Origin of the sequence: Comamonas sp. SCN 65-56 (genome assembly GCF_001724135.1) — a bacterium.
Taxonomy (GTDB): Bacteria; Pseudomonadota; Gammaproteobacteria; order Burkholderiales; family Burkholderiaceae_C; genus Comamonas_C.
Genome location: NZ_MEDS01000002.1, coordinates 1 through 109,611, shown reverse-complemented (window position 1 = coordinate 109,611; position 109,611 = coordinate 1). Strand labels below are relative to the sequence as shown.

Here is a 109,611-nt window from a genome sequence, read left to right as displayed (position 1 = left end):
CCTGTGCGGCGGCCTGGCGAACGCCGGCATCCAGGCCCGGCGCATGGTCGCGGCCGACGTCCACGACTGGCTGCTGCGGTGGTTCAACCCGCGCCCCACACTGCTCGGGCCTAGGGCCGAGGACCGGGAGCGCTTCTATGCGCTGGCGCGCTATCCAGACGAGACCGAAGACGGCGAGATTGAATTGGTGAGCGGGCGAGATTTCAGCCAGCGGCTGTTCTTTGGCCAGCCGCGCTCCGACGTGGCGCATGGCACCTGGTATTTCGACGGCATGCCGCACCGCGTGCTGATCACCGATCGACTGCGCATGCCGCCCGGCACGGGGCACCTAACCGGCGAGATCCGCAAAGGGGATGCCATCAACACGCTGTTCGACCAGATGCCTGAAGACACCCTGATGTGTCTGACGATGGTCGCCACACCGCAGGATGTCCTCGAATCGGACCTCAACCACCTGGCGAGAAAGGCCGTCGGCGAGACGTTGGCGTCGGAGCAGACGCTCAAGGACGTGCACGAGGCCCGCTCCCTCATCGGCAGCGCGCACAAGCTCTACCGGGGAACGCTGGCGTTCTATTTGCGCGGACGCGACGAAGCAGAGCTGGACCGGCGCGGACTGGATCTGGCGAATGTGATGCTCAACGCCGGCCTGCAGCCCGTGCGCGAGGACGACGAGGTGGCACCGCTCAACAGCTACCTGCGCTGGCTGCCGTGCTGCTACAACCCCGGCCAGGATCGCAAGAAGTGGTACACGCAACTGATGTTCGCGCAGCACGCGGCGAACCTGTCGCCGGTGTGGGGCCGCGCCCAGGGCACGGGGCACCCCGGCATCACGATGTTCAACCGCGGCGGCGGTCCGATCACCTTCGACCCGCTCAACCGCCTGGACCGGCAGATGAACGCCCATCTGTTCCTCTTCGGCCCGACCGGCTCCGGCAAGAGCGCCACGCTCAACAATCTGCTGAACCAGGTCACGGCCATCTACCGGCCGCGTCTCTTCATCGTGGAGGCTGGCAACAGTTTCGGCTTGTTCAGTGACTTCGCCAGGCGCCTGGGTCTGACGGTCAACCGCGTGAAGCTGGCACCCGGCTCGGGCGTGACCCTGGCACCATTCGCCGATGCACGCCGGCTGATCGAAACGCCCAGCGACGTGCAGACGCTCGATGCCGATGCGCTGGACGAAGACCTGCCCCCCGATGCCTCGGCCATGGAAGCGGACGAGCAGCGCGATGTGCTGGGCGAGTTGGAGATCACCGCGCGGCTGATGATCACGGGTGGCGAAGACAAGGAAGAAGCCCGAATGACCCGGGCCGATCGCTCGCTGATCCGCCAGTGCATTCTGGATGCTGCCGAGCGCTGCCACGGCGAGAGTGCTGAGAAGCGCACGGTGCTCACGCGCGACGTGCGCGATGCGCTGCGCGCGCGGGGCAACGACAGCACGCTGCCCGAGATGCGGCGCGTGCGGCTGCTGGAAATGGCGGATGCGATGGACATGTTCTGCCAAGGTACGGACGGCGAGATGTTCGACCGCGACGGGACGCCTTGGCCCGAGGCCGACATCACCCTGGTGGATCTCGCGACCTATGCGCGCGAAGGCTACAACGCGCAGCTCTCCATCGCCTACATCAGTCTGATCAGCACGGTGAACAACATTGCCGAGCGCGATCAGTACCTGGGCCGCCCGATCATCAACGTCACCGATGAGGGGCACATCATCACCAAGAACCCGCTGCTCGCGCCCTACGTCGTGAAGATCACGAAGATGTGGCGCAAGCTCGGCGCGTGGTTCTGGCTCGCGACGCAGAACATCGACGACCTGCCCCGCGCCGCAGAACCCATGCTCAACATGATCGAGTGGTGGGTGTGCCTGTCGATGCCGCCGGACGAGGTGGAGAAGATCGCGCGCTTCCGCGAACTCTCGCCCGCACAGAAAGCGCTGATGCTCTCCTCCAGGAAGGAGGCCGGCAAGTTCACCGAGGGCGTCATCCTTTCCAAGAGCATGGAAGTGCTGTTCCGCGCCGTGCCGCCGAGCCTCTATCTCGCGCTCGCGCAAACCGAACCCGAAGAGAAGGCCGAGCGCTACCAGCTCATGCAGCAGTACGGCATCAGCGAACTGGAAGCAGCGTTCAAGGTGGCCGAGAAGATCGACCAGGCGCGCGGCATCGAATCGCCAGCGCTGGACCTGCCGCAGTGATCGCCGGAGCGTGCCATGAAGCAGAAACGTCCTTCCATTCCAGTCCAGGTGCAAGCCTTCCGCAGGCGCCCGCGCCGGTGGCATCGCTGGCATCGCTGGCATTGGGCCCTGATCGCCGGGCTGGTCGCGGCGCCGCTGATCTGGCTCATGTTCAGGGCGCCCGGCGAGCCCGCACCGCAGCCTTCGCCCCAGGCCAGCATCACGCAGGAGGCCGATCCTCCCTGGCGGTTGGGCAGTCCGGAGGCGCGTTTCAACATCATCTTCTACGCCGATCTGGAATGCCCGTACTGCAAGGCGTACGCACCGCAGCTTCGGCAGTGGATCAATGCACACCGGGACGTGAGCCTGCAGTGGCACCACATGCCGCTGTCCATCCATGAACCCGCCGCGAGCCAGGAGGCGCGCCTGGTCGAATGCGCCGGCCAGGCCACAGGACACGAGGCGTTCTGGACGGCGGTCCAGTGGGTCTATGCCAACACGCGCGGCAACGGCCAGGGCGTGGCGGACCTGGAGGCGTTTCCCGGCATGTCCGAGGATCTGAAGGCGTGCATGCGCAGCGAGCATTCCGCGCGGGCCGTGCAGGCACAGGCAGGGGAAGCCACTGCGTCGGGCATCACGGCGACGCCTTCGCTGCGACTGGTCGATCGCACGAGCGGCAGGAGCCTGGTGCTGCCTGGCCCGGTGCCGGGCGATTCACTGCTGTCGGCGATCGACATGCTCGTCACCCGCGATCCCGGCGAAGCCAAGCCCACGGATTCCGTGGACCCACCAGCCCACGCCGACGGCGATGGCGACATGCCGCGATAGCCAACCTGTCGGAAGGCGATCCGCGGCCTTCACTCCGGAATCTGCCTGCGGGCTTCGCGCACGCCCATCTGGAGCACTTCGCGCACGCGCACGAGTTGCGCCTCGCGAGGCGTGACCCGACCGGTTTCCCATTTGTAGACGCTCAGCGACGACACGCCGAGCAGCTGCGCCATCTCTTTCTGGGTCATGTGAAACGCCTGCCGCTTGGCGACCAGCGCCTCATGGCTGAAGACGAACGCGCGGCCTCTTCGGTTCGCAGCCGCCGGCGTCCCTGCGGACGAATCCGGGGACTGCCGCCGGGGTTGTTGGCGCTCGGCCGCTGTCAGGGATTTTTGCAATGCCTTGGCCAAGCTGCGCACCTGCCCTGCCAAGTCCTTGAGGTCGCGCTTGAGCGTCGCGATCTCTGCGCGCTGGTTCGTTGCCGTCTTGCGCAGGGAGCTCATCTCCCCCTTGTTCTCTTTGCGCGCAATGCGCGCAACTTCCGATCGGAACGATTCAGAGAACGCAGTCATGGTCGATAGCACCGTCGCCGGTGGATTGGGTGGAGATCAATCGGAGTATCCATGGCGGGCTTACTTGCCAGCCTTCTCGGCCTTGCGCTTGGCGGCCTTAGGATCGACTACGGCTTTGAACTTGGCGCCCGCAACGAATTTCGGCACGGTCGCAGCCGGGATCTTCAGGGCGGCTCCGGTGGACGGGTTCTTGCCGCTGCGCGCCGCGCGCTTGGCGGACTTGAAGGTGCCAAAGCCAACGAGTTGAACGGCGTCGCCTTTCTTCACGGCCGTCTGAACGGTGTCGATCAAGGTCTCGAGAACCGCATTGGCAGCAGCCTTGGACAGGTCGTTCTTGGCAGCGAGGATTTCAACGAGTTGGACGCGATTCATATCGAAGGTATGGTTTGAAGGTTGCGGTCCTCGGTTTATATCCGATCGCAAACTGCGCCTTTCCTTCCAACAGCGCCTGCAGCAGCTCTGCGGTCAAGCCGCATGTGTTGTCACCAGGACCAATAGGGGCACGCCGCGCTGCGCATTGTTCATGGCCTGCAACAGCGCTTTGATTTGGACTACCGGGGTCATCCATCTTTTGGAACCCCGCCATGCTCCCCTTCGCGTCCACGCATCCACGTACGTCCAGACCCGCGTTGGTCTTCGCGGCGACTCTACTGTGGTCGGGCGCTTCCGTCGCCCAGGAAATCTGGGCCATCACCGAGTCCGGAGCGCCGCTGCAGGGTACGCACTCACCCACGCGCGTGATCGAGCTGGATGCAGCCCGACGCATCGAGGCGGAACTGGCGGCGGGCTTGCCCAATGATCTGCAACAGGCCGAGTCCATCCTGCGCCGTCGCCTGAAGGCAGGAGGTCCGTCCCTTCAACGCCGTCTGCAAACTGCCTATCAGGGCGTCGCCGATGCCTGGAGCCTTGGCATCACAACCCTCCCGGCGGTCGTGGTGGACCAACGCTACGTGGTCTATGGCGAGGCCAACCTGGACCAGGCGCTGGCACGCATCGCCCGATACCGCAAGGAGCACCCGTGATGCATCGTCCATTCGACCTTCCCCGCCGCTTGCGCGTCGCCGTGGCCTCGTTGCTGCTGGCCAGCGCGACGGGCAGCTACGCCTTGAACACCGCCACCATCGTCTCGTCCGTCATGTCGCCGGACTGCCTGGAGTACCGGGTGGTGGGCATCTGCTACTGGCTCTACTGCACCTGGACAGGCTGCACGGTGCGCACGTCCGTCAAGGTGCGCCATTACGTGCCCGATGCGGTCGTCTCCAGCTACAGCAACACTGGAGAGAACCCGTGGACGGAGGTGCGCTCGATGAGTCCGCCGAACGCTTCCGCCGAGGCTGGGGGCGACGGCACGACCAACGAAGATCACGAAAACAATCTCGCCAAATTCAAGAACGCGGACGTCATCGGCCATCCGGGCGGACAGGTGATCAGTGAGTTCGCTTCGTCGTCGGGTTACTTCTGCGAAGGCGCAGGCACGGCCTTCATGCCGTATCTGCTCAGCACCCTGGACACACTGGCCTGGCGCTACAACGTGCCCGAGATGGCCTACCCGGAAGCGCTGGTCCCGGGCATGCGCGAGATCGGCGCGCGCTCGACCTTGAACCTCTGGGGCAATGTCTATCCACGCGGCGGTTTCCTGCACCAGACGGACGACCACAAGGCCGGTGCCGTGGTGGCCCAGCGTGCGGGCGATGTCGTCACGCGCCGCGGGCAGTTGCACGTGTACCAGCCGCTGCTCGCGAACTCGCGGCCCGGCTACTGGCCGGCTGGCGAACTGGTCGAAGGCGACGCCTCGACGGGCAAGTGGCAGGAACTCACACCCGTCCTGTCCTCGTCCTGCACGGTCTTCCCGCGCAGCGGCACCCTGACGCAGGCCCAGCAAGGTGATTACGCCTGGGCGCTCTGGCGGCCCTATGCCTGCTGCGAACGCCGGGGCCAAGTGTTCCTCGGCAGCGTCGATTTCCAATGAGGGGACGGCGATGAAGCGTCCTGAACTGACGAACCTCTCCACCAAGGTGCGCCGCCTGCTGGCTGGTGCGCTCGCCCTGTGCTGCGGCCTGGCGTTGGCGCAGCCTGTCGGTTTCCAGGCCAGCGGCCCCGTCATCGGCGATGACGTCATGTACTCGATCGGCGGCGGCAGCGCGGTCTCCATGGGCCGTGCGGCCGGCATGCGCTCGATCGGGGTCGGCGTGGGCTGGAACAGCAACCTGATCTGCGGCGACATGAGCATTCAGACCACGCTGCGCAATCAGCTCAACGGCATCACGAATGGATTTCAGCAGATCATGGGCAACGTGATCCAGAGCGCCACGAGCGCCGTGGCATCCCTGCCTGCGCTGATCATCCAGCGCGCCGATCCGGGCCTGTACAACTTGCTGACCAATGGCGTGCTGCAGGCGCGGCTGGACTTCGACCGCTCGAAGCTGACGTGTCGCGCCATGGCCGAGAAGATGGCCGACACGGCTGGCGGCCAGTTGGGCTGGAGCCAGATGGCCGAAGGCATGGCGCTGCGTGATGCGGTTGCGAGCACGGACGCCGTGTCGGCCATCGAGCAGGCCGAAACGCGCCGCGGCAACGACGGCGTGCCCTGGGTGGGCGGCAGCAATGCCGGCGGCGCGGGCCAACCTGCCGTCCGGGTGGTCGGCGACGTTACCCGCGCGGGTTACAACCTCGTCAACGGCCGCGGCGTGACCGACACGTCGTCCATCTCAGCAGCCAGTTGCGCGAGCCTGTCGTGCCAGACCTGGACCTCGCCGCAGCAGGCGATCGAATGGGCGACGCGGGTTCTCGGGGAACAGGTGCAGCGCACGTGCGACTCCTGCACCAAGACCGAGACTGTGCCCGGCGTCGGACTGACGCCGCTGATCCAGGAGGAGTACGAGGCGAAGCTGGAAACCTTGCAGGCGCTGATCTCGGGGACGCGCAACACGACGTTCGAGAACCTGCGCACGGCCGGCAGCAGCTCGCTGCCCATCACGCGCGGCGTGATCGAAGCCCTGCGCGACGAGCCGGACCAGGATCTGCTGGCACGGCGCCTGGCATCGGAAGTGGCGCTGTCCTCGGTGCTGGAGAAGGCCCTGTTGCTCCAGCGGACCCTGCTGACCGGCAAGAAGGAGCCCAACGTGGCAGCCAACCAGTTGGCCGTCGAGGCGGTGAACCACGAGAGCAACACGCTCGATCAGGAGGTCCGCAACCTCAAGACCGAACTGGAGCTGCGCCGCGAGCTGGCCAACAACTCGCCGATGGCCATCATCCAGCGCCACGGCACCCGCGCCGCCGGCTCGCGCGGTATCTATGAGGGCGATCCGGTGCCCGACCGCCTCGACCAGTTGCAGAGGGGCAACCCGGGAGGCCGGCCGTGAGCCCGATGCGTGCGACCTGGCTGCACCCACGCTGGCTGTTCAGCCGGCGTGCGGCGAAGGCGTTGCTGTGGACGGTGGTGCTTGTCGCGGCTGCCGTGGGGGCCAACGTCGTCGGCATCTATCTCGTCGGCAGCGTTGCCGGCTGGGAGCAGTGGCTGACCGCAACCGCGGGCTACTTCCTGGTGTGGCGGCTGTGCCTGTACGGCGCGACGGCCTCCGGATGGATCTGGATGCGCCGCCGGCTGCTCGCGCGCGAGGACCAGAACGGCGCAGACAGGCAGGCGCGGCGCCGCCTGGTGCGCAGCGAGATCGCCGGTGTCGTCGCCATCATGGTGCTGGAAGCCAGTCTGCTGATGCAGGGCTGAGGGGAGATTCAGGCCATGACGCTTTTGACGACCGACTACCTGGAGTACTACCTCACCCTCGTGTCCTGGATCGTCCATAACGGGATCTGGGCCGTGCTGGTGTCCAGCGGGGTGTTTGCGCTGCCTTTCGTCGCGATCATCGTGCAGGAATGGCTCAAGGCCCGCTCCGAAGGCGCGGACGAAGGCAACAAGGGCGTGCTGTCGGCTGCGCGCATCGAGAACCGGGTGTTCGTCGCCATCGTGGTGGTGATGTTCGCCGGCATCCCTTTCATCGACGTCGATCTGAACACCATCCGGTACGACAGCTCACGCTCGGCGCAGTGCCAGGTCAGCGTGCCGCAGCCGACCGACACAGGCTGGTCGCAGTCCTTCTCGACGCTCAACAACCAAAGCGCCAAGCTGCCGGTGTGGTGGGCCTTCATGCACGCGCTCTCGCGTGCGGTCACGGGTGCTTCCGTGGCGGCGATCCCTTGCGGCACTGATTTACGGCAGATGAGGATGGAGATCGACGCCACGCGCATCGACGACCCCGTGCTGGCTCAGGAGGTCGCTGATTTCACGCACGACTGCTACGGACCGGCACGCGCCAAGCTGTTCATGCAGCGCCCGCAACTCGACGAGGCGCAGATGCATGATGTCACCTGGATCGGCTCACGCTTCTTCACGGACACAGCCGGCTTCTACGACAACTATCGGTCGAGCACGCCGCGCGATGACTGGCCTTATGACAGCAACCGTGATGCTGGGCTGGCTCAGATATCCAGCGGCGGTGGCTATCCGACCTGCAGGCAATGGTGGGCCGACGGTAGCAACGGCCTGCGCGCACGACTGCTGGGCCAAGTGGACCCGAGCCTGCTCACGCGGCTGGCGGGCTGGGCCGGGTTCCTGAGCCGCGCCGAGGTGGACGACTCCGTGATCCGCACCATCGCGTCGCCGAGGCAACAGAAGTTGAACCAGGGTAGCGTCTATACGGACTACGGGGGCCAGATCGACAAGACCTTGCCGAACGTCATCACGCGCGCGGCCGGCGACGTAGGCATGGCGATGGGATCGATGGGCTTTTTCCCGGCTATGGACGTGGTGCGTCAAGCCCTTCCAATGGCCCTATCACTGCTCAAGATGGCCTTAGTCATCTGCATTCCATTGGTGTTGGTCATCGGGACCTACGAGCTGAAGGCAGTCATCACAATCAGCGTCGTTCAGTTTTCCTTGTTCTTCGTCGATTTCTGGTTCCAACTCGCACGCTGGATCGACAGCACCATCCTCGATGCGCTTTATGGTTGGGGCTTCGGGTGGAACCGCCCGCACTCAAACTTCGACCCTGTAATGGGGTTGAACAATGCCTTTGGAGACATGCTGCTCAATTTCGTGATGGCGACGATGTTCCTGGTACTTCCTACGTTCTGGATCGGTGCGCTCACCTGGGTGGGCGTCCGTGCTGGCGCGATCGCCAATACCTTCGCCACTGCAACAAAAGATGCAGGCAGCGCGGGAGGTAAAGGAGCTGGAACCATCTCAGGCGGCAAGCTCAGGTAATCAATGCACCTTCGGTATCAGTCGTCTTGGTACATCTCGTGGGATGTATCGTTGTGTAGGTTGGGATCGTAGCCTGGTGCAGCCCGCAATTCCTCGATGGTCGGGTACTGCAACTCGTAGTCATATTCAGCGGGATGTTGCTGATCCATTGCCCACCCCGCCGCCGCCACCCCCAGCAACACGACTGCGAACCAGAAGGCGACGTAGAGCAGCAGTCCCAGCGCAGCCAGCTTGACTATCCATAGCAGCGCGGTAGCACCAGCCACCGGCATGCCCTTGGAGACCAGCCATCTCGGCACTCGGCGCTCACCGCGCGCATAGGCACGCCATCCACGGCCGAAGCTACGGCCAAGCCGTTCCGCGGTGCTGATGCGTGTTGTCGTCGTGCTCATGGTCGTCTCCTGCTACATGGGGATAGCTATTCCAGTTTGCTCCAGTTCTGCTTGCTTGCCCGCACCAGTGCGTTCCAATCGTCTGGCGGATTTCCGCGCCCGAGCATTTTCTCGAACACGGCATAGGGGTCTGACTTACTCCCGGAAGACCGCAGAGTTTGCTCATCGTTGACCCAGGCGTAGACGATGACTTTCGCCTTGGAGTCGTACCGGAAGAACAACCGGAACCGCCTCCCGATCTTGGCCCTTCGCCAGTGGCGGTGGGCAGGCCCCAGGGTGTTGCCCTGGCGGTATTCGTCGCGTGCGGGATCACCGGGCACCACATCCATCATCAACTGGCTCAAGGCCCGAAAGAGCTTGACGTTGGCGTTGGACTCGAATCCCTTCGGGTCGTTCTCCTGCGCTCGTCGTGCGGCCGCATGCAGCTTCTGCAACTGCTCGATCACGCAGTCGTGAAACAGCAGCGCCCAGCCATGCCGTTGCATCAGAGTTCCACTGCCCCGTCGATCTCCTCACCCAGGTTCACATCGTGACCTGCATGCTCCAGCATGGCGCGAGCCAGATCCTCGGGCAGGCCCTGGATGTTCCGACCCGCTTCAATGTCGCGCGCCAGCAGGCTGAGGAAGACTTCGCTGCCCCGCAGGTCGAACGCGAGCTTGCCGCCGACATCGACACCGAGCGCCTGACGGATGGGCTTGGGCAGCGTGATCTGGCCTTTGGAGGTGAGCGTGGCGATTTCGTGGATGGCAGGCATGGCGACTCTCCTGATTACGATGTCTGAATCGTAAGGAAAATTCCTTACGTTGTCAATGTGGGGCCTCATGGCGTCCTCCCGGGTCCAAGAATCGGCCCATCGTAGGGTGGGAACAGCCCGCCTTCACGCATCAATCCGACCGCCTGCACCCCACATTGACGATGGACGATCGATGCGCCGCACCCTATACCCAAATGGTTAAAGGCCAAAGGGCCAAAGGGCCGAAAGGACAAGGGAATGGGGCGCAAGAGGAAAGGCTCTACCTCGAAAAGGCAAAAAGGCCTCCCGGTCGGCCCGCCAACAGAGGACATACATGCTCTCACTGTTCCAGCGAAAACGGGCCTCGGTCGCCGCCGCTCCACCGCCAACCCCCGTCACCAATCCCCCGAAAGGGCTGCTGCGACCAGAACCGGCCGCATCTCTGCTGGCGACGCCACGCCGACAGAAGCTGCTGGAACACATCTGGCAGCGCACGTCGCTGTCGCGCACGCAATTCACCACCTTGTACCGCGCGCCCCTGGAGCGCTACGCCGAACTGGTCCAGCAATTCCCCGCGTCGGAGAGCCACCACCATGCCTACCCGGGCGGCATGCTGGACCACGGCCTGGAGATCGTCGCCTACAGCCTAAAGCTGCGGCAGTCCCATCTGCTGCCCATCGGCGCCAGCCCCGAAGATCAAGCGGTGCAGTCCGAGGCCTGGACCGCCGCTGTCGCCTATGCCGCTCTGCTGCACGACATCGGCAAGATCGCCGTCGATCTGCACGTCAAGCTGGTCGACGGCAGCACCTGGCACCCGTGGCATGGTCCACTGCACCAGCCGTACCGATTCCGCTACCGTGACGATCGCGAGTACCGACTACACAGTGCCGCGACGGGACTGCTCTACCACCAACTGCTAGATGCCCATCTCCTGGACTGGCTCAGTGGCTATCCCGCCCTATGGGGGCCGCTGCTGTACGTACTGGCCGGCCAGTACGAACACGCCGGGATACTGGGCGAACTTGTCGTGCAGGCCGACCGCGCTTCGGTCGCCCAGGAACTGGGTGGTGATCCGGCCCGCGCCACGGCCGCGCCCAAGCATGCGCTGCAACGCAAGCTGCTTGATGGGCTGCGCTACCTACTCAAGGAAGAGTTGAAGCTGAACCAGCCCGAGGCCTCCGATGGCTGGCTCACCGAGGACGCGCTATGGCTGGTGAGCAAGACGGTCTCCGACAAGCTACGCGCGCAACCGCGCAATCTCCGCCTGCTCGGGCGTGACCGTCAGTGTTGTGGCCTTGCCTTCGGACCTCACCTCCAACTGGCCCTTCGCATCGGCCCGCACCCAGTTCGTCAGGCTCGCCTTGGGCATGCCCAGCGTCGTGGCCACGGCCGACGCAGCACGCCCGGCCTTGACCTGCCGCACTGCCTCCTGCTTGAACTCCAGCGTGTACTTCGCTCTCGTTTGCTTCTCGTTCAATTCATGCTCCCCTCCCGGCATTCTCCGGGCTGGGGCTTATGCACTCCAAAGGTGCGACAGACAAGCACCGTCACTTACTGGTACTGGTCACGACGGACACACCCACTAATCCGAACTCAAAACGGAACGGCTGTGCGACGCGGGTTCAAGGTTTTGGACGCCTGGACACACTTACAGGACGCTTGGAACGACAGATGACGCAGAGTGCCTTAAGGCCATTCCGCTCCACGGATGCACGTCGTTCGATGTGCGTGAGGTATGTGAAGGCGGGGTAGGTTAGCCCCCTTGCCCATACATCCGCTGCATAGCTTTTATGTCTTGGTCGTGGATGTTCGACGCATAGGGAATCTGGGAGCATCCGATGAAGCGGCCGGAGGCTAACTGGTAGTTGCTCAGCCTAATCTCATTGGAGGCCATTACCCCGCCCCTACCAAAGAAGGACGCTTTGGGTCGATGGAAAGCGCCTCTTCCAGCCTGGCGAAGGCGATTACCTTACCAAGGAAAGTTGAAGTGGAATTGAGACACCTTCGCTATTTTGCCGTCTTGGCAGAGGAACTTCACTTCAGCCACGCGGCTGAGCGCCTACATATCGAACAACCGCCATTGTCCCGAGCGATCAAAGAACTGGAGGAGGATCTGGGGGTTGTTCTCTTCGATCGAGACCGCAGAGGGACGAAGCTGACTGCAGCTGGATCCGCCTTCCTGCAAGATACCCGCCGGCTGTTCACCGTTCTCGAACAGGCGCGAGAGAATGCTAAGGCCGTCGCAGCAGGTGCGCGTGGCAGCCTGCGTATCGCGGTCTCCGATGGTGCGACCGATCCTCGGTTCTCGGAGTTCTTGGCCCGTTGCCGAGCCGAGGAACCGGAAATCGAAGTACGCCTGTCCGAAGTTCCGTTGGCGGACCAGTTGCGCGGCCTACGCTCTGGCGACTTCATGATCGGCTTCGCGCACACAGCAGATGTCGGCGAGGGCATCATTGCCGAGCCGATTTGGCGAGATCCCCTGGTAATAGCCGTGCCGGCCCGGCACGAACTGCTCGCTCATAAGGAAGTGCCCCTCCATGAGCTCGATGGCCATCCGCTCGTCTTGTGCGACCCACGGGTCTGCGAGGGCTACTGCCGCGTATTGGCACGACTCCTTGGACCTCTGGAACACCGGCAAAACGTCGTTGAACGTGCGACCCCACTGGAGATGATGCTCACGCTGGTCGGTGCCGGTTATGGTGTCGGCTTCATGGCAGCAAGTAAAGTACCAGTCAGCCAGCGGCCCGATGTCGTAGTCCGCCCCTTGGCCGTGGAATCGGCGGTCATTACGACCTATTTACTCCGATCCGACAGCGGCGATGTGACAGCCTCACTGGAACGATTTATTTTTCGCCTGCGCGAAGGTTTGGGCACTTAATTCGCGGAAACCAGCCCTAAGACTCAGCAGCGGAGCTGCATGTTGTGCTCGGTCGCGGCCATCAGTTCGGTGCCGCTTATCTTGAGCACGGCTGCAATTTTCAGTACCAAGGCCAACGCGGGTAAGTGTTCCCCCCGCCCAATCTTGCCCATATGCCAACGCTCAACTCCGGCTAGTGCGGCCAGTTCTTCCTGAGCAACACTCAGTTCCAAGCGAAAGGCGCGCACAGCGTTGCCGAACGCCAAGGCTGGCTCGGCTTCATATCTGGTTGTGCTTGGGGCGACCCCATTGAACTGCACGCTTCTGCATTAGCAGAATGCGTTGAACAGTCACTGAAATTTAACCACGTTAAATTTAACCCATGCGTATCACATTGGCTTGTTTTGACCAACTTTCTCCTTGGGTGCTCTCATGCACGACGCCACCAATTCTTCCCCCGGTTTCAGGCTTGCGGTAGCGCCGGGCGTACCTTCATCACAACTATCAGCGCTTTTGGCGCGGCAACGCGCGGAAGAGCCAGACGTCACTCTCACTTTCTTCGAGGTTTCAAGTGACGTTTTGCTTCAGGGCCTTCATGAAGGCCGCTACGACGCAGGGATGTCGCTTCAGGGGATCAGCGACCGGCCCTCAGCACGCAACCCGTGTGGGCCGAGAACATGGCCGTAGCCATGCCGCCGCGGTTTTTCTTTCTTGACCAGGAGAAACTCACCATCGCCGATCTCCAAGCGTACCCCGTCTATCGTTGGCAGGCGGAGGCTTGCCCCCTGCTGGATGAGAGGCAGGCCTCCCTCATGCCGGTGGATCAGAACAACATACAGTGGGTGACTTCGTTCGAGATGGCGGCACTGTGGGTTGCCGGCGGATACAGCGTTGGGCTATCTGCGCAACCGCGCATCGCGCGTGCTCACGGGTTGGGAATCCGCATGCGACCGCTCGTTGGTGGCCCCTACCCGGTCGTGACGTACCTGCAACGAGCCTACGCGCGTGCTGATCCCGTTGCTGAGCGGTACGAGCGCAGAGCGCTGCAAATTGGTTCGCGTAGTGGGTGACCCCCGGGCGCCTCACCCCGACCATGGGTTGAAGCGCAAGGGTTAGGCCCCTTCAAAGACCACTGTGCTATCCACCAGCCGACGGGCGCTCTGCCCCACATCCTCAGGGATGGGCCGCGGAGCAACAGTCTCGGGCGCATCCGCATGGTGCCGGTAGTCGCCCATGATGACCCGGACAATCGCGGGCACGTTGGTCATCGTGACCGCATCAATGGCCGCGCGATCACCCAGGTCCGGGTGCGGCTGGGTCAGCATGCGGTACAGGTCCCACGAATCCGCGTGCGGGCGTTGGTTCATGAGCACCTGCGCCAGCTTGTGCTTGAGCGGCACCAGTTGCCAGTCGGGAACGCGCTGCCCGCGGTTGCCCAAACTGATGGATAGCAGCTTGCCGGCCTTCAACTCGCGGTTGATCTGATCCTTGGACTTCCCAGCCAGCTTGCCGAACAGCGGCACTGGCAGACAGCTCGGTGACTCGTACATAGCAAGCATTTCCTCGCGCTCGCGCTGAATTGCGGACACTTCCGGTTCCGGCGCCCGCGTGGGCGCCGGAGGCACCTGCGACAGTCGCTGGAACGTGCTTCCGGCGTCGTTCGGAGTCACGACGATGGGAGCAGCCACTACAGGCGGCACAGAGCCTTCAGGGAACACAGCGGCGGCGGCAACAGGCTCGTCTTCTGCCATCGCCGGCACCCCTTCGATACGAATGGTGAGGTGAGCACTGGCGGCTTCCACCTGACCCTGCTCGAGCAGGTCGAGGCGATCGGCCCAGTCCTGCATCATCCGACGTCGCGGTTCTACGTACTTGGCGTGGTTATAGGCCGAACTCACCTTGTTCGGGTCGGAGTGCGAGAGCTGAGCGTCCACCCAAATCTTGGGATAACCGATCTCGTTGAGCGCCGTCGAGATGGTCCCGCGGATGCCGTGGCCGGTCAGTTGGTCCTCGTAGCCCATCCGCTTCAGGGCGGCATTGAGGGTGTTCTCGCTGACGCGCTTCTTAAGTTCGCTGCGGTGTGTGAGCAGATGAACCTGGGCGGGCCGCATCACCCCCAAGAGGTAGCGCACGATCTCGATGGCCTGAAGGGACAGCGGCACGATGTAGGGCGGCACGTCCTGGGGGCGCTTGCCGGCCTTGCGCATCTCGTCCTGAAGCTGCTTGACGATCTGCGGCGGGATGATCCACAGGCCGCGGTCCAGGTCGAACTGATCCGGGGTTGCCAGCCGCAACTCACCGGTGCGCACACCGGTCAGGAACAGTAGCCGGATGCCGAGCTGGGTTTGCCAGCCACGCGGGTTGTAGCGCCGGAGCTTCTGGAGGAAGTTTGGCAGCTCGGGCAGATGCAGGTACGGGTTGTGGCTCACCGGGGGCTTGGGCTCCGCCACCACATCCAGGTCGGAGGCCGGATTGGCTTCCAGCCCCTCGACGATCACGAGGGCATAGCGGAACAACTGACTCAACCAGGTGCGGACCTTTTCTGCTGTGGTGAAGGCCTTGCGTTCCTCGATCCTTGCCAGGACGCCCAGAAGCTGGGGCCGGCGAATGTCGTAGATCGACATCTTGCCAAGGGTGGGCAGCACGTCCTTGCCGAAAATCCGCAGGATCTGCGAGAGGGTGCTTTGGCGACCTTCCTTGAGTTCCTTGCGGCGATGCTCGACCCAGGCATCGAAGACGGCCTTGAAGGTGTAATCGGCCGCCAGCTTGACCGCGTGCCGCTTCTGCTTGCGGTCGGTGTGGGGGTTGATGCCCTTGGCCAGGAGCGCCCGGGCTTCGTCGCGCAAGGTACGCGCTTCGCGCAGGCCGATCTCGGGGTAGTTGCCCAGGGAGATGCGCTTTTGCTTGCCGAGCCAGTAGTAGCGCAGGTGCCATGATTTGCCGCCGGTAGGGGCAACCACCAGGCCGAGGCCATCGGTGTCGGGGAGGCTGTAGGCTTTGTCAGCGGCCTTGGCTTGCCGCACAGTCAGATCAGAGAGTGCCATCATCGAAGCTCCTAAGTCTTGGACTTAGGCCCGATGCTGCTGGTCATCCCGATCCAACCCCAGCAAGAACCCGGCACCGGAACCACCCGTATTCTTTGGCCTTGTTTTTGGCCTCAAAAACGCTGGCTGTCGGTGGATTTCCGTGGCTTTTGCTGGAATGAAAAAAGGAGCCGAAGCTCCTTTTTTCAACGACTTACAGACCCCAGTGGAAGTCTGTAGATCATAAATTGGAGCGGGAAACGAGGCTCGAACTCGCGACCTCAACCTTGGCAAGGTTGCGCTCTACCAACTGAGCTATTCCCGCGTACTGCAAGGCGCTTGCCCTGCAGGAAGATTGCGATTATAGGGGGTTTTCAGCCCGCTTCGCAGCAATTTCTCAATGTTTTGTCGATCGGGCCGAAACAGGGGCCGGCGCCGCGGGTGCAACGGCCGCCGCCGCGGCAATTTCCTCTTCGGTCAATGGCACCGGCTTGCGCTCCAGCGCAATCTCCAGCACCTTGTCGATCCAGCGCACCGGGACGATGTCCAACCCCTTCTTCACATTGTCCGGAATTTCCTGCAGGTCCTTGACGTTCTCCTCGGGAATCATCACCGTCTTGATGCCACCGCGCAATGCCGCGAGCAGCTTTTCCTTCAGACCGCCGATCGCCGTCACTTCGCCGCGCAGCGTGATTTCACCGGTCATCGCCACGTCCGATCGGACCGGGATGCCCGTCAGCGCCGAGACCAGGGCCGTCGCCATCGCGATACCGGCGCTCGGCCCGTCCTTGGGCGTGGCGCCGTCAGGCACGTGGATGTGCAGATCGCGCTTTTCGAACACTTCGTCACGCAGACCGAGTGCGTGGGCGCGTGAACGCACCACGGTGCGCGCCGCCTCGACCGACTCCTTCATCACATCGCCCAGCGATCCGGTGCGCTGGATCACGCCCTTGCCCGGCATGGTGGCGACCTCGATGGTGAGCAAGTCACCACCGACCTCCGTCCATGCCAGACCGACGACCTGTCCGACCTGGTTCTTCTGCTCGGCACGACCGTAAGTGAACTTGCGCACGCCCAGGTATTCGGCCAGGCTCCTGGCATCCACTTCCACGCAGGGCTTGAGCTTCTTGAGCAGCAGGCCCTTGACCACCTTGCGGCAGATCTTGGAGAGTTCGCGTTCGAGCGAGCGCACGCCGGCCTCGCGCGTGTAGTAGCGCACGATGTCGATGATCGCGTCTTCGTGCACATGCAGCTCGCCATCCTTCAGGCCATTGCTCTGCATCTGCTTGGGCAGCAGGTAGCGCGCAGCGATGTTGGCCTTTTCATCCTCGGTGTAACCCGCCAGGCGAATGACCTCCATGCGATCAAGCAAGGCCGGCGGGATGTTCATCGAATTGGACGTCGCCACGAACATCACGTCCGAGAGATCAAAATCCAGCTCGACATAGTGATCGGCAAATTTGTGGTTCTGCTCCGGATCGAGCACCTCGAGCAGCGCGCTCGACGGATCGCCGCGGAAATCCATGCCGATCTTGTCGATCTCGTCGAGCAGGAACAGCGGATTTTTCGCACCCGCCTTGGTCAGGCTCTGCAGCACCTTGCCCGGCATCGCGCCAATATAGGTGCGCCGGTGCCCGCGGATCTCGGCCTCGTCGCGCATGCCGCCCAGCGCCATGCGCACGTACTTGCGCCCGGTAGCCTTGGCAATCGACTGGCCCAGAGATGTCTTGCCCACGCCCGGCGGCCCGACCAGGCACAGGATGGGCGCCTTGACCTTGTCCACGCGCTGCTGCACGGCAAGATATTCAAGGATGCGGTCCTTGACCTTCTCCAGACCGAAGTGGTCTTCGTTGAGGACCTCTTCAGCGCGAACCAGGTCCTGCTTGACCTTGGTCTTTTTCCCCCAGGGCAGGTCGCAAAGCACATCGATGTAGTTGCGCACCACGGTGGCCTCGGCCGACATGGGCGACATCAGCTTGAGCTTCTTGAGCTCGCCCTCGGCCTTCTTGAGCGCCTCCTTGGGCATCTTGGCGGCCTTGATGCGCTTTTCGATCTCCTCGATATCGGCGCCGTTCTCGCCCTCGCCCAGCTCCTTCTGAATCGCCTTGACCTGCTCGTTGAGATAGAAATCGCGCTGGTTCTTTTCCATCTGGCGCTTGACGCGGCCGCGGATCTTCTTGTCGACGTTGAGGATATCGACCTCGCGCTCGAGTTGCTCGAACAGGTTTTCCAGGCGCGGCTTGACCTCGGCGAGCGCCAGCACATGCTGCTTGTCCTCCAGCTTGAGCGGCATGTGCGCGGCGATGGTGTCTGCCATGCGGCCGGCATCGTCAATGCCGGAAATCGAGGTGGAGATCTCGTTGGGAATTTTCTTGTTGAGCTTGACGTACTGGTCGAACTGCTGCATCACCGCGCGGCGCAGCGCCTCCAGCTCGGCCGCCTTGCGCTCGGGCACCACAGGCACGGGCGCAACGCGCACCGTGGCGCTCGCATGGGTTTCACCTTCAGTGACATCCTGCAACTGCGCGCGCTGCTGCCCCTCGACCAGCACCTTCACCGTGCCATCGGGGAGCTTGAGCATCTGCAAGATCGTTGACACGCAACCGATGTCGAACAGGTCTTCGGCCTGCGGTTCGTCCTTGGCGGCGGCCTTCTGCGCCACCAGCATGATCTTGCGATCCGTACCCATCGCCACTTCCAGCGCCTTAATGCTCTTGGCGCGGCCGACGAACAGGGGAATCACCATGTGCGGGAACACCACCACGTCGCGCAGCGGCAGGAGCGGCAAGACGATGGCGGAATCCGGCGGGGGTGTCGGTCCAAGCATGGGCAATCCTCACAGACGGCCTTGCCGGAGCAAGACCAGAAAAAGAAAAGCGTGCGGCAGCGGCAACGCCGCCCGCACCGCTCAAAATCAAGCCTTCTTGGCCGCTTCGCGATAGACCAGCAGCGGCGCCTTGTCTTCCTCGATGGAGGACTCGTCGACCACCACCTTCTCCACATTGACGGCGTTGGGCAGGTCAAACATGGTGCCGATCAGCGATTGTTCAAGAATCGAGCGCAAGCCGCGCGCACCGGTCTTGCGGGCAATCGCCTTGCGCGCAATCGCCTTGAGCGCCGCCGGGCGGATTTCCAGCTCCACCCCCTCCATCGCCAGGAGCGCCGCGTACTGCTTGACCAGCGCATTCTTGGGTTCGGTGAGGATTTGCACCAAGGCATCCTCGGCCAGTTCGGCCAGCGCAGCCACCACCGGCATGCGTCCCACAAGCTCCGGAATCAGGCCGAACTTGATCAGGTCCTCGGGCTCGATGTCCTGGAACACCTCGGTCAATGAGCGCTGTTTCTTGCTCCTGACGGTGGCACCAAAGCCTATGCCCGAGGCCTCGGTGCGGTTCTCGATCACTTTTTCCAGCCCCGCGAAAGCGCCGCCGCAGATGAACAGGATGTTGGTGGTATCCACCTGCAAAAAATCCTGGTTCGGGTGCTTTCTGCCGCCCTGCGGCGGAACGCTGGCCATGGTGCCTTCGATGAGCTTGAGCAGCGCCTGCTGAACGCCCTCGCCGGAGACATCGCGCGTGATGCTCGGGTTGTCGCTCTTGCGCGTGATCTTGTCGATCTCGTCGATGTAGACAATGCCGCGCTGCGCTCGCTCGACGTCGTAGTTGCAGTTCTGCAGCAGCTTGCTGATGATGTTCTCGACATCCTCGCCGACGTAGCCGGCTTCGGTCAGCGTGGTGGCATCGGCCATCACGAACGGCACGTCGAGCTGGCGCGCCAGGGTCTGCGCCAACAGCGTCTTGCCCGAGCCGGTGGGGCCGATCAGGAGAATGTTGCTCTTGGAGAGCTCGACATCGTCCTTGCCCGCATGCTCCTTGTGGCGCAGGCGCTTGTAGTGGTTGTAGACCGCCACCGCCAGGGTGCGCTTGGCCTGCTCCTGGCCGATCACGTAGCTGTCCAGATTGGTCTTGATATCGGCCGGCGTGGGCAGGTCTGCGCGGCCGGTCTGGTTCGCGTCGAGCGCGGGCTGCTCATCACGAATGATTTCGTTGCACAGGTCAATGCACTCGTCGCAGATGAACACCGACGGCCCGGCAATCAGTTTCTTGACTTCATGCTGGCTCTTGCCGCAAAACGAGCAGTACAGGGTTTTTTCGCTGGAAGAGCCTTTTTTTTCGGCCATGGGGCAATGCCTTGGAACGCAGAACGTGAAGTGATGATACTCAATTGAAAACGGCGCTTCCCGCAGGGGAAACGCCGCCCTTGGAGCGCCAGGGAATCAGGAGCGCCTGGCGATGACCTGATCCACGATTCCGTAGGTTTTTGCCTCATCGGCGGTCATGTAGTAGTCGCGCTCGGTGTCGTGCACCACCTTGTCGTAGGGCTGACCGGTACGCTCGGCCAGAATGCGGTTCAACTGCTCCTTGGTGCGCAGGATGTCGCGCGCCTGGATCTCGATGTCGGTCGCCTGGCCGCGCGCGCCGCCCAGCACCTGGTGGATCATGACCTTGCTGTTGGGCAGGCAATAGCGCTTGTCCTTGGCACCGGCAGCCAACAGGAAGGCGCCCATGCTGGCGGCAAAGCCCAGGCACATGGTGGAGACATCGGGCTTGATGAACTGCATGGTGTCGTAAATCGACATGCCGGCGGTCACGCTGCCGCCGGGGGAGTTGATGTACAGCGAAATATCCTTGTCCGGGTTTTCGCTTTCCAGGAACAGCAGCTGCGCGACGACCAGGTTGGCGGTCTGGTCATTGACCTCGCCGACCAGGAACACCACGCGCTCCTTGAGCAGGCGCGAATAAATGTCGTAGGAACGCTCGCCGCGCCCCGATTGCTCCACCACCATGGGGATCAACCCCAATGCCTTCGTATCCTGTGCACTCATGCAGTTCTCCAATGAATCGCTGACTGTAGCCGCAAACAGATGGGGCCTGCACCGGCTGGTGCAAGCCCCATCGCACGGGTTGGCGCCGGTTGCGGCAATCAGTTCTGCGCCATCAGTTCGTCAAACGAGACCGACTTCTCGCTGACCTTGGCCTTGCCCAGCACGAAATCGGTCACATTGTTCTCCACCACCACCGCCTCGGCCTCGGCCAGGCGGTCGCGGTCGCCGTAGTACCACTTGACCACGTCCTCGGGCTTCTCGTAGCTGGAGGCAAGCTCCTGCACATGCGCCTTGAGCTGCTCGGGCTGGGCCTGCAGCTCATTGGCGCGCACCAGCTCGGCCACCACCAGACCCAGGCGCACGCGGCGCTCGGCCTGCGGGCGCACCACATCCTCGGGGATCTGGGCGGCCTCCGCATCCTTGATGCCGCGGGACTTGAGGTCAGCGCGTGCCGCTTCCAGCAGGCGCTGCACCTCGGCCTGCACGATGCTCTGGGGCAATTCCAGCTCCGCCCTGGCCATCAGGGCATCCATCACCGCCGCCTTGTTGCGCGACTGCACGCGGAATTTCACCTCGCGCTCGAGGTTCTTGCGCACATCGGCGCGCAGGCTCTCCACCGTGCCGCCTTCGATACCCAGGGACTTGACGAATTGCTCGGTCACCTCGGGCAGGTGCGCCGCCTCGATGTTCTTGACCGTGACCAGGAAATCCGCCGTCTTGCCGGCCACATCCTTGCCGTGGTAGTCCTCGGGGAAGGCGAGCGGGAAGGTCTTGCTCTCGCCCACCTTCATGCCGCGCACGGCATCCTCGAACTCCTTGAGCATCTGGCCTTCGCCGACCAGGAACTGAAAGGCCTCGGCCTTGCCGCCGGCAAACGGCTCGCCGTCGATCTTGCCCTCGAAATCTACCGTCACGCGGTCACCATCCGCGGCAGGCGTTCCCTGGGCGCGCTGGGCGAAGGTGCGGCGCTGCTTGCGCAGGATGTCCAGCGTGCGGTCGACGGCGGCGTCGTCCACGGCAGCCGTCAGCTTGTCGATCTCGGCCTCCGCCAGGTCGCCAATCTTGACTTCCGGGTAGACCTCGAACACCGCGTCAAACGCCATTTCGCCTTCGGCCGCGCCATCCTTCTCGGAAATGCGCGGCTGGCCCGCCACGCGCAGCTTGGCCTCGTTGGCGGCCTGTGAGAACGCCTCGCCGACCTTGTCGTTGATGACTTCATACTGCACCGAATAGCCGTAGCGCTGCGCCACCACGCTCAGCGGCACCTTGCCGGGACGAAAACCATCCATCTTCACGGTGCGCGCCAGGCGCTTGAGGCGCCCCTGGACCTCGCCCTGGATGCTTGCCGCAGGCAGGCTGAGCGTGATCTTGCGTTCGAGCTTTTCCAATGTTTCAACGGTGACGGCCATCATGGTTCCTTTGTGTCGGTCGGTGTGCGCACGCGCCCGCTGCATCGCACTGCGGCGTGCCAGCTGGCGCTCCAGGGTGTCTCTCGGTCTTCACGCGGCGCTCGCGACCCGCGGCGCTTGGCAACCACCAAGCCAGAGGCCAGTCCATCGTGAAAAGCCTTCTATTGTAGCGAAGCGCCTGCGCTCGCAGTCGCCTGCTCACGGCGCCTACTTGCCCAGGATGTCACTGACCTTTTCCGCCCCGAAGCGGGCGGTGACGTGGGCGTCGGGCGGCACGCAATCGGGCCCGTGCTGCAGGCCGGAGAGTTTTTCTATCGCCTGCCAGAGCAACGCGATCTGCTGCTCCTGCCCGGCGGCCGAGTCGGCCAGGCTGCGCAGCGCCAGCGCCAGCGGATCGTCCTGCTGCGGCGTCACGCCATAGGCGCTGAAGCCTTTTGCGCCTTCCGCCTGCGATTCGGTGACATCGGCACCGTGGTCCTTGTGCGAGGCGATGATGCGCGCCGGAATACCCACCGCGGTGGCGCCCGCCGGCACCGGCTTGATGACGACGGCGTTGCTGCCGATCTTGGCGTCATCGCCCACGGTAAAGCCGCCCAGCACCTTGGCGCCAGCACTCACGACCACGTTGCGCCCAAGCGTGGGGTGGCGTTTTTCACCCTTGTACAGCGAGGTGCCGCCCAGCGTCACGCCGTGGTAGATGGTGCAGCCGTCGCCGACCTCGGCCGTCTCGCCGATGACCACGCCCATGCCGTGGTCGATGAACACGCGCTCGCCCAGCACCGCGCCGGGATGGATTTCGATGCCGGTGGCCCAGCGCGCGAGGTGCGAGATGAAGCGCCCCAGCCAGCGCAGCCCGTGCCTCCAGCACCAATGCGCCGGCCGGTGCAGCCAGATGGCATGCAGGCCGGGGTAGCAGGTGATCACTTCCCAACTGCTGCGCGCCGCCGGGTCGCGCGAGAGGATGCACTGGATGTCGGAGCGGATTCTGGAAAACATGGGCAGGCGCTGTGAAGGCGTGCAGTGTAGTGAGCAACGCGCCTGCGTGCAGGCGCATGCCGGTCAATGGGGCTGTCTGGCGCCAAGCGTCATCATGGTCTTGGCGATGCCGCGCAGGATATGGATGTCTTCCTCGCTCGGGCTCGCGCGATTGAACAGCTGATTCAGCCTGGGCATGAGTTTCTTGGGCGCTGCCGGGTCCAAAAAACCGATCTCGACCAGGGCCTGTTGCCAGTGGGCCAGCATGCCCGCCATCTGCCGCGCATCGGCCGGCGTTCCGTGGCTGGCGGCGTCGTGCACGGCAAAGCCGCCCAGTGCCTGGCGCCATTCATAGGCCACCAGTTGCACCGCCGCGGCCAGGTTGAGCGAGCCGAACTCCGGCGCCGTCGGAATCGACAGCGCCACATGGCAGCGGTAGACGTCGCTGTTGGCCATGCCGAAGCGCTCGCTGCCAAACAGGAAAGCAACACCAGATTCTTCAGCCAAATTGCCATTTGGCGCCTGACTGCATTGCGCATTCAGCTGCGTTTTCAGGAGCATATCGAAATGTGCCCGGGGCGAGCGCGTGGGCGGGCCGAAGTCGCGCGGCGTCATCGCGGTGGCGCACAGGTGGTGCATGCCATCGAGCGCTTCGTCCAGCGTGGCGACGATGCGTGCGCGCTCCAGCACATCCGTGGCGCCGCTGGCGCGCTGGATCGCGATCTCGCGGCGCAGCACGTTGGGCCAGCGCGGCGCCACCAGCACCAGGTCATCAAACCCCATGGTCTTGATGGCGCGCGCTGCGGCGCCCACGTTGCCGGGATGGCTGGTCTGGATCAGGATGAAGCGCGTTCGCATGGTTGAATTGTCGCCTGCCGTCAGAAATTCACCGGACCACTAAAATCACGGTCATCCGCGCGCATCGCCGCGCTTTTTTGTTTGGGCGTTCCTTTTCATGTCGTCAAACCTGCACCCCATGCTGAACACGGCCATCAAGGCCGCACGCGCCGCCGGCGCCATCATCAACCGCGCCGCGCTCGATGTGGAGGCGGTGCGCGTGTCGCAAAAGCAGATCAACGACTACGTGACCGAAGTCGATCAGGCGAGCGAAGCCAGCATCATTGAAACCCTGCTGACCGCCTACCCGGGCCACGGCATCCTGGCCGAAGAGTCGGGCCGCCAGCACGGCGCCCGGGATTCGGAGCATGTCTGGATCATCGACCCGCTGGACGGCACGACGAATTTCATCCACGGCTTTCCGGTCTACTGCATCAGCATTGCGCTGTCGGTGCGCGGGCGCATCGAGCATGGCGTGGTCTACGACCCCACGCGCAACGACCTGTTCACCGCCACACGCGGGCGCGGTGCCTTCATGAACGACCGCCGCATGCGCGTCTCCAAGCGCACCCGACTGTCGGAATGCCTGCTGGGAACGGGCTTTCCGTACCGTCCGGGCGACGACTTCGCCGGCTACATGAAGATGATGGCCGAGGTGATGCAGCACACCCACGGCCTGCGCCGCCCGGGTGCCGCGGCGCTCGACCTAGCCTACGTGGCGGCCGGCTTCACCGACGGCTTTTTTGAAACCGGTCTGTCGATCTGGGATGTGGCCGCGGGCAGTCTGCTAGTGACCGAAGCCGGCGGTCTGGTGGGCAACTTCACCGGAGAGGCGGATTTCCTGGAGCAGCGCGAGTGCCTCGCCGGACCCGCGCGCATCTATGGCCAATTGGTCAAATTGCTCGGCAAGTACAGCAAATTCGCGGGTGTCGAGGAAAAGATGGCCGTTCACGCCAGCCTGACCCAAGGCGATGGAGCACAGAAAGTGTAGCAATTACCATAGCTACCAACGCTTGATACACAAGCGCTGGTGGCCATTTTTAATCAAAATTCATGCTGGCTGCCGCCATCGCCCTCTGCCTGATCGTGGCGGTCGGGGATGGTGATTCGCTCTCCATGCGCTGCGGCGGCCAGCCGGTGCAGCGCGTGCGCATCGCCAGCATAGACGCGCCCGAACTGCGCCAAGCCTGGGGCAGGCAAGCGCGCGAGCACCTGGCCGCCCTGTGCCTGCGCCAGCGCGCCGAAGTGCAGGCATTGGGCCGCGACAAATACCAGCGCACGCTCGCGCAGGTGCGCTGCCGCGGGCGCGATGCGGCGCTGGAGCAAGCCAATGCAGGTCTGGCCTGGATGCATCCCAGCCAGGTGCGCGCCTGGCCCCGGGTGGCTGCGGCGGCAGCGCGCGCCCGGCGCGACCGGCGCGGGCTATGGTCGCAAAAACGCCCGCTCGCGCCCTGGAAATACCGCCAGCGCCACCCGAACGCCGGCGGGGTGTGATCAGAGGAACTCGGCGCGCAATTGCGCCGCGCTCCGGGGCGAAAGCAAGGCGGGTGAGAGGTCCAGCATCGTCTTGCAGCCGTATTGCCCAGCCTGGTGCAGGCGGTGCACGGCCCGGGCGCCAGCCACCAGCACGCTGGACGTGAATTCCGGGTTGCTGTCCAGCTGCAGGCGGTACTCGATCACATGCTTGGCGGTGTCCGACGTCGCACCGCTGTGGATCACGAAGCCGCCATGCGCCATGCCCGAATGCTTGTGCGCGAGTTCTTCGGCGCTGATGAAATGCACCGTGGTGTCGTAGTCGCTGAAGTAATTCGGCATGGTCACGATGGCCTGGCGTACCGCCTCGGCATCCACGCCGGGCTTGAGCACCACGAAGCATTCGCGCAGGTGCTTCTGGCGCGTGGACAACTGTGGCCGCACGCCGCTGCGCACCTTCTCCATCGCCGCCTCCACCGGGATCGTGTATTGCACACCGCCGGCCACGCCCGGCACATGGCGGATGGCGTCGGAGTGCCCCTGGCTCAGGCCCTTGCCCCAGAAGGTGTAGGTGGCGCCATCGGGCAGCAAGGCATCGCTCATCACGCGATTCACCGAGAACATGCCCGGGTCCCAACCGGCGGAGATCAGCGCCGTGGTCTTGCCGGCCTGCGCCGCCGCATCCACCCGGGCGAAATGCTCGGGAATGCGGGCGTGCGTATCAAAGCTGTCCACCACGTTGAAGTGGCGCGCGTACTCGGGCGTCTGCACCGGCAGGTCGTCCTTGGAGCCGCCGCAGAGGACGAGCACGTCGATCTCGCCACTATGCGCCAGCAACTCGCCCGCGCCATGCACCGCCACGCCGCTGCCGGGTTGGACATCCGCAGGGTTGCGGCGTGTATAGACCCCGACCAGTCGGGTATCGGGGTTCTTCGCAATCGCCTTCTCGACACCCCGTCCCAGGTTGCCATAGCCAAGAATGGCAATGCGAAGAGGGGTTTGACCTTGCGTGTTCTGCGGGTCGCTCATGGAATCTGCCTTTCAATCAAAACGATAGCTGCATGTGCTTGCCAGACAAGCACTAGAGCCGATTTTTCTATTGCTTCAACACCTGCTGCCAGAAACCGAGCCGCCAGCGAGTGCGTCGCACAAAATTATGCAATAAAAGCATGAACCCTACGAACGTATCGCATAACGGCACGGTTGACCTGGTGCCGCCCTCAGCGCCCGGCCGGTACCGGCCCGCCGCCATAGAGCCAGTGCATATCCAGCAAACGCTCGCCCAGCAGCCGCATCGCGGCATCACGCGCAAGGCGCAAAGCGCCCGTGGCGTGAAAGATGTCGGCGTTGCGCCGTGAGCGCCGCTGCACCGCGGCAACGCGCTGCCAGCGGTTGAGCGCATAACGGCGCAGCCGCAGCGCGGGCTCCAGCGCCTGCATGCCCAGGGCGTGGCCGAGTTCGGCCGCATCCTCGATCGCCATGCCTGCGCCCTGCGCCAGATAGGGACGCATGGGGTGCGCCGCATCACCCAACAGCGCTACCAGGCCCTGTGCCAGCTGGGCAGCGGCCGCTACCGGTGCCCGCTCGACCAGCGGCCACAGCCGCCATTGCCCGCCGGCATCCGACACCGCATGCACCATGTCCTGCAGCGGCGCACAGGTTCGCGCCAGCGCATCCTGCAGCTCGCCAGCATTCACACCGTGGTCCCAATGCAGCAGATCGGCCGGCGGCTGCCCGTGGCGAATCGCCACCAGATTGAGCAGCTCACCGCCGCGCAGCGGGTAGTGCACGACATGCAGCTGCGGCCCGAGCCAGACCGTCACCTCCTGGCTGCGCAGGCGCTGCGGCAGTGCATGCTGCGCCACCACGGCGCGGTACGCCAGATGGCCGGCGGGACGTGGCGCGCCCTCGCCCAGCAGGCACGCGCGCACGCGGCTGTGCAGGCCGTCCGCGCCGAGCAGCAGATCGGCCTCCAGCGCCAGTTCGCTGCCATCCCCGCGCAACAGGCGCGCGGCGACCGCGTCGCCATCCTGCACCAGGTCGGACAGCCGGTGGTCCAGCAGCAACTGCACATCGGCCAGGTTGCTGACGGCAGCAAGGAGCAGCGCGTGCAAATCGGCCCGGTGAATGGTGAGATAGGCCGCGCCGTAGCGTTCGGCAATCGTGCGGCCCAAGCGCATCTGCCCCAGCGCGCTGGCATCGATGGCGCTGCGAACCTCCAGCCGCTCGGGAAAACACGCCACCGCCTGCAGCGGCACCTGCAGGCTCCAGGCATTCAGGCAGCGCACGGCATTGGGCCCGAGCTGCACGCCCGCGCCCACTTCACCAAAAGCGCTGGCGCGCTCGGCCAGGCGCACCTCCCAACCCGCCTGCCGGCTGGCAAAGGCGGCGGCCAGCCCGCCGATGCCGCCGCCCGCAATCAGAATCTGCCGACGTGGCATGCGCAGGCGGGCGGCAGGCGCTCAGCCGGCAATCAGCTGCTGCAGCACATAGGGCAGGATGCCGCCGGCGCGGTAGTAATCCACCTCGATCGGCGTATCCAGGCGCAGCGTGAGTTGCACCTCTTTCGTGCCGCCATCGGCAAAACGGATGACCAGCTTGGCCTTGCCTTGCGGCTTGAGCTGCTGATCGACCACCACATCCACCTGCTCATCGCCCTTGAGGCCCAGGCTCTCCCAGCTGTCCTTGTCCTGGAACTGCAGCGGCAGCACGCCCATGCCAATGAGGTTGGAGCGGTGAATGCGCTCGAAGCTGCGCGCCACCACTGCCTGGATGCCCAGCAGTTGCGTGCCCTTGGCGGCCCAGTCGCGGCTCGAACCGGTGCCGTACTCTTCCCCGGCAAAGATCACGGTGGGCGTCTTGCTGGCCATGTACAGCTCGGCCGCATCGAAGATCGCCATCTCCTTGCCGTTTTGCGGACCGCTGCCCTGGTAGATGGTCTCGCCACCCTCCCTGCGCGAGCCATCGGCCAGCGGAGGAATCATCAGGTTCTTGATGCGCACATTGGCGAAGGTGCCGCGCATCATCACCTCGTGCTGGCCGCGGCGCGAGCCGTAGCTGTTGAAGTCCTGCTTGGCCACGCCGTGCGCCTTGAGCCAGATCCCCGCGGGCGAGCTCTCCTTGATGCGGCCGGCCGGCGAGATGTGGTCGGTGGTGACCGAATCGCCAAACAGCGCCATGACGCGCGCGTCGCGCACGGAATGGTCGCGCTGCGCGGCCTGCGCCTCGGACTCAGCAGTCTTGAGCGCAAAGCCGTCAAAGAACGGCGGCTCGGCGATGTAGGTGCTCTCGGGCCAATCGTAGATCTGACCCTTGACGCCCTTGATCTTTTCCCAGAGCGCGCCCGGCTCGGTCTCGATCTTGGCGTAGTTGGCGCGGACGGCCTTGCCCTTCATCGCGAACTTGAGGAGTTTTTGCACCTCGTCGCTGGTCGGCCAGATGTCGCCCAGATAGACATCCTTGCCCCCTTTGCCCTGCCCCACCGGCTCAGTCATCAGATCGACGTTGACGCTGCCCGCGATCGCGTAGGCGACGACAAGCGGCGGGCTCATCAGGAAGTTGGCCTTGATGTTGGGGTGGATGCGCGCCTCGAAATTGCGGTTGCCCGAGAGCACCGACGCGCAAACGAGCTCATGCTCGCCGATCGCCTCGTTCAGTTCTTGCGACAGGTCGCCCGAATTGCCGATGCAGGTGGTGCAGCCGTAACCAGCGAGGTTGAAGCCAAGCTTCTCCAGGTACGGCAGCAGGCCGGTCTCGACCAGGTATTCGGTGACGATGCGCGAACCGGGGGCGAGCGAGGTCTTGACGTGGCGCTTGACCTTCAGCCCCGCCTCCACCGCCTTCTTCGCCAGCAGGCCGGCGGCCAGCATCACACCCGGGTTGCTGGTGTTGGTGCAACTCGTGATGGCGGCGATCAGTACGTCGCCATTGGTCACCTCGAAGCCCTTGGGCTCGGCCTTGGCGTCGATCGATGCGCTGGGCGTAATGTGCACGCGTTCGCCAAACGCGCTGGCCGGGCGGGCAAAGCCGCCCTGCTCCATCGGCGTGGTGAAGAGCTCGGCAAAGCGCTGCTTGGCATGGCCCAGGTCGATGCGATCCTGCGGGCGGCGCGGCCCGGCGATGCTGGGCGTGACATCACCCAGATCGAGCGAAATGACGCGCGAATAGTCCACCTCGCCGGCGCGTGGCGCGCCAAACAGGCCCTGCGCCTTGTAGTAGGCCTGCACCAGATCGATCTCGGCCTTGGTGCGGCCCGTGCCCTCTAAGTATTCGAGCGTGCGCTGATCGACCGGGAACAGGCCCAGCGTCGAGCCGTTCTCCGGCGACATGTTGCCCAGCGTCGCGCGGTCGGGCACGCTCAGGCTCGCCGTGCCTTCACCAAAATATTCGACAAAGGTGCCCACCACCTTGTTCTTGCGCAGCAGCTCGGTCACCGTGAGCACCAGGTCGGTGGCGGTGACACCCTCGCGCAACTGGCCCTTGAGCTCAAAGCCGACCACGTCCGGCGTGAGAAAGTAGACCGGCTGGCCGAGCATCGCGGCTTCAGCCTCGATGCCGCCCACACCCCAGGCGACGACGCCGGCGCCATTGATCATGGGCGTGTGGCTGTCGGTGCCCACCAGCGAATCCGGGTACACCACGCCGTCCTTGCGTTTGTGCACACCCTTGGTGAGAAATTCCAGATTGACCTGGTGGCAAATGCCAAAGCCCGGCGGAACGACACGAAAGGTATCAAACGCCTGCATGCCCCATTTCAGGAACTGGTAGCGCTCATGATTGCGCTCAAACTCGAGTTTCATGTTCTGGGTGAGTGCGGATTTGGTGCCGTAGTTATCCACCATGACGGAATGGTCGACCACCAGATCCACGGGAACGAGTGGCTCCACGCGCTTGGGATTGGTGCCCACCCTTTGCGCCGCCGCCCGCATGGCAGCGAGGTCAACCAGCAATGGCACGCCGGTAAAGTCCTGCAACAGCACACGTGCCACGGTAAATGGAATTTCATCGACGCGCGGCGCATTCGGCTTCCAGTTGGCCAATTGCTCGACATGCTCGGCCGTCACCTTGGTGCCATCGCAATGGCGCAATACCGATTCGAGCACAATCCGGATCGAGCGCGGCAGACGCTTGACGTTGGGGTATTTGCGCGCCAATGCAGGCAATGAAAAAAATGAATGCTCTTTGCCAGACGCCGTCTTGAACGTCTTGATCGTGGTGGCAAACGCATGCCCTTTTTGCTTGGCGGCAACCATGTGAAATTCTCCTTCGAATTGGCAAATGCATCGAGTGGCCCAGTGCAGGAAATCCGCACGACACCCAAGGCTCCGGCCGCGAGTGTACGCTCACCCATACCGGGCAGCCGTCCACGCCGGCATGACCACAGGCCACGCCGGGAATGTCACCGATCACCCAGCAAAAAGCCCGCACGAGACGGGCTTTTTGCTGCTGCGAGGGGCTCCCAAAATCTGGGGCCGCAACGGTCAGATCGCAAACTTTGCGCGATCCTGGCCCTGAATCCAACGCGGCGGCTTGCCACGTCCGGTCCAGGTCTGTCCAGTGGCCGGATCACGGTATTTGGGCGCCACCTTGCTCGCCAAGGCGCTTGCCTTGGCGCGACGACCCGATGGAAATACATCGGATGGCGTCAAACCGAAATCCGCAATCAATTGGCGCGCCTTGGCAATCGCAGTCGCTACTTCCTTGTCGCGTGCCTGCTGAATCTGCGCGTCAAGCGCCTCGCGTTGCTTGAGCAATTCCTGATAACTGGCCGTCATGTTCATCCTTTGGAGGTTGATGGCATTTATTGATGTTCGACCGTGCGATTATAGAGAAATTTTCTACGAATTTTCAATATGAAGATGCGCACCAGCCCGATTTCCGGTGAATCCAATATCCGGTATCTCCAATTCAATCACCCGCCGCAAGTAGCACAATAGCAGCCCACGAAAGCAATGGATGAATGGCAATGGCGCTTTATTGTGCGGGCGATATTCAGGGCTGCGCGGACGCGCTGGAGCGCTTGCTCGCCCATATCGGGTTCTCCCCCAGCCGCGATACGCTTTACCTCTTGGGCGATCTCGTCAATCGCGGCCCGGATTCGGCCGCGGTAGTGCGCCACTGCATGGCGGCGGAAGGCAGCATCCTGGCATTGCTGGGCAACCACGACCTGCATTTGCTGGCACTGGCGCATGGTGTGCGGCCACTGTCGCGGCGCGACACGCTCGATGCCCTGCTGAAGGCGGACGACCGCAACGCCATGCTCGACTGGTTGCGCCAGCAGCCGCTCGCGCGATCCGTGGTGCACGGCGGCGAGCGCCTGCTGATGGTGCATGCCGGCGTGCTGCCCCAGTGGTCGGCAGAGCAGGCGCTTGCCCTGGCCGGTGAAGTCCACGGCGCATTGCGCGGCAGCGCCTGGCCACAATTTCTGCAGCAGATGTATGGCAACCAGCCGGACCGCTGGAACGACACACTGGCGGGGGCCGAGCGCTTGCGCGCGATCGTCAATGCACTCACCCGCTTGCGCTTTTGCACCAGCGAGGGCGTGATGGATTTTTCCAGCAGTGAAGCCGCCGCCACCCCGCCGGCCGGTTTGCTGCCCTGGTTTGATGTGCCCGGACGGGCGACGCAAAACAGCCTGATTGCCTTTGGCCACTGGTCAACCCTGGGCTGGATGAACCGCCCTCACCTGCTGGCACTGGATACCGGTTGCGTCTGGGGCGGGAGTCTGAGCGCGGTGCGTTTCGGGGCGACTCTGGCCGATCGCGAGCATTGCGAGGTGCCCTGCCCCCGGGCTCAGCAGCCCGGCTGAGCCGATCAGGCGGCAGCGTCTTCGACGGGCTGCGGTGCCTTGAAGAGCGCCGCGACCACGCGGCGCTGCTTGATGTTGGCCGATATCCTGCCGCGCGCCGGCGCCGCCTTGACGGACTGCTCCCATGCTGCCGGATCCTCGCCGGCGGGATGCGGCTCATACGGCCGATCGAAGAAAGGATCGCGCGAAGGCACGAAACCCGACGCCGCATGCCGCGGGGCGCGTGTGCGCGGGGCGTCGGGGTCGCCGCGCTGGGGCCTGTGCCCGTCGCCGTGGCGCCCGCGTGGCGGCTCGCTGCCGAGCTCGATGGCTTCGATTTCCAGCTTTTTCTTGAGCAGCTTCTCAAGCTCGCCCATCAGGCGCGCGTCGTGGTGGGTCACCAGCGTCACCGCCAGACCGGACGCCCCGGCGCGACCGGTGCGGCCAATGCGGTGCACATAGTCCTCGGCATTGAACGGGACATCGTGGTTGAACACCGCGGGCACGTCCTTGATATCGAGACCACGCGCGGCCACGTCGGTGCAGACCAGCAGATCGACCTCGCCGCTCTTGAAGGCTTCGAGCGCCTTCAGGCGCTCGTCCTGGCTCTTGTCGCCGTGCAGCGCGGCGGTCTTGAGGCCATCGCGCTCCAGCGAGCGCGCCAGGCGGGCGCAGCCGAGCTTGCTGTTCACGAAAACGAAGGCCTGCGTGAGCGAGCGGTCCTTGAGCACCTGGCGGATCGCGCGGCGCTTGTCATCGTCAGTCACCGAATAAAAGTGCTGCTCGACGGTAGCAGCGGTGGCGTTGGGCCGGGCGACTTCGATCGTGACCGGGTCGTGCAGATAGCTTGCCGCCAGGCGCTTGATCTCGGGCGAGAACGTGGCCGAGAACAGCAGCGTCGTGCGCTCCTTGGGCAAATAGCTCAGGATGCGCTGCAGATCGGGCAGAAAGCCGATGTCGAGCATGCGGTCGGCCTCGTCGAGCACCACGTATTCGACGTGGTTGAGCACCGCGTTCTTCGCTTCGATATGGTCCAGCAGCCGCCCGGGCGTCGCCACCAGCACCTCGACGCCCTTTTTCAGCTCCAGCGTCTGCGGTTTCATGTCCATGCCGCCAAAGACGACCGTGCTGCGCAACTGCGTGTATTTGGCGTAGAGCTTGACCTGCTCGGCCACCTGATCGGCGAGCTCGCGCGTGGGCAGCAGCACCAGCGCGCGCACCGGGTGGCGCGCGGGCGAGGCGGAGGTGTTTTCGTGCGCCAGCAGGCGCTGCAAGAGAGGCAGCGCGAACGCCGCCGTCTTGCCGGTGCCGGTCTGGGCCGCGCCCATCACGTCCTTGCCGGTGAGCACCACCGGAATGGCCTGTGCCTGGATCGGCGTCATGGTTTCGTAGCCCATGTCGGCTACGGCGCGCTGCAGGGGTTCAGCCAGCGCTACTGAGGTGTATGGAGTCGTCATGAACCCGCAATTGTCGCATTGCAACAAAAAACGGGCAAATTCCGGTTAGAGCGAGCGCGCGTTGAAGGTGTCGCAGGACTGCAGACTGCCGCTTTGATAGCCTTGGGTGAACCAGCGCACGCGCTGCGCGCTGCTGCCGTGGGTGAAGGCATCGGGGCGCACGGTGCCGGTGCTCTTGCGCTGCAGCGTGTCGTCGCCGATCTGCTGGGCGGCGTTCACCGCGGATTCGATGTCGCCCTGATCCAGCCAATTTTTGGCCTGCTGGGAATACTTGGCCCAGATGCCGGCGTAGCAATCGGCCTGCAATTCGAGCCGCACCGAGAGCGCGTTCTGCTCGCGCTCGCTGATACGGCCGCGCATGCCATCCACCTTGGCGGTGGTGCCCAACACCGACTGCACATGGTGGCCCACCTCGTGCGCGATGACGTAGGCGCGCGCGAACACACCAGGCGCGCCGAGCTGGCGGCTCATGGTGTCGAAAAAGTCCATGTCCAGGTAGACCTTGTGGTCGCCCGGGCAGTAGAACGGCCCCATCGCCGATTGCCCGGTGCCGCAGGCCGTGGGCGTGGCGCCACGAAACAGCACCAGGCGGGGCGCCGGGTACTGCGCGCCGCCCTTGCGGAAGATCTCGCTCCAGACATCCTCGGTCGAGGCCAGCACCGTGGAGACAAAGGCCGCCTGCTTGTCGTCCTGCGGCGGGTGACTGGCGGGCGCTTGCTGCACCTGCGGCGCGCCACCACCCCCCGAGAGCATGCCTATGGTGGTCAGCGGATTGATGCCGAACACCCCCCAGCCGATCAGCGCGATCACTATCGTGCCCACGCCTATGCTGCGCCCGCCGATGCCCAAGCCGCCACCTCCTGCGCCACTGCGGCGGTCTTCGACGTTGTCCGACTGGCGTTCACCTTCCCAGCGCATGTTGGTATTCCCGGTGCAGTAAATTGCGGCAATGGTAACGCCGCCCACGACCTCGCTCCCGCCGATGAAGACCGGCGCGCGCGACACCGTACTTGTGACCGGGTTTGACGCGTTTGGCACGCATGCGATGAACCCCAGTGCGCTCGTGGCGCAGACCTTGCACCAGCGCCAGATCGCCGGCTGCAGGGTGATTGGTGCAGAGCTGCCGACGGTGTTCGGTCTCTGCCTTGAACGGCTGGACAGCTTGCTGGCGCGCCATCAGCCCCTGCTCGTCGTTGGCCTGGGGCTCGCCGCCGGGTGCGCGGCGCTGCAGCTCGAACGCGTGGCGCTCAACCGCGAGGATGCGCGCATCCCGGACAATCAGGGCGCACAGCCGCAGGACAGGCCGGTCATTCCGGGCGCGCCCGCCGCCTATCTGAGCAGCCTGCCCATCGATGCCATGCTGCGCAGCATGAGCGCCGCAGGCGTGCCGGTGCAAACCTCGCAAAACGCCGGCGCCTTCGTCTGCAACCATCTGTTCTTCGGTCTGATGCATCGTCTGGCGAGCGTTCCCGCACTGCATGGTACCCGTGGGGGCTTCATCCATCTGCCGCAACTGCCAGACCAAGGCAGCCCCCATATGCCGCTTGCGCAAATGGTGCATGGCATACGCACCGGCATACGCTGCGCGCTTGCGGCCAGCACTGCCCTGGTACAGCAACCCGGAAATATCGAAACATGAAAACGCGCCTTCGGACCCATGGCGGCGTTGCAAATCCTCGCGATAGCTACGGCTATAGCTGCGGTTTGCGCCTTGCCCTGGGCGCGAATCCATCGCTTTCATTGTGTTTCTCTACTCCCAGGTTGCTGTACTAGCCAAACCCGATGGCCGCCACGCTCAACGCTGAACAGACCGCCGCCGCCCTGCCCTGGCACGCGCTGGTGGAGGCGATCGCCGCGTTGCTGCAGGCGGATGAGGTTCGCATCCCCGCACGTACCGTCCTGCCCACGGCCGATGGCGCGGTGCTCTTCGTCATGCCCGCCACCGACGGACGGGCAGCGATGACCAAGCTGATCAGCTTCACGCCTGGCAATGCAGGCACCGGCCGGCCAACGATACAGGGCGATGTGGTGGTCTTCGACGCTGCCACCGGAGCACGCCAGCTCATCCTCGATGGCCCGACCGTCACCGCCCGGCGCACGGCGGCCGTCTCGGCGCTTGCGGCCCGTGCACTCGCGCCCCACGCCGGCGGCCCGCTGCTGATCGTTGGCGCCGGCGTGCAAGGCCGGGCGCATCTGGAGGCCTTCGCCGAGGTCCTGGGCGTGCGCGAGTTCAGGATTGCATCGCGCAGCCAGAGCAGCGTGGACGCGCTGGTGCAGCATGCGCGCAGGCTGGGTTTGCACGCCAGCGCCGCCCCCGACGCCGACACAGCGCTCGCCGAGTGTCCGCTCGCCGTCACCTGCACGTCGGCCATCGGCGTGGTGCTGCGCGCCCGGCCTCGGCCGGATGCCTTCATCGCCGCGGTCGGCGCCTTCACGGCGCAGATGGTGGAACTGGAGGCGCGGCTCTGCCGCCACTTCGCCACCCGGGGCCGCATCGTGGTCGATTCGCGCGATGCGGACCATGAGGCGGGCGACCTGCTGCAGGCCGGCGTGGCGATTGCACCGCTGGCAACCCTGCAGGATGTGCTGCGGGCCGGGGACTGCGCCAAGAGCGCCCCCGTGCTGTTCAAAAGCTGCGGCTGGGCCGGATGGGATCTGGCGGCGGCGCGGCTTGCGCTGGTGCGTGCCTGATCAGGCGCGCGGCAGCGTCACGCCGTGCTGACCCTGGTATTTGCCCTTGCGGTCGCGGTAGCTGGTTTCGCAGACCTCATCGCTCTGGAAAAACAGCACCTGCGCGCATCCCTCGCCAGCGTAAATCTTGGCGGGCAGCGGCGTGGTGTTGGAAAACTCCAGCGTCACATAGCCCTCCCACTCGGGCTCGAACGGCGTGACGTTGACGATGATGCCGCAGCGCGCGTAGGTGCTCTTGCCCAGGCAGACGGTGAGCACGTCGCGCGGAATGCGAAAGTACTCGACGGTGCGCGCCAGCGCAAAGCTGTTGGGCGGGATGATGCAGGAATCACCGGAAAAATCGACGAAGCTCTTTTCATCGAAATTTTTCGGATCGACCACGGTGCTGTGGATGTTGGTGAACACCTTGAATTCACCCGCGCAGCGGATGTCGTAGCCGTAGCTGCTGGTGCCGTAGCTGATGACCTTGCGGCCATCCACCTCGCGCACCTGGCCGGGCTCGAACGGCTCGATCATGCCGTGCTGCTCGGCCATGCGGCGTATCCATCGGTCGCTCTTGATGCTCATGGTCGATGCTCCTGTCGAGCGATTGTACCCTCCTGAAACAATAGCTTGTGACGCATGCAGATCAAGCGCTTGAGGCGATTTTTGCTTGAATTTTCAAGCGGCAGCCCCGGACAGTACCGCCTGGCCGATCCGCATTCAACTCACTTGCCCAGCCCCTTGAACCACTGCGCCAGCAGCGCCCGCTCGGCATCCGTCATCTGCGTGGCATTGGACAGCGGCATCTGCTTGGTCACCACCACCTGCTGGTAGATGTCGGGCGCATGGGCCTTGACCTGCTCCTCGGAGTCAAAGCGCAGGCCTTTCTGCTGCACCGCATCGCCGTGGCACATGTAGCAGCGCTGCTCCAGCACCGGCTTGAGCTGGGCATAGTCCACGGTCGCGGGCACACCGGCCACCGGTGCCACCGGCGCCGGCTTGATCCAGGCGATCAGCCCCAGCAGCACCACCACGCCAATGGCGGCAAAGGGCCAGGGGTTGGCGGCGCGGCCGAGCTTCCAGCCATGGCGTTGCACAAAGAATTGCCGGATCAGCGCGCCCGCCAGCATCAGCAGCAGCAGCAACACCCAGCGGTGCTCGCTGGAGTAGATGAAGGTGTAGTGGTTGCTGAGCATCGCGATCAGCACCGGCAGCGTGAAATAGGTGTTGTGCACGCTGCGTTGCTTGCCGCGCTTGCCGTAGATGGCGTAATCGGCAGGGTTGTAGGCCTGGCCGCTGGTCATCGCCGCCACCACCTTGCGCTGGCCGGGGATGATGACGAAAAAGACGTTGGCGCTCATCGCCGTGGCCATCGAGGCACCCACCAGCAGGAAGGCCGCGCGACCCGAGAAGAAATGGAACGCAATCCAGGACGTGATGGTGATGGTCAGGATCACCAGCAGCCCGACCACGCGGTCGCCGTTCTTGCCCTTGCCGAAGACATGGCAGACGGCGTCGTAGATGAACCAGAACGCGGCGATGAAGGCCACTGCCCCGATGCCGGCCGCGGTGCCTGACCAGTCATGGACCTGCCGGTCGACCAGGAAGATGCCGGCATTCCACAGGTAGAGCACACAGAACAGCAGAAAGCCGGAGATCCAGGTCCAGTAGCTTTCCCAGTAGAACCAGTGTAGATGGCTGTCGATGCCGCCCTTGGGCGAGACCATGTACTTCTGCATGTGGTAGAAGCCGCCGCCGTGCACCGACCAGATCGCGCCGTCCGCGCCCTTGGCCTTGAGGTCCTCGGCGGTCGGCGCCAGCAGGTTGTTGTCAAGAAAAACGAAATAGAACGATGAGCCTATCCATGCGATCGCGGTAATCACATGCAGCCAGCGCATCAGCAGATTGGCCCAGTCCAGAAAATATGCATCCATGGCGAAGTCTCCGGCTGCTCACCACTGCGGGCGCTCTGAGCAGATATGAATGGGCCGCGCTCGGGGTTGATGGCTTCCCGGCACCGCTGCGACCAAATTTGTAGACTTAAATTGTATACACATTTGGTCACTGCACCAGAGGGCTAACCCGTACCAGCAATTGCGCCGCCACTGCCACGGCGATGACCTCGGGGTCCTTGCCGACGATGCCGGGCACGCCGATGGGACAGGTGATGTGCGCGAAATCCTCCTCGCCATAGCCACGCGCCTCCAGCCGGTGGCGAAACGTCGCCCACTTGGTCTTGCTGCCGATCAGGCCGATGAATGGCAAATCCGCCTGCTTGCGCTGGCGCTTGAGGCATTCGGCGACGATATCCAGATCCTCGGCATGGCTGAAGCTCATGATCAGCACCATCGCACCTGGCGGTATGTCGGCCACCGCTGACTGCACCGGCTCGGAATGCTCGCATTGCACCTTGCTCGGCAGCCCCACGGGAAAGATTTCGTCGCGGCTGTCCACCCACTGGATGGCAAACGGCAGCGGTGCAAGCACCCGCACCAGCGCGCGGCCCACATGCCCGCCGCCAAACAGCACCAGGCGGTGCAGCTGCGGCGCAAGGCGCTGGCGCACGGCCTCCACGTCTTGCGGCCCCAGGCATTCAAAGCGCAGAAACACCACGCCGCCGCAGCACTGGCCGAGGCTCGGGCCCAGCGCCTTGCGCAGCACCGGCTCTCCTGCCGTAGTTGCACGGCTCTCGCAGGCTTTGAGCCGCTCGTGCGCCTCGTGCATCGCCTGCCATTCCAGATGCCCGCCGCCAATGGAGCCTATGAGCACCTCGGGCGCCGCCAGCGCAATCGCCATCCATGCGCCCTGCTCGCGCGGTGTCGAGCCCTGGGCCTTGTCGACGCTGACCAGGCACACCGGCCCCAGCCGCAGCGCGGCCAGCAGTTGTTCCAGCGGCGTGAGCATGGCGTTCAGGAGCCGCGGTAGGTCGAATAGCTCCAGGGGCTCACGAGCAGCGGCACGTGGTAGTGCTGGTCGGTGTGTGCGATGCCGAAGTCCAGACTCACGCGGTTCAGAAAATTGGGCTCGGGCAATGGCACCCCTTTGGCCTTGAAATAGGCTGCCACATCGAACGTCAGCCGGTAGGTGCCGGTGCGCAGGGTGGTGTTGTCAAACAGCGGCGCATCGGTGCGCCCGTCGTGGTTCAGCGTCAGACGCTTGAGCTCGGTCGCCTTGTCGCCGTCCGTGGCGTACAGCGTGACCTGCATGCCCGCGGCCGGGCAGCCGTGCATCGTGTCAAGAACGTGGGTGCTCAGGCCCATGGTGTTGCCTCCTGCGGATGTTCAGATCAAAGTGTATACATTTTTTGTATTCTTTAACACCCTGGCTGGATTGGTTACCCTCCACGCTCGTGCATTGTCCGGAGCTTTCCATGTTCTCGCGCACCGCCACGCTGGCAGCCGCCGCGCTGCTGACTCTGCTCTCTGCCTGCGGCAGCCCCCCGGTCACGCCGGCTGCTGCGCCTCCCGCCCAGACTCGCGCCGCCCAGGCCGCGGCCGCCGCCTACGACTTCGACATGGACGTGTTCCACCCCGTCACCGCCAGGAACGGCATGGTGGCGAGCGAGCAGGAACTGGCCACGCGCATCGGCCTGGACATCCTCCAGCGCGGCGGCAACGCCGTGGACGCGGCCGTCGCCGTCGGCTTTGCGCTGGCCGTCGCGCTGCCCAATGCCGGCAACCTCGGCGGCGGCGGCTTCATGATGGTGCACGACGCCAAGAGCGGGCGCGACGTGGCGCTCGACTTCCGCGAAGTTGCGCCCAGCGGCGCCAGCCGCACCATGTACCTGGACGACAAGGGCAACGTGGTCAACGGCAAGTCGCTGTACACGCACTACGCCGTCGGCGTGCCCGGCACCGTCGCCGGCATGGCGCACGCGCTGCAAAAATGGGGCACGCTGCCGCTGGCAACCGTCATCGAGCCGGCGGCGCAGCTCGCCGACAAGGGCTACCCAGTCAGCGAGACGCTGGCCAAGGTGCTGGCGCAGGAGATCAAGACCTTCGCGCCCTGGCCCGCGAGCCAGGCCATCTTCTGGAAGGGCGGCGCGCCGATGAAGCAGGGCGACCTGCTGGTGCAAAAAGACCTGGCCGCGTCGCTGCGCCTGATTGGCAAAGAAGGGGCCAAGGCCTTCTACGAGGGCGCGATCGCGCAAAAAATCGCCGCCGAGATGGCGCCGCACGCAGGCTCCATCACGCTCGCGGACCTGAAGAGCTACAAGGTCGTCGAGCGCGCGCCGGTGCGCGGCCAGTACCGCGGCTACGAGATCGTGACCATGCCGCCCCCGTCCTCGGGCGGCGCGCACCTGATCCAGATCCTGAACATGATGGAGCGCTGGCCGATGAAGGACTGGGGTGTCAACAGCGCCGCCAGCGTGCACCACATGACCGAGGCGATGAAGCTCGCCTACGCCGACCGCGCCGAATACCTGGGCGACCCGGACTTCGTCAAGGTGCCGCTCAAGGGCCTGACCAGCAAGCGCTACGCCGACCAGCTCGCCGCCGGCATCGATGCCAACAAGGCGCGCACGGCCCAGGACATCAAGCCCGGCAAGCCGCAGGCCTATGAGAGCGACCAGACCACGCACTACTCGGTGGTCGACAAGGCGGGCAACGCGGTGGCCGTCACCTACACGCTCAACACCAACTTCGGCAGCGGCATCGTCGCCAAGGGCACGGGCGTGATGCTCAACAACGAGATGGACGACTTCGCCGCCAAGCCCGGTGTGGCCAACGCCTATGGTCTCGTGGGCGGCGACGCCAACGCCGTGCAGGCCGGCAAGCGCCCGCTGTCGTCGATGACGCCGACGCTGGTGCTCAAGGACGGCAAGGTGGCGCTGGTGACCGGCAGCCCCGGCGGGCCGCGCATCATCACCACGGTGCTTCAGACCATCGTCAACACCATCGACTACGGCATGAACCCGGCGGAAGCCGCGGCGACGCTGCGCTTTCACCACCAGTGGATGCCCGACAAGCTGCGCTTGGAAAAAGGCTTTTCCCAGGACACGCTGAATCTCTTGAAGGCCAGGGGCCACAAGATCGTGGTCAAGCCGGCGATGGGACGCACGCAAACCATTCAAGTGCAGGGCGACCGGCTGCTGGGAGCGTCTGATCCGCGCAACCCCGACGGACGCACGCTGGGCTATTGACGCCAGAAGCGGGTGCGCACGGGGAAAATACCGCCATGAACCAGGACTCGGATTTCACCGAAACCGCCCTGCCGCCCCAGCGCCAGATGCAAGCGCAGGCAAACAGCCTGCGCCAGCGCCGCCTCGGGCAAAGCCTGCTCGCACTGATCCTGGCGTTTGCCGCCGTGATCGCCACCAACGTCGCCAATGGCCTCGCCAACATGAACGTGGTGATGGAAGGCGTAGCGATCGCGCTGTTTGCCTTCGCCTGGCAACGCAATCGCAGCGGCAACACCATCGGCGCCGCCTGGATCCTGCTGAGCACGCTGATGGTGGTACTCACCGGCCTGATGGTCTTTGGCCAGGGGCTGTACGACGAAGTGCCCATGGCCTTCCCGGGCATCCTGGTCATGGCGCTGATGTTTGCCAACGGCCGGGTTTTTTCTGCGGTGCTTGCGGTCATGCTGCTGGTGCTGGTCGGCGTTTACGCACTGCAGGCGATGGGGGTGCTGGCGGCGGTGCCGCGCGCGGTCGATCCATCACGGCTGCTGGTGCTGGCCATCATCTTGTGCGTCACCGCGTATTTCGTGCAAACCATCACCAAAGACCTGCGTCTGCTGCTGGACCAGCAGGAGCAGGACAAGCAGGCGCTGGCGCAATCGCACCAGCAGATTGCCGAGCTGGCCTACCACGATCCGCTCACCCATTTGCCCAACCGTGCACTGGCGCTGCAGCGGCTGGAATTTTTGCTCACCGATGCCCAGCGCAGCGGCCACCAGATCGCGGTGATGTTTCTGGACCTGGACAATTTCAAAACCATCAACGACTCGCTCGGCCATGCGGCGGGCGACGAGCTTCTGTGCCAGGTCAGCCAGCGATTGCAAGCCTGCCTGCGCACCACGGATACCGTGGCGCGGCTCTCGGGCGACGAGTTCCTGCTGCTGGGGGCAGTGGAAAACGAAGGCGCCATCGCCACCATGGCCAGCAAGCTCATGGAGCAGCTTGCCCCGACCTTCAACCTGCAGGGCATGGCGGTGCACGCCAGCGGTTCGCTGGGCATCAGCGTTTCGCCGCGCGACGGTGATGCAGTGGAGACCCTGCTCAAGCACGCCGACCTCGCCATGTACCAGGCCAAGGCGGCGGGGCGCAACACCTTCCGCTTCTTTGACGAGAGCATGAACGCCAACATGCTTGCGCACCTGCAGCTGGTGAATGCGCTGCGCCAGGCGCTGGCAAACGATGCGCTGCAACTGCACTACCAGCCCCAGCTGGCCCTCACCAGCGGCCGCGTCATCGGTGCCGAGGCGCTGGTGCGCTGGCACCACCCTGAGCTGGGTTGGGTGCCACCCAACCAGTTCATCCCGGTGGCCGAAAGCAGCGGCCTGATCCACGAACTGGGCACCTGGGTGCTCCACCGCGCCTGCCGGGATGCGCGCGCCTTTCACATGCAGGGCCTGGCCGATCTCACGGTGGCGGTGAACGTCTCGCCGCTGCAGTTTCGCCGTGGCAACCTGAAGGAGCTCGTTGCCCAGGCGCTCACTGCCCATGCCCTGCCGCCGAGCGCGCTGGAGCTGGAGATCACCGAATCCGTGCTGATCGACGACCGCCAACGCCCGAACGAAATACTGGACAGTCTGAGCGAACTGGGCGTGCGCATCGCGATCGACGATTTCGGCACCGGTTATTCCAACCTCAGCTACCTGCAGCGCTACCCGCTGCACCGGCTCAAGATCGACCGCTCGTTCACCAGCCAATTGACCAGCAGCCCGCAAGCGGCCGGCATCGTGCAGGCCATCATCGAGATGGGGCACTGCCTGCGCCTGCAGCTCGTGGCCGAAGGGGTGGAGGACATGGCCACACTGACGCGCCTGCGCAATGCGGGCTGCGAATTCGGCCAGGGCTTTCATTGGTCTCCCGCCATTGCCGCCGAGGAATTCATCGCCTTTGCGCGCCAGAGCCGATCCAGCCCACCCGCCTGATCCACCCGGCTGCGCAGCGTTGCTATTAACCGACACCACGCCTGCCCGGGCAGCGGTAAGGTCTACGCCATGCAAACGCTTTGGGACATTTCACCGCCGGTGCATGCCGGCTCGCCGGTCTTCCCCGGCGACACCGCCTACCAGCAGCAGTGGTCGGCGCAGATCACACCCGGCTGCCCGGTCAACGTCAGCCGCATCACGCTCTCGCCGCATGTCGGCGCGCATGCCGATGCGCCGCTGCACTACGACCCCGAAGGCGAGGCGATTGGTGCGCTGGATCTCGCGCCCTTCCTCGGCCCCTGCCGGGTGGTGCATGCGGTGGGCGTTCGTCCGCTCATTTTGTGGGAGCACATAGCGCATGCTGTACCAGCGCTGCCGCCGCGTTTGCTGGTCAGAACTTACGAGCGCATGCCGGTGGACCGCTGGGATGACGCACTCGCCGCCTTCGCCCCCGAAACCGTGGAACGCCTGGCCGACCTGGGCGTGCGGCTGATCGGGATCGACAGCGCCAGCATCGACCCGGCCGACAGCAAGCGGCTCGCCAGCCACCAGGTGATCCGCCGCCGCGGCCTGCGCGTACTGGAAAACCTGGTGCTCGACGCCGTGCCCGAGGGCGACTACGAACTCATCGCGCTGCCGCTGCGCCTGACGACGGCCGATGCCTCGCCGGTGCGTGCGGTGCTGCGCGCCCTCCCCCCAAACTGATTTAGGCAAAAACCGGCTCCAGCGCTTGATGGGCAAGCGCTGGCAGCTATCACTGAAAGAGCAATCATGACTTCCACCACACCCACCATGGCGAGCTGCCAGGCGCGCGACGCCGCCGACCCGCTGCGCCCGCTGCGCGCGCTCTTCACGCTGCCCGAGGGCGTGATCTACCTGGACGGCAACTCGCTCGGCGCCCTGCCGCGCGCCGTGCCCGAGCGCGTGGCGCAGGTCGTGGCGCAGCAGTGGGGACAAGACCTGATCGGCAGCTGGAACAGCGCCGGCTGGTTTGCGCTGCCGCGGCGCGTGGGCGACCGCATCGCGCCGCTGATCGGCGCCGGCCCCGGCGAAGTGGTGGCCAGCGACACCACCTCGGTCAACCTCTACAAGGCGCTGTCGGCCGCGCTGTCGATCGCGCAGGAGAACGATGCCCGCCGCCGCGTGGTGGTGAGCGAGCGCAGCAACTTCCCGACCGATCTCTACATCGCCGAGGCACTGTGCCGCGAGCGCGGCTGCCAGTTGCGCCTGATCGAAGCGCACGAGCTGCCAGCCAGCCTGCAGCCGGATGTCGCCGTGCTGCTGCTGTCGCAGGTGAACTACCGCACCGGCGCGCTGCACGACATGGCGCAGGTGACGGCCGCCGCGCATGCCGCGGGCGTGCTCACGCTCTGGGACCTGTGCCACAGCGCGGGGGCGCTGCCGATAGCCCTCAACGCGGCCGATGCGGATTTTGCGGTCGGCTGCACCTACAAATACCTCAATGGCGGCCCGGGTTCGCCCGCCTTCGTCTGGGTCCATCCGCGCCATGTCGCGCGCTGCTGGCAGCCGCTGGCGGGCTGGTGGGGGCATGCGCAGCCGTTCGCCTTCACGCCCGACTACCAGCCGGCGATGGACATCACGCGCTACCAATGCGGCACCCAGCCCATCCTCAGCCTGTCGGCGCTGGATGCGGCGCTGGACGTGTTCGATGCGGCAGAAAAGCTCGGTGGCATGGCGGCGCTGCGCGCCAAATCCCTGCAGCTCACCGACCTGTTCATCGACGCCGTGCAGACCGAATGTCCCGGCCTGTTCGACCTCGTCACGCCGCGCGCGCACGCCGAGCGCGGCTCACAGGTCTGCCTCACGCCCACCAAGCTGCTGCCCGAAGGCTGCGCCTACGCCATCGTGCAGGCGCTGATCGCACGCGGCGTGATCGGCGACTTCCGCGCCGGCGACGCGCAGCAGAGCGACATCCTGCGCTTCGGCTTCACGCCGCTTTATCTTTCTCATGAAAACGTATTGCAGGCCTCACACCGTCTGCGCGACGTGCTATCGAAGAAGGAATACACCCAGCCCCGGTTCAACCAGCGCCACGCAGTGACGTGACGCGCGAGGCACGGGTATTTTGCAAAGGAGAACCTTCCATGTCTGACAAAACCACCGAATCCATCGTGCAGGAAGAGCACGCGCAGCTGGACTACGCCCACAGCATGAGCTATGGCGACTACCTGCACATCGACCAGGTGCTGAGCGCGCAGCACCCGCTGTCGCCGGCGCACGACGAGATGCTGTTCATCATCCAGCACCAGACCAGCGAGCTGTGGATGAAGCTGATGCTGACCGAGATCGGCGCCGCGATGGCCGACATCCGCGCCGACCACCTGCCGCCGGCGTTCAAGAAGCTGGCACGCGCCAGCCGCATCTTCGACCAGCTGGTCAACGCCTGGGACGTACTGGCGACGATGACGCCGCCCGAATACACCGCGATCCGCCCCTACCTCGGGCCGTCCAGCGGCTTTCAGAGCTACCAGTACCGCTGCATCGAATTCGCGCTCGGCAACAAGAACGCCGCGATGCTCAAGGTGCATGCGCACAAGCCCGAGCGCCTGGCGCTGGTCAAGCGCTATTTCGACGCCCCCTCGCTCTACGACGAGGCCCTGCGCCTGATGGCGCGCCGCGGCCTGCCCGTGCCCGCCGACTATCTGGAGCGCGACTGGAACCAGCCCTACAGCGCCAGCGACGCCGTCGAAGCCGCCTGGCTCAGCGTCTACCGCGAGCCGGAAAAATACTGGGACCTGTACCAGCTCGGCGAAAAACTCACCGACCTGGAGGACGCCTTCCGCGTCTGGCGCTTCAAGCATGTCACCACGGTGGAGCGCATCATCGGCTTCAAACGCGGCACCGGCGGCACCAGCGGCGTGGGCTACCTGCGCAAGATGCTGGACGTGGTGCTGTTCCCCGAACTGTGGCGGCTGCGCACCGACCTGTGAGGCGCCGCCGGGCGACTTCAGGCACTATGCCCTGGGGTCGTCGACAAAAAGTGTATGCAATTTTTGTGTCTGGGCGGTATCATCCGCTTCATGGACACACCCGCACCCGTATCGGCGACGGACACCATCGTCGAAAACCTCACCCGGGCCATCGTCGAACACCGGCTGCTGCCCGGCACCAAGCTGGCCGAGCAAAAGCTCGCCGACCACTTCGGCGTCTCGCGCACGCTGGTGCGCCAGGCGCTGTTCCAGTTGGCGCAAAACCGCCTGATCCGCCAGGAACCGGCGCGCGGCGCCTTCGTCGCCACCCCCTCGGTGGACGAAGCGCGCCAGGTGTTTGCCGTGCGCCGCATGCTGGAGCTCGCCACGGTGCGCGAATTCATCGCCAGCAGCACGCCCGCGCGCATCCAGCTGCTGAAGAAGCACATGGACGCAGAGCGCGCGGCGATGCTGGAGCCCGATGTCGGCCGGCGCACCGAGTTGCTGGGCGATTTTCACGTGCAAATCGCCTCTCTCATGGGCAACGCGGTGCTGGCCCAGCTGCTGGGCGACCTGATCTCGCGCTGCGCGCTGATCACGCTGATGTACCAATCCACCACCGCGGCCGAGCATTCTCACGACGAGCACGAGGGCATCTTCAACGCCATCGTCGCCGGCGATGAAAGCACCGCCGTGCGCCTGATGCAGGAGCACCTGGACAACGTCGAGGCTGGACTGATGTTCGAGCGCAGCGTTCCCACCAACGATTTATCCATGGCTCTCACGGGCACCAACTGATGACCACGCCTTCCTTCTACGACGCCACCGCGCCCTATCCGCGCGACCTGATCGGCTACGGCCGTCACACCCCGCAGCCGCACTGGCCCGGCCAGGCGCGCATTGCCGTCTCCTTCGTGCTCAACTACGAGGAAGGCGGCGAGAACTGCGTGCTGCATGGCGATGCGGGCAGCGAGCAGTTTCTGTCGGAGCTCTTCAACCCCGCGGCCTACCCGGCACGGCACATGAGCATGGAGAGCATCTACGAATACGGCTCGCGCGCCGGCGTCTGGCGCGTGCTGCGCGAATTTGAACGTCGCAAGCTGCCGCTCACCGTCTACGGCGTGGCGACCGCACTGCAGAAGAACCGCGAGGTGGCGCAGGCCTTTGACGAGCTCGGCCATGAAGTCGCCTGCCACGGTCTGCGCTGGATTCACTACCAGGACATGCCCGAGGCGCAGGAGCGCGCGCACATGCAGCAGTGCCTGGAAATTTTTGACGATCTCTATGGCGGCAAAGGCGACCACGCGCTGGGCTGGTACACCGGGCGCGACAGCCCCAACACCCACCGCCTGGTGGCCGACGCGGGCCGCTTCACCTACGACGCCGATTACTACGGCGACGACCTGCCGTTCTGGATGAAGGTCACCAAGAGCGACGGCGCTGCGGCCCAGCAGCTCATCGTGCCCTACACGCTCGATGTGAACGACATGCGCTTCGGCCTGCCCCAGGGCTATTCGCACGCCGAACCGTTCTACCAATACATGCGCGACGCGTTCGACGTGCTGTATGCCGAGGGTGATCCGCAGGGCCAGAACGCGCCCAAGATGATGACCATAGGCCTGCATTGCCGCATGGTCGGGCGCCCGGGGCGCTTCATCGCACTGCAGAAGTTTCTCGATCACATCGCGCAGCACGAGCGGGTGTGGGTGTGCCGGCGCATCGACCTGGCGCGCCACTGGCAACAGCAGTTCCCCGCGCCGATTTAAGCCAAAAAGGCCTCCAGCGCTTGATGGGCAAGCGCTAGCAGCTATCAATTCAGTAGGAACACCATGCCCCTGACGCTTGACCAACTCAACGCCGCGCCGCTGGCCGAGGCCACGCAATGGCTCGATGGCATCTACGAGCATTCACCCTGGATTGCCGAAGCCGCGCTGGCGCAGCGCCCCTTCGCTACCCTCGCACAGCTGAAATGGGCGATGGTGCAGGCGCTGCAAGCCGCTGGCGCGCAGGCCCAGCTGGCGCTGATCCGCGCCCACCCGGAGCTTGCCGGCAAGGCCATGGTGAGCAAGACGCTCACCGCCGAATCGACCCACGAGCAGAGCAAGGCCGGCCTGACGGATTGCACGCCGGAAGAATTCGCGCGCATCCAGCAACTCAACAGCGACTACAACGCGCGCTTCGGCTTTCCCTTCATCCTCGCGGTGCGCGGGCCGCGCGGCACGGGTCTCGCCAAACAGCAAATCATCGACACCTTCGCACGGCGCCTCACCAACCACCGCGACTTCGAGCGCGCCGAGGCGCTGCGCAACATCCACCGCATCGCCGAAATCCGCCTGAACGAAAAGTTCGGCTATGAGCCAATATTGGGCAACGAGGTCTGGGACTGGCACGAGCGCCTGGCCCAGCACAGCGACGCCGGCTACGCCGAAAAAGGCCAGCTCACCGTCACCTACCTGACCGATGCGCACCGCGCCTGCGCACAACGCATCAGCCACTGGATGCGTGATTGCGGCTTTGACGAAGTGGAGATCGACGCCGTGGGCAACGTCGTCGGCCGCTACAAGCCGGCGCACGACGGCGGCAAATACCTGCTCACCGGCAGCCACTACGACACGGTGAGAAACGGCGGCAGGTACGACGGGCGCACCGGCATCTTCGTGCCCATGGCCTGCGTGCGCGAATTGCACCGGCAAAACCGGCGCCTACCGTTTGGCATCGAACTGGTCGCGTTTGCCGAGGAAGAAGGCCAGCGCTACAAGGCCACCTTCCTCGGCTCCGGCGCGCTGGTGGGCGACTTTGATTCGAACTGGCTGGAGCAAAAGGATGCGGATGGCATCACCCTGCGCCAAGCCATGGAGCATGCCGGCCTGTGCATTGCCGACATCCCCAAGCTCAAGCGCGACCCGGCGCACTACCTCGGCTACATCGAGGTGCACATCGAACAGGGCCCGGTACTCAACGAGATGTGCCTGCCGCTGGCCGCCGTCACCAGCATCAACGCCAGCAGCCGCTACCAGTGCGCGATCACCGGCATGGCGAGCCACGCCGGCACCACGCCGATGAACCGCCGGCGCGACGCCGCCGCCGCCGCCGCCGAACTGCTGCTCTACATGGAACAGCGCGCCACCAAGGATGGCGACAGCGTGGCCACCATGGGCATGCTGCATGTGCCCAGCGGCTCGGTCAACGTGGTGCCGGGGCGTTGCGAATTCAGCCTTGACATGCGCGCGCCCAGCAACGCACAGCGCGACGCGCTGGTGGCCGACATCCTGCAGCAGCTCGACGACATCTGCCAGCGCCGCGGCCTGCAGTACGTCGCCGAGCGCAGCATGCAAGCCAGTTGCGCGCCCAGCAACCCCGCGCTGCAAGCGCATTGGGAAGCCGCCGTCGCGGCGCAGGGGCTGCCGGTGCACCGCATGCCAAGCGGCGCCGGGCACGACGCGATGAAGATCCACCAGATGCTGCCCCAAGCCATGCTCTTCGTGCGCGGCGAAAACAGCGGCATCAGCCACAACCCGCTGGAATCGTCCACCGCCGACGACCTGCAGCTGGCCGTGCAGGCCTACAACCACGTCCTGAACCAACTCGCCAAGTAAACCCCCGCCATGACCACCACCTACGAACAACTCGACGCCTGGATCGACGCCCACTTTGACGAGCAGGTACGCTTTCTGCAGGAGCTGGTGCGCGTGCCGACCGACACGCCGCCGGGCAACAACGCGCCGCATGCCGAGCGCACCGCAGAGCTGATTGCCGCCTTCGGTTTCAAGGCCGAAAAACACCCGGTGCCGGCCCAAGAGGTGCATGACTACGGCATGCAGTCCATCACCAACCTCATCGTGCGCCGGCCCTACGGCAAGGGCGGCATCACGCTGGCGCTCAACGCGCATGGCGACGTGGTGCCGCCGGGTGAAGGCTGGCAGCACCCGCCCTACGGCGCCGAGATTGAGGACGGCAAGATGTATGGCCGCGCCACCGCCGTGAGCAAGAGCGACTTCTCCACCTTCAGCTTCGCGGTGCGCGCGCTCGAAGCCGTGGCCCCGCCGACCAAGGGCGCGATCGAGCTGCACTTCACCTACGACGAGGAATTCGGCGGCCTGCTCGGCCCGGGCTGGCTGCTGGCGCACGGCCTGACCCAACCCGACCTGATGATCGCCGCCGGCTTCTCCTACGAAGTCGTGACCGCGCACAACGGCTGCCTGCAGCTGGAAGTGACGATCAACGGCAAGATGGCCCATGCCGCCGTGCCGCACACTGGCGTCGACGCGCTGCAGGCGGCGGTGTTCATCATGAATGCGCTGTATGCCGAGAACACCGCCTACCAGAAGGTGAAATCCAAGGTCAAGGGCATCCACCACCCCTACCTCAACATCGGCCGCATCGAAGGCGGCACCAACACCAACGTGATCCCGGGCAAGGTGGTGCTCAAGCTCGACCGCCGCATGATCCCCGAGGAAAACCCGGCCAAGGTCGAAGCGCGCCTGCGCAAGGTGATTGCCGATGCCACCAGGCACTTCAACCGCTGGCGCGGCGTGAAGGGCGAGAACGCGGTCACGAGCGACGTGCGCCGCATCCTGCTGGCCAACGCCATGACGCCGCTCAAGGGCAATGTGCCGCTGGTGGATGCGTTGCAGAAGCACGGCAAGGCGGTGTTGGGCGAAACACCCCCGGCGGTCGGCACGCCGCTGTACACCGATGTGCGCCTGTACGTCGAACGCGGCATCCCGGGCGTGATCTACGGCGCCGGTCCGCGCAGCGTGCTGGAAAGCCACGCCAAGCGCAATGACGAGCGGCTGGACCTGGAAGACCTGCGCCGCGCCACCAAGGTGGTGGCGCGCACCCTGCACGACTTGATGACCTGAATCGCAGCTACTCGATCACGGGGTTTTCGTCAACCCCGTGAATCCCCATAGTGTTCATGCCTGATTTTTTGTATACACTTTTTGTATGTAGTTAATCCATCGGGAAGCAACATGCAAAACGCCGTACATCCGGTTGATCAAAAACTCCCCTGGGGCAAGCTGGTCGCCCTGGGCATGCAACACGTACTCGTGATGTACGCCGGAGCGGTGGCGGTGCCGCTCATCGTCGGGCGCGCGCTCAATCTCACGCCCGAGCAAGTGGCGCACCTGATCTCGGCCGACCTCTTCGTCTGCGGCCTGGTCACGCTGATCCAGGCCGGCGGCGCAACGCAGTGGTTCGGCATCAAGCTGCCGGTGATGATGGGCGTGACCTTTGCCGCCGTCGCGCCCATGGTCTCGATGGCGCAGACCAACGCCGGCCCTTACGGCGCCGGTATCATCTTCGGCTCGGTCATAGGCGCGGGCGTGGTGGCCATCCTCATCGCCCCACTCATGAGCCGCATGCTGCGCTTCTTCCCGCCCGTGGTCACCGGCACCATCATCGCGGTGATCGGCATCAGCCTGATGCGCATCGGCATCAACTGGATCTTCGGCAACCCGGTCGGTCCAACCGCACCGGCCGTGACCAACCCCGACTACATCAAGTGGCTCAAAGAGCTGCAGGCGGCCGTCAGCGCCCCGGGCTCATCGCTGCCCGAGGTGCCCAAGGGCTTCGCCATCCTGCCCACCGTGCCCAACCCCAAATACGCCGATCTCACCGGCATGGGCATCTCGGGCATCGTGCTGCTCACCATCTTGCTGGTGGCACGCTTTGGCAAAGGCTTCATCGCCAACATCTCGGTGCTGATCGGCATTCTGGTAGGTGGCGTCATCACCGCTGCGATGGGGCTGATGACTTTCGAGAAGGTCGGCAAGGCGGCCTGGTTCGATTTGGTGTTGCCGTTCCAGATCGCCTACCCGGTGTTCGACCCCATCCTGATCCTGACGATGTCGCTGGTGATGATCGTGGTGCTCATCGAATCGACCGGCATGTTCCTCGCGCTGGGCGAGATGACCGACAAGGAAATCACGCCCGACGACCTCAAGCGCGGCCTGCGCACCGATGGTCTGGGCACTGTCATCGGCGGTCTGTTCAGCACCTTCCCCTACACCAGCTTTTCGCAGAACGTGGGCCTGGTGGCGGTGACCGGCATCAAGAGCCGTTGGGTCTGCGTCGTCGGTGGCGCCATCATGATCCTGTTCGGCATCGTGCCCAAGATGGGCGCGCTGGTGGAATCGCTGCCCACCGTGGTGCTGGGCGGCGCCGGCCTGGTGATGTTCGGCATGGTCGCGGCCACCGGCATCCGCATCCTCGCGGGCGTGGACTTCCACACCAACCGCAACAACGCCATGATCGTCGCCATCTCCATCGGCGTCGGCATGATCCCGCTGGTCGCGCCCAACTTCCGCCAGTGGCTGCCGCACGCCATCCACCCGCTGATCGAATCGGGCATTCTGCTGGCCTCGATCGCAGCGGTCGTGCTCAACCTGTTCTTCAACGGCGCCAAGGACGACCCCGCGGCCGCGCGCCGCGCCAGCCTGCAATCCGGCGCCCACTGATCGCAGGCACAAAAAAAGCCGACAGGAGCGATGCCCCCGCCCTGTCGGCTTTGCCGTTTGCAGTAAGCTAGTTACGCCTTTTTTCCGTCAGGAAAGCCACCATGAGCAAGTCCCTCCCCCCCGCCGAAGCCGCACTGCGCGATGCCGCGCTGGACTACCACCGCACCCCCGTGCGCGGCAAGGTCTCCGTCACTCCGACCAAGCCGCTGGTCAACCAGCGCGACCTCTCGCTCGCCTACTCGCCCGGCGTCGCCTATCCGTGTCTGGACATCCAGGCCGACCCGGCCAAGGCCTACGACTACACCTCGCGCGGCAACCTGGTCGCCGTGGTCACCAACGGCACGGCCGTGCTCGGCCTCGGCGACATCGGGCCACTCGCCGGCAAGCCGGTGATGGAAGGCAAAGGCTGTTTGTTCAAGAAATTCGCCGGCGTCGACGTGTTCGACATCGAACTGGCCGAACGCGATCCGGACAAGCTGGTCGAGATCATTGCCGCGCTCGAACCCACGGTGGGCGGCATCAACCTGGAAGACATCAAGGCGCCCGAATGCTTCTACATCGAGCAGGAGCTTTCCAAGCGCATGAACATTCCGGTGTTCCACGATGACCAGCATGGCACCGCCATCATTTCCAGCGCCGCGCTGGTGAACGCGCTGGAACTGGTGGGCAAAAAAATAGAAAACGTCAAACTCGCCGTCTCGGGCGCCGGCGCCGCCGCCACCGCCTGCGTGGACGTGATGATCGGCCTGGGCCTGAAGCGCGAGCACGTCTTCATGTGCGACTCCAAGGGCCTGATTCACACCGGGCGGGAAAATCTCGACCCGTCCAAGGCCCGCTTCGCGCAAGAGACCGAGCACCGCACCCTGGCCCACGCGGTGGAGAACGCCGACGTCTTCCTCGGCTGCTCGGCGCCCGGCGTACTCACCGCCGAGATGGTCAAGACCATGGCCGCCAAACCCATCATCCTCGCGCTGGCCAACCCCGAACCGGAAATCCGTCCCGAACTCGCCAAGGCCGTGCGCCCCGACTGCATCATTGCCACCGGCCGCAGCGACTACCCCAACCAGGTCAACAACGTCCTGTGCTTTCCCTACATCTTTCGCGGCGCGCTTGACTGCGGCGCCACGCGCATCACGCAGGCCATGAAGCTCGCCTGCGTGCGCGAGATCGCCGCGCTCGCCAAGGCCGAGCTCTCGCCCGAGGTGGCTGCCGCCTACCAGGGCAAGGAGATGCACTTCGGCCCCGATTACCTCATCCCCACGCCGTTTGACGTGCGCCTGATCCTGCGCATCGCCCCCGCCGTGGCACATGCGGCGGAGCTGTCGGGCGTCGCCACGCGCCCCATCCAGGACTACGCCGCCTACCGCGAAAGCCTCACGCGCTTCGTCTACCAGACCAGCATGTTCATGCGCCCGGTCTTCGCCGCCGCCAAGGCACACCCGCAGCGCGTGGCTTTTGCCGAAGGCGAGGACGAACGCGTGCTGCGCGCCGCGCAATTCGCCATCGATGATGGCCTGGCCAAGCCCATCCTGATCGGCCGCCCGGAAATCATCCAGGCCCGCATCACCAGGAACGACCTGCGCCTGCAGCCCGGCGTGAACGTTGAAATCTGCAATCCCGAGGACGACCCGCGCTTTCGCCAGTACTGGGAGGCCTACCACAAGCTCATGGGCCGCCACGGCGTGACGCCGGAAACCGCCAAGGCTTCGGTGCGCCGCTCCAACACCCTGATCGCCGCTCTGATGGTGCACCTGGGCGACGCCGATGCCCTGCTCTGCGGCCTGGTCGGCAAGTTCGACAACCACCTCGCGCACATCCGCGGCGTGCTCGGCCTGCAGGAGCAAGAGCATGAGCTGGCCACGGTCAACGCCGTCGTCGTCGGCCAGAGCACGCTGTTCATCGCCGACACCTACATCACCGACGACCCCAGTGCCGAGCAGCTCGCCACCATCGCACTGCGCACGGCAGAGGAAGTGCAGCGCTTCGGCCTGCCGCCCAAGGTGGCGTTTCTCTCGCACTCCAACTTCGGTTCTTCCACCCGCCCGAGCGCGCTCAAGATGCGCAAGGCGCTGGAGATCTTCCGCACCATGGCGCCGCACATCGAATGCGACGGCGAAATGCACGGCGACGCGGCCCTCTCGGAAACCATACGCAGCCGCACCCTTCTCGATTCCACGCTGACGGGCAATGCCAACGTACTGATCTGCCCCAATCTGGATGCCGCCAACATCCTCTTCAACGTGCTCAAAACCACCGACGGCCACGGCACCACCATAGGCCCCATCCTGCTCGGCTGCGCCGCGCCGGCGCATGTGCTGACACCCTCATCGACCGTCCGCCGCGTGGTCAACATGACCGCACTGGCCGCCGCCAACGCCGCCGCCCGCAGCCATCGCTGAAACCGAGAAGGCACCATCATGACCCCCAGCGCCGACAACACCATCGTCTACGGCACCAAGGACATTCTCGTCAGCCTGTGCAACTCCGTCACTCGCGTGCTCTCCGTGGCCACACAGGGCACGGTGCGCTATTCGGCCATGGTGCAACGCATAGGCAAGACCTGCCTCAAGCCGGATATTGGCTGCTTCGTGCTCTTCAATGGCGGCTTCTCCGGTCTGGTGATCATCAATTTCTCGGCCGCCGCCGCGATGGAGATCTACCAGAGCTACCTGCTCAGCATGGGCATGTCGCAAAGCGATCTCGCTCCGGCCTACACCGCCGACGAAGTGGCCAACGTAATGGGTGAACTCGTCAACCAGGTGGTGGGTGATTTCACCAGCACCATCCAGCGCGAGCTGCAAACGCGCATCACGCAGAACCAGCCCAAGATGCTGGTGCTGAATCAGCAGGTGGTGCTCAGCGTGGATGCCAACCTCGACCAGCCCGAGGCCCGGCGCGTGACCTTCTACACCGCCAAGAACAACATCTTCTACCTGGAGCTGGCGATCGACCACACCCAGTTCATCAAGCTGCACGATTTCGAGCCCCAGGACGCACCCGACCCCGACGCTCTCATGACTCTGGCCGCCGCCATGCCCGCCACTGCGCAGCCTCCCGCGTCCGACCCCGATCCCGACACGGACGCCTTGCTGAAATCGCTGGGCATGTAGCCGCGGCTACAATCACCGCCCGCCTGCAGCCGCCAGCGCCCGCGCCTGCAAGCAACCCAGGAAGGGTGGCAGAGTGGTCGATTGCACCGGTCTTGAAAACCGGCGACGCGCAAGCGTCCGTGGGTTCGAATCCCACCCCTTCCGCCAATGGTTGTTGGCTTCAACGCAACCCGGCATCCGCCCCGGCAGCTTCAAGACGCCAGAAAATCAAGCTCCACCGCATAGCGCTGAAACTTTTCGCGCAATGCCGCACGCGCACGCGACAGGCGGCTGCGCACCGTGCCCACCGGAACGCTGAGCATGGCCGCGGCTTCTTCGTAGCTCAGCTCATCCACACCCACCAGAAGCAGCACCTCGCGCATGGCGGGGGGCAATTCATCCAGGGCCGTCTGCAGGTAGCGCATGTACTCCGCCTGCTCGTGCACCTGCGCGGGTGAGATTGCGTCCGAGGCGACGTCGGTCAACTCGTCTTCAGTGGTGAACTCATGGCGGCGGTGCGGCGCGCGCGAGAGGTAGTTGCGCACCAGATTCATGGCAATGCCATAGAGCCAGGTGGAGAGCTCGGAATCGCCATTGAAGGTCTGATAGGAACGCACCGCCTCCAAGAACGCCTGCTGCGCCAAGTCTTCGGCATCGCTCACGTTGCCGATGTTCTTGACGATGAAGCGTTGCAGGCGCGTCCTGTGCGTTTTGACCAGCGTGCGAAAAAGGAGCTCTTGCTCTTGCTCAGCCTCGTTCTTGCCCTGCGCGCCGGAAAATCGAACACCCGCGGACGGGTGATCGGCTGCAGCGCGATTCGAAGGGGAGACTGAGGGCACGGCGGCAAGCTATCAGAAAAAGAAGCACCCGACCAAGCCTTGGCCGGATGCAGATATCCCTTATACCGTTGCAAAAAATACCGCGCAACCCTGACTTACCCGCAGACCTCGCGCAAGGTTTGCACCAGCCAATCGCGCGCCACACCCGGAGAGACCGGGCCTTGCAGGCCAGCAGCGGCAGCATCAAAGCGCTGCTGCATCAGCGCATCGACTTGGGTGCGCTGGGCGGGTGCGACGCCTGCCGGATCCAGTCCGAGCTGCTTGCAGGCCCGCAGGAACTCGGTGCTATCCTGCTTGGCCGAGACATTCAGGCGAGTGAAGAAATCCACGCCTTCGAGCGCCGTCTGGCCGGTCTGCGCCATCTCCAGCGCCTGCTCGACCATGCGCGACGCCAAAGGCCGGCCCGGCGCTGGCTGCAGACCAAGCTCGCGCGCGACGGCGGCCTGGATACCGCGCGAGAACGACTGCCCGAGCGCGTCGACGAAAGCGGAGGTGGTATCGCCTTGCGGCTCTACCCACGCCACCTGCCGCCCGGAAGGCGTGGCCCCACTGGCTTTGACTTGCCAGGAACTGCCGTCTTGCGCCAGATGCAACCAGTCACCGCCTTGTGCTGCGGCGCGAAAGGACTCAAGCGAAGGCCCGGTGGACCCCCGGGGAATCGGTGGGGGCAACGCATTGATGGTCATGTTGGATTCACCCTGATGAAGCGTCGCTCGTCTTGGGCATACTCAGCCTGGACGCTACACCGTGAGTAACACTCGCTGACCAAATGGTTCCACACACTGCAGCAAAACCCGGTCAAAAATGCCGCTGCGAAGACGCTGAAAGGCCCCTGCGCTCTGGCTGCATGACTCTTCAAGGTTTGGCGCCCTTGTGCAGCGCAGCGCATCAAGCCCAGTCAATCTCGCGACGATGGCCTGACACCAGGGTGGGAGCGACACTGGTGAAGCGCTGCAGCCAGCGTTCCGCATGCTGCAGAACCAGTTCTACCACTTGCAGCAAGGCGTCCACACTGGCCTCGTGAAATGCCAGCGGCAAATGCACCGCAGCACACCCCTTGGGATCCAGACTGGCCCAGCCGCCGCCCAATCCTGCGCCAAGATAGTTGCCCTGCATCAACAGGCGCACCGCCTGATCGTCGGGGCGATGCTGGCGAATGGTGCACGACACCAGCCAGCGCCCCTGGGCTGGCACCGGCTGCAATTCGACGATTTGATCGCCATCGAACATCAAGCGACAGCAACCGTGGGCGTCGGGACGCAATTGCGGAATCCCCACCCGCTGCCCCAGATCGGCGATCAGGCGGGTGGCAGTGCCGTCAGCGGTGTCAGTGGTCATGGCGTGCGAGGCAAAAAGGTCGGCTCACTTGCCATTTTCCGGCTTTCTTGCCCCGGAGGGCGCTACCGCGCCCGGAGAAGCCGCGGCTGGCGCAGCGCTTTCCGAGCGCAGCACGGAAATGTTGTCGGCGTCCATCAGCTTGCAGCCACGCTCTCTGGCAACCTGGGCGCTGTTGATGTATTCATTGCCGCAACGAAACACCGGATCGCGCGCGCTGGCGGGCTGCAGCGCCAGGGTGCGCTCGATCAGATCGACATAAGCCGGCGGGCCGGACACCAGCGCCACCCCCTGGCCGGGCAGCTCGCCCCAGCCAAAGCGCGGATCGAGCACGCCCACGCTCTCCAGCGCCTGGCGCACCGACGTGATGCTGCTGCCCCCGGACGAAATCCGGCGCGTGACAGCCTCCTTGGTGCGCGATACATAGAGCGTGCCGGCGTGCACGAACCAGTTCAGGCTGTACACGCCCGCCAGGCGGTCAATGAACTCCGTCGGCGATTTGGCATTGAACTGGCCGTTGACCTTGCCGTTGATGGATGGCGTGAGTTCCAGTGCGAGGCTGAAGCTGCTGGCAAAGTCGCGCAGAGCAGTGGTCAGTGGCACGTTTTCCGCATAGTAGCTGTAGGGCGCTTCCGTCCACGGCGGGCTGGCAGCCGCCCCTGCTGCGGGAGCAAGGGCGGCCAGTGCGATGGCGATTGCGCCCACGACGAAACCGACGCGTGCGCGCCAGTGCGAGCCGGGAGAGCGCGCCCCAAGCGGCATGGCGGTCACAGCTTTTTCACGAATTCGGTCCATAGCGCCAAACAGTTGACGAAACTGCCCACGGCATCGTCGATGTCCTGCTGCGAGTTGGTGCGTGCCGCCTGCTGCAACCACAGCGCACGCTCGCGCTCATCGACCACACAGGCGGCGGCATGCTCGCGCATGGTGCCGCAGGCCAGGCGTGCCGCACCCAGCAGCATCTCGTCGCGCTGCGGGCCGGGTTCGGGCAAGGGCATCAGCCGCGCATGCAGCGCGATGCCGCCCGCGGGCAGGGCACGCAGGCGAATCTGGTATTTGTCGTCCACCGTCAGCGCAATCTGCGCGCTCCCGGCACCGCCCTTGGCATCGGGTGCGGCGCCGTATTGCGCGGCGTAACCTTGCAGCAAGCGCGCAATGCCGGGGTCGGCGGGAGCGGTGTTCTTGATCATGCGGGCGGCCCTTCCATTTGTTGCAACAGCAGCAGCAATTGCGCTACCGGTTCCACCAGTTCCGAGGGGATGTACTGCCCCGCCTGCGCCTGCTCGGTCAGGGCGTGGGCCAGCGGGATATTTTGCATGACCGGCACGCCCGCCTCGCGCGCGGCGGCCATCATGCGTTCGGCCAGCGCGCCCTCGCCCATGGCCAGCACCACGGGCAGCGGGGTTTGCTCGGCATCGTAGTGCAGCGCCACCGCCAGGTGGGTGGGGTTGGTCACCACGACGGTGGCCTTGCGCGCGCTGGCCACTGCGCCTTGCTGCAGCAGCTCCTGGTGCAGATGCTTGCGCTGCTGCTTGATGTGCGGATCACCTTCCATCTCCTTGTATTCCTGCTTGACTTCGTCCTTGCTCATCATCAGGCCCTTGCGGTACTGCATGCGCTGCCAGACGAAATCCGCCAGGGAAATCACGCCATAGGCCACGCCGATGTTGATCAGCATGGTTTTCATGAGTTGGCCCACCACCTCGCCCAGCCCCGCCAGGCCGGCGTTCGGGATGCTGAGAATCAGCGGCAGACCATCGCTGATCAAGAGCCACAGCAGCGCCGAGAGAAAGAAAATCTTGATCAGCGACTTGAGAAACTCCACCAGGTTCTTCTTGGAGAAGATGTTCTTCGCATTGCTGAGCACGTTGAGCTTTTTGCCGGAAGGCTTGAGCTTTTCAAACGCGAAAAGAATGCCGACCTGCATGGTGTCGCCAAAAATGCCGATCGCCAAAACGATGCCGATGAAGGGCAGCACCAGCCAGGCCATCTCGCGCAGTACCGCATCCAGCAGGGTGTTGGCGGCTTCGTTGAAACCCAGGGTCAGCAAGGTGGAAGGCAACAGGATCATCTGCGCCAAGGCATCGACCATACGGCCACCAAAGGCGATCAGGTAACCGAAGATGGCCAGAATGAGCAAGGTTTGCGTGAAATCCTTGCTGTAGGCGACATCGCCCTTCTGGCGCGAGTCGCGCAGTTTTTTGCTGGTAGGTTGTTCGGTTTTCTCGCTCATGGCGCCACCCCCACACTGCCCCACGGCCCCCACTGCTCACGCAGCCACGGCAGGATGCCGCCCAGCGTCTGCACCTGCCCGGCGGCGTGGTCAAACAGCGCGCTGGCGTAGAGCATCAGCACCAACATGGCCAGCGCGCTCTTGATCGGCATGGCCATGAAAAATACCTGCAATTGCGGCGCAAAGCGGCTGACCAGGGCAAGGCCGACTTCGGCCAGGAACATGGCCACCAGTACCGGCGCCGCGAACAACACCGCCAGGCGCACCAGTTTGTCCAGCTGGCCGAGGAACACGGCGGTCGAATCCGGCTGCAACACCGGAAGCCATTGGGCCACGTTCCACAGCGCGAAGCTGTCGTAGAGCGTGCCCAGCAGCAGCGAGAAGCCGCCAGTGAGCAGGAAGAACACGATGAAGGCCTGGTTGAACATCAGCCCCAGCGGGGAGGAATCGTTGCCGGTGAGCGGGTTGAGCGTGGAGGCGATGCTCGCGCCGCGCTGGTTGTCCACGAGAAAGCCCACGGCCTCGAAAATCCAGAATGGAATCGCTGCCAGATAGCCGATGACGAAGCCGATGAAGGCTTCCTTGAAGATCACCGCCACCAGCCAGGCGGCGTTCCAGTTCACCGCAGCGATCTGCAACTGCAGCACTGGCACCATCACCAATCCGAGCGCGGCGGCAATGGCAAAGCGCACCATGCCCGGAACCAGGTGAGAGTTGAATACCGGCAAGACGATGAACATGGCGAGGATGCGTGGTTGCGTCAAGGCCAGCGCCGCAAGAAAGGACTGGACCACTTCGTAAGTCACCGGTGCTTGCATCGGGTTCCCTTTGCGCGGCGCTACTTGCCCAGCAGCGGCATCACATCGAAGATTTGCAGGGTGAAGTTGAACATCTCGCCCCCGACCCAGCGCGCCGTGAGCAGCAAGGTGATGGCCACCGCGATCAACTTGACGCCGAACGACAGCGTCTGCTCCTGAATCTGGGTCAGCGCCTGAAACAGCGAAAACAGCGTGCCGACGATGGAGCCGACGATGATGGGCGGCAGCGACAGCCACAGCACCAGGTACAGCGCCTGGGTGAAATAGGCGGTGACGTCAACGGTGTGCATGTGCAATCTCCAACGTTTCAAATGCCGCGCCGGTTCAGGCGTAGGTCAGCACAAGGCCCTGGATCAGGCGCGACCAGCCATCGACCATGACGAACAAAAACAGCTTGAGCGGCAGCGAGATGGTGACCGGCGAGACCATCATCATGCCCATGGCCAGCAGGATGTTGGAGACGATCAGGTCGATCACCACGAAGGGCAAGTAGAGCAGAAAGCCGACTTCGAAGGCCGAGGTCAGCTCGGAGACGACAAAGGCCGGCAGCAGCACGGCAAAGTCGCGCGCGCCGACGTTTTCGCCCAGCTTGGGACCCCACATGCGCTTGGCGGTGCGCACGAAAAAGTCGCGCTGCTCGGGCTGGCTGTTTTTGAGCATGAACTCGCGCAGCGGCTCCGCGCCATCGCGCACGCTGGTGACGAAGGCAGGCAGGCTCTTCAGGTTGTCCGGGTTGGCGCTCACGCGGTCCAGCATGTGCACCCCGACGGGAGCCATGATGTAGGCTGCCAGAATCAGCGCCAGGCCGTACAGCGCCAGATTGGGCGGCGTTTGCTGCACGCCCAGGGCATTGCGCAGCAACGACATGACCACCACGATCTTCAAGAATGCCGTGCTGACGACCACCAGCGTCGGCATCAAGGCCATCGCCGCCAGCAGGACGGCGAGTGTGATCGGGTCAAACGTGGTCATGGCTGCGCTGCGTCGCCACCCTGGCGCAGCAAGGAGCGGATCGCCACGCCCCATTGGCCGTCGATCTCCACCAGGTCGCCCTCGCCGATCAGCAAGCCATTGGCGCGGATGTTCACCCCTGCCGCCAGCGGATGGCCGAGCTCCAGGGTCTGGCCGGGTTGCAGCGCCTGCACCTGCGCCAGCGTCAGGCTGAGTTCGCCCAGGTCAAAGGACAGGCGCACGGGCAGCGCCTGCAGTGAAGTGGCAGCCTCATCGCTGCTGGCCGGGGAAGTGGGGGCGGACATGGTGGCGCTCCAGGGTTGGAGGACGGTCAGAAAAGGGGTGATGGGAGCGGCGTCTGGTGCATCCGCTGCACCGGCGGGGTCGGCGGGGGGCAAGGCAAGCTGCACGCCCGCGCGGCCATCGCCGGTCAGCCACAGATTGCGCTGCGGACCAACAAAACAGGTCTGCAGCAGCAACACGTCGCCCAGCGCCAGCGCGCGCAGCTCGTCCAGCGTGGCGCGGCTCTCGCCCAGCTCGGCGCGCAGCCGCAGCGGCACGTCGGCGGCCAGCTGGCCGGGCCTGGGCGTGCGGCGCACCAGCAGGCCGGCAAGCAACATCAGGCCCAGGTTGTCGGCGTGCAGGCGGGCGGCAATCGCGGGCGTGGCGATGGCAGGCGTGGCATCTTGCGCGCGCAGCAACAATTCAAACGCATGGGCGGGCAGTTTGTCGTCGCTGGCTGCGACAGCTTCAGGGGTGTCCGGTGGTGCGGCGCTCCAATGCAGCAGATGCGGCTCGCCCTGGCCCAGGGCCTGGATGGCCGCCAGCACCTGCGCCAGCGCGGCTTCCAGCACCGACTGAACCAGCTCTGATGGCAGTGCGGGGAGACTGGCCTGCTGCATCTGCGCCGACAGCCATTGCTCCACGGCGCTGGCTGGCAGCAGCAGGGCAAACCGGGCCCCGGCCCATTCGAAATCCATGCGCCCGCCAGCCGGTGCAACCGGGACCGACGGGGGCGCAGCCAGCACCAGCGGGGTCAGGCCCGCCTGCCACGCCACCCCGCCCAACTCGAACGCCAGCCCATGCGCGCGCTGCGCGATGGTGGTGCGCGCCTGGGCCTCGGTACGCGACAGGCGCGCCAATGCCACGCGGCGGGAAGAAAGTGCGGAGGTGTCCGGCATGAAAGATCAGGGGCGAAAGGGCAGATTGCAGCGGCAGCGCAAGTATCAGGCTCAGGGCGATGCGCTGGCCTGCACCAGGCAAGGATCTTCCAGATCGTCGGTCTGCACGCTCACCGTGACCGGTTGGCCCAGTTGCGCGCACAGGCCATCGGCCAGCCACTGCGCGTGGCGCGCCAGGCGCTCGCGCGGCTCCTCATGGCTGCAGGTAAACGTCGCCTGCACGCCGCCCTGTGCGTGGCAGACATCAAGCACCACCCCTGCGAACTGCTCGCCATCGAGATGCATCTGCACCGCCCGTCGGCCACCGGAGCCATCGTCCACCAGCAGGCGACGTGCCATGTGCGCAAGCTGCTGGTTCAACTCGCGGGCGAGCGGCCCGGGCTCGGGCGGCGGCGTTGCGCCGGGCAACCCGGCGGCGGCCTGCGAGCCAAACAGCGCGAACGCGCCGCCCGCGCCGTGGCCGGGAGCCTGCGTTGGGGGCGGCGGCGGCGCCTGTCGACCCGCATCCAGCAATTCGCGCAGCTGCCGGGCTTCCTGATCCAAGCCTTCGCGCGACGCCTGACCGCCCGCGGGTGATTGCCCCAGGCCAGCCTGTTGCTGGCCGGAGCTGGTTGCCCCCGGCATGTTCAGGTCGAGATGGATCGGGCGGTCGCTAACCATGCGGGTACGCTCCCCACCCATGAAATTCATGATCAAAACAGCCTCTAGCGCCCGCTAAACAAGCGCAGGCAGCTATTCTATTTGTAACGACGATACTGGCGAACGATCTCTTCACGCAGCCTCCTCCAGATCATTGCCCTGCCAGTCTTCGCGGTCGCGCGCCAGGCTGGCGACCTCTTCCATCTCCAGGTCTTCGCGGCGTTCGGACTCGCGCAGCTCGGCCGCAGAGAAATCGCGCGCCAAGTCGACGAACTTGGACTTTTGCCGCGCGGCCTCCTGCTGCGCAGCGCGGGCGGCGTCCAGGCGCTCCTGCTGGGCGCTCACGGCGCGCTCGGCGGCGTCCAACGCCTCCTGCTGCGCGCTCTCGCGCTGGCGCAACCCGGCCACCGTGAGTTGCACGTCCTCGATCTCGCGCAGGCGCACCAGGCGCGCGCACAGTTCGCGGTAGAGCGAGAGCTCCATCGCGTGGCCCTCGCGCAGCAGCCGTTGCAGCAGCTCCTGCGCCTGGGCACGCGTGGCATCGGCCTCGGCCAGCGCCTGGCGCTGCTGGCGCAGGGCGGATTCGGCCTGGTGCTCGCGAAAGGTCTTGATCGCCAGCAGATCGCGCAGGATGCTCACCGCGCACCTCCCGCGCCCACCAGGGTCTGCAGTTGCTGCAAGGTCTGCTCCATGCTGGAGCGCTCGTCGGTACGCTGGCGCAAGAAGGCACGGATGGCATCGATCTTGTCGATGGCCTCATCGGTCGTGGCGTCGCCGCCGCGCTTGTATTCGCCGATTTTCACCAGCAGCTCGACCTCCTCGTACTTGGCCATCAGCTCACGCAGGCGCCCGGCCATGCGCTTGTGCTCGGGCGTGACGACGGCGTTCATCACGCGCGAGGCCGAAGCCAGCACGTCGATGGCCGGGTAGTGGTTGGCCGCGCCCAGCTTGCGCGAGAGCACGATGTGGCCGTCCAGGATGGAGCGCGTCTCGTCGGCGATCGGCTCGGTCATGTCGTCGCCTTCCACCAGCACGGTGTACAGCGCCGTGATCGAGCCCAGGTGGTTCATGCCGGTGCGCTCCATCAGCTTGGGCAGCGTGGCAAAAACGCTGGGCGGATAGCCGCGGCGCGTGGGCGGTTCACCCGCCGCCAGGCCGATTTCGCGCTGCGCCCGGGCAAAGCGGGTGACCGAATCCATCAGGAACAGCACCTTCTTGCCCTGGTCGCGAAAGTACTCGGCGATCGCCGTGGCGACGTAGGCCGCCTTGGCGCGCTCCATGCTGGATTTGTCGCTGGTGGCGCAGACGATCACGCTCTTGCGCCGCCCTTCCGCGCCCAGCTCGTGCTCCAGAAACTCGCGCACCTCGCGCCCGCGCTCGCCGATCAGCGCCACCACCGTCACGTCCACCGCCGCGCCCTTGACCAGCATCGCCATCAGTGTGGACTTGCCGCCACCCGCGGCGGCGAAGATGCCCATGCGCTGACCCTCGCCGCAGGTCAGCACCGAGTCCAGCGCGCGCACGCCCAGCTCCAGCGAGTCGCGGATGATGCGGCGCTTGAGCGGGTCGGGCGCTTCGGCAAACACCGGGTAGAACTTGTTGGCCTCCAGCGGGCCGAGCTCCGCCTCATCGAGCGGTTTGCCCAGACCATCGAGCACCCGCCCCAGCAGCCCCGGCCCGACCGGCACCAGGTGCGCGCGCCCCGTGGGTATCACCTCGGTGGCCGAGGAGATGCCGTACATGTCGCCAATCGGCGTGAGCAGCGCCGCGTCGCGCGCAAAGCCCACCACCTCGGCCTTCATCTCGAAATCCTCACCCGGATTGCGCAGCAGGCAGACCTCGCCCACCTTCACCGTCGGCACCACGGCGCGGATGATGGTGCCCACCACCTGCGTCACGCGCCCCTTGATCTGCAGCACCGGCGCATCGGTCAGCGCCAGCTCCAGCATCTCGGTGATGTAGTCGAACTGGCGCGTGCCGGCCGGCGTGTGCACCTCGCTCATATGCGGCTGCCCAGCACCTTGCGAAACGCGCCTTCGAGCGCGGTGATCTGGCCATCCATGCTGGCTTCGACCAGGCCGATTTCGCTCTCCAGTATGCAAGCGTCGCCCTTCAGGCGCGCATCGGCCACCATGTCCAGATAGCCCACGCCGGGATAGGCCGCGAGCAGTTCGTTGACGCGCGCGCGCAAGCTGTCCAGCCGCTCGGGTGGTACGCGCAGCGTCATCTGCTTCTGGTTGCGCACCACGGAGAGCGCGCCGCGCACCACCATCATCACGCGCTCGTTGTCGTCGTAACCGTCGATGATCTTGCGCACCGCGCCCATCACCAGCGCCACCACGTCGTTTTCCACCGCGGCGAAGTACTCTACCGTGCGCCCCACGGTTTCGATCATCTTCTCCATCTGCTCCATCTTGGCCTCGGCCACGCCCTCGGCATAGCCGCGCGCGCGCTCCTGCGCCAGCTGCTCCTGGGCACTGGCAACGATGGCCTGCGCCTGCGCGCGCGCCGCCGCCAGCAGGCCCTGCGCATCGGTCCATGCCGCGACGTCGGCCGCCGGGACGATGCGCGTGCCCGGGGCCAGCTGCATGGGCAGCGAGCGCGTGGGCGTCAGCGGGTCGCGGGGAACAAGGAAAGCCATGTCGGCTCCAATCGTGCCAGCAATTGCAGGCTCAGGCCACGTGCGGCAGCGGGCGGCAAACCGCTGGCGGCGCGCGTGGCGGGGTCGTCGGCCTCGGGCGGCAGCCTGATGTCGGCGCGCTGGCGCAAACCCGGCGGCGCGTCTTGCCACGCCTGGGCCAGCAGGCCCGCGCCCAGGGCGTCCGCCACACGTTGCCAATCATCGGCACCGGCGTCTTCAGCCGCCAGCCCCTGCGGCAGCCACGGCCGCGCATCCGCCACGCCCGGGTGCAGCGCCGCACCCTGCATGCAGACCCAGCGCAGCGTGTCCGCGCCGAACACCTCGCGCAGCGCCAGCACGGCGGAGCGCAGCACGCTGCGGCGCAAGAACGGTGCCACCAGCAGCGCACCGGCCAGGCGTGCCACTTGCGCGAGCACGCCGGGTTCTGCCAGGGCCAGCGGCAGGGCGGGTTCGGAAAGATCCATCAACCCCGTCTGCGCGCCATCGAACTGCGTCAGCAGGCGCGCTGACCAGCGTCGGTGCAATACCCGCTGCAAGGCCGGTTGCTGCGCCAGCGTGCCCAAGGCCTGCAGTTCGTCCTGCCAGGGGGCAACGCGCGCCGGGTGCCAGTGCCTGCTGGGCAAAAAACTGAAGGCGTGCAAGCGCGCCAGCGCCACGCCCTGATCGGCGACAGCGGGCTGGGGCAGAGCAGGCAAGGCGGACATGGGCGTGCGTCAGACAGGCAAGGTGATCACGCCGGGTTGGCCGGGCGGACCGCCCCAGCCTCGCCCGCACCACCACGCACCGGGAAAAGCGAGGGGAACAGACGCTGGCGCAGCAGCCAGGCCAAACCGCCCACAGCCAGCAGCAAGGCCAGCAGCAGACCCCACAAAAGCACCTGCAGCCCCGCAACCGCGGAGGGTGCCACCTGAAAGCCCCAGACATGCGCGGCCGTCGGCGCCTGGCTAGCCTCATCCGCCCGTCGCTGCGAAGCCACGAACACGATGGACACCCGATCCGCGCTCAAACCGGGAATGCTGTTGGTGACCAGGCGGCGGATTTGCGGCTGGATGATGTCCAGGTTGTAGCCCTCCTGGTGCTTGATGAACACCGCCGCCGTGGCCGGCGTGCCAGGCTCGCCCGCCACGCCGCGCTCGGGCAGCACCACATGCACGCGCGCCGCCAGCACCCCGTCGATCTGCGACAGCGTGCTCGACAGCTCCTGCGACAGCGCATAGATGTAGCGCGCGCGCTCTTCCAGCGGGGAGGAAATCAGCCCTTCCTTCTTGAAAATCTGCCCCATGCCGGCAAAACGCTCGCGCGGCAGGCCGTTGTCGCGCAGCACCTGCAGCGCCTGCGCCACCTGCAGGCCCGAGACCTGCACGCCGACCATGCCCTCCTTGCCCGCCGTCTTGCCGGCGTCGATGTCGGCCTTGAGCAGTGCCGCCAGCACCTCGTTGGCTTCGTCTTCCGGGACGGCGCCGAGCAGATCGACACGCGCACTGCACGCGACCAGCGCGAAGGCGCATGCCAGCAGCAGCAACGCCCGCAGGCAGTGCCTGGCCCAGCCGGGACGATCGGTGTGCGCCACTCTCATTGCAGACGCACGAGCTGGTCGATGCTCTGGCCCGAGCGCGTCACCACCTTGCCCATCAGGTCGTACTGAATGCCCACCTGCACCAGTGCCATCTGCACGCCAAGCATGCCCTGCAGGTCCATGCCGGATTCACCGCGGCGCACCACCTCGCCCACCGTATTCCAGGCGGTCTGCATCTCCCCGGAGACAGACGCCATGCCCGAGAGGATGCGCTCGCCGATCGAGCCCGTCGTGCCCGCGGCCCCGCTACCCGCGACCGCCTGCGCCGCGGCGGCCACGGCCGCCGGTGCGCCCGGCGCCACGCCGGCAGGCTGCGCCATGATGGCCGCAAAGCGCGCCGCAGCCATGTCGTCGGCCACCGGATTGACTACTGAATTGCTAGCTGCAGGCGCCTGTGCAGTCTGCGCCAAGGCCGCAATTGATCCTGAAATCGGGTCCATGCTCATCGTCCTTTCGCATCAGGTGACTGCAACCGCCTGCGCCTGCGGTTCACCCAGCATGCGGCGCGCCAGCCGCAAGCCATCATTGTCCTCCGCCGGTTGCGCCCTGCGCACCACCTCCTGCAGCACGCGGCGGCTCTCGCCGAGCCTGCCATCGAGCTGCAAGGCCAGCCCCAGGAAGGCCTGCACCGTGTCGGCGTCCTCGCCCTCAGCCACGCCGGGCAGGGCCCGTTCCAGCGCCCGCGCTGCCGCACCCGCATCGCCCGCGTTCATGCGGGCACAGGCCAGGCCCACATGAGCGAACGCGCGCCGCGGGCGCACGGCAAGCAGCGCGCCGAAGATGGCTTCGGCGCGCTCCACATCTGCCCGACCGGCGGCGATGAAGCCCACCTGGGTCAGCAGTTGAACGTCTTCGGACGTCACCAGCAAAGGCACTTTCCTTGATCCATCAATGCAACAAATCATGCAGGGCTTGCGCGCGGGCGGCGGCCTTGCCCGCGGGCTGATCGCGCGCGCACTGCAGCACCAGCTGCACAGTGGCGCGCGCCTCGTCGAGTTCGCGCTTGAGCAGCAGGCACTCCACTATCGCGATATCGTGATCCAGCTCCTGCGGTTCGATCACCGCCAGGAAAGAATACACGCTCAGCGCCTGATCGTAGTGTTCCAGCATGCGATAGCACAGCGCCAGGCCCTTGAGGCTGCGCACCTCCGTGGGCCGGTACAGCGTGAGCAGCGAAAAATAGCCATAGGCCGCCTCGTGCCGGCCTTGCGCCGCCAGCTGGAAGGCCTGCGCGTAGATGACGTCGGCATCCGCCTGCGACAGCCGGTGGCTGGACGGCAGGGCCTCGAGCGCCTGCTTCAAGTCAAGAATGGATTGCACGGCGCTGGCGCCGTCGATGTCGACAGGCGCGTTTTCCGCCGCGGACACGGTGGGGTTTGACATGCTCGGGCTCCTCGTGAGTGCGGTCGTCAGATGTTGCGCGCGATGCTGCGGGTGGTGTCGACCTGCGCTTGCTGGATGCTGGCGAGCTTCTCACGCACATCGCGGATCACCTCCATCATTTGCTGCATCATGTCGTTGGCATGCTGCACCCCGGTTTCATGCAGCTTGGCCTGGGTTTCCAGGTTGGCCTTTTCCGCGTCGCGCAGATCGGCCTCATGGTTGAGCCCGGCCGCGATGATGCCCCCGGTGCCGTTGATGGCACCCGACGCGCCTTGGCTGAAGCCGGCCCATTTGGTGCCACCGGCCTGCAGCTCCTTGCCGTCTGCAATGCGGTTGTTGCCGCGCTGCAGCACGTTGGCGACATTGCCGGACGGGTTGCTGCCGGCGGCTGCATTGGCCTTGGCGACCAGATTGTTGCCACTGGCTTCCATGCGCACGCCCTGGATGGTCTGCTTGGCCGAATAGGCCGACATGCCCGCCTGGGTCAGGCCGCCAACGATCTGCGACACACCTTGCACGACGGCCGCCGCAAAGCGCTTGCCCGCGGCCTCCTTCATCTTCTCGGCCGCATTCTGCAAGGCCGTCACCTGCCCCTGCAACTCCACGGTGCGCTGGGTGCGCGCCGTATTGCGCATCTGTTGTGCCAGCTGCTGGAACAGCGCGAGGTAGGTAAAGATGTCCGCCGAGACCTGGCTGTCATCGAAGGCCTGCAGGCGCGACAGCGTGGCCTGCGCCGTCTGGCCATTGGACGCCACCGGATCGTCCAGCCGATTGGCCGGATCGCCCGCCGCACCCTGCAGCATCTTTTCCAGTTCCAGCAGGGTCTGGTTGTCCGCCTCGCGAACCCCTTGCACCCCTGAGCCGGCCAGGGCCGCCATGCTGGCTGCATCCCCGCCGGGGGCCACGTCGCGCATCGGGGATGGTCCGTTGCCGCTGATCTGCATGTTCATTTCATTCTCCTCGTTGCATTTCACATCACACCAACCGGCTGCGGCCGGTCATGTTGGAGCTGATCTGCTCCCTGCTCTGACCCGCCGCGTTGATCATCCGGCTGACGATGTTCATGCCTTCCATCATCTCGTCGATCACCTTCTTGATCTCTTCACGGTTTTCTTCCATCTGCTGCTGCAGCGCTGCAATCAGCGCATCGATCTTCTTCTTGTCCGCCTGGGCCGTGGCCGCCGCGCGCGTATCGTGCGCCGCCGCGATCTTCACCCCGCCCTGTGCGGCCTCGGTCAAACCGCTGGCCACGCCAACGATGGCCTGGCCGGCGCGCCCGATGTCCATCGCCATCTTGGCGATCTTGCCCACCTCTGCCGCTGCCGTCGCACCGCCGGTGAGCACCACCGACGCCGCGGTGATGGCAATGGTGGTCGCCATCGCGAACGTCGCCGAAACGATCGCCACCTGCTGCTCGTCGGCGCCGAACGCCTTGGCAAGCTCGCCCATGCCCTTGCCCACCAGCGAGCCCAGGTCCATCCAGCCGGCCACATGATCGAAATCCGGCCCTCCGGCCGCCTTCGATATCTCGCTGGCCAGACTGACCGTGGCCGATGCCAGTGACAAGACCGCCAAGGCCAGCAAGGGGGCTGCCGCGCCCCCGGTCGCGGCCGTGGCGGCGGCGGCGGCCACCACGGCGAACACCGCTGCAATCACCGAGAAAATCTTCTTGAACCAGCCAAGAATGCCGCCCGCCTTCTCCTTGGCCGCCGCATCCTCGCATTTCTTGATCCATTCCTCGATCTTCTTCATCGCCTTGTCGTTCTGGATCTTCTGCTTCTGCGAGTTGATCTCTATGCCTTCCTTGGCGGTCTTGAGCTGCGCCTCCTGCGTCTTGCCTTGCAGCACCAGCAGCGCGGCCGCCATGTCCTCGGGCGAGAAATTGATCGCCACCCCGTCGATCTGCGGCGCGCCATTGCCATTGCTGACCGAGTTCCCGCCGCTCTTGCCCAGGCCGGGTTGCAGCGTTTGCGCGAGCTGCGCAATCTCTTCCAGGACCTTGCCCGGATCGGCCTGAATCTGCTGCTGCAGCTGCGCCGCAATTTCGGTGCTCAGGCCCTCGAATCCCTGGGGAAAAGCGCCGACCCCGGAGGTGGCGTTGGATATGCCGTCCGTCATGATGATGTCTCCCCGAATCAGTGGCTTGCCGGCGCGGCGGCGCCGCCCAGGAGTTCGAGCATGGCCCGTGCGCGCTGGGCCAGCTCGGCGTATTGCGGCGCGGTGCTCTGCCTGAGCACATAGCCCAGAGCCTCCCGTGCCTCGTCGCGCATGCCCAGCGCATTCATGCACTCGGCGGTATGAAAAGTGGGCAGCGGATCGCTCATGTCCATCACCGACGCCAGCGAGTAATACTTGATCGCATCCTTGTAGCCGCCCAGCATCTGCAGCGTGGAAGCAAACGCGTTCATGAAGCGCTTTTCCATGTGGTTGCAAGTGACCAGATAGCCGAACACCCGCAGCGCATCGCTGTAGCGCGCCTGGGCATACATGCTGTGACCCAGTGCGTAAAGCACTTCGTAATCGGCATCTTCGTAGTCAAAGATCCAGCCCAGCGTGCCGCCATTGGCAAAAAGATCCAGCAGCTGGTTGCCGATATTGGCCGCGCCGCCGGCTGCCGTGCTTGTCGTGTTCATGAATGTCTCCTCTTTCCGGGCATGCGCCACGCGCCTGAGCGCTCAACGCATGTTGCCGATGATGGTGTTGCGGTTGTCCTGCATCTTCTTGACGAAATTGGTCATCAGGTCGAAGGCCTCGTTGCGCTTGTTGGACAAGCTCTGCAAGCGCAGCATGTCCATCTGCTGGCTGTTGGAGAGGCTGTCGATGTTGGACTTCATTTTCTGGATGAACCCATCGAGCTGCCCCTTGTTGATGCCCGTGGACTTGGTGCTCATCTGGATCATCTCCCGGGTAAAGGTAAATTTGTCTTTGCTCTTGCTCAGAGTCTTGATCTTGTCCAGCAACTGCAAGCCGGCTTCCGACTGGACCTTGGGATTCATGCCCGCCAGTTTTTTCTCGAAAGTCGCTAAATCGGGAGCTATGTAGGGAGTCGGCATCAATCCCATGTTCACGTTGGTTTGGATGCCGAAGGTCTTGCAGATGTTGTCGATCTCCTGTTTGCTGAACTGATCGAGATCGAACTTTTTCCCGCCGATGGTTGCGTTCCAATGCTGGCCAAAATCCGGCGCATCCGCCACCCCCGCTTCGGCAACTGCCGTCTTCAGTTGCGCCAACGTCGCATTGTCAATCGGCACGCGGTCTCCCGCCTTGGCGTCCGACGACATCTTGGCGGCGCAGGAATTGAGCAGGCCCATCAACTCATTGAGCCTGGAAATCTTGGCGTTCTTTGCCTGCACCGCCGCGATCTGATCCTTGAGCAGATCTTCCAGCAAACTGGCGCGCTGGCTTTGCACCGCAAGCAGCGCGGTCTCCAGATCCATGCCGGCCACGCTGACCGGGGAAACCCCTGCCGATCCATTGACTTGCATATTCATGACAACCCCCTTGACGCCAGTGCACCGCTCAACGCATGTTGCCGATGATCGAATTGCGGTTGTCCTGCATCTTCTTGACGAAATTGGTCATCAGATCAAACGCCTCATTGCGCTTGTTGGACAAACTCTGCAAACGCAACATGTCCATCTGCTGGCTGTTGGAGAGACTGTCGATGTTGGATTTCAATTGCTGGATGGCCGCATCCACCTGACCCTTGGTGGTGTTTCCGCCCAGGCCCCCGTTGTAGACGCTGTTGTCCAGCGTCCGGCCACGCCCGGACCAGTCTTCCTTGCCCTGCGTGAACGGAGCCACCCCGGCCTCCTTGAGCGAGGAATTGATCTCCTTTTCCATCTGATAGTCATTGGCCTTGACGATGTTGTCCACCTTGTCCCCCGCCTTGGCATCCGAGGGGAACTGCGCCGACAGACTGTTGAGCTGCCCAAGCGCCTGGTTCAGCTTGGAAATCTGATCGTTCTTCGCCTGCACCGAGCCGATCTGATTCTTGAGCTCCGACTCCAGCAAATTGGCTCGCTGGGTCTGGACCATCATCATGATGCTGTCGATGTCCATGTGGGCAAAATCCATTGACGAAACGGCGGAAAGGCCACCGAGGTTGATGCCGGGTGTGCTCATGATGTACTCCTTCAAAAACGTGAAACGGATGCGTTGCGATGCAATCGCGCTCAAACCATGCTGCGCGGCGGGCGCGATCCGCCAGCGCTCTGGCCGCCGGTGCGCGCCGCGTCGAACGACAGGCGCGCGGCCTCTTCCTGCACCTCGCGCTCGATGGCAGCCAGATCCTCCTGGAAGGCCGCCTGCGCCTGGGCATGGACATCGGCGGTGCTTTGCGCTTGCAGCACCTGACGTGCCTTTTGCGGGTCCAGGCCCTGTCGGCGGTACACATCGTCGGTCTGATCCAGTTCGCGCTGCGCTTGCGCGATCAGGTTCTGTGCCTGGGCCATGATTTCGTCGGGCGTGTTGCGTGAGGCCATGCTTGAAACTCTCCTTGACATGATTGAAACTGCCGCAGCCGCGGGGGCTGTACCGGGTAAGTAACCGCTGCGGCAAAGCAGTTCCACTCTAGCGGCGGCCGGCACCCCCTGGGTATCCGTGCGTACCCTGCCCGGCAGGCTGGCAGCAGATGCTGGAACCTTTGCGCGCGCCCCTGTTACGAAAGTGCATACTTCAGCGCACCGCGCATCAACGACCATGTCACGCATAGACGCTTTCAACCCCACGGCCTCGTCCCTGGACATGGGTGCGCGCCAGAACCTGGCGCAGGAGGGCAGGCAGGCCGGCGTCGGGCAGTTCGGCGGCCAACTGGTGCAGGTGGACACCACCGACTCCATCCTCACCGATGCCGCGGAAGAGATCAGCCTGCACCATTCCGAGAAGGCCGAGAAAAAACACGCCTCGGAGCGCAAGAAAGAAGCCGCGCGCCCCCACGACATGCTCAGCCCGGAGGCCATCACCGCCTACATGGATGCAGCGCAAGCCCATGAGGACGCCGAGGAACTGGTGAATCTGGCCAAGGGCATCCTGGCGCGCATGAGCGCCTCGGCCGCCGGTTCAGGCAGCGCGGCACGCGGCGCGCGCGATGGCGGCGCGCCGCAAACCGGCCGGCGTACCCGAGGGCGCCAGGACGACGAACTGCAGGAGATCAGGAAAACCTGGGGCAATCCCGCGCACCGCATCCTGGCGCTGCAATACATCATCCAGATGGGTGAGCGCGAGGGCCACCCGGAAGAAAACCTGCAGGATCTGCGCGACGAACTCGAAGACCTGGAACTGGAACACGGCGACGCCTTGCGCGCCGACCTCAACACCATAGGCACCGCCAGCGAAGACGCCCGCAGCAGAGAGGACGTGGAAGCGTTTCAGCGCACCTACCGCGACGTGGTGCTGGGGGAAAACACGCTGGCGCAAACCCTCGATCTGGCGCTGGAGCGCTTTGGCGACAGCGATTTTGCCGGCGGTCTCAAGCGCCTCGTCCAGGCGCTGGGACAAGACTTGGCCGCGGCCCGTCCCTCGGGCGATCCGACGCGGTTGCAAAGCCTGGTGCAAGACCTCTACCACCTGAGCGTGGCAAGCACCGTCCTTGATGGTTGTCGCGAGCTCTGCCAGCGCATCGACCAGCAGCGTGGCGCGCCGATCGAGGGCAGCCCCGTCACGCTGATGCAGCAGATGGTGCGCCTGAGCGCCGAAAAATGGGTCGCGGGCAGCCGCTTCACCAGCCTGAGCAGCGAATTCGGCGCCGATCTCGTGCCAACCCGCATCCAGTTCTTGACCGGCGTGAAAGCCCTGCTGCGTGACATGCCGCCCAAAGTGTTTGTCGACACCGACCAGCGATTGACCGTTTTTCAGGCGGTGCAGGATGCGCTGGACGTCGCCATTGACGATGAGGATGCCTGAATATGGCTGACTTGCAACAGGCGCTCGCCGAGTGGGGCGCCACCATGGAGATGCCCGATCTGCGCCTCGGCCCGGACGGCACGATGCAGCTGCGTTTTGCACAGACCGGCGCCCTGCTGGGCGTGGCGCAACAGGACAATGACACCGTGGTGCACCACGCGGTGCCCCTGGCGCACGGCAGCGCCGAGCTGGTACTGCGCGCGATGCGCCAGGCAGCGCAGGTGGCCGATCCTGCGCAGGCCGTGCAGGTGGGTCTGCGCAGCACCACTGAAGGCGACTGGCTGGTGCTCGGTGCCCGCATCCCGCAGAGCGAATTGAGCGCTGAGCGCATGCAGCAGACCGTCCGCTTCCTGCACCAGTGGCTGGCGCAACTGCCCGCCAACACCGCCTGACGCCATCACGCACAGGGAGCCGCCATGGACCACATCCCGTTGAGTCACCTGTCCTTCGACCGGGGCATAGAACGCATCACCTACAGCCGCGAAGACACGCCGCTGGAGCTGCCTGCGCGCGAACAGGCCGCTCCGCCGGACATCGACGTCCAGCCCGAGCTGCAGGCTCTGCTGTCGCTGCCCACGCTGGACGACAGCCTGAACGCCGCCCTGCGCCCGCAGCTGGCCAACCGCGAGCTGCTGGCGCCCAGCCGCTTTCGCCAGGCGCTGGAAACCACCCTGCACGGGCTGACCGAGGCGGCGCAAAAGGCCCAGACATCCGCGGACGCGGGTCTCGCCGAAGGTGGCGACAACGCCCGCGTGCTCAATCGCGCGGTGCGCCTGCTCAAGGAAGAATCGGCGCTGCGCGAGTTGCTGCAGATGTACCGCAGCGCCCTCTACCAAGGCTGAGTCAAGGCCGAGACCGCTTCATGCCCAGCCCCGACGACCACGCCGAGCGCGACGACCCCGCCAAGCCGGATGCCGGCATCGAGTTCATGGACTTGCTGGGCTACATCTACCTGGAACACAACCAGCCCGACAAGGCCGCCGTGTTGCTGGCGGCGCGCAACCTGCTGGCCCCGGACGACGCAGGCACGCTGCTGCGGCTGGCCCTGGCGCAACTGCGCTCGGGCAAACCGGCGCGTGCGCTCGACACCCTGGACCAGCGGGCCTTGCTGGGCGCGCTGGATGCACCGTTTCATCTGGCGCGCGCCCAGGCGCTGCATGCGCTGCAGCGCAACAAAGAAGCCGGCAGCGCGATGCGCGCGTGGCTGGCGGTTCGAGGCTCCGCGCCGCGCGATACCCACCCTGAGCCACGGGGGCCGGCGGATGCCGCCGCGCCCGCCCAGCTCCCTGCAACCTGAGCCGCCCTGCGACGCAGCCACGCCCCATGCCCCAGACCGCCTTCGCCCCCCGCCTGCAGCGCATCGTGCAAGTGGCCACCAGCCGCAACGATCTGGTGCTGGCCTTTTTCCTGGTGGCGGTCATCTTCATGATGATCCTGCCGCTGCCCACCTGGCTGGTGGACACGCTGATCGGCATCAACATGACGGTCTCGGCCATCTTGCTGATGGTGGCCATGTACCTGCCCTCGCCGCTGTCGTTCTCGTCGTTTCCGTCGGTGCTCCTGATCACCACCCTGTTTCGCCTGGGCATCTCGATCGCCACCACGCGCCTGATCCTGTTGCAGGGCGACGCCGGGCACATCATCTTCACCTTCGGCAACTTCGTGGTGGGCGGCAACCTGATCGTCGGCCTGGTGGTGTTCCTGATTTTGACCATCGTGCAGTTCGTGGTCATCACCAAGGGGGCCGAGCGCGTGGCCGAGGTCGCGGCGCGCTTTTCGCTGGACGCCATGCCGGGCAAGCAAATGTCCATCGACGGCGACATGCGCGCCGGCACCATAGACATGGACGAGGCCAAGCGCCGCCGCGGCATCGTCGAGAAAGAAAGCCAGCTCTACGGCGCGATGGACGGGGCGATGAAATTCGTCAAGGGCGACGCCATCGCCGGCCTCATCATCGTCGCCGTCAATCTGCTGGGCGGCCTGTTGATCGGCGTGATGCAGCGCGGCATGAGCGCGGGCGACGCGATGAAGACCTATTCGGTGCTGACCATAGGCGATGGCCTGATCGCGCAGATCCCGGCGCTGTTCATCGCGATTTGCGCCGGCATGATCGTCACCCGCGTGCAGTCGGGCGACGGGCCGTCCAACGTCGGCAAGGACATCGGCCAGCAGGTGCTGGCGCAACCGCGCGCGCTGCTGATTGCCGCCGCCGTGGCGCTGGGCATGGGCATCATCCCGGGCATGCCGCTGCCGGTGTTCCTGACGCTGGCCGTCGTCGTCGGCACCGTGGGCTTCGTGGTGCTGCGCGGCACGCGCCGCGTGGTAGATGCCAAAACCGGCCAGGTCACCGAGGTGCCCGCGATGCAACCCGCCGGTGAAAAACCCAGGAAGAAAGCCGACGACGCCAGCGACGAATTTGCCCCCACCGTGCCCTTGCTGATGGACGTGGCCTCCGGCTTGCAGCAGGCGCTGGATGCCGACGTGCTCAACGACGAGCTGCTGAAGATCCGGCGCGCGCTGTACTACGACCTGGGCGTGCCCTTCCCCGGCATCCAGTTGCGCTTCAACGATGCGCTGCCCGAGGAGAGCTACAACATCCTGCTGTCCGAGGTGCCGGTGTCCCAGGGTCGGCTGCGCCCGGGCTGGCTGCTGGTGCGCGAGAGCGAGGCCAATTTGCAGGCGCTGCAAATCAGCTACGAGAGCGACCGCAAGTTTCTGCCGCACATCCCCACGCTCTGGGTCGCGGCCACGCTGCGCGACACGCTCACGCGCGCCGGCATCCCCTTCATGGACACCAGCCAGGTGCTGACCTACCACCTGGCCTTCGTGCTCAAGAAATACTCCGCCGATTTCATCGGCATCCAGGAAACCAAATTCCTGCTCGGCGCGATGGAAGGGCGCTTCCCCGATCTGGTCAAGGAATCCACCCGGGTGCTGCCGATCCAGAAAATCGCCGAAATCCTGCAGCGCCTGGTTTCTGAAGATATTTCGGTGCGCAATTTGCGTGCCATTCTCGAATCGCTCATCGAATGGGGGCAAAAGGAAAAGGATTCGGTGCTGCTGACCGAATACGTGCGCTCCACCCTCAAACGCCACATCAGCCACAAGTACTCCAGTCGGCAGAACGTGCTGCCGGCCTATCTGCTGGCGCCCGCCATCGAAGACACGGTGCGCGGCGCGATACGCCAGACCTCGGCCGGAAGCTACCTGGCGCTGGAGCCCGCCACCAGCAAGCGCCTGGTGGAAAACATTCGCAAAGCCGTGGGCGACCTGTCGGCCAGCACGCAGCGCCCGGTGCTGCTGACCTCCATGGATATCCGCCGCTACATGCGCAAGATGATCGAACAAGACTTGTACGACCTGCCGGTGCTGAGTTACCAGGAGTTGACGCAAGAGGTGAATATCCAGCCGCTGGCCAGAATCGACCTGTAACGCCAGCTTGACAATGAACAAAATTTATAAAAATCATAGCGTTCAGCGCATACCGCACAAGCTCTGAAGGCATATTTGTTCAATTTTTTGCAATGCTTGGCTGCTTCACCCACCAACCCGCTCCGTGCCCATGAGCGCCCGCCCCCAGCCCGATCCGCAAGCCGCCAACGACGCCGACAGCGCGGCTGAGCTGCGCATCCTCTCGGGCTGCCATGCAGGAGCACGCGCACCCGCCACCGAGGCGCTGCGCCTCGGAGCGGGCGACGACTGCGACATCATCCTGAACGACATCGATCTGCCCGAGGGCGCGAGCATTCGCCTGCAGGTGAGTCGCGAACACTGGAGCGCGCGCCAGGACCCGATGGCGGCGGCCCACGAAGCCGACGAGCCCATAGCCCACCAAGCCTGGGGGGAGCCTGCGACCGTCGGCGGCATCACCCTCACCGTGTGCGCGCCGCGCAGCGCGTGGCCGGCATTGGCGCGGGCCTTGCCCGAGACATCGGCCAACGACGCCCGGCCGCCGCTCCTGCCCCAGCTCGCCCCCCTGCCCGCCACCGCGGCGGATGCTAGCACCGTGACAGCCCCGGCACTCACGGGCGATGCCGAGGCCGCCCCCGACGACAATCCCGCTCCCGAGCCCGCAGCCAGCCGCCCCAGCGCAAGCCGGATCGCCTTGCTGCTGGGTTCCATTCTTGTCGTTTTTCTCCTCGCTGCCGTGCTGGCGCTGTGGCTATGGCAAGACCGATCCAGGCCCTTGCCCGAGACAACGCCCGTGGCCGACACGCGCCCGGTGGACGCCGCCGCGCAGCAGCTGTGGCTGCGCAATGCCCGGCAGGCGCTGGCTGGCGTCGATCCCGCGCTGCGGCTGGACATGGCCCCCCTGCCGGATGGCCGCATCCGCGTGGCCGGATGGGTATCCGACATCAAGCAGCTGGACCAGGTCGTGGAGGCTCTGGGGCGTCTGCAGCCCGCGCCGGTACTGGCCTTGCGCACCACGGCGGATCTTTTCGATGAACTCAGCTCGGTGGCCAATGCGCAGGGCGCAGTCATCCACTTGGAGCTGGCGGGTGCCGGGCGCATACGCGTCACGGGCGCGCTGCAGGCCGAGCAGGAACACACCCAGGTGCTTGAAAAGCTGCGCGAGCGCATTCCCGCCGGAGTGGACCTGGTCGATGGTCTGCGCGTCGCCGAAACCGCCGCACCCAGCGTGCAGCAATGGCTGCGCGGCGCGGGCTATGCCAGCGCGCAGGTGCATTGGGATGCGGAAAACGCCAAGCTGGTGATTGAAGCCTCTCTTGCCGCCACGCAACGGCACGATCTGGAGCGCTTGCTCGCCAGCGCCGACTCGCCCGTGCGCGGCTTCCCGCTGGCGCTGCAAGTGGCCGAGCAGGCGCAGGAGGCCGCGTCCAGCATGCATGTGAGCGAAGCCCCGCTGCCGTTTCGCATACGCAGCGTGGTGAGCGGCCCCGCACCCTTCGTGGTGCTTGAGGACGGCAGCAAACTGCTGCAAGGCGCGCAGAAAGGCGACTGGCGCCTGGAGCAGATCAACCCCGACACCCTCGTTTTTGACGGGCCTGAGCGCCTGGTTCTGACCCGATGAACCTCCTGATTCCCGGCGCTGCACCAGCGCCCACCCCCGACGAACAAACCTTCAGCGCGCTGGAGCTGGCCCTGCGTGGCCCCGACAAGGAACAGGCAGGCCTGCGCGCCGTTGCCGCGATACAGGCACTGGAGCAGCGCGTGCGCCAGCGCTGCGCCCAAGGGCTCCCCCCTGACGAATTCGATCAAGCCCGCCGGGTACTGGATGCTTGTACGGCGGCACAAGAAACGCTCATAATGCTTCGCACCCCCAACGCACCCGGGTCGATCCCGGAGGTTTGAAGCCTCCGCGGCCCATTTTTCACCGCACTCTCCGACAAGGAAGCACCATGGCCAACGGCATCAGTTTCGATCTCATCGCCAACACTTTGGGTGCCGTGGGCACCGCCCGCGAATCCGAGCTGCGCGGCATGATCACCGGCCTGGGCCCGGACGCGACCACACTGGACCTGCTCAAGCTGCAGCAACAAATGCAGCAATGGACCATGTTCACGCAGATCCAGAGCACCGTGGTCAAGGAAGTCGGCGACGCCATGAAAGGCGTGATCCAGAAAGCCGCCTGACCCGGCGCCCCCAGGCGGCCCAAGCCTGGAACCCGAACGGGGTTGATGGTTACCCATGCTGTACCGGAACGCTTCCGGTCACTCGCAAAGGCATGCATCATGGACAAGATCAACCTCTCTCTGGGCAATCAACAGGCGCTGGCGCTGAGCGAGAGCCGCATCAAGAATTTTCTGGATGGCAACAACGTCGCCGCCCAGAAGATGGGCTGGTTCGATACCGTCAAGGACCAGCTCTTTCATGGCGGGGCAAAACAGGAGGCTCTGCAGCAACTGGCGCAGGAATTCGATGCCGCTCATGGCCTGAGCGCATTCGAGAAATTCGAGCGCCTGTCGCGCTACGCCGCACCCGCCGATCGCAGCCAGTTCACCGTCATCGCCAGCGGCGACGCGGACACCCCGGTGATCTCCTATCAAATCAAGGGCCACGTCGTCAAGCAGGACGACACCAGCGCCGAAACCCGCGAGGTCATCGCCGCCCGCATGGGCTTCGTCATCGACCTGGACGAAGACATGGCGACGCCCCATGCAGCCCACTGGCTCGCCCAGCATGAGCGTGACGATCTGGAAGATGCGCGCGCATCGGTGGTAGACGGTGACTTCGACGGCGAAGGTGGCGTGCACAAGCGCTTTGACCCCACCAGCGGCGTGCTGCGTGCCGAGGACGCCACGGGCGCGGCAGACTTCCAGCGCGAAACGCTGGTGGAGCAGCGCGCCGAAACCAGCGACAGCCTCGCGCGCTATGTCTCGACGCAGAAAGCCATCGCACGCGATGACATGTGGGAGCAATTGCCCAGCATCCACAGTGACAAGCCGCATGCCACCGTCACCCTCTACGACCAGGCCCATGTCACCAGCGGTGAGCTCGATCGCCAGCTCGACACGCTGTCGGCGCGCGAGGCGCGCAGCGTGCTGATGCAGGTCGTGGACATGGCGCGGGTGTTCTACCAGAACGACATCTCGCACCAGGATTTGCACATGCACAACCTGATGGTGCACAAACCGGTGGATGCACAGCAGAACAACATCACCCTCAAGGCCATCGACTTCGGCAAATCCCGAGTCGACGTGCACACCGAGGCGGATCGGCTCAACGACGTGCGCTACCTGTTTCACAAGCAGGCGTCGTCGGGCACGCTGGAGACGATGCGGCGCAATGCGCGTGAAACCTTCAACTACGACATGGACAAGCAGGCCAAGCACTATCCCCTGCACAAGCTGCTGGTGCAGTGCGCGCAAGCCAGTCCGGGGCAGCACACCGGCGTCGCGGCGGACGCCTTCGACGAAAGCATCAGCACCATCGGCAACCGCCTGGTCACCCAATTGCAGCAGGCCGAGACGCTGGTGGGTGACGCGCGAACCGACGCCATAGACGCCGCCTTCAATCAAGCGATGACCGCGCTGGCCGCGATCAGCGACGGTTTTGATCGCTTGGACATGCAAGCGCACTTCGTACGTGCCTGAGCGCGCAGCGAAGCGCCCGAAACACGGAACCGGCACGCACACCGGCGTTACTCACCGGATGAAAGGACACCACACCCATGGCACAGCTCATTCCCTCCGGCGCGACCATGCATGGCATCGCATTGGGTCACGACTTTCGGCAAAACCCCACCGGCAGCCTGGGCGGTCGCCAGGTGCAACAAGGGCAGGCGCAGCCGCCACGCACCGTGGGCCGGGTGCTCTCCGATGCCGGGCGCAGCATCCAGAATCTGGCCTCCCGCTTTCTCAATGCAGTCACGCCATCCGGGGTGCGTGCCGATTCCAAGTTTCGCTTTGGCCTCAAGGACACCAGCGCCGAGCTCGGTCGCTTGCTGGGTTCGATCTCCCAAGGGCCCGGTCAAGCCGCCGACACCGCCACGGCCCAGCGCCTGCTGGGCAGCCTGCGCACCACCGCCGATCCGGTGACCCGCCGTGGCCTGGCTTACGACCGGCTGATCGTCGAGCGCACCAGCGTGCACCTGGCCAACATGAATCAGGCGCAGCGCCAGGCGCTGTACACCGGCCTGCTGGCGGCACAAAACAACCCGGCGCTGGCCAACGACCCCACGCTGGCGCTGGTACGCGGCGTGATGGAACAGAACGCCGTCACCGCGGGCGTAGCGGCGCTGCAGGACGATCTGAACACTGCCATCGCCATGGTGGCCCAGGAGACGCAAGACAAGGGCGTCACCGGCCGCGCCTTCGACGAGCTGTACAACACCGCGCGCGAGGTGCTGCACGCCCACGGTTTCGGCGGGCTCCCGCGCGACGAGCTCAAGCACATGCAGCGCGCCTTGATCCTGCAGGCGCTGGAGCAGCGGGTGCAAGACCCGGACAATGCACAAGTCCTGCTGCAGGTCGGGGGGCTGATCAACCATCTGCCCACGCGCGAGCTGCATGCCTTGGGCAATGAAGACCGGCAGTTGGCGGGCCTCTTCCCTGATACCACATGTCTCATGGTCGCCGGTGCCGTGGGCCTGCGTGCCGAGCAACTGGAACAGACCCTTGTCTCCGGGTTCACCGAGCTGCTGAGTCACGGACGGCCGGTCGCGGACGATCCCGGCGGGCTGCTGCACAACCCCCAGGGCTTTGCCGGGCAAGTGGCGCAACTGGGCCAGGCGCTGACCGATCTGCGCACGCACTGCGATGTACACGACTTGCACTTTCCGCCGGCCGTGGATGACTTGTATGCGCGCGCCGCCACCCACCTGGAAGACTATCTGACGCCATCCCATTTGGCACAACTGCCGGAGCTCAGCTCCGGACAGCTGCATGCCTTCGGACAGGGTTTGCGCCAGCTCGCGGTCGAACGTGGGCAGACGCAAATCACCGCCGATGCCGCGCGGCGGCGTGCCGAAGCCTTCGATCAATACGCGAGCGCGATGGAACCCGGCTTGCGCGCACTGGCAGACGGAAACATGTCCGCGGCATTGCAAGCCATGGCACAGGCGCAACAGCGTGGCGACACCGCGCTCGAAGTCCACATGAACCTGGGGCTCAAGGTCGATGGCGAAGACGATGTCATGAACTTCCGTGACAGCCTCGCTCAGCACGCGCTGCAAAAACTGGATAACGCCACCTTGCTGGCGCTGTCGCAGCGCATCAACAGCCCGCAGATCAACCAGTTGATAGACCTGCTGGGTGACCACAGCGCCACGCTGGTCTCCGGTGGGCCGGAGATGGGTGGCTACGATCCGGACATCGGCCGCGACATGCTGACCCGGGTCACCGAGCTCTACCTGCTGCGCGAAGGCGTTGCCAGCGCACTGCAAGCAAGCGCAACCCCGACCCCCGAGCCGGGATGGGCGGGTGTTGCGCCCAACCTGGCGCAGCTGGTCTTGACGCACTACGGCGTCGCGCCGAGCAGCGATGGCAACGTCACGGTGCGCAGCGGCAAGGGCGGGCCGGCCATGCAAGACAGCTTGCGCAGCAATATCGACGAGATGCTGGCAACCCCTGAGAAAGACCCGCCGCACGCCATCCATCCGCTGGTAAGCGATGGCTTCATCAAGGATTTGACGCGCGCCCAGTTCGCCATCGCCCAAGCCGATGGCACGCCACCAAGCAATCTGCTGGACCCCGCTGCCGGCGACCTGGCGGCGCAGATGACTGGTGCCGTTACCCGACTGCAGGCCTTGACGGGCGGCAACGACGCCTTGCTGCTGCTCGCGACGCGCCTGGCCAACCAGAATGTGCAAGCCGGCATCCAAAGCGCCTTGCTGTCGCAGCAGAGCCCGGTCCGCATGGACGACGGCACGCCAGGGCGCCTCATGGGGGAAGAGCACAACCGTTACGTGTTTTCCAGTGATGGTGAAGGCGGTCTGTTCCTCCAGGTCAACTACAGCATTGCCAATGCCAATGCCTTCGTTCCCGCACCGCGCGACGCAAGCGAAGGCGTGGGCGTGCCGGTGATCCTGGACGACGCGCAAAGCAGCACGCAGATGAGTTTCACCCTGCAAATCAAAGCCGATCTGTCGGTGACGGTGTCAGACCCCTTGCGCTACAGCTTCAGCGCCGTGCGCGCGGCATGATGCAGCCGTCGCAGCGATCCGTTTTCCCGCTTTTTCAGAAAGGCTCTCACCATGCATTCCTGTGACCAACTCCTGCTTGACCTTGGCCAGACCGCCGGCTTGCCCCAGCCGCTTCGCTTCGACCCGCACGGCTGTGCCCGTCTGACAGTGGACAACCAGCTGGCCATCGACTTCGAGCGCGACACCGAGCGCGCGGTGATCCACATCTACAGCGTGCTGGCTGTGCTGCCCGCACAAGAGAAAGAATCGGTCTATCAGCAGTTGCTCGAAGCCAATCTGTTCGGCGCAGAGACTGCAGGTGCCAGCCTGGCAATCGACGCCAACACGCGGGAAATCGTGCTTTGCCGCAGCGTCAGCGCCGAAGGCACGCCAGCGGCGGCATTCGTTCAGCTGGTGGAGCAATTCATCACGGCGGCCGAAGACTGGAAAACGCGCCTGGCGCAGCAGCCGTCGAGCAGCGCATCGGCCGGCAACGCAGCCGCCGATGCACCGGCGCAGCACCTGGGAACGTTCTTGCGCGCATGAGCGTACTTGAGAGCCGGCGTCAAAACCGCTTCAATGCCGCTTCCCGATCCGGCTCCAGGTTCAGGATGGCAAGAAAGCCGCTGACGTCAAACACCTCGCGCACATGCGGGCGCATGCCGCACAGCACCAGCAGGCCGGATTCCTGCTTCAAGCGTTTCGCCAGCACCAGCACCATGCGCAAGCCGGCGCTGGAGATGTACTCCAAAGCGGAAAAATCCAGCAGCAGGTGGCGCGCGCCCGCGTCCACCAGCGTCAGCACCTGGGCTTCCGTCGCCACGGCATTCGTGCTGTTGATCTGCCCTTGGAACGAGACGATGGTGGCGGTTTCGGTCGATTCGGTGACAATCGTCATGGTGTGACATCCCTTGATGGCCCCCTGCAAAACAAGGGCCGCGCCATGATAGCGATGATTTTGCCGGGCTCCTTCACAACACCGCCAGCCATGGTCAGCACCGCCAGTTCGTCGCCGCAGCCCTGCTGGACGCAAGCGCCGCAGCAGCTGGCACCTGGCAATGGGACCACTGCCGTGGCGGATGCGCTCGCCTGGCTGCAAGCCTTGGCCGCAGGGCATGGGTGGTCGTCCAGAACCGTCTCCACGCTGCTGCTGTGCGCCGACGAAGCCCTGGCCAATATCGCCATGCATGCGCGCCGCCCGGATGGCGAACGTGCCCGGATCTGGCTGGCCTGCGGCCCCACCGATGCCGGCGTGGGCGTTCTCATTGAAGACGACGGCGTCGCATTCAACCCCGTCACCCAGCCCTCGTCGGCCCTAGCGGCATCGCTGGACGAAGCCGAGATCGGCGGCCACGGTCTGCGTCTGCTGCGCCACTACCTGCGTCAGATGCAGTACGGGCGCGAAGCGGAGCGCAACCTGCTCTACATGGAGTTGGAAATTTGAGCGCGGCGACCGCGCTCACGCCCGCCCACACAACCATGCAGGGCAAGTTCCGGCTGCTGTGGCACCTGGTCGCCATTCTTGTGCTGGTGGGCATCGCCACCCTGCTCGTGAGCGGCCGCCTCACCGAAAGCACGCTGCAGGCGGCGCAGCAGGATGCCTTTCAGGATCGTTTTGCCTTCACGGCGCAGCGCGCAGCCACGGCCGCGGAGAACGCCTTGGCTATGCGCATCCCGCTGGCCTCGGACGCGCCGCTGGCCGAGCTGCTGCGCCGGGAGGCCGGCCTGGAGCCCTTGATTCAGTCCTTCGAAATCACCTCAGCGCAAGGTCAGTCACTGCTGGCAGCTCCCATTTCAAGAGTCAATTCGCAAGGCGGTGCGGACGCACCGGGGGAGATCACCAGCGCCATCCACAACGACCTCGGAGAGACGGTGGCCACGGTCCGCCTGCGCTACAACGTTGCCAGGCTGCACGCCGCCCAGGAAGGCCTGCACCAGGTCGTCTGGCACACCGCATGGCTCGCCGTGGCCCTGTGGAGCGCCATGATGGGCGGTTTGTGCTGGCGGCTTGCTCGTCCCGGGCCGGCGAGTGCCAGCCGGTTTGCCACGCTGGGGGGCAAGCGGGTGTTGCTTACCCTGGCCGCGGCGCTGGGTCTGGGGGTTGCATTGGTGGGGGTGGGTTGGCGCGCGACGGTGGCCGGGCAGGCCGGCATCGAACCCGATCAGGTGGCCAAGGCGCAGGTCATCGCCAGATCGAGTGCCTCCCTGGTCGAACACGCACTGGAGCTGGGTGTGCCCCTGCACCAACTGGTGGGGCTGCAGGAACACACGGCGGCACTGCAAGCGGGCAGCCCGGAAATTCTCGGCCTGGCCCTGCGCGCCGCGGACGGCACCACGCTGGCAGGGCAAGCACCCCCACCGCACGCCAAAACCGTGGTGGCCCCCGTCTCGCACCAGGGCAGCACGCAAGCCGAGGTCGTTCTCACGCTGGATCCGGGCGTATTGGCCCGCAAGGTGCGAGCCAGGCTGCTGGACATGGCCATACTGGCGGCGGTCTGTCTGCTCATGGCCATGGAAGCCGTTGCGCTGGGCCTGGGCACGCGCGGCGCGCGCGCACTGGCCGCTTGGGAGGCGCGCGCCAACCGCCTGGCCAAGCGCCACGTACTGCGCCCCGGCAAAAGCGCCACGGCCATGCGCCCTGCCCTGTTTTTGTTCATGCTGGCGGAGGAATTCACCCGCCCCTTCCTGCCCACCTGGGCACGCACGCTGGCACCGCAAGACTGGGCGCTCTCGCCCGACGCGCTGGCGAGCCTGCCGCTGGTGCTCTTCATGGCCATGGTGGCGTTATTGCAATGGCCGCTGGCCGCCTGGTCCGAACGCTTTGGCCGCCGCCGCGGCATGGTGCTGGGCGCGGTGCTGGGCGCCGCCGGGCTGGGCCTGCCCGGGGTAGTGCCGGAATACGGCGCGCTGCTGGGCGGACGGCTGCTAGGCGCGGTGGGCTTTGCCATGGTGTTCGTCTCGGCCCAGGGGGCCACCATAGACGGCTCCGCCCGCCACGACCGCGCGCGCAGCATGGCGCAATTCGTTCGGGCCATACTGGTGGCCGGGCTGTGCGGGCCGTCGCTGGGCGGCATGGCCGCTGACCAATGGGGGCCGCAGATCGCGTTTGCGCTGGCCGCCTGCATCGCGCTGCTGGCCACGCTCATCGCCCTGCGCCAGATGCCGCGCGAGCCAAGCTTGAAGGGCTCCACCGCCGCCATGCTGTCCGACGACCAGACATGGAAAACCTTGCCACACCAACCGGGCCTCACGGGCCTGCTTTTGGGTTGCGCCTTCCCCGCCAAGCTGCTGTTGACGGCGCTGTGCTTCTTCCTGCTCCCCATGCATCTGCGCGACGCCGGCTACGACAACGCCGAAATTGGCCGCCTGCAGACGATTTACCCGCTGGTCATGGTGCTGATGGTGTCGGCGGCCGCTCGCGTGGCCGATCATCTGGGTAGGCGTGAATGGTTTGTCGTGCTGGGTGGTTTGCTCGCCGGTGGCAGCGCGCTGGCTGCCGGCTGGGGCCCGGGCGGCCTGTGGGCCCTGTCCCTGGTGCTGCTGTGCCTGGGCCTGGGGCAGGCGATCTCGATCACACCGCAATCGGCTTTGGTGGCCGATTGGGCGCGCGCGCTGCCAGGCCGCCAGGGCGCGGCCACGCTGGGCCTGTTTCGCCTGACCGAGCGCACGGGCAGCGCCCTGGGCCCGGCCGTCGCCGCCGCGCTGCTGCCGCTGGTGGGTTTCGGCTCGGCGGTGGCGCTGATCGGCGCCCTGGTGTTCGGCGGCAGTTTGGCCTACGGCTGGAATCAGCGTAGTCTCGCGAGGGCAGGCGCATGATGAAGACCGCGCGCCCCGAGCTGACCACGCAAGGCCTGTTTTTTGAATTTTGCTGATACGCCAACCGCATGTCTCGCCGCACTTTCCTTAACCACTGCCTGCGCCGGGCCAGCCTGCCCCTGCTGGCACCCTGGACCGCGCCCATGGCCCAGGCCGCGGACAAGACCTGGCACATCCTGATGATCACTTTCCGGGGCGAGACCGACGTCGATCGCGGCTTTCGCGCCTACCTGGCCGATGCCGGGGTGAAGGTGCGCTACACCCTGCGCGACGTCGGGCAGGACATGCGCCGCGCTCCCGGCATCGTGCAGGAAATCCCCGCGCTGGCCCCGGATCTCATCTACGTCTGGGGCACGCCGCTGACCCTGGCCGTGGTAGGTGCCTGGGACAACCCGAACGGCGAGCACTTCATCCACGACATCCCGGTGGTGTTCGCCCTCGTGGCCGCGCCGGTGGATGCGCGCATCGTCCCCAGCCTGGAGGCTCCGGGGCGCAACGTCACGGGCGCGGTGCATGTGGTGCCCTTTGACGTGCAGCTGCGCGTGATGCAAAACTACCTGCCGCTGAAAAAGCTCGGTGTGCTCTACACCCAGACCGAGCCCAACTCGCGCGCCATCGTCGAGACGGCTCAAGCCATTTGCAAGAAGAACGACATCTCCCTGCTGACCCGCACCTTCGCCAACAACGCCCAGGGCAGGCCCGTGGCCGATGGCCTGGAGGACTTGATCGCCGGGCTCAAGGACGAGGGAGCGCAGTGGCTCTACCTGCTGCCCGATACCTTCCTGGGCACCCTGTACGACCGCCTGGCACCCATCACGCTGGCAAAAAAGCTGCCCTGCTTTGGCGCGGCCGAGCTCGCGATCCGCTCCGGTGCGGCGCTCACGGGGCTGGTGAGTCGCTACTACTCCGTGGGGCAACTTGCCGCCGCCAAGGCGATGGAAATTCTGGTGGAAGGCAAATCCCCGGCGCAGATTCCGGTGGAGCGCCTCAAGCGCTTTTCCCTGCTCATCAACATGCAGGTGGCGCAGCAGTTGCAGCTGTACCCACCGATAGACATGCTCAACTACGCCGAGGTCATAGGCGTGGGCGAGTCACGCGCCGCGGCCTCATGAACACACCCGGCACCGCCCACGACACGCCTGCCTGGCGCGAACTTGCGCCCGCGGACCTCGCCGCCATGCACGCCCTGCACCTGCTGAGCATCCAGGGCCTGCCCGCCCAGCTGGTCAAGCAGGAAAGCACCGAGTTCTTCGCCAGCCTGCTCGCGGGTCGTGGCCGGGTGACAGGCGGCTGGGCGCAAGGCAAACTCATCGCCTATGGCGTGCTGCAAAACGATTTGCTGGCGCACGACAACCCGCGCGCGGCGCTGGGCCTGGCACCTGACGCGCCGCTGCTGAAACTCGCTGGCGCGGCCGTCGATCCCGCATGGCGCCAGCGCGGCCTGCAGCGCCTGCTGATAGAGCGGCGCATGGCCATGGCGGGCACGGCCAGCCTGTTTTCCACAGCCGCGCCGGGCAATGCCGGCAGCTGGCACAACCTGCTGGCCTGCGGCTTTGCCGTGCACGCGCTGGAGTACCGCTACGGCGGCCACGCGCGCTATCTGCTGGCCTATGCGCCAAGCCAGGCGCAGCCGCCCGCCACCGCGCCCACGCAGGAGCTGGCGCTGTCCGATCTTGAACGCCAGCACGCGCTGCTGGAGCAGGGTTGGTGGGGCGTGGCACCCGGCCAGGCACCCGGCAGTCTGCTCTTGCGCAACCCGTTGCCAGGTCCATAGCATGGCGGACACGACATCGCGCTTCGCCCCCCCCTGGGACGGTCCGCGTCTGAGCCTGGACCTGGACGCGCTGGCGCACAACTGGCGCACCGTGGTGGCGGCCAGCGCCGGGCAGCGCATCGGTGCCGTGGTGAAGAACGACGCCTACGGCTTGGGCGTGCAGGCCATCGCTCCGGCGCTGTGGGCGCTGGGTTGTCGCGAGTTTTGGGTTTGCACGTTCGATGAGGCTCTAGCGCTTTACCATAGCGCGCTTGAAGCTGCTAAAAACGAAGCAATACGCATCCTGGTCCTGAATGGCCTGGCCGGTGCCCAACCCGAGGATTTCGCGGCCCACGGCTTTGTCCCCGTACTCGGCGGAGCGCACGAGCTGGCAGCGCTCTGCGGCTATGCCGCACGCTCAGGGCAACGGTTGCCGGTGGCCATCCACCTGGATACCGGGCTGACCCGCCTGGGCTTCTCGGATGGGCAATTTCAACTGCTGCAGCCCGACAGCTCACTCTGGCAGGATGCCATGGTGACCCATTGGGTCACCCACCTGGGGCGCTTTCACAATCCCGCGGCACCGCAATGCCGGCAGCAACGCCAGCGCTTCATGCAATGGACAGCGCCATTGCCCCGGGCCCTGCGCAGCATCGCCACCTCCTCCAGTGTCTTTGCCGGGCCGGATTGGCACTTTGACCATGTGCGCGTTGGCAGCGCGCTCTGGGGCGTGCCAACCAGCCAGCTTCCCACCCCGGCGCTGCACCCGGTGGCGAGCCTGCATGCGCCCGTGCTGCGCGTGGCAGATGTGGCCGCCGGCACGGAGGTGGGCTATGCCGGCAGCTACATCACCCCGGGGCCCAGGCGCATCGCCACCGTGGCCCTGGGCTATGGGGACGGCCTGCCATTTACCCTGGTCAACCGCGGGAGCCTGGTGCTCGGCGGGCGGGCCATGCCCATCGTGGGCGGCGTGGCCATGGGTATGGTGGCGCTGGATGTGAGCACCTGCGCGCCCGGAGAAATCCAGCCGGGAATGTGGGCCGAGGTCTATGGCCCGCAGCAGTCGCTGCAGACGCTGGCCGATGCCGCGGGCGTTCCCGCCAATGTCTTGCTCACACTCTCGGCGCGGCTGGCGCATCGCGGCAAGACGGGCTCTTTCACATCAGCCACGGGGGGCGCATGAAACCCCTGGTTCGCGTTTACGTGATTGCCCTGGCTGCCGTGCTCTTGCTCATGGGCAGCCTGCTGTTCATTGACAGCCAGGCGAGCCGCACGCGCGAAGCGCAATTGCAGCAAGTCCGCGACCAGTACCTGTTGCGCAATCTGCGCACCGCCATCGAGAACCTGCTGGCCAGCGGGCTGCAGGCAGATCAGTTGGACGCCGTGCAGCAGGTCATCGAACGCGAGCAAGCCGAATTTGCCCGGGTGGTGGCCATCGATGTGTTTTCCGCCAGCGGACGCGTGCTCTACAGCACCGATGTCGGCAACCGCGGCATGCCGGCGCCGCAGAACTGGCTCGCCTGGCTCAGGCAAGCCCCGCCGTGGAACGCCGATGCGCCCGGGCAGCGGCAGATCGGGACGCCGTTCGAGAACGACCTCGGCAAGGCGGCAGGCGGCATCGCAGTCACGCTGTCCACCGTCGACGAACCCGCGACGCTGGCGCAGTGGTACGAGCGTGGCCAGCAAGCGCTGCACTGGCTGACGGCGCTGGTGCTTGCGGCACTGGCCACCGCAGGCCTGGTGCACGGCGGCTTGCGCCACCTGCTCGCGCCCTTTGGCGAGGCTGCCCGCGCGCTCGAAAACGAGCCGGCCAGCGCGGGCAAGACCACGCCGCTGACCACGGCCGCGCGCGCGCGCCGGGCGGCGTGGGCTGCGGCGCGCCAGCAGCAGCAGCAGACCATGCAAGGGCTGGAAGCACTCGACCATGAAGACTGATACCGGCACCCTGACAGACCTGCGCTGGCGCCTGGGGTGCTGGGTGCTGTGCGTCCTGCTCGTGGTCGGCGGCGCTTGCGCGGTCTGGGCGGTGCAGGAGATGCAGGAGCGGGCCGACGCCGCCACCTACAAGGACAGCCACGCGATCGGCGAATCGGTCGCGCAGACCTTGGCCGAGCAATTGGCGCGGGCCGTGCGTGTGGGCATTCCGCTGGCGCAGTTGCCCGGTGTGCCTGACTACCTGGCGCAGACCGTGCAACGCCAGCCCATGCTCAACGCCATCACGCTGCTGCAGCCCGATGGCAGCGTCTTGCACACCGTCGGCCAGCCGGCCCATGGCGATGTCGTGCCCGTGCCGATCACCGTACAAAGCCGCACGGGCGGCGCGCAACCGGCGGGATTTGTCGTCGTCGAAGTCGGGCATGCAGCATCTGCACGGCAAGGCCCGGCCTGGAGCAGCGGGGCCAGCGCCCTGGCCGTGATCGGCTTCGCGCTGCTCGGCGCGCTGACCGCGGCATTCGGGCCGGGGGCGCATCTGGAGGCGAAGCGCCGTGCCGCTCTCGCGGCATTGCATCAAACCGCCCACGACGCAGCACCGGCATCGCCGCAAGACATGCCGGACAACGATCTGCAGCGCCTGCTGGACGCGCTGGCACTGGGCGACGGGCGCCAGCATGCGCAGCACCAAGCGGTGCAGGACTACGCCGACGAGCTGCTCAACACCGATTTCGATGGCAGCCTGCGCCCGCGCGTCGAGCGCATTTTGGGCTCGACTCGGCCCCGCTGACATGCTGCTGCGCACACGCATCACCCTGATGGTGGCCATGGCCCTGCTGCTGGTCACGGCCGGGCTGCTGGGCAGCGGCGCGATACGCGAACAACTCTCGCGCCAGCAACAGGCCTTGGCGGCCAATGCCGCGCAATCGGCGCAATGGGCCGAATCGCTGGCGGTGGAAGACAGGGTGCTGGACACGGCGATGGACAAGCTGGCGTTGCTGCCGCAGTTTCAGCAGGCCAGTCAACGCGGCGATCAGGACGCCATGCGGCAAGCCATCGCCGGGCAGGGCCTGCTGGACGGCTCCGACCCGCCCTTTGCGCTCGCCGCCGTGATGGAGCTGGGCAGCGCGCCCGCCATCTGGGGGCTGCGGCCGGACTATCCCCTGCTCGAAACCGACAGCCTGGAACGCGCCAGCGTTGGCGCTTCGGTGGACGGCCTGCGCCAGGTGAGCAGCACGCAGGTCGTGGTCCTGTCCGCGAAACGATTGACCAGCCGGAAAGATCCGGCGCTGCTGGTGCTGGCGCGCGACGTAAGCCACCCGATGGCGCAACTGGCGCGGCGCATCGACGCCAGTGTCACGCTGCTGGATTTGCACGGGCGCTTGCTGCGCACCACCGATCCGTTGCTGTGGCAGCAGGTTGCGCCGCACATCGCGCCGCGGGGCGCGCAGCATTTCGCACTGAGCGTGGATGACCACACCTACACCGTCACCGGCACCGTGGCCAATGATCTGGCGGGCCACGCCCTCGGGACGCTGATCACGCTCACCGACACCACCGCCAACGCGCGCGCCAGCCGCTTCCTGGAGCAATTGGCACTGGGCGCAACCATCGCCCTGGTGGTGGCGGTGCTGCTGGGCTTGAACTGGTATCTGCGCCACAGCCTGCGCCCGCTGGAAGATTCCATCGATGCGCTGCAAGCCCTCGCCAAAGGCGATACCGAGGTCCGCCTGCTCGGCGTGGGGAACGACGAAATCGGCCGCATTGCGCAGGCCGTTGCCACATTCAGGCGCAACGCGCGTGACTTGATCGCTGCCCGAGCCCTGCGCGAGCGCATGCGCCGCCGGCAGGAGCGGCTGCTGCGCACCAAGCTGCAGGTGCTGGCCGACGCGACCCACCAGTTCATCAAGTTCAAGCCCGGGCTCAGCGACGAAGACCAGTTGCGCCAGCTGGGCCAGGTGATGAATGAGCTCTCCGCCCGCCTGATCGACCAGCATCAGCGCCTGACCGGCGTGGTACAGGAGCTGCGGGAAGCCTTGATCGCGAAGAACCGGCTGGCGGGCCTGGAGCAGGAGCTGCAGATCGCGGCGCAGGTGCAGTTGAGCATTCTTCCAAGGCACGCACTGCAGGACGAGCGCATTCAGCTCCATTGCGAGATCACCCCCGCCCGCGAAGTCGGCGGGGACTTCTACGATTACTTTCTGATCGATCCGGATCATCTCGGCTTCGTCATCGCCGACGTCTCCGGCAAGGGCATTCCGGCGGCGCTCTTCATGACCATCACACGCACGCTGCTGAAGGCCACCGCGCAATTCGTGACCGAGCCGACGCGCTGCGTCGCCCAGGTCAACGACCTGCTCGCTGCGGAGAACGAACAGATGATGTTCGTCACCTTGTTCTACGGCCTGCTGGAGCTGCGCACCGGCCGGGTGCGCTATGTCAACGCCGGCCACAACCCGCCCTGGGTACTGCGCTGCAACGGCGAACCAGCCTTGCTGCAGCGCACGGGCGGCATGGCCGTGGCGGTGAGCGAAGGCTTCCCCTACCAGGAGGGAGCGATCACCCTGGCCCCCGGTGACCTGCTGTTTCTCTACACCGATGGCGTCACCGAAGCCTTCAATCCCGACGGCCAGGAATACGGCGAGCCGCGCCTGCGCCAAACCCTGAGCGCCGCATTCGCCAGCGCCAAGGACAACCCCACGGAGATCGTGAACCACGTGCTCGCCGACATCCAATCGTTTGTCCGCGATGCGCCGCAGTCGGACGACATTACCTGCGTTGCCCTGGGCTATCGGGGCAAAGCGTGAATGACCTTGACCCATGAAAAACCCGCCCACCATCGAAAGCGCACGCCTTGCCGCCCCCGCAGTGCTGGAGCTTGCCTGGAGCACGGGCGAGACGCTGTGCGTTGATCTGACCGATCTGCCCAAACGCAACCTCACTACCGCTGAGCGGCCAGTACGCCCGCACCCACGCGCGTGCTCATGGGCTACTTGAGATGCGCCGTCACGGGGCGCCACAGCGCGCTCTAAGTCTTGGCGCAACGCTTGCACCGTCTGGCCTTCGAAGGTGATGCTGATCTGATCGGGCAAGCCCAGCACCTTGCCCCACAGGATGCCCCCGTTGACGTCGAGCATTTCTTGTAATACATATTTTTATATGCATAATTGACCAATGAATTTCACCTGGCACGAAACCAAGCGGCAAACCAACCTGAGCAAACACGGTTACGACTTTGCCGACGGGTGCCACGTGTTTGCAGGCCCCACCATCACGGAAGAAGACACACGCAACTACGACGGGGAACAGCGCTTCAATACCACGGGGTTCCTGGGCCTGGCCATTGTGACCATTACCCACACAGAAACCGAAGACGAAATCCACATCATCTCCATGCGAAAGGCCGAAACCCATGAAATCGACACACTCTCCCGCTACCTCTGAACCCAAGGCACCGCGTCTGCGCGTGGGCCTGAAAGATGTCGGCCATGCAGAATTTGCAACCGCAGTGCGCGAACGCTTGGGCAAACAGCGCGTCAGCATCATGCTGGACGGTGAAGTGCTCGCCTTCTTCCGCGCCAAGGCAGGCGAGCGCGGATACCAAACCCTCATCAACCAGGCGCTGCATGACGCCATGAGCGGCGAACGGCTGGAAGCCACCCTGCGTCGCGTCATCCGTGAAGAAATGCGCGTGGCATAGCTCACGCGGCACCAAGTTGCCTGCGCCCCACGCTTTGAGGCAGGCCCGCAGTCACTGCGCCACTTCGTCCACCATCCAAAAGAGCCAGGAGTGCGGGAAGCCGCGCTGCTCGATCTGCCTGCGCCGCTGAATCGGCGCCCCGCCTCACGCCGTCAGCTTGCCCCGGCGCACGGCCTCGCGCAACAGGGCGTTCACGCGGGTTTGCCAGCCGCTGCCGCTGGCCTTGATGGCGGCCAGCACGTCCGCATCCACGCGCATGGTCACCGGCCCCTTGGGGTGCTCGGCCACGGGGCGCCCGGGCGCGCTCAGGCGTGTGCAGCTTCGCTCAGGGCGCGCGCGGCCCATTGGGTCAGGCTCAGCCCGGCGGCTTGCGCGGCCGTCAGGGCGGCGCTGTGCACTTCGGGCGGCACGCGCAGCATGAGTTTGCCGCTGGCGCTCTTGTGCGGCGCCTCGCCTTTTCGGGCGCATTCTTCAAGGTAGAAATCCACCGCGCGCTCGAAATCTTGGCGCAACGCGTGCACCGTCTGCCCCTCGAAGGTGATGCTGACCTGATCGGGCAAGCCCAGCACCTTGCCCCACAGGATGCCCTCGTCGGCGTCGAATTCGACGCGCGCCGCCAGGCCCTTGTGCGTCAGCGTACTGCTCATGGTTTCACTCCCATCGCCTGCAACCAAGTACCAATTTCAGCGTACACCGTGATCTGCGTCCTGCCGGTCCAGGCGATCAAGAATGGCCAAGGCCTGAGCCGCGTCGCCACGCGCGGCCAGCGCACGAAAACGCGTCTCCACATCAAAGGCAGCAATAGCCTGGGCGCTGAGCCCCTCCATCAGCTTGTTCATGCTCAAGCCCCGGGTTTGCGCCAGGGACTTGAGGCGCTGCGCAGTGTCTTCGGGCAGGCGTATCGTCAGGGTGCTCACGGCAGCTCCTCCAAAAATTGGGCGGGAGTCGGAACAAACCGACAAGCGGCGCGAAATAGCCGACAAGATGCGTTGCCCAACTACGTCAGTCGATCAAAAATGACCGCATGTTACGTTTTACTACGCCCAATAACCATCCAGGTTTGCCGTCGCCTCGGCGGTTAGTCGGCTTTTCCTTGGTAGAAGTACTCATTTCCATTGTGGTGCTTTCCTTCGGTCTTCTCGGGGTTGCAGGCCTGCAAGCCGCCTCGCTGAAATACGGCCGCATCGCACGGCAGCAATCAACGGCTGTAAGTTTGGCGCGCGAGCTGGCAGACATGATGCGCGGCAATCCTGGCGCAGCCTCATTGACATCCGGCAACCCCTACTTTGGTAATTTTTCAGGTGCCAGCATTCCGGCTGCTGGAACTGCCACCTGTTTGGATATAGGCAGCGCTTGCACCAATGGCAACACCATAGCCACTGCTCAACTGACAGATTGGCTTGTCCGCGTTGGGCAGGCTCTACCCGAGGCAAGAGCGGTGATCTGTGAGGACAGTGCCCCATACAACAGTTCGAACGGTCTGCCTCAGTGGACGTGCACAGCATCACCCAGTGGAAATTTCACGGTCGTCATCAAGCTTGGCTGGACACAAGAGACTACAGACAAAATTATCCAGCAGGCAAGTGACACAAATGCGCGCCCATTCGTCATCCTGCCCGTCACCCCCGGGGATCAGCCATGACCGCTAAATACCATCAGAGCCGCCCGAAAACCGCAGGCAGCGCAGCTTATGGATTGACATTGGTCGAGCTGATGGTTGCCATGGCGATTGGCTTGCTCATCGTACTCGCAGCTGTCGCGGTCCTGACTGCGAGCCGCAGGGGAGCGTCGACAGTAGACGCCGCATCTCAATTGAGAGACGACGCTCGCTTCGCCACAAGTTTGATTCAGCGGCTGACCGTTCAAACTGGTTTTGAAGATATGCAGTGGGCTCGCGCACCCTATAGTGATAGCCCTCAAAAATATAAATTGCAAAATGGCGTTGATATCAATAATTTGAGACCAAATATTTTTGGCTACGATAATTCAATACCAAGCGCCTCGGATCCGCTGAACACGGTTACAGCTAGAACACCAGGCACAATAGGCTTTGGAAGCGACGTATTGATACTTCAATTCCAAACGGCGGCAATGGATGATGGCTCGGGAACTGACGGAGGCATGATTTCTTGCGACGGATGGCCGTCAAACTCTATAGGAGCAGACAAGTCAGATAGGCTCGTTAGCATCCTTTATGTTGATCTTAGTGCCAGCAGTGGCCAGCCAGCATTGATGTGTATTAAAATCAACGATGATGGAACGTTTTCGAAACCAACTCCTTTGATTGATGGTGTTGAAAATTTTCAAGTGCTTTACGGCGTCGATAACGTCGTTCCCAATACCGCGCCCACTGGCCACTCCGATGGTCTGGCGAAACGCTATTTGCGTGCCAGCCAACTCACCGTATCGGGAAATGATCCGGCAACTTATGTAAACTGGAGACGCGTGAATAGCGTGCGGATTGGATTGGTATTGCGTGGATCAACAGGCTCAGCACAGAGCGTGACTTCACAAACTTTATATCCACTAGGTAGTTCCAATCTATCTAGCCCAAGCGATCCAGGTTCAACGTATACAGCGAACGATTCTCTGCTCAGGCAAACCGTGACTTTCACAATTCATTTGCGTAACTGTCAAAATCAAGGCTACCAGACTGATGCCGGCACATCACCTTGTGACGTTGAGATGCCTTCATAGATCAAGAGGGCAATAATGAAATATTTACTATCTCGGCATCATTGCAATGGCCGAAAAAAACAAAAAGGTGTGTCGCTCATCGTCGTGCTGCTCCTTCTTGTAATCGTATCCATGCTCGGTGTTGCAAGCATGCAAATCTCTCTGATGGGTGAACGGGGTGCCCGTAACGATCGCGACATGCAAGTGGCCTGGCAGGGTGCGGAAGCCGCACTGACTGACGCCCAAATAGGCCTACGCAATGCATCTAATCCTATTGATGCGCTCGCCATCGACACTGGCTGTTCTGCCACTGTCGGCACGCGTGGCTTCTGCCGCCCTGATCCATCAGCTGCAAAACCCGTTTGGCAGGTCGTCGATTTCGGCGATGCGTCCGGCACTGCAGAAACTGCTGCACTAGGCACTTACACCGGTCGCACCTTTGCCAATGCCAACGGTGTGGCAAACAAGGGAATACAGCCCGCGCAGTCTCCTCGCTACATTGTGGAAGACTTGGGCTCTGCTGCCTCCGGTCAGGGGCAGCAAGTGACCAGCAACTATAACGGCGCGAGTTTTTCATCCAATTTTGGACATGACTATCGAATTACCGCCATGGGATTTGGTCCGCGTTTGGACATCCAGGCGGTCGCACAGACGATCTTTAGGCACTAGAACTATTTGGAGGACACATGACATCGCTTTCACATGCCATGTACGACCAGCCCAAACGGCACTTCGTTCAAGCCATCATTTCTGGCATATTTATAATTGGTGGGCTTGCATCATTTGCCGTCATAGGTCAAGCAAGCCCGCCACCTTTCAAAGCCGTCAATATTGCATCGGTGCCGCTATACGCAGCCACTCAGGGCGACAAACCAACGTTGGCGCTGGCGCTTTCAGTTGAGTTTCCAACGGTCGGCGCGCAATACGTAAGCACACCGGGTGGCACAGAAGATTCAAGTTATACGCCCGCCAACGAGTATATTGGCTACTATAACGCAGAGAAATGTTATACATACATTGATAATCCAAGTGAACCTGCGGTTGCCCCTAATACGACGTCGGACTACAAACGTTTTGTCATCAGTGGTACGGCCACTGCACACCAATGCACCAACGCTTTTAGCGGAAATTTTTTAAATTGGGCCAGTAGTTCTGCAATTGACATGTTGCGACTCGCTCTTTCTGGCGGCGATCGCTATATTGATGAAACAAATTTGACTATCCTGCAACGTGCTGTCATTCCTAATGGTGATCCAACATGCATGTGGAATAGTCCTAATTTTCCAGCCAAAAAGCTCAACAGCAGCTACTACGCTGGAGCCGTGCCTAACGCAATGGTCTCTGCGGCCAACAGCGCAGGTGCCAGCGCCATCTGGGTGGCTAATACCCTCAACAGAATTTATTTTGGTACAGCAAAAGGCGGCTCCTGTGGTAACCCCGGCTCTTACAGCCTGAGTACAACCAAAGCAATGGGCTCCATTATAACAAAGACAGGCAGCCTTCCTTCAGACGCAACAATCTGCGCCGCTGAAAACGGAAGCTGCACGGCAAGTGGCATCCAGGAAGTATGGTATGGCGGCTACACGTCCGGTAGCCCGTCAAGCGGAAAATGGAAAGTGGCTCCAGTTTCAGGAGGCTTCAATTGTACAAACGGTGTATTTACTGATCCCGCCTCGGGCACAGCCAAAAATTGTTATCTGCGCAGTTACACGGGCTCCTGGACGCCACCCGGAGGCCCTGGGCTAAATTCGGATGGTTTTTTCTACGCCAGGGCTGAGGTCTGCAACAAAAGCGGCAGCACTTTAGTTGATGATCGGGATTATAATTTTTGCAACAAATATCCTAATGGTAACTTTAAGCCGAACGGGGTGATTCAAAAATACAACAATCAACTTCGTCTCGCTGCCTTCGGTTATGCCTTGGAACAAACGTTAAGTTGGGACAACGGTGCCAGCAAGGCGGGACGCTATGGTGGTGTCCTTCGTGCGCCGATGAAGTATGTCGGCCCGAGGACCTATGATATCAACGGAACGGAAGACACTCCAGCCGGCGGGAACCCCAATGCCGAATGGAATGCTTTGACAGGAATTTTCAATAAAAATCCAGATGGCGACACTACATTCGGCATCAGTGGCGTCATCAACTATCTTAATCAATTTGGTCGTACAGGGCCTGTCCCTGGCCGCTACAAAAAATATGACCCCTCCGGGGAACTCTATTACGAAACTTTGCGTTACATGCAGGGTTTGCCGCCATCGTCAGCAGCAGTTGACAATTTGGATTTAGGTAATACGACACAGGTGACCTATTATGACGGCTATCCGATTTACAAAGACTGGTCTGCTATTGATCCATTTGGCAACGGGCGAGACAAGACTGCTGACTATTCTTGCTTAAAAAGCAATATTGCTCTTATCGGCGATATCAATACCTGGGATTCTCGTTATACTAGTGGCGGTTCACACAACAGAATGGCCGGCACCAATATAGCCAACAATATTCCAGATATTGAAAAATGGATTTCGGTTGTCAGGGCGTTCGAAAAAAAGCAAGTGACGAATTATATTGATGGGCAAGGCGCTTCACGCACAACCAGCAACCCAAATCCCGCGAGTTCTGGCCCAACCAGTCGAGGTGCGCAAGTTTACGGTTTGTCTTACTGGGCGCACACCCATGATATTCGCGGAGCGGATTGGACAGCCGAGCCGGAAAAACAGCGCCCAGGCCTGCGCGTGAAGTCCTTCTTCTTCGACGTGAATGAATACGCCACTGAGAGTGTGGATAGTCAACGTCGAAATAACAATCAATATTATACAGCCGGTAAATATGGTGGGTTTTTGACACAGCCAACTCAGGACGCTCGTCCATACAATACCACGGGAAATCCGTTTTATGACAAGGATGGCAACCCCAACAATGACGTTTGGCAAGATCCCGCGAAACCGTTGGAACCACAGACATATTTCCTGCAGAGTGATGCCAGGGGCGTACTTGCAGCTTTCGAGCGAATTTTCAGTGAGGCCTCCAGTGCGCAACGCAGTATTGCTGGCGCTGCGTCATCCAGCTCAAAAGTAACAACGGGTTCATTGGTGTATCAGGCATCATTTGATACCAGCAGCTGGTGGGGCGACGTCCAGGCATTTCCACTCAGCATCGACGCAGTGACCAAGGCAATTTCAATGGGAGCCACAGCGATGTGGTCGGCAGATCAGCAGCTTTCCAATCGCTTGGTTGCTGGATCGCCTGACCGCAACATCGTGGTAGGCGTCGGAGGAGTCAACCCTTCGCCACGCGCTACTGATTTCAAGGCTGCCAGCATTGTCTCAGCACTGCAGGACGATCTTGATCGCCCTGCTCCTGGGGCCGCTTCAGACGGTTTGTGGAAAGACCGCCTCGATTACATCCGCGGAGACAAGAGCAAGGAAGGCAGTCCGTTCCGCGTACGCTTCCACGCATTGGGTGACGTGGTCAACTCTGGTTTGCAATTTATCGGAGCTCCATCACCTCGATCCAACCTCGGCAAGGGCTACACTGATTTTGCCAACAAGGCGGCTGTAAAAAATCGTACAAATGCAATATATGTTGGTGCGAATGATGGGATGATGCACGCTTTCAACGCCGACAATGGCGAGGAGCTCTTCGCTTACATACCGAGTTGGCTCGGCCCTAAATTGAGCCTGCTGACCGACAAAGATTATCTGCACCAAGCATACGTTGATGCAAGCCCAGTTATTGGAGACATCCAATATGGCTCAGACGGGACCGCGGACGATTGGAAAACTATTTTGATTTCCGGCTCTGGGGGTGGTGGTCGTGGCGTTTTTGCTTTGGACGTGACCGACCCTGCAGCATTCGATGCTAGCAAGGTAATGTGGGAATTTACCCAAGCCAATGATTCAGATATGGGTTACGTCCTTGGTAAACCTCGCATTATCAAACTACGCACTAGTGCGCCAAGTGCCACGCCTGTAGTTACCCGCTGGTTTGCGATGGTCCCTGCCGGGGTAAACAACTATGTTGATTCTGGCGATGGCATCTTCAGCCCAACGGGTGCACCAACCATTTTTCTTCTGGCGCTGGACAAACCGATAGGCACAGCCTGGAGCTTGGGAAACAATTATTATAAAATCAGTTTTCCTTTTGATTCCACCCTGGCGACGAGCAAGGCCGTTGGAATTGTTAATCTCGAAGCTTACATGAACGAAACCGGGCTTACTGAGTTTGCTGCTGCTGGAGACCTGCACGGCAACGTATGGGCTCTGGATTTCACAGGGTTTGGGGCAAGTGATTGGTCGGCTGGAAATTTGTCTCGCTTCAACACTGGTTCTGCAGGAAGTCTGACAGCTTATCCCATGTATATTGCAAAGGATGCAGGAGGATCCATTCAACCCATCACAGCTGCGCCGACCATCATTGGATTCGGTCGATCAAATAAGCATTTGATCGGTTTCGGCACAGGAAAGTATATCGAACCTGGCGATAGCACATCCACCCAACAAAATACCTATTACACCATATACGATAATGGCAGCGGAAGCGCTAGTGGTGGTACCTCAGGTGTTGTTGGAATTCAGGGGCGTGGCCGATTGAAAGTGAGCACGCTCGATGCCGTTACGGGAAAGTTTAGTCCAAATTCAGCATTTACATGGGGAAGACCCGCTAGCGATGGCGACGCTACCAAACGTTCCGGCTGGTACTATGACCTTCCGGGTAACGGAGAGCGTATTGTTTATGATTCAGTCGCAGTTCCGATGACCACAAAAGCAGCGTTCAGCAGCCTCATGCCAGATTCGGCATCCACTCCCGGCGTCTGCTCCATCTCTGGTGGAACGGGCAGCAACTATTTTGTAGATTTGTTCTATGGCACGGGCACAAGTACAGCCTCGCTGGTCGGCCTTTCCGGCCAGCCGATGCTGGTGATCGGCGATATATCTGAAAATTTTGGTGCTTCAGGGAGCCCTTCTGGGCGCACCACAACCGAAATTTCAACGACTGTGATACAACAAGGTTCCGGAGGCCTCAGCATACCTCCCGATGGCACGCAAAAAATTCAATTTCCAAGTGGTCGGTTGAGTTGGCGTCAGATCAACAATTATCTGGAGTTGCACAATAAATGAAAAAAACGACTATGTTCAGAGCCCCTTATCAATCTCTTATGGGGTTTACTCTGATAGAGCTCATGGTAGTTGTTGCCATTGTTGGTATTTTGGCTGCAATTGCTTATCCATCGTATCAGGATTCAATCCTCAAAGGGCGCCGTGCTGAAGCACGGACAGCTCTCATGGATTTGATGCAGCAACAAGAACGGTTCATGACGCAAAATAACACATACAAGATCTTCGTGACTACGGACACCGTGCCATTTAAAACATATGTGGGAGAAAGTACGTCGAAGACTTATACGTTGTCAGCAGAAAGATGTGGTGCATCAATTTCTGAGCAAGTTTGCATTCGGGTTGTAGCTACACCAACGGGAAGCGATCCTAAAGTAGGCAATTTACTCTTGACAAGCACTGGAGTAAAAACATGTACAGGTACTGCAAGTGCCACAAACCGAAAACTCTGCTGGCCATGACTTCTATAGTTTCAAAAACTCGTGACCTCGGTTTTACTTTGATCGAGTTGATGGTCACGGTTTCCATCGCGGCAATTCTCATGATGGTTGCCGCGCCCAGCTTTGTTAGCTATCAGAGAAATTCCGAACTGAGCTCAATTACAAACACATTACTTTCGGCTATCAATGCAGCTCGCGGCGAGGCCATGAAGCGCAACATGTATGCCGGCATTTCACCCAAAGATGGTTCCAACTGGAACAGTGGTTGGATTGTGTATATCGACAGAAATATCGACCACAATTTCAGCACAAGTGATGATGAAATTGTATTTGAACAGTCTTCCCCACCAAGCTATATCGCCATTGCTGGTACGGGCACAGCAAATGAGTCCCCTCCTTATGTTTCTTACAATGGGTCTGGATATCCAAGGAATACGAGTGGTGGATTTGGTGCGCTTACTATCAGCCTCACGCGTAATGACGTCTCAGCCGCAGAAGCAGCAGAGCAGACACGCCGAATCATCGTAGCGGCTTCAGGGAGGACCCGCAGTTGCAAACCATCGTTAGACCCCGCAACATGCAAAGCTAGCGCGACGGAGTAAGCGATCACTATTTCCCGGCTTCGCATACCATCGCAAGCGACATGACCGATGCCGCTTCCTACATCACCCAAGCGCTTGAGTTCGCCACCCAAGCGCTTTTTCTTTCCAACCCCAACCCCCGCGTAGGCTGCGTCATCGCCAGCACAAACGGCGACGTGCTGGGCCACGGCTTTACCCAGCAAGCCGGCGGCCCGCACGCCGAGGTGATGGCGCTGCGCGATGCCGCGGCGCAAGGGCACGACGTGCGCGGCGCGACGGCGTATGTGACGCTGGAGCCCTGCGCGCACCAGGGCCGCACCGGGCCATGTTGCGATGCGCTGATCGCGGCGGGCATCGCCCGCGTGGTGGCTTCATTAGCCGATCCCAACCCGCTGGTGGCGGGCCAAGGGTTCGCCCGGCTACGCGCGGCGGGCGTGGCGGTGGAGGTGGGCCCGGGCGCGGCCGAATCGCGCGAGCTCAACATCGGCTTTTTCAGCCGCATGGTGCGCGGCACGCCGTGGGTGCGCATGAAGGCGGCCACCTCGCTCGATGGCGTGGCGGCGCTGGCCAACGGCGCCAGCCAGTGGATTACCTCGCCCGAGGCACGCGCCGATGGTCACGCCTGGCGCGCGCGCGCCTGTGCAGTGCTAACGGGCGTGGGCACGGTGCTGGCGGATTGTCCGCTGCTGAACGTGCGCGGCGTAGCCACGCCACGCCAGCCGCACCTGGTGATCGTGGACAGCCGTTTACGCACGCCGCCCGCTGCACGGCTTTTTGACGTGCCCGGCAGGTTGGTATGGATTTACACCGCACGCGAGGATGTAAAGGCTGCCGATGCGCTGCGTGCGCGTGGCGCCACGATTACCGTGCTACCCGATGCCGCTGGCCAGGTGGATATCCGCGCGCTGCTGCGCGATTTGGGGCGGCGCAGCGTAAATGAGCTGCACCTTGAGGCGGGGCCGCGGCTGAGCGGCGCCTTGGTGCGCGCCGGGCTGGTGGATGAACTGCTGCTGTACCTGGCGCCCCTGCTGCTGGGCAGCGGCGCGCGCGGCCCGGCAGATTGGGGGCCGCTGCAGGCATTGTCGCAGGGCCTCGCGCTCGAGTTTCACAACATCGCGCGCATCGGGTCCGATCTCAGGGTACTGGCGCGGGTGGCGGGGCGCGGGGATTTCTAATTGGGCTGCAAGCCCTCACCCCACCCTCTCCCAGAGGGAGAGGGGGTAAAGCTCGCGCGATCGATCACCCCTCTTCTTTTGAGAGAGCTGGGTGTGCGAGGCTTCTGAGGCATGTGGATAGTCAAGAAAAAGCAAATTCCCAATGCGTAACGAGCGTGGGTTGCACTTTCACGAGGCAGCGGGCTTCAAGCGAGAAATGAGCACCGCCAAGACGGCTGTCATCGGCGGTGTGAAGATCGAGGAAGTGCGGCCGCATCGCTCCTTGAACTAGAGCTGATTACGCAGTCTGGGCAAGGGTTTTTGCTGGATTTTGCTAGATAAAATATTCGAGCAGCCGTTGCAACGGGGCCGGGTGTTTCAGCCCTGCCCACTCAAGAACTTCGATCGCAGCGTCACCTCGGGAAGGTCGCGCACCGCCTTCACGGCGTCGATCAGCGTCTTTTTCTCGACGGAGGTCAGGGCGCCCAGGTCTCCGTCGTTGAAGTACACAAGTGCTTTCAAGCTCTCGCTGGGCTGGAAGTTCGGTCCGTAGAGTTGGCGCGCGGATGCCAGTCCGCGTGCCAGGCTCACACCGACGCCAAGCATCGCGGCCACATCACGGTAATCCTTGGCCTCGGCCCGCTGGAGCACGACCTTTACCTTGGTCGCCATCAGGTCGTCAAGCGACGCTACCTGCAAAACGCCGTCCTCGGTCCAATCCGGTTCCCCCACGCGGCCAAAGGCGATCGTGCCAAAGAAAGAGACCTTGACGTGTTCGCTCTCGGTGCCACCGCAGGGAACGAATCTCCGTGCGGGCAGTGCGGGGACGTGATCCGCTTCGGACAAGCCGAGACGGTAGTGCCAGTACGCCCAGGAGCGCTCGCTGAACTGGCCGGCCTGTGCATGTGCCAGTACGTCGCACAGCGCTTCATCGCCCACTTGCACGGCGAGCGTTTGCACGTCGGCGTAGTCGCCGATGTCCATGACCTGGGCCATCACCCGTTCGGGCGTGGTCACGGCATCCTCCGGTGTTTTCCACCAGATGTACTTGCATGCGAACGGCTTCAGCAATTGCGGGTCGATGGGGGTCATGACGGCATCCCTTCAACGTATTTTCACGAATTTCGCAGGCCTTGGGTTGTTGGATCGCGCGCGATCTTTCGCTTTCATGCTTTCCAAACGAGCAGGCCATGGTATTGATTGCAAAATACGATTGCAAAAGAGGCAAAAGCGTACCAAGTGGAGCAGGCTCGCGATTTTCTGGTCTTGATCGGAGTAAAACCATGAACACCATGACCCACAAGGGCTACACCGCCCGTATCGAGTTCGACGAACGTGACGCCATCTTCGCCGGTCGCATCCTCGGTACTGCGGACGTGATCGGCTTTCACGGCGAGACGGTGGCCGAGCTGCGTGCAGCATTTGAAGAAGCGGTCGACGACTACCTGGCGACCTGCGCACACATTGGCAAGCAGCCGCTCAAACCCGTCAGCGGCAACATGATGCTGCGCGTGCCACCTGAGGTGCACCTGCAAGCGCAAATCGCCGCGCAGGCACACGGGCAAAGCCTCAACCAGTGGGCTGCCGAGGTGTTTCGCAAGGCAGCACTGGCCTGATACCGATGCCTGGCATTGCCTGAACCCTTGCCCAGCCTGCGCAAGAAGCTCTAATTCAAGGAGCGCTGCAAGCGCACCTCTTCAATCTTCACACCGCCGATGACGGCCGTCTTGGCGGTGCTCATTTCGCGCTTGAAGCCCGCTGCCTCGTGAAAGTGCAGCGCGCGCTCGTTGCGCAGGGGCACCCAGGCGGTGACGGTGGTGCAGCCCTCTTCCGCCAGGCCGTCGCGCGCGGCATCCCACAGGGCCAGGCCCACACCCTGGTCCCAGTGGGTGGGGTCGGCATAGATGGCCCAGATTTCTCCGGTGGTGGGGCGGGTCTTGGGATCGCGCGAGCGATCGAAGCCGACAAAGCCGACGATCTTGTCGCCATCGACGGCGACTTGCACCTGCGGCTCGCAGTAATTGATGGCTTCGCGCCAGTAGGCCTGGCGCTTTTCAACGGAGGACATGGCCTTGAGCTGCTCATCCGGAACGACATCCTTGTAGGCGTGCAGGGCAGCGGCGGTGTGGACTTGGGCGATGGCTTTGGCATCGCGCAGGGTGGCGGGGCGTACCTGAATGCGAGACATGTAAACGACAACGAGACTAATGGAAAACCCGTAATTCTCGCGCAAAACGCTGAGGCTGCCTATCCCGCCGCCGCGCCGCGGCAGGCACCTGCGTTACATCAAGCGCCGGATCAGGCCCATCACACGGTCAAAGCGTGCGCCGTACGGCGGGTAAAGCATCTTGCCCGCGCCCCAGCGCGACTGCACCAGCACGGGCTTTTGGTGCGAAAAGCGCAGAAAGCCGCTTTCGCCGTGGTAGGCACCCCAGCCGCTGTCGCCAATGCCGCCGAACGGCAGGTTTTCATGCGCGATGCGCCAGCACTTCATCGCGCACCGCCGTGCGGTTGCCGAACCAGTAGAGCGAGAGCGGGCGCGGATGGGCGTTGATGTAGCGCACTGCGTCATCGAGCGCTTCGTAAGCCATCACCGGCAGCAGCGGGCCGAAGATTTCCTCCTGCATCAGCCGCATCTGGCTGGTTGCGCCCAGCACTAGCGCGGGTGGCATCTGGCGCGCGATGCCATCGCCCAGGGTCTGCTGCGGCGGCGCGGGCGTGCCGGGCGCGGCCGTCATCTCATGCACGGTCGCGCCCATGGTGCGCGCCTCCTGCAACAGATCGCGCAGGCGCGCCAGGTGGCGCGGCGTGATGATGGAGGCGTAATCGGGGTTGCCGGCAAAGTAGGGGAAGAGTTGCGCCACCGCAGCGCGGTAGTGGTCTGCAAATGTGGCTTCGCTGCCCTTGGGGACGAAGAGGTAGTCGGGCGCAATGCAGGTCTGGCCGGCGTTGAGCAGCTTGCCGTGGGCAAGCTTGAGGGCCGCATCGCGCAGATCGCAATCGGCATCGAGGATCGCGGGCGATTTGCCACCCAGCTCCAGCGTGGTGGGCGTGAGGTTGGCCGCTGCGGCCAGCGCCACCTTGCGGCCGACGGCTGTGGAGCCGGTGAATACCAGGTGATCCAGCGGCAGAGCCGCCACCTGCGCAGCCACGTCGGGCCCGCCTTGCAGCACGCAGAATTCCTCGGGGGCGAAGGCCTTGGCGATCAGGTCAGCCAGTTGGGCGCTGGTGTGGGGCGTGAGCTCGCTGGGTTTGAGCAGCACGCGGTTGCCCGCCGCGATGGCGCCAATGGCGGGGCCGAGCGCGAGCTGCACCGGGTAATTCCATGGCGAGATGATGCCGACCACGCCCAGCGGCTGGCGCTGCAGCCAGGCGCGCGCAGGGCGCAGGTACAGCGGCGTGCCGACACGTTGCGGGCGGCACCAGCGCTCCAGGTGCTTGAGCGTCTGCGCCATCTGGGCGCGCAGCAGGAAGAAATCGGCAACCTCGGTCAGGCGCGGCGAACGC

108 protein-coding genes, 2 tRNA genes and 6 pseudogenes are annotated in these 109,611 nt (G+C 64.2%); 59 read left to right on the top strand and 57 right to left on the bottom strand.

The features are described from left to right. Nucleotides 1-2,191: conjugative transfer ATPase (locus tag ABS45_RS01950; RefSeq protein WP_291552387.1), on the top strand; the 2,191-nt coding region annotated here is incomplete at its 5' end. Nucleotides 2,192-2,206: 15 nt separating this feature from the next. Beyond that, nucleotides 2,207-2,998 carry a thioredoxin domain-containing protein gene (locus tag ABS45_RS01945; RefSeq protein ID WP_060853403.1) on the top strand — a complete coding sequence of 264 codons (792 nt, stop codon included), beginning with the start codon at nt 2,207-2,209 and terminating at the stop codon, nt 2,996-2,998. 29 nt (nt 2,999-3,027) lie between these two features. Here ABS45_RS01945 and ABS45_RS01940 read toward each other — a convergent pair whose 3' ends face one another. Together ABS45_RS01940 and ABS45_RS01935 are read right to left on the bottom strand one after the other, a co-directional pair. After that, complete coding sequence (locus tag ABS45_RS01940; RefSeq protein ID WP_060853402.1) at nt 3,028-3,510, bottom strand: helix-turn-helix transcriptional regulator; 483 nt, start codon at nt 3,508-3,510, stop codon at nt 3,028-3,030. 60 nt (nt 3,511-3,570) lie between these two features. Then, nucleotides 3,571-3,882, bottom strand: coding sequence for an HU family DNA-binding protein (locus tag ABS45_RS01935; protein ID WP_060853401.1), 312 nt, complete (start codon nt 3,880-3,882; stop codon nt 3,571-3,573). A 212-nt stretch (nt 3,883-4,094) separates the two neighbouring features. Here ABS45_RS01935 and ABS45_RS01930 point away from each other — a divergent pair, with 212 nt between their 5' ends. Genes ABS45_RS01930 through ABS45_RS01910 form a run of 5 tightly spaced genes read left to right on the top strand, consistent with a single transcriptional unit; the run spans nt 4,095 to nt 8,773 of the window. Then, complete coding sequence (locus ABS45_RS01930) at nt 4,095-4,532, top strand: TIGR03757 family integrating conjugative element protein (RefSeq protein ID WP_060853400.1); 438 nt, start codon at nt 4,095-4,097, stop codon at nt 4,530-4,532. Next, the gene (locus ABS45_RS01925; protein WP_060853399.1) at nt 4,532-5,479 is read left to right on the top strand and encodes a TIGR03756 family integrating conjugative element protein; all 948 of its coding nucleotides are present in this window, start codon (nt 4,532-4,534) and stop codon (nt 5,477-5,479) included. The genes ABS45_RS01930 and ABS45_RS01925 overlap by 1 nt, the downstream gene beginning before the upstream one ends. A 10-nt stretch (nt 5,480-5,489) precedes the next feature. After that, nucleotides 5,490-6,872 carry an integrating conjugative element protein gene (locus ABS45_RS01920; RefSeq protein ID WP_060853398.1) on the top strand — a complete coding sequence of 461 codons (1,383 nt, stop codon included), beginning with the start codon at nt 5,490-5,492 and terminating at the stop codon, nt 6,870-6,872. Between the two features lie 5 nt (nt 6,873-6,877). Then, nucleotides 6,878-7,237, top strand: coding sequence for a hypothetical protein (locus tag ABS45_RS01915; protein WP_060853558.1), 360 nt, complete (start codon nt 6,878-6,880; stop codon nt 7,235-7,237). Nucleotides 7,238-7,252: 15 nt separating this feature from the next. Further along, complete coding sequence (locus tag ABS45_RS01910) at nt 7,253-8,773, top strand: conjugal transfer protein TraG N-terminal domain-containing protein (RefSeq protein WP_066116405.1); 1,521 nt, start codon at nt 7,253-7,255, stop codon at nt 8,771-8,773. 17 nt (nt 8,774-8,790) lie between these two features. Here the strand turns inward: ABS45_RS01910 and ABS45_RS01905 are convergent, their stop codons facing one another. From ABS45_RS01905 to ABS45_RS01895, 3 genes are read right to left on the bottom strand one after another with little or no spacing between them, the layout of a single operon-like run. Beyond that, entirely contained in the window at nt 8,791-9,165 is a 375-nt protein-coding gene (locus ABS45_RS01905; RefSeq protein ID WP_060853396.1) for a DUF3742 family protein, read from the bottom strand. A gap of 26 nt (nt 9,166-9,191) precedes the next feature. After that, nucleotides 9,192-9,650 (bottom strand): type II toxin-antitoxin system YhaV family toxin, encoded by a 459-nt coding sequence (locus tag ABS45_RS01900; RefSeq protein WP_060853395.1) that lies wholly within the window; start codon nt 9,648-9,650, stop codon nt 9,192-9,194. Beyond that, nucleotides 9,650-9,919, bottom strand: coding sequence for an AbrB/MazE/SpoVT family DNA-binding domain-containing protein (locus ABS45_RS01895; protein ID WP_291552378.1), 270 nt, complete (start codon nt 9,917-9,919; stop codon nt 9,650-9,652). Before ABS45_RS01895 ends, ABS45_RS01900 begins: the two co-directional genes overlap by 1 nt. A 313-nt stretch (nt 9,920-10,232) precedes the next feature. On the opposite strand from ABS45_RS01895, the pseudogene mobH reads away from it, so the two are divergent. Further along, nucleotides 10,233-11,144: pseudogene (gene mobH, locus ABS45_RS01890) on the top strand (MobH family relaxase); the annotation flags it as partial. On the opposite strand, the pseudogene ABS45_RS01885 reads toward mobH, so the two are convergent. After that, nucleotides 11,139-11,375 (bottom strand): annotated as a pseudogene (locus ABS45_RS01885) (transposase); the annotation flags it as partial. The pseudogenes mobH and ABS45_RS01885 sit on opposite strands and share 6 nt — an antisense overlap. Before the next feature lie 510 nt (nt 11,376-11,885). Here ABS45_RS01885 and ABS45_RS01880 point away from each other — a divergent pair. Next, nucleotides 11,886-12,776, top strand: coding sequence for a LysR substrate-binding domain-containing protein (locus ABS45_RS01880; protein ID WP_291552397.1), 891 nt, complete (start codon nt 11,886-11,888; stop codon nt 12,774-12,776). Between the two features lie 23 nt (nt 12,777-12,799). Here the strand turns inward: ABS45_RS01880 and ABS45_RS01875 are convergent. Further along, nucleotides 12,800-13,085 (bottom strand): annotated as a pseudogene (locus tag ABS45_RS01875) (helix-turn-helix domain-containing protein). 102 nt (nt 13,086-13,187) lie between these two features. Between ABS45_RS01875 and ABS45_RS01870 the strand changes: the two are divergent. Continuing rightward, a pseudogene (locus ABS45_RS01870) lies at nt 13,188-13,825 on the top strand (substrate-binding domain-containing protein). Nucleotides 13,826-13,867: 42 nt separating this feature from the next. Here the strand turns inward: ABS45_RS01870 and ABS45_RS01865 are convergent. The 8 genes from ABS45_RS01865 to ABS45_RS01830 form a co-directional block, all read right to left on the bottom strand. Continuing rightward, entirely contained in the window at nt 13,868-15,802 is a 1,935-nt protein-coding gene (locus ABS45_RS01865; protein WP_060853388.1) for an integrase arm-type DNA-binding domain-containing protein, read from the bottom strand. Nucleotides 15,803-16,027: 225 nt separating this feature from the next. Continuing rightward, nucleotides 16,028-16,103 (bottom strand) — tRNA-Gly (locus tag ABS45_RS01860). Between the two features lie 72 nt (nt 16,104-16,175). Next, nucleotides 16,176-18,605 (bottom strand): endopeptidase La, encoded by a 2,430-nt coding sequence (gene lon / locus ABS45_RS01855; RefSeq protein ID WP_291552376.1) that lies wholly within the window; start codon nt 18,603-18,605, stop codon nt 16,176-16,178. A gap of 87 nt (nt 18,606-18,692) precedes the next feature. Then, nucleotides 18,693-19,958, bottom strand: a complete 1,266-nt coding sequence (clpX, locus tag ABS45_RS01850; protein WP_291552373.1) for an ATP-dependent Clp protease ATP-binding subunit ClpX — start codon at nt 19,956-19,958, stop codon at nt 18,693-18,695. 96 nt (nt 19,959-20,054) lie between these two features. Then, a complete protein-coding gene (gene clpP, locus ABS45_RS01845; protein ID WP_291552370.1) occupies nt 20,055-20,663 on the bottom strand; it encodes an ATP-dependent Clp endopeptidase proteolytic subunit ClpP in 609 nt (202 codons plus the stop codon). A 98-nt stretch (nt 20,664-20,761) separates the two neighbouring features. Continuing rightward, nucleotides 20,762-22,072, bottom strand: a complete 1,311-nt coding sequence (gene tig / locus ABS45_RS01840; RefSeq protein WP_291552392.1) for a trigger factor — start codon at nt 22,070-22,072, stop codon at nt 20,762-20,764. 207 nt (nt 22,073-22,279) lie between these two features. Next, nucleotides 22,280-23,068, bottom strand: coding sequence for a serine O-acetyltransferase (gene cysE / locus ABS45_RS01835; RefSeq protein WP_291552367.1), 789 nt, complete (start codon nt 23,066-23,068; stop codon nt 22,280-22,282). Between the two features lie 63 nt (nt 23,069-23,131). Continuing rightward, nucleotides 23,132-23,905 carry an RNA methyltransferase gene (locus ABS45_RS01830; RefSeq protein ID WP_291552364.1) on the bottom strand — a complete coding sequence of 258 codons (774 nt, stop codon included), beginning with the start codon at nt 23,903-23,905 and terminating at the stop codon, nt 23,132-23,134. Between the two features lie 97 nt (nt 23,906-24,002). Here ABS45_RS01830 and ABS45_RS01825 point away from each other — a divergent pair, with 97 nt between their 5' ends. Further along, nucleotides 24,003-24,875 carry an inositol monophosphatase family protein gene (locus ABS45_RS01825; protein WP_291552361.1) on the top strand — a complete coding sequence of 291 codons (873 nt, stop codon included), beginning with the start codon at nt 24,003-24,005 and terminating at the stop codon, nt 24,873-24,875. Nucleotides 24,876-24,937: 62 nt separating this feature from the next. Then, nucleotides 24,938-25,378 (top strand): thermonuclease family protein, encoded by a 441-nt coding sequence (locus tag ABS45_RS01820; RefSeq protein WP_291552359.1) that lies wholly within the window; start codon nt 24,938-24,940, stop codon nt 25,376-25,378. On the opposite strand, the gene ABS45_RS01815 is transcribed toward ABS45_RS01820, so the two are convergent. The 4 genes from ABS45_RS01815 to ABS45_RS01800 all read right to left on the bottom strand — a co-directional run bounded on the left by ABS45_RS01815 (nt 25,379) and on the right by ABS45_RS01800 (nt 31,131). Continuing rightward, nucleotides 25,379-26,386 carry a diaminopimelate dehydrogenase gene (locus ABS45_RS01815; protein ID WP_291552356.1) on the bottom strand — a complete coding sequence of 336 codons (1,008 nt, stop codon included), beginning with the start codon at nt 26,384-26,386 and terminating at the stop codon, nt 25,379-25,381. It lies immediately after the preceding gene. Nucleotides 26,387-26,577: 191 nt separating this feature from the next. Continuing rightward, nucleotides 26,578-27,798, bottom strand: a complete 1,221-nt coding sequence (locus ABS45_RS01810; RefSeq protein ID WP_291552353.1) for an FAD-dependent monooxygenase — start codon at nt 27,796-27,798, stop codon at nt 26,578-26,580. A gap of 21 nt (nt 27,799-27,819) precedes the next feature. After that, nucleotides 27,820-30,609 (bottom strand): aconitate hydratase AcnA, encoded by a 2,790-nt coding sequence (acnA, locus tag ABS45_RS01805; protein WP_291552350.1) that lies wholly within the window; start codon nt 30,607-30,609, stop codon nt 27,820-27,822. Between the two features lie 228 nt (nt 30,610-30,837). Next, nucleotides 30,838-31,131 (bottom strand): H-NS histone family protein, encoded by a 294-nt coding sequence (locus tag ABS45_RS01800; RefSeq protein WP_291552390.1) that lies wholly within the window; start codon nt 31,129-31,131, stop codon nt 30,838-30,840. A gap of 191 nt (nt 31,132-31,322) precedes the next feature. On the opposite strand from ABS45_RS01800, the gene ABS45_RS01795 reads away from it, so the two are divergent. Continuing rightward, entirely contained in the window at nt 31,323-32,165 is an 843-nt protein-coding gene (locus ABS45_RS01795) for a symmetrical bis(5'-nucleosyl)-tetraphosphatase (protein ID WP_291552348.1), read from the top strand. A 5-nt stretch (nt 32,166-32,170) separates the two neighbouring features. Here ABS45_RS01795 and ABS45_RS01790 read toward each other — a convergent pair whose 3' ends face one another. Then, nucleotides 32,171-33,601 carry a DEAD/DEAH box helicase gene (locus tag ABS45_RS01790; RefSeq protein WP_291552345.1) on the bottom strand — a complete coding sequence of 477 codons (1,431 nt, stop codon included), beginning with the start codon at nt 33,599-33,601 and terminating at the stop codon, nt 32,171-32,173. A gap of 45 nt (nt 33,602-33,646) precedes the next feature. Further along, complete coding sequence (locus tag ABS45_RS01785; RefSeq protein WP_291552342.1) at nt 33,647-34,519, bottom strand: neutral zinc metallopeptidase; 873 nt, start codon at nt 34,517-34,519, stop codon at nt 33,647-33,649. Nucleotides 34,520-34,550: 31 nt separating this feature from the next. Between ABS45_RS01785 and ABS45_RS01780 the strand changes: the two genes are divergently transcribed. Both ABS45_RS01780 and ABS45_RS01775 read left to right on the top strand, forming a co-directional pair. Beyond that, on the top strand, nt 34,551-35,240 hold the full coding sequence (locus ABS45_RS01780; protein ID WP_291552340.1) for a pyroglutamyl-peptidase I: 690 nt from the start codon (nt 34,551-34,553) through the stop codon (nt 35,238-35,240). A 143-nt stretch (nt 35,241-35,383) separates the two neighbouring features. Beyond that, the gene (locus tag ABS45_RS01775; RefSeq protein WP_291552337.1) at nt 35,384-36,292 is read left to right on the top strand and encodes a delta(1)-pyrroline-2-carboxylate reductase family protein; all 909 of its coding nucleotides are present in this window, start codon (nt 35,384-35,386) and stop codon (nt 36,290-36,292) included. Here the strand turns inward: ABS45_RS01775 and dcd are convergent, their stop codons facing one another. From dcd to uraH, 4 genes are all read right to left on the bottom strand, one after another. Continuing rightward, nucleotides 36,293-36,859 carry a dCTP deaminase gene (dcd, locus tag ABS45_RS01770; protein WP_291552335.1) on the bottom strand — a complete coding sequence of 189 codons (567 nt, stop codon included), beginning with the start codon at nt 36,857-36,859 and terminating at the stop codon, nt 36,293-36,295. It abuts the gene before it with no gap. A gap of 140 nt (nt 36,860-36,999) precedes the next feature. Beyond that, a complete protein-coding gene (locus tag ABS45_RS01765) occupies nt 37,000-38,208 on the bottom strand; it encodes a urate hydroxylase PuuD (protein WP_291552332.1) in 1,209 nt (402 codons plus the stop codon). A 127-nt stretch (nt 38,209-38,335) separates the two neighbouring features. Beyond that, a complete protein-coding gene (xdhC, locus tag ABS45_RS01760; protein WP_291552329.1) occupies nt 38,336-39,178 on the bottom strand; it encodes a xanthine dehydrogenase accessory protein XdhC in 843 nt (280 codons plus the stop codon). A gap of 5 nt (nt 39,179-39,183) precedes the next feature. Continuing rightward, entirely contained in the window at nt 39,184-39,534 is a 351-nt protein-coding gene (gene uraH, locus ABS45_RS01755; RefSeq protein WP_291552328.1) for a hydroxyisourate hydrolase, read from the bottom strand. Between the two features lie 110 nt (nt 39,535-39,644). Between uraH and ggt the strand changes: the two genes are divergently transcribed. The 13 genes from ggt to ABS45_RS01690 all read left to right on the top strand — a co-directional run bounded on the left by ggt (nt 39,645) and on the right by ABS45_RS01690 (nt 56,023). Further along, on the top strand, nt 39,645-41,417 hold the full coding sequence (gene ggt, locus ABS45_RS01750) for a gamma-glutamyltransferase (RefSeq protein WP_291552326.1): 1,773 nt from the start codon (nt 39,645-39,647) through the stop codon (nt 41,415-41,417). Nucleotides 41,418-41,452: 35 nt separating this feature from the next. Next, nucleotides 41,453-43,375 (top strand): EAL domain-containing protein, encoded by a 1,923-nt coding sequence (locus ABS45_RS01745; RefSeq protein ID WP_291552323.1) that lies wholly within the window; start codon nt 41,453-41,455, stop codon nt 43,373-43,375. A 69-nt stretch (nt 43,376-43,444) separates the two neighbouring features. Further along, the gene (gene kynB, locus ABS45_RS01740; protein WP_291552321.1) at nt 43,445-44,080 is read left to right on the top strand and encodes an arylformamidase; all 636 of its coding nucleotides are present in this window, start codon (nt 43,445-43,447) and stop codon (nt 44,078-44,080) included. A 66-nt stretch (nt 44,081-44,146) separates the two neighbouring features. Next, nucleotides 44,147-45,442: a kynureninase gene (gene kynU, locus ABS45_RS01735; protein ID WP_291552318.1), complete on the top strand. Its 1,296-nt coding sequence runs from the start codon at nt 44,147-44,149 to the stop codon at nt 45,440-45,442. 38 nt (nt 45,443-45,480) lie between these two features. Further along, complete coding sequence (gene kynA, locus ABS45_RS01730) at nt 45,481-46,326, top strand: tryptophan 2,3-dioxygenase (protein ID WP_291552317.1); 846 nt, start codon at nt 45,481-45,483, stop codon at nt 46,324-46,326. A 90-nt stretch (nt 46,327-46,416) separates the two neighbouring features. Beyond that, nucleotides 46,417-47,103, top strand: a complete 687-nt coding sequence (locus ABS45_RS01725; RefSeq protein ID WP_291552315.1) for a GntR family transcriptional regulator — start codon at nt 46,417-46,419, stop codon at nt 47,101-47,103. Continuing rightward, entirely contained in the window at nt 47,103-48,071 is a 969-nt protein-coding gene (gene puuE, locus ABS45_RS01720; protein WP_291552312.1) for an allantoinase PuuE, read from the top strand. The genes ABS45_RS01725 and puuE overlap by 1 nt, the downstream gene beginning before the upstream one ends. A gap of 63 nt (nt 48,072-48,134) precedes the next feature. After that, the gene (gene uraD, locus ABS45_RS01715; protein ID WP_291552309.1) at nt 48,135-49,901 is read left to right on the top strand and encodes a 2-oxo-4-hydroxy-4-carboxy-5-ureidoimidazoline decarboxylase; all 1,767 of its coding nucleotides are present in this window, start codon (nt 48,135-48,137) and stop codon (nt 49,899-49,901) included. A gap of 9 nt (nt 49,902-49,910) precedes the next feature. Beyond that, nucleotides 49,911-51,167, top strand: a complete 1,257-nt coding sequence (locus ABS45_RS01710; protein WP_291552307.1) for an ArgE/DapE family deacylase — start codon at nt 49,911-49,913, stop codon at nt 51,165-51,167. Nucleotides 51,168-51,278: 111 nt separating this feature from the next. After that, a complete protein-coding gene (locus ABS45_RS01705) occupies nt 51,279-52,766 on the top strand; it encodes a nucleobase:cation symporter-2 family protein (protein ID WP_291552305.1) in 1,488 nt (495 codons plus the stop codon). 101 nt (nt 52,767-52,867) lie between these two features. Continuing rightward, the gene (locus ABS45_RS01700) at nt 52,868-55,165 is read left to right on the top strand and encodes an NADP-dependent malic enzyme (RefSeq protein ID WP_291552304.1); all 2,298 of its coding nucleotides are present in this window, start codon (nt 52,868-52,870) and stop codon (nt 55,163-55,165) included. A gap of 18 nt (nt 55,166-55,183) precedes the next feature. Further along, on the top strand, nt 55,184-55,876 hold the full coding sequence (locus ABS45_RS01695) for a DUF3334 family protein (RefSeq protein ID WP_291552301.1): 693 nt from the start codon (nt 55,184-55,186) through the stop codon (nt 55,874-55,876). A gap of 59 nt (nt 55,877-55,935) precedes the next feature. Continuing rightward, nucleotides 55,936-56,023: transfer RNA gene (locus tag ABS45_RS01690), tRNA-Ser, on the top strand. 44 nt (nt 56,024-56,067) lie between these two features. On the opposite strand, the gene ABS45_RS01685 is transcribed toward ABS45_RS01690, so the two are convergent. The 25 genes from ABS45_RS01685 to ABS45_RS01565 all read right to left on the bottom strand — a co-directional run bounded on the left by ABS45_RS01685 (nt 56,068) and on the right by ABS45_RS01565 (nt 73,935). After that, a complete protein-coding gene (locus tag ABS45_RS01685; RefSeq protein WP_291552300.1) occupies nt 56,068-56,694 on the bottom strand; it encodes an RNA polymerase sigma factor in 627 nt (208 codons plus the stop codon). A 95-nt stretch (nt 56,695-56,789) separates the two neighbouring features. Then, entirely contained in the window at nt 56,790-57,380 is a 591-nt protein-coding gene (locus ABS45_RS01680; RefSeq protein WP_291552299.1) for a hypothetical protein, read from the bottom strand. A 202-nt stretch (nt 57,381-57,582) separates the two neighbouring features. Beyond that, a complete protein-coding gene (locus ABS45_RS01675) occupies nt 57,583-58,032 on the bottom strand; it encodes a type III secretion system chaperone (protein WP_291552297.1) in 450 nt (149 codons plus the stop codon). A gap of 24 nt (nt 58,033-58,056) precedes the next feature. After that, on the bottom strand, nt 58,057-58,800 hold the full coding sequence (locus tag ABS45_RS01670) for a hypothetical protein (protein WP_291552295.1): 744 nt from the start codon (nt 58,798-58,800) through the stop codon (nt 58,057-58,059). After that, nucleotides 58,797-59,219: a hypothetical protein gene (locus tag ABS45_RS01665; RefSeq protein ID WP_291552294.1), complete on the bottom strand. Its 423-nt coding sequence runs from the start codon at nt 59,217-59,219 to the stop codon at nt 58,797-58,799. The genes ABS45_RS01670 and ABS45_RS01665 overlap by 4 nt, the downstream gene beginning before the upstream one ends. Continuing rightward, on the bottom strand, nt 59,216-60,262 hold the full coding sequence (gene sctU, locus ABS45_RS01660) for a type III secretion system export apparatus subunit SctU (protein ID WP_291552292.1): 1,047 nt from the start codon (nt 60,260-60,262) through the stop codon (nt 59,216-59,218). Before sctU ends, ABS45_RS01665 begins: the two co-directional genes overlap by 4 nt. Continuing rightward, a complete protein-coding gene (gene sctT, locus ABS45_RS01655; protein ID WP_291552289.1) occupies nt 60,259-61,080 on the bottom strand; it encodes a type III secretion system export apparatus subunit SctT in 822 nt (273 codons plus the stop codon). The genes sctU and sctT overlap by 4 nt, the downstream gene beginning before the upstream one ends. A gap of 20 nt (nt 61,081-61,100) precedes the next feature. Then, complete coding sequence (gene sctS, locus ABS45_RS01650; protein WP_291552286.1) at nt 61,101-61,370, bottom strand: type III secretion system export apparatus subunit SctS; 270 nt, start codon at nt 61,368-61,370, stop codon at nt 61,101-61,103. Between the two features lie 34 nt (nt 61,371-61,404). Then, the gene (gene sctR, locus ABS45_RS01645) at nt 61,405-62,052 is read right to left on the bottom strand and encodes a type III secretion system export apparatus subunit SctR (protein ID WP_291552284.1); all 648 of its coding nucleotides are present in this window, start codon (nt 62,050-62,052) and stop codon (nt 61,405-61,407) included. Further along, on the bottom strand, nt 62,049-63,212 hold the full coding sequence (gene sctQ / locus ABS45_RS01640; protein ID WP_291552281.1) for a type III secretion system cytoplasmic ring protein SctQ: 1,164 nt from the start codon (nt 63,210-63,212) through the stop codon (nt 62,049-62,051). Before sctQ ends, sctR begins: the two co-directional genes overlap by 4 nt. Nucleotides 63,213-63,263: 51 nt before the next feature. Next, a complete protein-coding gene (locus tag ABS45_RS01635) occupies nt 63,264-63,872 on the bottom strand; it encodes a hypothetical protein (RefSeq protein ID WP_291552278.1) in 609 nt (202 codons plus the stop codon). Nucleotides 63,873-63,983: 111 nt separating this feature from the next. Continuing rightward, nucleotides 63,984-64,490, bottom strand: a complete 507-nt coding sequence (locus ABS45_RS01630; RefSeq protein ID WP_291552276.1) for a YscO family type III secretion system apparatus protein — start codon at nt 64,488-64,490, stop codon at nt 63,984-63,986. Continuing rightward, nucleotides 64,487-65,854 (bottom strand): type III secretion system ATPase SctN, encoded by a 1,368-nt coding sequence (gene sctN / locus ABS45_RS01625; RefSeq protein ID WP_291552273.1) that lies wholly within the window; start codon nt 65,852-65,854, stop codon nt 64,487-64,489. The genes ABS45_RS01630 and sctN overlap by 4 nt, the downstream gene beginning before the upstream one ends. After that, nucleotides 65,851-66,492: an HrpE/YscL family type III secretion apparatus protein gene (locus ABS45_RS01620; protein WP_291552272.1), complete on the bottom strand. Its 642-nt coding sequence runs from the start codon at nt 66,490-66,492 to the stop codon at nt 65,851-65,853. Before ABS45_RS01620 ends, sctN begins: the two co-directional genes overlap by 4 nt. Then, complete coding sequence (locus tag ABS45_RS01615; RefSeq protein ID WP_291552271.1) at nt 66,462-67,196, bottom strand: SctK family type III secretion system sorting platform protein; 735 nt, start codon at nt 67,194-67,196, stop codon at nt 66,462-66,464. Before ABS45_RS01615 ends, ABS45_RS01620 begins: the two co-directional genes overlap by 31 nt. 26 nt (nt 67,197-67,222) lie before the next feature. Further along, nucleotides 67,223-68,062, bottom strand: coding sequence for a type III secretion system inner membrane ring lipoprotein SctJ (sctJ, locus tag ABS45_RS01610; protein ID WP_291552268.1), 840 nt, complete (start codon nt 68,060-68,062; stop codon nt 67,223-67,225). Between the two features lie 2 nt (nt 68,063-68,064). After that, nucleotides 68,065-68,508, bottom strand: coding sequence for a type III secretion system inner rod subunit SctI (gene sctI, locus ABS45_RS01605; RefSeq protein ID WP_291552267.1), 444 nt, complete (start codon nt 68,506-68,508; stop codon nt 68,065-68,067). An 18-nt stretch (nt 68,509-68,526) separates the two neighbouring features. Further along, entirely contained in the window at nt 68,527-68,931 is a 405-nt protein-coding gene (locus ABS45_RS01600; protein WP_291552263.1) for a hypothetical protein, read from the bottom strand. Between the two features lie 25 nt (nt 68,932-68,956). Continuing rightward, entirely contained in the window at nt 68,957-69,451 is a 495-nt protein-coding gene (locus ABS45_RS01595) for a tetratricopeptide repeat protein (RefSeq protein ID WP_291552260.1), read from the bottom strand. Nucleotides 69,452-69,477: 26 nt separating this feature from the next. Then, complete coding sequence (sctB, locus tag ABS45_RS01590; protein ID WP_291552254.1) at nt 69,478-70,401, bottom strand: type III secretion system translocon subunit SctB; 924 nt, start codon at nt 70,399-70,401, stop codon at nt 69,478-69,480. A 25-nt stretch (nt 70,402-70,426) separates the two neighbouring features. Beyond that, nucleotides 70,427-71,569 carry a type III secretion system translocon subunit SctE gene (gene sctE / locus ABS45_RS01585; protein ID WP_291552250.1) on the bottom strand — a complete coding sequence of 381 codons (1,143 nt, stop codon included), beginning with the start codon at nt 71,567-71,569 and terminating at the stop codon, nt 70,427-70,429. A gap of 17 nt (nt 71,570-71,586) precedes the next feature. Further along, complete coding sequence (locus tag ABS45_RS01580; protein WP_291552247.1) at nt 71,587-72,084, bottom strand: SycD/LcrH family type III secretion system chaperone; 498 nt, start codon at nt 72,082-72,084, stop codon at nt 71,587-71,589. 42 nt (nt 72,085-72,126) lie between these two features. Next, nucleotides 72,127-72,942, bottom strand: a complete 816-nt coding sequence (locus ABS45_RS01575) for a hypothetical protein (protein ID WP_291552244.1) — start codon at nt 72,940-72,942, stop codon at nt 72,127-72,129. A 28-nt stretch (nt 72,943-72,970) separates the two neighbouring features. Next, nucleotides 72,971-73,576, bottom strand: a complete 606-nt coding sequence (locus ABS45_RS01570; RefSeq protein ID WP_291552241.1) for a hypothetical protein — start codon at nt 73,574-73,576, stop codon at nt 72,971-72,973. Nucleotides 73,577-73,626: 50 nt separating this feature from the next. Further along, nucleotides 73,627-73,935 carry a hypothetical protein gene (locus tag ABS45_RS01565; RefSeq protein WP_291552238.1) on the bottom strand — a complete coding sequence of 103 codons (309 nt, stop codon included), beginning with the start codon at nt 73,933-73,935 and terminating at the stop codon, nt 73,627-73,629. A gap of 217 nt (nt 73,936-74,152) precedes the next feature. Between ABS45_RS01565 and sctW the strand changes: the two genes are divergently transcribed. The 11 genes from sctW (at nt 74,153) to ABS45_RS01510 (ending at nt 85,484) form a co-directional block, all read left to right on the top strand. Further along, nucleotides 74,153-75,355 carry a type III secretion system gatekeeper subunit SctW gene (sctW, locus tag ABS45_RS01560; protein WP_291552236.1) on the top strand — a complete coding sequence of 401 codons (1,203 nt, stop codon included), beginning with the start codon at nt 74,153-74,155 and terminating at the stop codon, nt 75,353-75,355. A gap of 2 nt (nt 75,356-75,357) precedes the next feature. Continuing rightward, nucleotides 75,358-75,747 carry a CesT family type III secretion system chaperone gene (locus tag ABS45_RS01555; protein ID WP_291552234.1) on the top strand — a complete coding sequence of 130 codons (390 nt, stop codon included), beginning with the start codon at nt 75,358-75,360 and terminating at the stop codon, nt 75,745-75,747. 24 nt (nt 75,748-75,771) lie between these two features. Beyond that, nucleotides 75,772-76,197, top strand: coding sequence for a hypothetical protein (locus tag ABS45_RS01550; protein ID WP_291552232.1), 426 nt, complete (start codon nt 75,772-75,774; stop codon nt 76,195-76,197). A 20-nt stretch (nt 76,198-76,217) separates the two neighbouring features. Then, the gene (locus ABS45_RS01545) at nt 76,218-76,652 is read left to right on the top strand and encodes a hypothetical protein (protein WP_291552229.1); all 435 of its coding nucleotides are present in this window, start codon (nt 76,218-76,220) and stop codon (nt 76,650-76,652) included. A gap of 26 nt (nt 76,653-76,678) precedes the next feature. After that, nucleotides 76,679-78,787: a type III secretion system export apparatus subunit SctV gene (gene sctV / locus ABS45_RS01540; RefSeq protein ID WP_291552226.1), complete on the top strand. Its 2,109-nt coding sequence runs from the start codon at nt 76,679-76,681 to the stop codon at nt 78,785-78,787. Nucleotides 78,788-78,917: 130 nt separating this feature from the next. Then, complete coding sequence (sctD, locus tag ABS45_RS01535; RefSeq protein WP_291552223.1) at nt 78,918-80,387, top strand: type III secretion system inner membrane ring subunit SctD; 1,470 nt, start codon at nt 78,918-78,920, stop codon at nt 80,385-80,387. Beyond that, complete coding sequence (locus tag ABS45_RS01530; protein WP_291552221.1) at nt 80,384-80,668, top strand: hypothetical protein; 285 nt, start codon at nt 80,384-80,386, stop codon at nt 80,666-80,668. Before sctD ends, ABS45_RS01530 begins: the two co-directional genes overlap by 4 nt. 47 nt (nt 80,669-80,715) lie before the next feature. Then, nucleotides 80,716-80,949, top strand: coding sequence for an EscF/YscF/HrpA family type III secretion system needle major subunit (locus tag ABS45_RS01525; protein WP_291552218.1), 234 nt, complete (start codon nt 80,716-80,718; stop codon nt 80,947-80,949). 99 nt (nt 80,950-81,048) lie between these two features. Continuing rightward, nucleotides 81,049-82,410, top strand: coding sequence for a lipopolysaccharide kinase InaA family protein (locus ABS45_RS01520; protein ID WP_291552214.1), 1,362 nt, complete (start codon nt 81,049-81,051; stop codon nt 82,408-82,410). Between the two features lie 77 nt (nt 82,411-82,487). Continuing rightward, a complete protein-coding gene (locus tag ABS45_RS01515; protein ID WP_291552211.1) occupies nt 82,488-84,959 on the top strand; it encodes a hypothetical protein in 2,472 nt (823 codons plus the stop codon). A 51-nt stretch (nt 84,960-85,010) separates the two neighbouring features. Then, a complete protein-coding gene (locus tag ABS45_RS01510) occupies nt 85,011-85,484 on the top strand; it encodes a type III secretion system chaperone (protein ID WP_291552208.1) in 474 nt (157 codons plus the stop codon). Between the two features lie 19 nt (nt 85,485-85,503). On the opposite strand, the gene ABS45_RS01505 is transcribed toward ABS45_RS01510, so the two are convergent. Beyond that, nucleotides 85,504-85,836, bottom strand: a complete 333-nt coding sequence (locus ABS45_RS01505; RefSeq protein WP_291552205.1) for an STAS domain-containing protein — start codon at nt 85,834-85,836, stop codon at nt 85,504-85,506. 90 nt (nt 85,837-85,926) lie between these two features. Between ABS45_RS01505 and ABS45_RS01500 the strand changes: the two genes are divergently transcribed. The 11 genes from ABS45_RS01500 to ABS45_RS01450 all read left to right on the top strand — a co-directional run bounded on the left by ABS45_RS01500 (nt 85,927) and on the right by ABS45_RS01450 (nt 96,139). Beyond that, the gene (locus ABS45_RS01500) at nt 85,927-86,382 is read left to right on the top strand and encodes an ATP-binding protein (RefSeq protein ID WP_291552202.1); all 456 of its coding nucleotides are present in this window, start codon (nt 85,927-85,929) and stop codon (nt 86,380-86,382) included. After that, nucleotides 86,379-88,754, top strand: a complete 2,376-nt coding sequence (locus ABS45_RS01495) for an MFS transporter (protein WP_291552199.1) — start codon at nt 86,379-86,381, stop codon at nt 88,752-88,754. Before ABS45_RS01500 ends, ABS45_RS01495 begins: the two co-directional genes overlap by 4 nt. Before the next feature lie 68 nt (nt 88,755-88,822). Next, the gene (locus ABS45_RS01490; protein ID WP_291552197.1) at nt 88,823-89,866 is read left to right on the top strand and encodes an ABC transporter substrate-binding protein; all 1,044 of its coding nucleotides are present in this window, start codon (nt 88,823-88,825) and stop codon (nt 89,864-89,866) included. Next, a complete protein-coding gene (locus ABS45_RS01485; protein WP_291552194.1) occupies nt 89,863-90,528 on the top strand; it encodes a hypothetical protein in 666 nt (221 codons plus the stop codon). The genes ABS45_RS01490 and ABS45_RS01485 overlap by 4 nt, the downstream gene beginning before the upstream one ends. 1 nt (nt 90,529) lies before the next feature. Continuing rightward, nucleotides 90,530-91,690, top strand: coding sequence for an alanine racemase (gene alr / locus ABS45_RS01480; protein ID WP_291552193.1), 1,161 nt, complete (start codon nt 90,530-90,532; stop codon nt 91,688-91,690). Continuing rightward, a complete protein-coding gene (locus ABS45_RS01475) occupies nt 91,687-92,442 on the top strand; it encodes a hypothetical protein (protein ID WP_291552191.1) in 756 nt (251 codons plus the stop codon). The genes alr and ABS45_RS01475 overlap by 4 nt, the downstream gene beginning before the upstream one ends. Continuing rightward, nucleotides 92,432-93,229: a hypothetical protein gene (locus tag ABS45_RS01470; RefSeq protein WP_291552189.1), complete on the top strand. Its 798-nt coding sequence runs from the start codon at nt 92,432-92,434 to the stop codon at nt 93,227-93,229. Before ABS45_RS01475 ends, ABS45_RS01470 begins: the two co-directional genes overlap by 11 nt. 1 nt (nt 93,230) lies before the next feature. Then, entirely contained in the window at nt 93,231-95,246 is a 2,016-nt protein-coding gene (locus ABS45_RS01465; RefSeq protein ID WP_291552186.1) for a SpoIIE family protein phosphatase, read from the top strand. Between the two features lie 13 nt (nt 95,247-95,259). Beyond that, nucleotides 95,260-95,436, top strand: coding sequence for a hypothetical protein (locus ABS45_RS01460; RefSeq protein WP_291552185.1), 177 nt, complete (start codon nt 95,260-95,262; stop codon nt 95,434-95,436). A 177-nt stretch (nt 95,437-95,613) separates the two neighbouring features. Then, nucleotides 95,614-95,883: a BrnT family toxin gene (locus ABS45_RS01455; RefSeq protein WP_291552184.1), complete on the top strand. Its 270-nt coding sequence runs from the start codon at nt 95,614-95,616 to the stop codon at nt 95,881-95,883. Between the two features lie 22 nt (nt 95,884-95,905). Continuing rightward, complete coding sequence (locus tag ABS45_RS01450; protein WP_291552182.1) at nt 95,906-96,139, top strand: BrnA antitoxin family protein; 234 nt, start codon at nt 95,906-95,908, stop codon at nt 96,137-96,139. A gap of 144 nt (nt 96,140-96,283) precedes the next feature. Here the strand turns inward: ABS45_RS01450 and ABS45_RS01445 are convergent, their stop codons facing one another. The 3 genes from ABS45_RS01445 to ABS45_RS01435 are packed head-to-tail and all read right to left on the bottom strand — an operon-like array spanning nt 96,284 to nt 97,056. Continuing rightward, the gene (locus ABS45_RS01445) at nt 96,284-96,484 is read right to left on the bottom strand and encodes a BrnA antitoxin family protein (protein ID WP_291552180.1); all 201 of its coding nucleotides are present in this window, start codon (nt 96,482-96,484) and stop codon (nt 96,284-96,286) included. Continuing rightward, nucleotides 96,445-96,786 (bottom strand): type II toxin-antitoxin system HicB family antitoxin, encoded by a 342-nt coding sequence (locus ABS45_RS01440; protein WP_291552178.1) that lies wholly within the window; start codon nt 96,784-96,786, stop codon nt 96,445-96,447. Before ABS45_RS01440 ends, ABS45_RS01445 begins: the two co-directional genes overlap by 40 nt. 36 nt (nt 96,787-96,822) lie before the next feature. Further along, the gene (locus ABS45_RS01435; RefSeq protein ID WP_291552176.1) at nt 96,823-97,056 is read right to left on the bottom strand and encodes a ribbon-helix-helix protein, CopG family; all 234 of its coding nucleotides are present in this window, start codon (nt 97,054-97,056) and stop codon (nt 96,823-96,825) included. 107 nt (nt 97,057-97,163) lie between these two features. Here ABS45_RS01435 and pilV point away from each other — a divergent pair, with 107 nt between their 5' ends. The 8 genes and pseudogenes from pilV to ABS45_RS01395 all read left to right on the top strand — a co-directional run. Then, nucleotides 97,164-97,781 carry a type IV pilus modification protein PilV gene (gene pilV, locus ABS45_RS01430; RefSeq protein ID WP_291552174.1) on the top strand — a complete coding sequence of 206 codons (618 nt, stop codon included), beginning with the start codon at nt 97,164-97,166 and terminating at the stop codon, nt 97,779-97,781. Beyond that, entirely contained in the window at nt 97,778-98,836 is a 1,059-nt protein-coding gene (locus tag ABS45_RS01425) for a PilW family protein (protein ID WP_291552172.1), read from the top strand. Before pilV ends, ABS45_RS01425 begins: the two co-directional genes overlap by 4 nt. Nucleotides 98,837-98,851: 15 nt before the next feature. Then, entirely contained in the window at nt 98,852-99,484 is a 633-nt protein-coding gene (locus tag ABS45_RS01420) for a PilX N-terminal domain-containing pilus assembly protein (protein ID WP_291552170.1), read from the top strand. A 38-nt stretch (nt 99,485-99,522) separates the two neighbouring features. Further along, the gene (locus ABS45_RS01415) at nt 99,523-103,932 is read left to right on the top strand and encodes a PilC/PilY family type IV pilus protein (RefSeq protein WP_291552167.1); all 4,410 of its coding nucleotides are present in this window, start codon (nt 99,523-99,525) and stop codon (nt 103,930-103,932) included. Next, nucleotides 103,929-104,390, top strand: coding sequence for a type IV pilin protein (locus tag ABS45_RS01410; RefSeq protein ID WP_291552165.1), 462 nt, complete (start codon nt 103,929-103,931; stop codon nt 104,388-104,390). Before ABS45_RS01415 ends, ABS45_RS01410 begins: the two co-directional genes overlap by 4 nt. Then, nucleotides 104,387-104,971 carry a GspH/FimT family pseudopilin gene (locus tag ABS45_RS01405; RefSeq protein ID WP_291552162.1) on the top strand — a complete coding sequence of 195 codons (585 nt, stop codon included), beginning with the start codon at nt 104,387-104,389 and terminating at the stop codon, nt 104,969-104,971. Before ABS45_RS01410 ends, ABS45_RS01405 begins: the two co-directional genes overlap by 4 nt. 41 nt (nt 104,972-105,012) lie before the next feature. Next, nucleotides 105,013-106,125 carry a bifunctional diaminohydroxyphosphoribosylaminopyrimidine deaminase/5-amino-6-(5-phosphoribosylamino)uracil reductase RibD gene (gene ribD, locus ABS45_RS01400; RefSeq protein ID WP_291552158.1) on the top strand — a complete coding sequence of 371 codons (1,113 nt, stop codon included), beginning with the start codon at nt 105,013-105,015 and terminating at the stop codon, nt 106,123-106,125. A 139-nt stretch (nt 106,126-106,264) separates the two neighbouring features. After that, nucleotides 106,265-106,396 (top strand): annotated as a pseudogene (locus ABS45_RS01395) (GNAT family N-acetyltransferase); the annotation flags it as partial. A gap of 86 nt (nt 106,397-106,482) precedes the next feature. Here ABS45_RS01395 and ABS45_RS01390 read toward each other — a convergent pair. Continuing rightward, a complete protein-coding gene (locus ABS45_RS01390; RefSeq protein ID WP_291552155.1) occupies nt 106,483-107,196 on the bottom strand; it encodes a nucleotidyl transferase AbiEii/AbiGii toxin family protein in 714 nt (237 codons plus the stop codon). A 191-nt stretch (nt 107,197-107,387) separates the two neighbouring features. On the opposite strand from ABS45_RS01390, the gene ABS45_RS01385 reads away from it, so the two are divergent. Next, nucleotides 107,388-107,720: a type II toxin-antitoxin system HicB family antitoxin gene (locus ABS45_RS01385; RefSeq protein WP_291552153.1), complete on the top strand. Its 333-nt coding sequence runs from the start codon at nt 107,388-107,390 to the stop codon at nt 107,718-107,720. 50 nt (nt 107,721-107,770) lie between these two features. Here the strand turns inward: ABS45_RS01385 and ABS45_RS01380 are convergent, their stop codons facing one another. Continuing rightward, nucleotides 107,771-108,292 (bottom strand): GNAT family N-acetyltransferase, encoded by a 522-nt coding sequence (locus tag ABS45_RS01380; protein ID WP_291552151.1) that lies wholly within the window; start codon nt 108,290-108,292, stop codon nt 107,771-107,773. A 93-nt stretch (nt 108,293-108,385) separates the two neighbouring features. Beyond that, nucleotides 108,386-109,611: pseudogene (locus tag ABS45_RS01375) on the bottom strand (aldehyde dehydrogenase family protein); the annotation flags it as partial.

Excerpts from the sequence above, each read along its gene's own strand:
- ggt (WP_291552326.1), top strand. The coding sequence starts at position 39,645 with ATGTTCTCGCGCACCGCCACGCTGGCAGCCGCCGCGCTGCTGACTCTG.
- ABS45_RS01945 (WP_060853403.1), top strand. The coding sequence starts at position 2,207 with ATGAAGCAGAAACGTCCTTCCATTCCAGTCCAGGTGCAAGCCTTCCGC.
- sctI (WP_291552267.1), bottom strand. The coding sequence starts at position 68,508 with ATGGACCCGATTTCAGGATCAATTGCGGCCTTGGCGCAGACTGCACAG.
- ABS45_RS01545 (WP_291552229.1), top strand. The coding sequence starts at position 76,218 with ATGCCCAGCCCCGACGACCACGCCGAGCGCGACGACCCCGCCAAGCCG.
- ABS45_RS01390 (WP_291552155.1), bottom strand. The coding sequence starts at position 107,196 with ATGACCCCCATCGACCCGCAATTGCTGAAGCCGTTCGCATGCAAGTAC.
- ABS45_RS01680 (WP_291552299.1), bottom strand. The coding sequence starts at position 57,380 with ATGACCATCAATGCGTTGCCCCCACCGATTCCCCGGGGGTCCACCGGG.
- ribD (WP_291552158.1), top strand. The coding sequence starts at position 105,013 with ATGACCGATGCCGCTTCCTACATCACCCAAGCGCTTGAGTTCGCCACC.
- ABS45_RS01895 (WP_291552378.1), bottom strand. The coding sequence starts at position 9,919 with ATGCCTGCCATCCACGAAATCGCCACGCTCACCTCCAAAGGCCAGATC.
- sctS (WP_291552286.1), bottom strand. The coding sequence starts at position 61,370 with ATGCACACCGTTGACGTCACCGCCTATTTCACCCAGGCGCTGTACCTG.
- ABS45_RS01440 (WP_291552178.1), bottom strand. The coding sequence starts at position 96,786 with ATGAGCAGTACGCTGACGCACAAGGGCCTGGCGGCGCGCGTCGAATTC.
- ABS45_RS01815 (WP_291552356.1), bottom strand. The coding sequence starts at position 26,386 with ATGAGCGACCCGCAGAACACGCAAGGTCAAACCCCTCTTCGCATTGCC.
- ABS45_RS01695 (WP_291552301.1), top strand. The coding sequence starts at position 55,184 with ATGACCCCCAGCGCCGACAACACCATCGTCTACGGCACCAAGGACATT.
- kynU (WP_291552318.1), top strand. The coding sequence starts at position 44,147 with ATGACTTCCACCACACCCACCATGGCGAGCTGCCAGGCGCGCGACGCC.
- ABS45_RS01705 (WP_291552305.1), top strand. The coding sequence starts at position 51,279 with ATGCAAAACGCCGTACATCCGGTTGATCAAAAACTCCCCTGGGGCAAG.
- ABS45_RS01415 (WP_291552167.1), top strand. The coding sequence starts at position 99,523 with ATGTACGACCAGCCCAAACGGCACTTCGTTCAAGCCATCATTTCTGGC.
- ABS45_RS01710 (WP_291552307.1), top strand. The coding sequence starts at position 49,911 with ATGACCACCACCTACGAACAACTCGACGCCTGGATCGACGCCCACTTT.
- dcd (WP_291552335.1), bottom strand. The coding sequence starts at position 36,859 with ATGAGCATCAAGAGCGACCGATGGATACGCCGCATGGCCGAGCAGCAC.
- ABS45_RS01615 (WP_291552271.1), bottom strand. The coding sequence starts at position 67,196 with ATGTCCGCCTTGCCTGCTCTGCCCCAGCCCGCTGTCGCCGATCAGGGC.
- puuE (WP_291552312.1), top strand. The coding sequence starts at position 47,103 with ATGACCACGCCTTCCTTCTACGACGCCACCGCGCCCTATCCGCGCGAC.
- ABS45_RS01745 (WP_291552323.1), top strand. The coding sequence starts at position 41,453 with ATGAACCAGGACTCGGATTTCACCGAAACCGCCCTGCCGCCCCAGCGC.
- pilV (WP_291552174.1), top strand. The coding sequence starts at position 97,164 with ATGTTACGTTTTACTACGCCCAATAACCATCCAGGTTTGCCGTCGCCT.
- ABS45_RS01765 (WP_291552332.1), bottom strand. The coding sequence starts at position 38,208 with ATGGATGCATATTTTCTGGACTGGGCCAATCTGCTGATGCGCTGGCTG.
- ABS45_RS01425 (WP_291552172.1), top strand. The coding sequence starts at position 97,778 with ATGACCGCTAAATACCATCAGAGCCGCCCGAAAACCGCAGGCAGCGCA.
- ABS45_RS01525 (WP_291552218.1), top strand. The coding sequence starts at position 80,716 with ATGGCCAACGGCATCAGTTTCGATCTCATCGCCAACACTTTGGGTGCC.
- ABS45_RS01925 (WP_060853399.1), top strand. The coding sequence starts at position 4,532 with ATGCATCGTCCATTCGACCTTCCCCGCCGCTTGCGCGTCGCCGTGGCC.
- ABS45_RS01530 (WP_291552221.1), top strand. The coding sequence starts at position 80,384 with ATGAACCTCCTGATTCCCGGCGCTGCACCAGCGCCCACCCCCGACGAA.
- ABS45_RS01635 (WP_291552278.1), bottom strand. The coding sequence starts at position 63,872 with ATGGTTAGCGACCGCCCGATCCATCTCGACCTGAACATGCCGGGGGCA.
- ABS45_RS01485 (WP_291552194.1), top strand. The coding sequence starts at position 89,863 with ATGAACACACCCGGCACCGCCCACGACACGCCTGCCTGGCGCGAACTT.
- sctD (WP_291552223.1), top strand. The coding sequence starts at position 78,918 with ATGAGCGCCCGCCCCCAGCCCGATCCGCAAGCCGCCAACGACGCCGAC.
- ABS45_RS01725 (WP_291552315.1), top strand. The coding sequence starts at position 46,417 with ATGGACACACCCGCACCCGTATCGGCGACGGACACCATCGTCGAAAAC.
- ABS45_RS01820 (WP_291552359.1), top strand. The coding sequence starts at position 24,938 with ATGCTGGCTGCCGCCATCGCCCTCTGCCTGATCGTGGCGGTCGGGGAT.
- ABS45_RS01380 (WP_291552151.1), bottom strand. The coding sequence starts at position 108,292 with ATGTCTCGCATTCAGGTACGCCCCGCCACCCTGCGCGATGCCAAAGCC.
- ABS45_RS01385 (WP_291552153.1), top strand. The coding sequence starts at position 107,388 with ATGAACACCATGACCCACAAGGGCTACACCGCCCGTATCGAGTTCGAC.
- clpP (WP_291552370.1), bottom strand. The coding sequence starts at position 20,663 with ATGAGTGCACAGGATACGAAGGCATTGGGGTTGATCCCCATGGTGGTG.
- ABS45_RS01510 (WP_291552208.1), top strand. The coding sequence starts at position 85,011 with ATGCATTCCTGTGACCAACTCCTGCTTGACCTTGGCCAGACCGCCGGC.
- ABS45_RS01465 (WP_291552186.1), top strand. The coding sequence starts at position 93,231 with ATGCTGCTGCGCACACGCATCACCCTGATGGTGGCCATGGCCCTGCTG.
- sctU (WP_291552292.1), bottom strand. The coding sequence starts at position 60,262 with ATGAGCGAGAAAACCGAACAACCTACCAGCAAAAAACTGCGCGACTCG.
- alr (WP_291552193.1), top strand. The coding sequence starts at position 90,530 with ATGGCGGACACGACATCGCGCTTCGCCCCCCCCTGGGACGGTCCGCGT.
- clpX (WP_291552373.1), bottom strand. The coding sequence starts at position 19,958 with ATGGCCGAAAAAAAAGGCTCTTCCAGCGAAAAAACCCTGTACTGCTCG.
- ABS45_RS01420 (WP_291552170.1), top strand. The coding sequence starts at position 98,852 with ATGAAATATTTACTATCTCGGCATCATTGCAATGGCCGAAAAAAACAA.
- sctN (WP_291552273.1), bottom strand. The coding sequence starts at position 65,854 with ATGAGCGAGGTGCACACGCCGGCCGGCACGCGCCAGTTCGACTACATC.
- ABS45_RS01930 (WP_060853400.1), top strand. The coding sequence starts at position 4,095 with ATGCTCCCCTTCGCGTCCACGCATCCACGTACGTCCAGACCCGCGTTG.
- ABS45_RS01555 (WP_291552234.1), top strand. The coding sequence starts at position 75,358 with ATGGCTGACTTGCAACAGGCGCTCGCCGAGTGGGGCGCCACCATGGAG.
- ABS45_RS01935 (WP_060853401.1), bottom strand. The coding sequence starts at position 3,882 with ATGAATCGCGTCCAACTCGTTGAAATCCTCGCTGCCAAGAACGACCTG.
- ABS45_RS01580 (WP_291552247.1), bottom strand. The coding sequence starts at position 72,084 with ATGAACACGACAAGCACGGCAGCCGGCGGCGCGGCCAATATCGGCAAC.
- sctW (WP_291552236.1), top strand. The coding sequence starts at position 74,153 with ATGTCACGCATAGACGCTTTCAACCCCACGGCCTCGTCCCTGGACATG.
- sctR (WP_291552284.1), bottom strand. The coding sequence starts at position 62,052 with ATGACCACGTTTGACCCGATCACACTCGCCGTCCTGCTGGCGGCGATG.
- ABS45_RS01455 (WP_291552184.1), top strand. The coding sequence starts at position 95,614 with ATGAATTTCACCTGGCACGAAACCAAGCGGCAAACCAACCTGAGCAAA.
- sctV (WP_291552226.1), top strand. The coding sequence starts at position 76,679 with ATGCCCCAGACCGCCTTCGCCCCCCGCCTGCAGCGCATCGTGCAAGTG.
- ABS45_RS01700 (WP_291552304.1), top strand. The coding sequence starts at position 52,868 with ATGAGCAAGTCCCTCCCCCCCGCCGAAGCCGCACTGCGCGATGCCGCG.
- tig (WP_291552392.1), bottom strand. The coding sequence starts at position 22,072 with ATGGCCGTCACCGTTGAAACATTGGAAAAGCTCGAACGCAAGATCACG.
- sctB (WP_291552254.1), bottom strand. The coding sequence starts at position 70,401 with ATGAACATGCAGATCAGCGGCAACGGACCATCCCCGATGCGCGACGTG.
- ABS45_RS01565 (WP_291552238.1), bottom strand. The coding sequence starts at position 73,935 with ATGGCCTCACGCAACACGCCCGACGAAATCATGGCCCAGGCACAGAAC.
- ABS45_RS01940 (WP_060853402.1), bottom strand. The coding sequence starts at position 3,510 with ATGACTGCGTTCTCTGAATCGTTCCGATCGGAAGTTGCGCGCATTGCG.
- xdhC (WP_291552329.1), bottom strand. The coding sequence starts at position 39,178 with ATGCTCACGCCGCTGGAACAACTGCTGGCCGCGCTGCGGCTGGGGCCG.
- ABS45_RS01500 (WP_291552202.1), top strand. The coding sequence starts at position 85,927 with ATGGTCAGCACCGCCAGTTCGTCGCCGCAGCCCTGCTGGACGCAAGCG.
- ABS45_RS01900 (WP_060853395.1), bottom strand. The coding sequence starts at position 9,650 with ATGCAACGGCATGGCTGGGCGCTGCTGTTTCACGACTGCGTGATCGAG.
- ABS45_RS01405 (WP_291552162.1), top strand. The coding sequence starts at position 104,387 with ATGACTTCTATAGTTTCAAAAACTCGTGACCTCGGTTTTACTTTGATC.
- uraH (WP_291552328.1), bottom strand. The coding sequence starts at position 39,534 with ATGGGCCTGAGCACCCACGTTCTTGACACGATGCACGGCTGCCCGGCC.
- ABS45_RS01505 (WP_291552205.1), bottom strand. The coding sequence starts at position 85,836 with ATGACGATTGTCACCGAATCGACCGAAACCGCCACCATCGTCTCGTTC.
- acnA (WP_291552350.1), bottom strand. The coding sequence starts at position 30,609 with ATGGTTGCCGCCAAGCAAAAAGGGCATGCGTTTGCCACCACGATCAAG.
- cysE (WP_291552367.1), bottom strand. The coding sequence starts at position 23,068 with ATGTTTTCCAGAATCCGCTCCGACATCCAGTGCATCCTCTCGCGCGAC.
- ABS45_RS01595 (WP_291552260.1), bottom strand. The coding sequence starts at position 69,451 with ATGTCAAACCCCACCGTGTCCGCGGCGGAAAACGCGCCTGTCGACATC.
- ABS45_RS01865 (WP_060853388.1), bottom strand. The coding sequence starts at position 15,802 with ATGATGGCACTCTCTGATCTGACTGTGCGGCAAGCCAAGGCCGCTGAC.
- ABS45_RS01785 (WP_291552342.1), bottom strand. The coding sequence starts at position 34,519 with ATGCGCTGGGAAGGTGAACGCCAGTCGGACAACGTCGAAGACCGCCGC.
- kynA (WP_291552317.1), top strand. The coding sequence starts at position 45,481 with ATGTCTGACAAAACCACCGAATCCATCGTGCAGGAAGAGCACGCGCAG.
- sctT (WP_291552289.1), bottom strand. The coding sequence starts at position 61,080 with ATGCAAGCACCGGTGACTTACGAAGTGGTCCAGTCCTTTCTTGCGGCG.
- sctE (WP_291552250.1), bottom strand. The coding sequence starts at position 71,569 with ATGACGGACGGCATATCCAACGCCACCTCCGGGGTCGGCGCTTTTCCC.
- ABS45_RS01800 (WP_291552390.1), bottom strand. The coding sequence starts at position 31,131 with ATGACGGCCAGTTATCAGGAATTGCTCAAGCAACGCGAGGCGCTTGAC.
- ABS45_RS01620 (WP_291552272.1), bottom strand. The coding sequence starts at position 66,492 with ATGGCTTTCCTTGTTCCCCGCGACCCGCTGACGCCCACGCGCTCGCTG.
- ABS45_RS01475 (WP_291552191.1), top strand. The coding sequence starts at position 91,687 with ATGAAACCCCTGGTTCGCGTTTACGTGATTGCCCTGGCTGCCGTGCTC.
- ABS45_RS01810 (WP_291552353.1), bottom strand. The coding sequence starts at position 27,798 with ATGCCACGTCGGCAGATTCTGATTGCGGGCGGCGGCATCGGCGGGCTG.
- kynB (WP_291552321.1), top strand. The coding sequence starts at position 43,445 with ATGCAAACGCTTTGGGACATTTCACCGCCGGTGCATGCCGGCTCGCCG.
- ABS45_RS01445 (WP_291552180.1), bottom strand. The coding sequence starts at position 96,484 with ATGGGCCGCGCGCGCCCTGAGCGAAGCTGCACACGCCTGAGCGCGCCC.
- ABS45_RS01795 (WP_291552348.1), top strand. The coding sequence starts at position 31,323 with ATGGCGCTTTATTGTGCGGGCGATATTCAGGGCTGCGCGGACGCGCTG.
- ABS45_RS01675 (WP_291552297.1), bottom strand. The coding sequence starts at position 58,032 with ATGACCACTGACACCGCTGACGGCACTGCCACCCGCCTGATCGCCGAT.
- ABS45_RS01910 (WP_066116405.1), top strand. The coding sequence starts at position 7,253 with ATGACGCTTTTGACGACCGACTACCTGGAGTACTACCTCACCCTCGTG.
- ABS45_RS01515 (WP_291552211.1), top strand. The coding sequence starts at position 82,488 with ATGGCACAGCTCATTCCCTCCGGCGCGACCATGCATGGCATCGCATTG.
- ABS45_RS01825 (WP_291552361.1), top strand. The coding sequence starts at position 24,003 with ATGTCGTCAAACCTGCACCCCATGCTGAACACGGCCATCAAGGCCGCA.
- ABS45_RS01460 (WP_291552185.1), top strand. The coding sequence starts at position 95,260 with ATGAAAAACCCGCCCACCATCGAAAGCGCACGCCTTGCCGCCCCCGCA.
- ABS45_RS01550 (WP_291552232.1), top strand. The coding sequence starts at position 75,772 with ATGGACCACATCCCGTTGAGTCACCTGTCCTTCGACCGGGGCATAGAA.
- ABS45_RS01490 (WP_291552197.1), top strand. The coding sequence starts at position 88,823 with ATGTCTCGCCGCACTTTCCTTAACCACTGCCTGCGCCGGGCCAGCCTG.
- ABS45_RS01520 (WP_291552214.1), top strand. The coding sequence starts at position 81,049 with ATGGACAAGATCAACCTCTCTCTGGGCAATCAACAGGCGCTGGCGCTG.
- ABS45_RS01470 (WP_291552189.1), top strand. The coding sequence starts at position 92,432 with ATGAAGACTGATACCGGCACCCTGACAGACCTGCGCTGGCGCCTGGGG.
- ABS45_RS01775 (WP_291552337.1), top strand. The coding sequence starts at position 35,384 with ATGGCCGCCACGCTCAACGCTGAACAGACCGCCGCCGCCCTGCCCTGG.
- ABS45_RS01915 (WP_060853558.1), top strand. The coding sequence starts at position 6,878 with ATGCGTGCGACCTGGCTGCACCCACGCTGGCTGTTCAGCCGGCGTGCG.
- ABS45_RS01575 (WP_291552244.1), bottom strand. The coding sequence starts at position 72,942 with ATGAATATGCAAGTCAATGGATCGGCAGGGGTTTCCCCGGTCAGCGTG.
- ABS45_RS01920 (WP_060853398.1), top strand. The coding sequence starts at position 5,490 with ATGAAGCGTCCTGAACTGACGAACCTCTCCACCAAGGTGCGCCGCCTG.
- ABS45_RS01790 (WP_291552345.1), bottom strand. The coding sequence starts at position 33,601 with ATGACGACTCCATACACCTCAGTAGCGCTGGCTGAACCCCTGCAGCGC.
- uraD (WP_291552309.1), top strand. The coding sequence starts at position 48,135 with ATGCCCCTGACGCTTGACCAACTCAACGCCGCGCCGCTGGCCGAGGCC.
- ABS45_RS01780 (WP_291552340.1), top strand. The coding sequence starts at position 34,551 with ATGGTAACGCCGCCCACGACCTCGCTCCCGCCGATGAAGACCGGCGCG.
- ABS45_RS01570 (WP_291552241.1), bottom strand. The coding sequence starts at position 73,576 with ATGAGCACACCCGGCATCAACCTCGGTGGCCTTTCCGCCGTTTCGTCA.
- ABS45_RS01830 (WP_291552364.1), bottom strand. The coding sequence starts at position 23,905 with ATGCGAACGCGCTTCATCCTGATCCAGACCAGCCATCCCGGCAACGTG.
- sctQ (WP_291552281.1), bottom strand. The coding sequence starts at position 63,212 with ATGCCGGACACCTCCGCACTTTCTTCCCGCCGCGTGGCATTGGCGCGC.
- lon (WP_291552376.1), bottom strand. The coding sequence starts at position 18,605 with ATGCTTGGACCGACACCCCCGCCGGATTCCGCCATCGTCTTGCCGCTC.
- ABS45_RS01905 (WP_060853396.1), bottom strand. The coding sequence starts at position 9,165 with ATGAGCACGACGACAACACGCATCAGCACCGCGGAACGGCTTGGCCGT.
- ABS45_RS01410 (WP_291552165.1), top strand. The coding sequence starts at position 103,929 with ATGAAAAAAACGACTATGTTCAGAGCCCCTTATCAATCTCTTATGGGG.
- ABS45_RS01665 (WP_291552294.1), bottom strand. The coding sequence starts at position 59,219 with ATGATCAAGAACACCGCTCCCGCCGACCCCGGCATTGCGCGCTTGCTG.